The sequence below is a fragment of the Pseudomonas sp. PDM28 genome, from assembly GCF_019219115.1.
In the GTDB taxonomy this organism is placed as follows: Bacteria; Pseudomonadota; Gammaproteobacteria; order Pseudomonadales; family Pseudomonadaceae; genus Aquipseudomonas; species Aquipseudomonas laurylsulfatiphila.
This window is the reverse complement of sequence record NZ_JAHUWG010000009.1, coordinates 112,990-228,332: the sequence shown is the minus strand read 5'-3', so window position 1 is coordinate 228,332 and position 115,343 is coordinate 112,990. Positions and strand designations below refer to the sequence as shown.

Annotated in this window: 107 protein-coding genes (2 of these 107 only partly in view); 17 read left to right on the top strand and 90 right to left on the bottom strand. The window is 59.1% G+C overall.

Annotated elements, in window-relative coordinates:
- From KW841_RS21420 to mtnA, 25 genes are all read right to left on the bottom strand, one after another.
- On the bottom strand, window positions 1-220 hold the 5' end (the start) of the coding sequence (locus KW841_RS21420) for a nucleoside-diphosphate sugar epimerase/dehydratase (protein ID WP_218479664.1). 1,775 nt of this gene lie to the left of the window's left edge; the window shows 220 of its 1,995 coding nt (coding positions 1-220); it begins with the start codon at window positions 218-220; the stop codon falls past the left edge of the window.
- Between the two features lie 103 nt (window positions 221-323).
- The gene (locus KW841_RS21415; protein ID WP_218479663.1) at window positions 324-1,349 is read right to left on the bottom strand and encodes a glycosyltransferase family 4 protein; all 1,026 of its coding nucleotides are present in this window, start codon (window positions 1,347-1,349) and stop codon (window positions 324-326) included.
- A gap of 323 nt (window positions 1,350-1,672) precedes the next feature.
- Window positions 1,673-2,800 (bottom strand): non-hydrolyzing UDP-N-acetylglucosamine 2-epimerase, encoded by a 1,128-nt coding sequence (gene wecB / locus KW841_RS21410; RefSeq protein ID WP_218479662.1) that lies wholly within the window; start codon window positions 2,798-2,800, stop codon window positions 1,673-1,675.
- Window positions 2,793-3,803 carry a polysaccharide biosynthesis protein gene (locus KW841_RS21405; protein ID WP_218479661.1) on the bottom strand — a complete coding sequence of 337 codons (1,011 nt, stop codon included), beginning with the start codon at window positions 3,801-3,803 and terminating at the stop codon, window positions 2,793-2,795. The genes wecB and KW841_RS21405 overlap by 8 nt, the downstream gene beginning before the upstream one ends.
- 33 nt (window positions 3,804-3,836) lie before the next feature.
- Window positions 3,837-4,694: an SDR family oxidoreductase gene (locus KW841_RS21400; RefSeq protein WP_218479660.1), complete on the bottom strand. Its 858-nt coding sequence runs from the start codon at window positions 4,692-4,694 to the stop codon at window positions 3,837-3,839.
- Window positions 4,691-5,935 (bottom strand): glycosyltransferase family 4 protein, encoded by a 1,245-nt coding sequence (locus KW841_RS21395; RefSeq protein ID WP_218479659.1) that lies wholly within the window; start codon window positions 5,933-5,935, stop codon window positions 4,691-4,693. Before KW841_RS21395 ends, KW841_RS21400 begins: the two co-directional genes overlap by 4 nt.
- A 3-nt stretch (window positions 5,936-5,938) precedes the next feature.
- Entirely contained in the window at window positions 5,939-7,075 is a 1,137-nt protein-coding gene (locus KW841_RS21390) for a glycosyltransferase family 1 protein (protein ID WP_102700297.1), read from the bottom strand.
- A gap of 22 nt (window positions 7,076-7,097) precedes the next feature.
- Window positions 7,098-9,023, bottom strand: coding sequence for an asparagine synthase (glutamine-hydrolyzing) (gene asnB, locus KW841_RS21385; protein ID WP_218479658.1), 1,926 nt, complete (start codon window positions 9,021-9,023; stop codon window positions 7,098-7,100).
- A 34-nt stretch (window positions 9,024-9,057) separates the two neighbouring features.
- Window positions 9,058-10,242 carry a hypothetical protein gene (locus KW841_RS21380; protein WP_218479657.1) on the bottom strand — a complete coding sequence of 395 codons (1,185 nt, stop codon included), beginning with the start codon at window positions 10,240-10,242 and terminating at the stop codon, window positions 9,058-9,060.
- Window positions 10,243-10,383: 141 nt separating this feature from the next.
- The gene (locus KW841_RS21375; RefSeq protein WP_218479656.1) at window positions 10,384-11,607 is read right to left on the bottom strand and encodes an oligosaccharide flippase family protein; all 1,224 of its coding nucleotides are present in this window, start codon (window positions 11,605-11,607) and stop codon (window positions 10,384-10,386) included.
- A gap of 5 nt (window positions 11,608-11,612) precedes the next feature.
- Window positions 11,613-12,662: an NAD-dependent epimerase/dehydratase family protein gene (locus KW841_RS21370; RefSeq protein WP_218479655.1), complete on the bottom strand. Its 1,050-nt coding sequence runs from the start codon at window positions 12,660-12,662 to the stop codon at window positions 11,613-11,615.
- Window positions 12,663-12,727: 65 nt separating this feature from the next.
- On the bottom strand, window positions 12,728-14,005 hold the full coding sequence (tviB, locus tag KW841_RS21365) for a Vi polysaccharide biosynthesis UDP-N-acetylglucosamine C-6 dehydrogenase TviB (protein ID WP_218479654.1): 1,278 nt from the start codon (window positions 14,003-14,005) through the stop codon (window positions 12,728-12,730).
- A 497-nt stretch (window positions 14,006-14,502) separates the two neighbouring features.
- Window positions 14,503-15,546 (bottom strand): LPS O-antigen chain length determinant protein WzzB, encoded by a 1,044-nt coding sequence (locus KW841_RS21360; RefSeq protein WP_218479653.1) that lies wholly within the window; start codon window positions 15,544-15,546, stop codon window positions 14,503-14,505.
- Between the two features lie 179 nt (window positions 15,547-15,725).
- Window positions 15,726-15,956: a lipopolysaccharide assembly protein LapA domain-containing protein gene (locus KW841_RS21355; protein ID WP_173900816.1), complete on the bottom strand. Its 231-nt coding sequence runs from the start codon at window positions 15,954-15,956 to the stop codon at window positions 15,726-15,728.
- 22 nt (window positions 15,957-15,978) lie between these two features.
- Entirely contained in the window at window positions 15,979-16,281 is a 303-nt protein-coding gene (ihfB, locus tag KW841_RS21350; protein ID WP_102700288.1) for an integration host factor subunit beta, read from the bottom strand.
- A 153-nt stretch (window positions 16,282-16,434) separates the two neighbouring features.
- On the bottom strand, window positions 16,435-16,713 hold the full coding sequence (locus KW841_RS21345) for a hypothetical protein (protein ID WP_218479652.1): 279 nt from the start codon (window positions 16,711-16,713) through the stop codon (window positions 16,435-16,437).
- A 200-nt stretch (window positions 16,714-16,913) separates the two neighbouring features.
- Complete coding sequence (locus KW841_RS21340) at window positions 16,914-17,888, bottom strand: NAD-dependent epimerase/dehydratase family protein (RefSeq protein WP_218479651.1); 975 nt, start codon at window positions 17,886-17,888, stop codon at window positions 16,914-16,916.
- A gap of 140 nt (window positions 17,889-18,028) precedes the next feature.
- Window positions 18,029-19,720, bottom strand: a complete 1,692-nt coding sequence (gene rpsA, locus KW841_RS21335) for a 30S ribosomal protein S1 (RefSeq protein ID WP_007973639.1) — start codon at window positions 19,718-19,720, stop codon at window positions 18,029-18,031.
- Between the two features lie 120 nt (window positions 19,721-19,840).
- Window positions 19,841-20,530 (bottom strand): (d)CMP kinase, encoded by a 690-nt coding sequence (gene cmk, locus KW841_RS21330; protein ID WP_007973641.1) that lies wholly within the window; start codon window positions 20,528-20,530, stop codon window positions 19,841-19,843.
- Window positions 20,527-22,734 carry a bifunctional prephenate dehydrogenase/3-phosphoshikimate 1-carboxyvinyltransferase gene (locus KW841_RS21325; RefSeq protein ID WP_256357915.1) on the bottom strand — a complete coding sequence of 736 codons (2,208 nt, stop codon included), beginning with the start codon at window positions 22,732-22,734 and terminating at the stop codon, window positions 20,527-20,529. Before KW841_RS21325 ends, cmk begins: the two co-directional genes overlap by 4 nt.
- A 28-nt stretch (window positions 22,735-22,762) precedes the next feature.
- Complete coding sequence (gene hisC / locus KW841_RS21320; protein WP_218479649.1) at window positions 22,763-23,875, bottom strand: histidinol-phosphate transaminase; 1,113 nt, start codon at window positions 23,873-23,875, stop codon at window positions 22,763-22,765.
- Window positions 23,876-23,887: 12 nt separating this feature from the next.
- Complete coding sequence (pheA, locus tag KW841_RS21315) at window positions 23,888-24,982, bottom strand: prephenate dehydratase (RefSeq protein WP_007939916.1); 1,095 nt, start codon at window positions 24,980-24,982, stop codon at window positions 23,888-23,890.
- Window positions 24,982-26,067, bottom strand: coding sequence for a 3-phosphoserine/phosphohydroxythreonine transaminase (gene serC / locus KW841_RS21310; protein ID WP_218479648.1), 1,086 nt, complete (start codon window positions 26,065-26,067; stop codon window positions 24,982-24,984). The genes pheA and serC overlap by 1 nt, the downstream gene beginning before the upstream one ends.
- A gap of 308 nt (window positions 26,068-26,375) precedes the next feature.
- Window positions 26,376-29,030, bottom strand: a complete 2,655-nt coding sequence (gene gyrA, locus KW841_RS21305; protein ID WP_218479647.1) for a DNA gyrase subunit A — start codon at window positions 29,028-29,030, stop codon at window positions 26,376-26,378.
- Window positions 29,031-29,446: 416 nt separating this feature from the next.
- Entirely contained in the window at window positions 29,447-30,523 is a 1,077-nt protein-coding gene (gene mtnA, locus KW841_RS21300; protein ID WP_218479646.1) for an S-methyl-5-thioribose-1-phosphate isomerase, read from the bottom strand.
- A 108-nt stretch (window positions 30,524-30,631) separates the two neighbouring features.
- Here mtnA and KW841_RS21295 point away from each other — a divergent pair, with 108 nt between their 5' ends.
- The 5 genes from KW841_RS21295 (at window position 30,632) to KW841_RS21275 (ending at window position 35,552) form a co-directional block, all read left to right on the top strand.
- Window positions 30,632-31,966 carry a TRZ/ATZ family hydrolase gene (locus tag KW841_RS21295; protein WP_218479645.1) on the top strand — a complete coding sequence of 445 codons (1,335 nt, stop codon included), beginning with the start codon at window positions 30,632-30,634 and terminating at the stop codon, window positions 31,964-31,966.
- Window positions 31,967-32,023: 57 nt separating this feature from the next.
- Complete coding sequence (gene ubiG, locus KW841_RS21290) at window positions 32,024-32,722, top strand: bifunctional 2-polyprenyl-6-hydroxyphenol methylase/3-demethylubiquinol 3-O-methyltransferase UbiG (protein WP_007985381.1); 699 nt, start codon at window positions 32,024-32,026, stop codon at window positions 32,720-32,722.
- A 4-nt stretch (window positions 32,723-32,726) separates the two neighbouring features.
- A complete protein-coding gene (gene mupP / locus KW841_RS21285) occupies window positions 32,727-33,398 on the top strand; it encodes an N-acetylmuramic acid 6-phosphate phosphatase MupP (protein ID WP_116580021.1) in 672 nt (223 codons plus the stop codon).
- A 118-nt stretch (window positions 33,399-33,516) separates the two neighbouring features.
- Complete coding sequence (locus KW841_RS21280) at window positions 33,517-34,257, top strand: YciK family oxidoreductase (RefSeq protein WP_218479644.1); 741 nt, start codon at window positions 33,517-33,519, stop codon at window positions 34,255-34,257.
- Window positions 34,258-34,625: 368 nt separating this feature from the next.
- Window positions 34,626-35,552 (top strand): GGDEF domain-containing protein, encoded by a 927-nt coding sequence (locus tag KW841_RS21275; protein ID WP_218479643.1) that lies wholly within the window; start codon window positions 34,626-34,628, stop codon window positions 35,550-35,552.
- A gap of 137 nt (window positions 35,553-35,689) precedes the next feature.
- Here the strand turns inward: KW841_RS21275 and KW841_RS21270 are convergent, their stop codons facing one another.
- The 7 genes from KW841_RS21270 to KW841_RS21240 all read right to left on the bottom strand — a co-directional run bounded on the left by KW841_RS21270 (window position 35,690) and on the right by KW841_RS21240 (window position 43,562).
- A complete protein-coding gene (locus KW841_RS21270; protein WP_256357898.1) occupies window positions 35,690-36,451 on the bottom strand; it encodes a TenA family transcriptional regulator in 762 nt (253 codons plus the stop codon).
- Between the two features lie 76 nt (window positions 36,452-36,527).
- Window positions 36,528-38,987, bottom strand: coding sequence for an EAL domain-containing protein (locus KW841_RS21265; protein ID WP_218479642.1), 2,460 nt, complete (start codon window positions 38,985-38,987; stop codon window positions 36,528-36,530).
- Between the two features lie 167 nt (window positions 38,988-39,154).
- Window positions 39,155-40,972 carry an ABC transporter ATP-binding protein gene (locus KW841_RS21260; protein WP_218479641.1) on the bottom strand — a complete coding sequence of 606 codons (1,818 nt, stop codon included), beginning with the start codon at window positions 40,970-40,972 and terminating at the stop codon, window positions 39,155-39,157.
- On the bottom strand, window positions 40,965-41,600 hold the full coding sequence (locus tag KW841_RS21255) for a DsbA family protein (RefSeq protein ID WP_104448977.1): 636 nt from the start codon (window positions 41,598-41,600) through the stop codon (window positions 40,965-40,967). The genes KW841_RS21260 and KW841_RS21255 overlap by 8 nt, the downstream gene beginning before the upstream one ends.
- A gap of 3 nt (window positions 41,601-41,603) precedes the next feature.
- Complete coding sequence (locus KW841_RS21250; RefSeq protein WP_007973664.1) at window positions 41,604-42,545, bottom strand: rhodanese-related sulfurtransferase; 942 nt, start codon at window positions 42,543-42,545, stop codon at window positions 41,604-41,606.
- Between the two features lie 180 nt (window positions 42,546-42,725).
- Window positions 42,726-43,025 (bottom strand): BolA family transcriptional regulator, encoded by a 300-nt coding sequence (locus KW841_RS21245; RefSeq protein WP_218479640.1) that lies wholly within the window; start codon window positions 43,023-43,025, stop codon window positions 42,726-42,728.
- A gap of 12 nt (window positions 43,026-43,037) precedes the next feature.
- Window positions 43,038-43,562: a DUF2059 domain-containing protein gene (locus tag KW841_RS21240; RefSeq protein WP_007973670.1), complete on the bottom strand. Its 525-nt coding sequence runs from the start codon at window positions 43,560-43,562 to the stop codon at window positions 43,038-43,040.
- A 191-nt stretch (window positions 43,563-43,753) separates the two neighbouring features.
- Here KW841_RS21240 and KW841_RS21235 point away from each other — a divergent pair, with 191 nt between their 5' ends.
- The gene (locus tag KW841_RS21235) at window positions 43,754-45,148 is read left to right on the top strand and encodes a class II fumarate hydratase (protein WP_218479639.1); all 1,395 of its coding nucleotides are present in this window, start codon (window positions 43,754-43,756) and stop codon (window positions 45,146-45,148) included.
- A gap of 129 nt (window positions 45,149-45,277) precedes the next feature.
- On the opposite strand, the gene KW841_RS21230 is transcribed toward KW841_RS21235, so the two are convergent.
- The 3 genes from KW841_RS21230 to pap form a co-directional block, all read right to left on the bottom strand.
- Entirely contained in the window at window positions 45,278-46,237 is a 960-nt protein-coding gene (locus KW841_RS21230; protein ID WP_218479638.1) for a DMT family transporter, read from the bottom strand.
- A gap of 242 nt (window positions 46,238-46,479) precedes the next feature.
- Window positions 46,480-47,664, bottom strand: a complete 1,185-nt coding sequence (locus tag KW841_RS21225) for a thiolase family protein (RefSeq protein ID WP_218479637.1) — start codon at window positions 47,662-47,664, stop codon at window positions 46,480-46,482.
- 102 nt (window positions 47,665-47,766) lie between these two features.
- The gene (pap, locus tag KW841_RS21220; protein WP_218479636.1) at window positions 47,767-49,290 is read right to left on the bottom strand and encodes a polyphosphate:AMP phosphotransferase; all 1,524 of its coding nucleotides are present in this window, start codon (window positions 49,288-49,290) and stop codon (window positions 47,767-47,769) included.
- A gap of 363 nt (window positions 49,291-49,653) precedes the next feature.
- On the opposite strand from pap, the gene mnmC reads away from it, so the two are divergent.
- From mnmC to KW841_RS21195, 5 genes are all read left to right on the top strand, one after another.
- On the top strand, window positions 49,654-51,633 hold the full coding sequence (gene mnmC / locus KW841_RS21215; protein ID WP_218479635.1) for a bifunctional tRNA (5-methylaminomethyl-2-thiouridine)(34)-methyltransferase MnmD/FAD-dependent 5-carboxymethylaminomethyl-2-thiouridine(34) oxidoreductase MnmC: 1,980 nt from the start codon (window positions 49,654-49,656) through the stop codon (window positions 51,631-51,633).
- A 170-nt stretch (window positions 51,634-51,803) separates the two neighbouring features.
- Window positions 51,804-53,576, top strand: a complete 1,773-nt coding sequence (locus tag KW841_RS21210) for an N-acetylglutaminylglutamine amidotransferase (protein WP_218479634.1) — start codon at window positions 51,804-51,806, stop codon at window positions 53,574-53,576.
- 3 nt (window positions 53,577-53,579) lie between these two features.
- Window positions 53,580-55,328 carry an N-acetylglutaminylglutamine synthetase gene (ngg, locus tag KW841_RS21205; protein WP_218479633.1) on the top strand — a complete coding sequence of 583 codons (1,749 nt, stop codon included), beginning with the start codon at window positions 53,580-53,582 and terminating at the stop codon, window positions 55,326-55,328.
- 127 nt (window positions 55,329-55,455) lie between these two features.
- Window positions 55,456-56,646, top strand: a complete 1,191-nt coding sequence (locus KW841_RS21200) for an osmoprotectant NAGGN system M42 family peptidase (RefSeq protein WP_218479632.1) — start codon at window positions 55,456-55,458, stop codon at window positions 56,644-56,646.
- Window positions 56,647-56,856: 210 nt separating this feature from the next.
- Entirely contained in the window at window positions 56,857-57,084 is a 228-nt protein-coding gene (locus tag KW841_RS21195) for a YheU family protein (RefSeq protein ID WP_003199186.1), read from the top strand.
- A 4-nt stretch (window positions 57,085-57,088) separates the two neighbouring features.
- Here the strand turns inward: KW841_RS21195 and csrA are convergent, their stop codons facing one another.
- The 3 genes from csrA to KW841_RS21180 all read right to left on the bottom strand — a co-directional run bounded on the left by csrA (window position 57,089) and on the right by KW841_RS21180 (window position 58,642).
- Complete coding sequence (gene csrA / locus KW841_RS21190) at window positions 57,089-57,274, bottom strand: carbon storage regulator CsrA (protein ID WP_126049896.1); 186 nt, start codon at window positions 57,272-57,274, stop codon at window positions 57,089-57,091.
- Between the two features lie 155 nt (window positions 57,275-57,429).
- Entirely contained in the window at window positions 57,430-57,762 is a 333-nt protein-coding gene (locus KW841_RS21185) for a YnfA family protein (RefSeq protein WP_007973686.1), read from the bottom strand.
- Window positions 57,763-57,826: 64 nt separating this feature from the next.
- A complete protein-coding gene (locus tag KW841_RS21180) occupies window positions 57,827-58,642 on the bottom strand; it encodes an SDR family oxidoreductase (RefSeq protein WP_095966328.1) in 816 nt (271 codons plus the stop codon).
- A gap of 277 nt (window positions 58,643-58,919) precedes the next feature.
- On the opposite strand from KW841_RS21180, the gene KW841_RS21175 reads away from it, so the two are divergent.
- Window positions 58,920-59,078 carry a DUF3309 family protein gene (locus KW841_RS21175; protein WP_172435350.1) on the top strand — a complete coding sequence of 53 codons (159 nt, stop codon included), beginning with the start codon at window positions 58,920-58,922 and terminating at the stop codon, window positions 59,076-59,078.
- Window positions 59,079-59,136: 58 nt separating this feature from the next.
- On the opposite strand, the gene KW841_RS21170 is transcribed toward KW841_RS21175, so the two are convergent.
- The 10 genes from KW841_RS21170 to KW841_RS21125 all read right to left on the bottom strand — a co-directional run bounded on the left by KW841_RS21170 (window position 59,137) and on the right by KW841_RS21125 (window position 68,719).
- Window positions 59,137-61,230 (bottom strand): LTA synthase family protein, encoded by a 2,094-nt coding sequence (locus KW841_RS21170; protein WP_218479631.1) that lies wholly within the window; start codon window positions 61,228-61,230, stop codon window positions 59,137-59,139.
- A 337-nt stretch (window positions 61,231-61,567) separates the two neighbouring features.
- Complete coding sequence (locus KW841_RS21165; protein ID WP_218479630.1) at window positions 61,568-62,173, bottom strand: START domain-containing protein; 606 nt, start codon at window positions 62,171-62,173, stop codon at window positions 61,568-61,570.
- Window positions 62,174-62,215: 42 nt separating this feature from the next.
- Window positions 62,216-62,470 (bottom strand): YkgJ family cysteine cluster protein, encoded by a 255-nt coding sequence (locus KW841_RS21160; RefSeq protein ID WP_116580004.1) that lies wholly within the window; start codon window positions 62,468-62,470, stop codon window positions 62,216-62,218.
- Window positions 62,471-62,636: 166 nt separating this feature from the next.
- Window positions 62,637-63,119 (bottom strand): translation initiation factor 2, encoded by a 483-nt coding sequence (locus KW841_RS21155; protein ID WP_218479629.1) that lies wholly within the window; start codon window positions 63,117-63,119, stop codon window positions 62,637-62,639.
- A gap of 79 nt (window positions 63,120-63,198) precedes the next feature.
- Window positions 63,199-64,638 carry a PLP-dependent aminotransferase family protein gene (locus KW841_RS21150; protein WP_007973699.1) on the bottom strand — a complete coding sequence of 480 codons (1,440 nt, stop codon included), beginning with the start codon at window positions 64,636-64,638 and terminating at the stop codon, window positions 63,199-63,201.
- A gap of 201 nt (window positions 64,639-64,839) precedes the next feature.
- Window positions 64,840-65,646: an OmpA family protein gene (locus KW841_RS21145; RefSeq protein WP_218479628.1), complete on the bottom strand. Its 807-nt coding sequence runs from the start codon at window positions 65,644-65,646 to the stop codon at window positions 64,840-64,842.
- Window positions 65,643-65,999: a DUF4398 domain-containing protein gene (locus tag KW841_RS21140; protein WP_165824753.1), complete on the bottom strand. Its 357-nt coding sequence runs from the start codon at window positions 65,997-65,999 to the stop codon at window positions 65,643-65,645. The genes KW841_RS21145 and KW841_RS21140 overlap by 4 nt, the downstream gene beginning before the upstream one ends.
- A gap of 9 nt (window positions 66,000-66,008) precedes the next feature.
- A complete protein-coding gene (locus KW841_RS21135; protein ID WP_218479627.1) occupies window positions 66,009-66,845 on the bottom strand; it encodes an ABC transporter substrate-binding protein in 837 nt (278 codons plus the stop codon).
- A gap of 194 nt (window positions 66,846-67,039) precedes the next feature.
- Window positions 67,040-67,969, bottom strand: a complete 930-nt coding sequence (locus KW841_RS21130; RefSeq protein ID WP_218479626.1) for an electron transfer flavoprotein subunit alpha/FixB family protein — start codon at window positions 67,967-67,969, stop codon at window positions 67,040-67,042.
- Window positions 67,970-68,719, bottom strand: a complete 750-nt coding sequence (locus KW841_RS21125) for an electron transfer flavoprotein subunit beta/FixA family protein (protein WP_015093946.1) — start codon at window positions 68,717-68,719, stop codon at window positions 67,970-67,972.
- Between the two features lie 548 nt (window positions 68,720-69,267).
- Between KW841_RS21125 and KW841_RS21120 the strand changes: the two genes are divergently transcribed.
- Entirely contained in the window at window positions 69,268-70,932 is a 1,665-nt protein-coding gene (locus KW841_RS21120; protein WP_218479625.1) for an electron transfer flavoprotein-ubiquinone oxidoreductase, read from the top strand.
- A gap of 176 nt (window positions 70,933-71,108) precedes the next feature.
- Here the strand turns inward: KW841_RS21120 and KW841_RS21115 are convergent, their stop codons facing one another.
- The 6 genes from KW841_RS21115 to KW841_RS21090 form a co-directional block, all read right to left on the bottom strand.
- Entirely contained in the window at window positions 71,109-71,912 is an 804-nt protein-coding gene (locus KW841_RS21115; RefSeq protein ID WP_218479624.1) for an IclR family transcriptional regulator, read from the bottom strand.
- A 60-nt stretch (window positions 71,913-71,972) separates the two neighbouring features.
- Complete coding sequence (locus KW841_RS21110; protein WP_218479623.1) at window positions 71,973-73,283, bottom strand: MFS transporter; 1,311 nt, start codon at window positions 73,281-73,283, stop codon at window positions 71,973-71,975.
- Between the two features lie 172 nt (window positions 73,284-73,455).
- Window positions 73,456-74,604 (bottom strand): galactonate dehydratase, encoded by a 1,149-nt coding sequence (gene dgoD, locus KW841_RS21105; RefSeq protein ID WP_218479622.1) that lies wholly within the window; start codon window positions 74,602-74,604, stop codon window positions 73,456-73,458.
- Window positions 74,605-74,649: 45 nt separating this feature from the next.
- Window positions 74,650-75,270 (bottom strand): 2-dehydro-3-deoxy-6-phosphogalactonate aldolase, encoded by a 621-nt coding sequence (locus KW841_RS21100; protein ID WP_218479621.1) that lies wholly within the window; start codon window positions 75,268-75,270, stop codon window positions 74,650-74,652.
- A 19-nt stretch (window positions 75,271-75,289) separates the two neighbouring features.
- Window positions 75,290-76,282 carry a 2-dehydro-3-deoxygalactonokinase gene (locus KW841_RS21095; protein WP_218479620.1) on the bottom strand — a complete coding sequence of 331 codons (993 nt, stop codon included), beginning with the start codon at window positions 76,280-76,282 and terminating at the stop codon, window positions 75,290-75,292.
- 259 nt (window positions 76,283-76,541) lie between these two features.
- Window positions 76,542-77,024, bottom strand: coding sequence for a GNAT family N-acetyltransferase (locus KW841_RS21090; protein ID WP_104449001.1), 483 nt, complete (start codon window positions 77,022-77,024; stop codon window positions 76,542-76,544).
- Window positions 77,025-77,360: 336 nt separating this feature from the next.
- Between KW841_RS21090 and KW841_RS21085 the strand changes: the two genes are divergently transcribed.
- Together KW841_RS21085 and KW841_RS21080 are read left to right on the top strand one after the other, a co-directional pair.
- A complete protein-coding gene (locus KW841_RS21085) occupies window positions 77,361-78,566 on the top strand; it encodes an MFS transporter (RefSeq protein ID WP_218479619.1) in 1,206 nt (401 codons plus the stop codon).
- Between the two features lie 81 nt (window positions 78,567-78,647).
- Complete coding sequence (locus KW841_RS21080; RefSeq protein ID WP_218479618.1) at window positions 78,648-78,971, top strand: hypothetical protein; 324 nt, start codon at window positions 78,648-78,650, stop codon at window positions 78,969-78,971.
- A gap of 202 nt (window positions 78,972-79,173) precedes the next feature.
- Here KW841_RS21080 and araH read toward each other — a convergent pair whose 3' ends face one another.
- The 22 genes from araH to KW841_RS20970 all read right to left on the bottom strand — a co-directional run bounded on the left by araH (window position 79,174) and on the right by KW841_RS20970 (window position 99,231).
- Window positions 79,174-80,142, bottom strand: coding sequence for an L-arabinose ABC transporter permease AraH (gene araH, locus KW841_RS21075; RefSeq protein ID WP_033048066.1), 969 nt, complete (start codon window positions 80,140-80,142; stop codon window positions 79,174-79,176).
- A 12-nt stretch (window positions 80,143-80,154) separates the two neighbouring features.
- Window positions 80,155-81,693 (bottom strand): L-arabinose ABC transporter ATP-binding protein AraG, encoded by a 1,539-nt coding sequence (gene araG / locus KW841_RS21070; RefSeq protein ID WP_218479617.1) that lies wholly within the window; start codon window positions 81,691-81,693, stop codon window positions 80,155-80,157.
- A 64-nt stretch (window positions 81,694-81,757) separates the two neighbouring features.
- Window positions 81,758-82,762, bottom strand: coding sequence for a substrate-binding domain-containing protein (locus tag KW841_RS21065; protein WP_218479616.1), 1,005 nt, complete (start codon window positions 82,760-82,762; stop codon window positions 81,758-81,760).
- Between the two features lie 138 nt (window positions 82,763-82,900).
- The gene (locus tag KW841_RS21060; RefSeq protein WP_218479615.1) at window positions 82,901-83,719 is read right to left on the bottom strand and encodes an SDR family oxidoreductase; all 819 of its coding nucleotides are present in this window, start codon (window positions 83,717-83,719) and stop codon (window positions 82,901-82,903) included.
- Between the two features lie 274 nt (window positions 83,720-83,993).
- Window positions 83,994-84,869: an SMP-30/gluconolactonase/LRE family protein gene (locus tag KW841_RS21055; RefSeq protein WP_218479614.1), complete on the bottom strand. Its 876-nt coding sequence runs from the start codon at window positions 84,867-84,869 to the stop codon at window positions 83,994-83,996.
- Between the two features lie 127 nt (window positions 84,870-84,996).
- Window positions 84,997-85,713, bottom strand: coding sequence for a FadR/GntR family transcriptional regulator (locus tag KW841_RS21050; protein WP_095966307.1), 717 nt, complete (start codon window positions 85,711-85,713; stop codon window positions 84,997-84,999).
- A 191-nt stretch (window positions 85,714-85,904) separates the two neighbouring features.
- Complete coding sequence (locus tag KW841_RS21045) at window positions 85,905-86,465, bottom strand: DUF1285 domain-containing protein (RefSeq protein ID WP_218479613.1); 561 nt, start codon at window positions 86,463-86,465, stop codon at window positions 85,905-85,907.
- A gap of 16 nt (window positions 86,466-86,481) precedes the next feature.
- Entirely contained in the window at window positions 86,482-87,090 is a 609-nt protein-coding gene (locus tag KW841_RS21040; RefSeq protein ID WP_102700891.1) for a DUF4823 domain-containing protein, read from the bottom strand.
- 171 nt (window positions 87,091-87,261) lie between these two features.
- The gene (locus KW841_RS21035) at window positions 87,262-88,230 is read right to left on the bottom strand and encodes a GTP 3',8-cyclase MoaA (RefSeq protein ID WP_218479612.1); all 969 of its coding nucleotides are present in this window, start codon (window positions 88,228-88,230) and stop codon (window positions 87,262-87,264) included.
- Between the two features lie 137 nt (window positions 88,231-88,367).
- Window positions 88,368-89,006 (bottom strand): TetR/AcrR family transcriptional regulator, encoded by a 639-nt coding sequence (locus tag KW841_RS21030; RefSeq protein ID WP_007977040.1) that lies wholly within the window; start codon window positions 89,004-89,006, stop codon window positions 88,368-88,370.
- Between the two features lie 342 nt (window positions 89,007-89,348).
- Window positions 89,349-90,134 (bottom strand): TatD family hydrolase, encoded by a 786-nt coding sequence (locus tag KW841_RS21025; protein WP_007977042.1) that lies wholly within the window; start codon window positions 90,132-90,134, stop codon window positions 89,349-89,351.
- 68 nt (window positions 90,135-90,202) lie between these two features.
- Window positions 90,203-91,189 carry a DNA polymerase III subunit delta' gene (locus KW841_RS21020; protein ID WP_007977044.1) on the bottom strand — a complete coding sequence of 329 codons (987 nt, stop codon included), beginning with the start codon at window positions 91,187-91,189 and terminating at the stop codon, window positions 90,203-90,205.
- Window positions 91,182-91,814, bottom strand: a complete 633-nt coding sequence (tmk, locus tag KW841_RS21015; protein WP_218479611.1) for a dTMP kinase — start codon at window positions 91,812-91,814, stop codon at window positions 91,182-91,184. The genes KW841_RS21020 and tmk overlap by 8 nt, the downstream gene beginning before the upstream one ends.
- Before the next feature lie 19 nt (window positions 91,815-91,833).
- Window positions 91,834-93,066 carry an endolytic transglycosylase MltG gene (gene mltG, locus KW841_RS21010; RefSeq protein ID WP_218479610.1) on the bottom strand — a complete coding sequence of 411 codons (1,233 nt, stop codon included), beginning with the start codon at window positions 93,064-93,066 and terminating at the stop codon, window positions 91,834-91,836.
- A 3-nt stretch (window positions 93,067-93,069) separates the two neighbouring features.
- Entirely contained in the window at window positions 93,070-93,885 is an 816-nt protein-coding gene (gene pabC, locus KW841_RS21005; RefSeq protein ID WP_218479609.1) for an aminodeoxychorismate lyase, read from the bottom strand.
- Window positions 93,885-95,129, bottom strand: a complete 1,245-nt coding sequence (fabF, locus tag KW841_RS21000) for a beta-ketoacyl-ACP synthase II (RefSeq protein WP_218479608.1) — start codon at window positions 95,127-95,129, stop codon at window positions 93,885-93,887. Before fabF ends, pabC begins: the two co-directional genes overlap by 1 nt.
- A 109-nt stretch (window positions 95,130-95,238) precedes the next feature.
- Window positions 95,239-95,475 carry an acyl carrier protein gene (gene acpP, locus KW841_RS20995; RefSeq protein WP_003175607.1) on the bottom strand — a complete coding sequence of 79 codons (237 nt, stop codon included), beginning with the start codon at window positions 95,473-95,475 and terminating at the stop codon, window positions 95,239-95,241.
- Between the two features lie 196 nt (window positions 95,476-95,671).
- Window positions 95,672-96,412, bottom strand: coding sequence for a 3-oxoacyl-ACP reductase FabG (gene fabG / locus KW841_RS20990; RefSeq protein WP_007977052.1), 741 nt, complete (start codon window positions 96,410-96,412; stop codon window positions 95,672-95,674).
- A 16-nt stretch (window positions 96,413-96,428) separates the two neighbouring features.
- Complete coding sequence (gene fabD / locus KW841_RS20985; protein ID WP_007977053.1) at window positions 96,429-97,367, bottom strand: ACP S-malonyltransferase; 939 nt, start codon at window positions 97,365-97,367, stop codon at window positions 96,429-96,431.
- A gap of 125 nt (window positions 97,368-97,492) precedes the next feature.
- Complete coding sequence (plsX, locus tag KW841_RS20980; protein WP_102700898.1) at window positions 97,493-98,503, bottom strand: phosphate acyltransferase PlsX; 1,011 nt, start codon at window positions 98,501-98,503, stop codon at window positions 97,493-97,495.
- Window positions 98,504-98,507: 4 nt separating this feature from the next.
- Window positions 98,508-98,690: a 50S ribosomal protein L32 gene (rpmF, locus tag KW841_RS20975; RefSeq protein ID WP_003179396.1), complete on the bottom strand. Its 183-nt coding sequence runs from the start codon at window positions 98,688-98,690 to the stop codon at window positions 98,508-98,510.
- Between the two features lie 13 nt (window positions 98,691-98,703).
- Entirely contained in the window at window positions 98,704-99,231 is a 528-nt protein-coding gene (locus KW841_RS20970) for a YceD family protein (protein ID WP_007942001.1), read from the bottom strand.
- Window positions 99,232-99,336: 105 nt separating this feature from the next.
- On the opposite strand from KW841_RS20970, the gene KW841_RS20965 reads away from it, so the two are divergent.
- Window positions 99,337-99,915, top strand: a complete 579-nt coding sequence (locus KW841_RS20965; RefSeq protein ID WP_218479607.1) for a nucleoside triphosphate pyrophosphatase — start codon at window positions 99,337-99,339, stop codon at window positions 99,913-99,915.
- Between the two features lie 87 nt (window positions 99,916-100,002).
- Here KW841_RS20965 and KW841_RS20960 read toward each other — a convergent pair whose 3' ends face one another.
- From KW841_RS20960 to rluC, 3 genes are read right to left on the bottom strand one after another with little or no spacing between them, the layout of a single operon-like run.
- Complete coding sequence (locus KW841_RS20960) at window positions 100,003-100,992, bottom strand: S49 family peptidase (protein ID WP_218479606.1); 990 nt, start codon at window positions 100,990-100,992, stop codon at window positions 100,003-100,005.
- A 24-nt stretch (window positions 100,993-101,016) separates the two neighbouring features.
- A complete protein-coding gene (locus KW841_RS20955; RefSeq protein ID WP_218479605.1) occupies window positions 101,017-101,679 on the bottom strand; it encodes an HAD-IA family hydrolase in 663 nt (220 codons plus the stop codon).
- Window positions 101,666-102,628 carry a 23S rRNA pseudouridine(955/2504/2580) synthase RluC gene (rluC, locus tag KW841_RS20950; RefSeq protein ID WP_095963753.1) on the bottom strand — a complete coding sequence of 321 codons (963 nt, stop codon included), beginning with the start codon at window positions 102,626-102,628 and terminating at the stop codon, window positions 101,666-101,668. Before rluC ends, KW841_RS20955 begins: the two co-directional genes overlap by 14 nt.
- Before the next feature lie 701 nt (window positions 102,629-103,329).
- Here rluC and rne point away from each other — a divergent pair.
- On the top strand, window positions 103,330-106,530 hold the full coding sequence (gene rne, locus KW841_RS20945) for a ribonuclease E (RefSeq protein ID WP_218479604.1): 3,201 nt from the start codon (window positions 103,330-103,332) through the stop codon (window positions 106,528-106,530).
- A gap of 173 nt (window positions 106,531-106,703) precedes the next feature.
- On the opposite strand, the gene KW841_RS20940 is transcribed toward rne, so the two are convergent.
- The 11 genes from KW841_RS20940 to KW841_RS20890 form a co-directional block, all read right to left on the bottom strand.
- Entirely contained in the window at window positions 106,704-107,300 is a 597-nt protein-coding gene (locus tag KW841_RS20940; RefSeq protein ID WP_218479603.1) for an NTP transferase domain-containing protein, read from the bottom strand.
- On the bottom strand, window positions 107,297-108,280 hold the full coding sequence (locus KW841_RS20935) for an XdhC family protein (protein WP_218479602.1): 984 nt from the start codon (window positions 108,278-108,280) through the stop codon (window positions 107,297-107,299). Before KW841_RS20935 ends, KW841_RS20940 begins: the two co-directional genes overlap by 4 nt.
- Window positions 108,280-110,610, bottom strand: a complete 2,331-nt coding sequence (locus KW841_RS20930) for a xanthine dehydrogenase family protein molybdopterin-binding subunit (protein ID WP_218479601.1) — start codon at window positions 110,608-110,610, stop codon at window positions 108,280-108,282. The genes KW841_RS20935 and KW841_RS20930 overlap by 1 nt, the downstream gene beginning before the upstream one ends.
- A complete protein-coding gene (locus KW841_RS20925) occupies window positions 110,607-111,077 on the bottom strand; it encodes a (2Fe-2S)-binding protein (protein ID WP_218479600.1) in 471 nt (156 codons plus the stop codon). Before KW841_RS20925 ends, KW841_RS20930 begins: the two co-directional genes overlap by 4 nt.
- A gap of 241 nt (window positions 111,078-111,318) precedes the next feature.
- On the bottom strand, window positions 111,319-112,338 hold the full coding sequence (murB, locus tag KW841_RS20920; RefSeq protein ID WP_218479599.1) for a UDP-N-acetylmuramate dehydrogenase: 1,020 nt from the start codon (window positions 112,336-112,338) through the stop codon (window positions 111,319-111,321).
- Entirely contained in the window at window positions 112,335-112,799 is a 465-nt protein-coding gene (locus KW841_RS20915; RefSeq protein WP_218479598.1) for a low molecular weight protein-tyrosine-phosphatase, read from the bottom strand. Before KW841_RS20915 ends, murB begins: the two co-directional genes overlap by 4 nt.
- Window positions 112,799-113,563 carry a 3-deoxy-manno-octulosonate cytidylyltransferase gene (gene kdsB, locus KW841_RS20910; protein WP_218479597.1) on the bottom strand — a complete coding sequence of 255 codons (765 nt, stop codon included), beginning with the start codon at window positions 113,561-113,563 and terminating at the stop codon, window positions 112,799-112,801. Before kdsB ends, KW841_RS20915 begins: the two co-directional genes overlap by 1 nt.
- Window positions 113,560-113,745 carry a Trm112 family protein gene (locus KW841_RS20905; RefSeq protein ID WP_003179363.1) on the bottom strand — a complete coding sequence of 62 codons (186 nt, stop codon included), beginning with the start codon at window positions 113,743-113,745 and terminating at the stop codon, window positions 113,560-113,562. Before KW841_RS20905 ends, kdsB begins: the two co-directional genes overlap by 4 nt.
- A gap of 24 nt (window positions 113,746-113,769) precedes the next feature.
- Window positions 113,770-114,780: a tetraacyldisaccharide 4'-kinase gene (lpxK, locus tag KW841_RS20900; RefSeq protein WP_218479596.1), complete on the bottom strand. Its 1,011-nt coding sequence runs from the start codon at window positions 114,778-114,780 to the stop codon at window positions 113,770-113,772.
- Window positions 114,780-115,205: a biopolymer transporter ExbD gene (locus KW841_RS20895; RefSeq protein ID WP_218479595.1), complete on the bottom strand. Its 426-nt coding sequence runs from the start codon at window positions 115,203-115,205 to the stop codon at window positions 114,780-114,782. The genes lpxK and KW841_RS20895 overlap by 1 nt, the downstream gene beginning before the upstream one ends.
- Window positions 115,202-115,343: the 3' end of a MotA/TolQ/ExbB proton channel family protein gene (locus KW841_RS20890; protein ID WP_032829396.1), read on the bottom strand. 494 nt of this gene lie beyond the right edge of the window; the window shows 142 of its 636 coding nt (coding positions 495-636); the start codon falls outside the window, past its right edge; its stop codon occupies window positions 115,202-115,204. The genes KW841_RS20895 and KW841_RS20890 overlap by 4 nt, the downstream gene beginning before the upstream one ends.

Below are 115,343 nucleotides of genomic sequence, written 5' to 3'. Positions count from 1 at the left end.
GGTACATGCCAAAGCGAACGAAAAGAGGAATGGCGATGACAGGTGCACTGACAAAAAGCCAGACATGCTGAGCGAACGGGTTGACCAGCTCGTCCACCCCAAGTCGCACGACAAAAGCCATCCACAGGGCAAACCAGACCAGCGAAATATCAGTCAGGACCTGCAGAATGCGTTTATGTCGTCTTGGCAGACTTAACAACTTTGCCCGAATCTTATCCATAACCCCTCTAAACACCTGTCGAAGCTCCTAGCATTGATACAGCAACTGCAGCTTTCGGTAACTCATTTACCGACAAAGCAATACTCAAGAACCAATGCGTTCATCACGCCTTGCCGGCAATTTCCAGTTCGCCCGCGTGAAACTTGAAAGCCAGCAACACCAGAGGCACATAGGCCAGGACCACACCTGCCGCGCCATCGATATATTGCATGACGACCAATATAGCCACTGGCACTAACCACAACAAATTGATCGCAGCAATTGTCAGCGTGACCGCCCGATGGCTGCCATATTGCCGTGAAGCATACTGGTATCCATGGCTGCGATGGGCCTCATAGACCTTATCCCCACGCAATAGCCGACGAATGAGGGTAAAGGTGGCATCGACAATGAAGACGCCCAACAAAATGAGCCAGGCCCAGAGAAACAGCGGATTCGTCCATGCCGCATACAGCGACATCACCGCCAGCACTATGCCCAGAAAACCACTGCCCGCATCGCCCATGAAAATCTTCGCTGGCGGGAAATTCCAGGCCAGGAAACCCGATACGGCCATCGCCAGCACCAGGGGAGCAATCGCAAGGCTGGTGTGACCTGCGATCCAGTAGACCAGGCAAGCACCGACACAGGCACAAATCGCCTCGACGCTGGCCAAGCCATCAATACCATCCATGAAGTTGTAGAGGTTGAGCATCCAGACCAGATAGAACGCACCGATGACATATCCGAACCAGCCGAGACTGAACTCGTAGCCGAACAGGTTGATCGGCGCCATCCCACCAATCCAGATCAATGCCCAGATGGCACCCGCGAAATGCGCAAGCAGGCGCCAACGCGCGGCAATATGCCCATGATCGTCGAGAAACCCGATGATCGCGATCCAGCCGCCGGCCCCCAGCAGAGCCAGCGCCATCGGCCAGGCGACGGCATCTGTCCACGCCAGGACTGGCAATGCGATCAGAAAGCTCAGGACGATAGCCACACCGCCACCCCGGGGGGTCGGGACCGAGTGTGAGCTACGCGCATTGGGAATATCTATCAAGCTGCGTGCCAATGCGTATTTGCGCAATGCACCGGTGCCCAAGAATGAAACACCCACCACCAACGCCAACAACCATATTGTGTTCAAAGGTCAACTTCCTGAAACAGCCAAAACCGATTCTGCAACCGAACCAGCACTGTCATAAGCCAGCTTGGCGCTGACTTTCCTTGTAGTGATTGGCAGTCGACGCAAGCGCCTCATCGACGCTGATCGGAGGAATCCAGCCCAGCAATTCTCGAGTCTTGCTTATATCGACTTGCAACGAACCGTACAGCCAGGCAAGGCGTGCCCATGAATGGCTGCCACCGGTTCCAGATCAGCAGAGGCCGCCAAACGACCCAATACCGCGCGACCTGCGAACCCCGTAACACCTGTCAATAAAGCACGCACTTTTCAAACCTCGATGACGCTCAGGATTTGGACCAGACAGTACGATTGATGTAGTCGGTATAACTCAACACGACCCGAACTACCTGCTTCGACACAGGTCCTGCCTGATAATCCCTCACGACCGGGATAACCCGCTGGCTGCGATCATGCTGACTGGTCACGACACGTACGGCATCCAGCACGCCTTCCACTTTCAGACCACTCATGATGAGTGTGCCTTCATCCATCCCTTCCGGACGCTCGTGAGCATTACGAATAGTAATGGCAGGCAGATTCAGCAGCGAAGCTTCCTCAGTGATGGTGCCGCTGTCGGACAACACGCAAAACGCCGACATCTGCAACTTGATGTAGTCGAGCAGACCGAATGGCTTCGAGAAACGAATCAGAGGGTGGTCCAGCGATTCGCCTATCGCCTCTAGGCGCTTGCGCGTACGAGGATGCGTGGAAACGATAATCGGGTACTGGTACTTGTCGGCCAGGGCTCGCAGCGTCTTGAGCAAGTCGCGAAGGTTTTCCGGCGTATCGACGTTTTCCTCACGGTGAGCGCTGATGATGAAGAACTTGTCCTGCTCCAGGGCTTCTCGCGCCAGCACGTCGGAAGTGAGGATTTTCGGCATGTAATAGTCGAGCACCTCCTCCATATGCGAGCCGGTCTTGATGATGGTTTCAGGACGAATGCCTTCAGCGATCAGGTAACGCCGGGCATGCTCGGTCAGGACCATATTGATGTCGCTGAGGTGATCGAGCACCTTGCGGTTCAACTCTTCAGGAACGCGCTGGTCAAAACAGCGGTTGCCGGCTTCCATATGGAACACCGGAATCTTGCGGCGCTTGGCGGCAATGACGGCCAGACAGGTATTGGTATCGCCGTAGAGCAGAAGTGCATCAGGCTTTTCGGCCTCAAATACTTCATCCGCCTTGGAAATGACTTCGGCGATGGTCTTGGCAGCAGTATCGCCCGCAGCACCCAGGAAGTAATCAGGCTTGCGAATTTCGAGATCATCGAAAAAAACCTGATTCAATTCGAAGTCATAGTTTTGACCCGAGTGAACCAACACATGATTAACCTGCTTATCAAGCTCGGCAATGACGCGGCTCATCTTGATAAGTTCTGGTCGCGTACCAACCAGCGTCATGACCTTAAGCATTAAGTTGCTCCTGAATGTATTCCAGGTTCAAAAGAAGTTTCTTCACGCCTTCAACACCCAGACGCTCAGTATTGTGCGAGGTGTAATCGTCCAGATCGGAAATTTCCTGCTCGCCTTCAACAAAGAACTTCTTGTAGTTCAGGTCACGATTGTCCGAAGGAATGCGGTAGTAACGCCCCATGTCTTGGGCTTTGGCCATTTCTTCGCGAGAGATCAGCGACTCGTAAAGTTTTTCGCCATGACGGGTGCCAATGACCTTGACGGTATTGTCGCGAGCAAAGAGCTCCTTGAGCGCTTGCGCCAGGTCCGCCACTGTCGAGGCAGGTGCTTTCTGGACGAAAATATCACCTTGCTCGGCGTGTTCGAATGCGTGCAGAACCAGATCGACAGAATCCTCGAGCGACATCAGGAAGCGTGTCATGTTCGGGTCGGTAACAGTCAGCGACTCGCCGCTCTGCAGCTGGTTGATGAACAACGGGATCACCGAACCTCGCGAAGCCATGACATTACCGTAGCGGGTTGCGCAGATCACCGGGCCTTTAGCCGGGATCATCCGCGACTTGGCAACCATCAGCTTCTCAGCCATGGCCTTGGAAATACCCATGGCATTAATCGGATAGACAGCCTTGTCGGTACTCAGTACAACGACACGTTGCACACCCGAAGCAATGGCCGCATTCAAAACGTTTTCGGTACCCATGACGTTGGTACGCACGGCTTCCATCGGGTAAAACTCGCAGGAAGGTACCTGCTTCAGGGCCGCGGCGTGGAAAATGTAATCCACACCCACCATGGCCTGATCAAGGCTATCGCGATCACGTACGTCACCGATGTAGAACTTCACTTTGTCATTGGACAAAGCAATGCGCATGTCTTCCTGCTTTTTCTCGTCACGGCTGAATACGCGAATCTCTTTTACGTCGGTATCCAGAAAACGCTTCAACACCGTATGGCCAAACGAGCCCGTACCGCCCGTGATCATCAAAACCTTATTATCAAACATATCTACCTACCCAAAACTGATTGAATTTAATGATCAACGCAACGCGCGCATCGATTTAACCAATTCCAACCATGAAGGTGGAACGTAACCGGTTGCAGCCTGAAACTTCGAGGAGTCCAGTGAGCGATCTATAGAAAGTTGACTGTCCGCGATGATATCGATTTCCTTTTCGTAAACTTCCGCTACCAGTTTCAGAAGAGACAACTTGTCAATCGGAGCCACCGATACATGGTAAAGGCCATGAAGCTCCGGATTCGGTATTACGTAGTCGCGAATGACACGTGCTAGTTCCGCAGTAGGCAACCCCGAAAAAATGGCCTTTTCATAGCCTTTAACGGCGCCATTCTGGGAAAGAAACCAGTCCACCAGCGAATACTGGCTTCCCAATTCGTGGCCAATGATGGAGGTCCGCAGGGTGATCGCATTCGATTCGGCATGTAGCTCGCCAATATACTTCGACTTACCGTAGAGATCTTCCGCGTCGGAGATATCCTCTTCGGTGTATGAACCCTTGCGACCGGAGAACACGCAATCGGTGCTGATGTGAATCAGGCGAGCCCCGGACAGCGCGCACAGCTTGGCAATGCGGTGCGGTAACATTGCATTGATCGGCAGAGCCGACAGAGGATCCTTGGCATCAGCCAGCTGCTTGATCAACCCAACGCAGTTGATGACGACATCCGGCTTTACCCGTGCCAGTACCGAAACCAGGGAATCATGGTCAAGCACGTCAACATTACTGATCAACGAAGCGTGGGTGTCTTCAGAAAAGTATCTGGCGCCATTCGGGTTGCGCAATGTGCCCCACACCTCAAGGTGCGGGTTTCCGTGGAATTGCCTGAACACCGTGCTACCCAGCATTCCGGTGACCCCTAACACAAGAACCTTCATTTTGACCTGCCTTTCAATTCGTTAATCCTGCTGTGGAGAAGCTCGACCAGGCGCTGGCTTTGCCGCTCCATTTCGAAATGCTCGAGGTAGTACGCTCGCCCTGACTGCCCCAACGATTCCCGTTGTTCCAGAGTCATGTGGAAAAGTTGTTCAATGCTGTTCGCCATACCTTCGGCGTCCTGCGCCGGACACGTCAGACCAGCCCCAGCCTCCTGAACGATGCGAGCGCCCTCGCCATCCAGTGCAGCAATGATGGGCCGCCCTGCTGCCAGGTAAGCCTGAACCTTACTGGGGATGGTATAGGAGAACGCCTCATTCTGCTTCAACGTCACTAACAAACCCGCTGCCCGGCTGAAAAAATGTGGCATTTCGCTCGCCGGGAAACGTCCGGCAAGGATGAGGTTGTCCAATGCTCGTGATTGCTTCTGACTTTCGATCCAGCTCAACATGCTGCCGCTGCCGACCAGAACAATTTTAAGGCCGGATAAACCGCGAAGCTTGTCCGCCACCTCGACGAGGGTTTCAACCGATTGGGCTGTCCCGAGGTTTCCGGCGAAAACCAGGCAGAAGTGATTCTCGAGCTCTGCAAGCAAGGGCGCGGGAATCCGGGTTTGCTCAGTACTTGGAGGCACGTCCTGATAGGAGTTTGGGTAATACACAATTTTACCCGGGTCAGCATAGCGGGAAACCGGCTCACGAAATGCTCGCGACTGAACCAGAAGCGTATCGGCGAACGCGTAAATGCCTCTCACCATCCAGCCCGCTAGACGCAGCGCTGTTTTGTTCTTGATGAATCCCGTTGCGCTCAGGCTCTCTGGCCACAGATCTTGAACCCAAATAGTCAGATGGCTCTTGAGCTTCCACTTCAGATAAATGGCAGGGATGGCCGCCGTAATGGGAGACATTGCAAATACAAAGATCGCATCGAAATTTTCGCCTTTGACTGCACGCGGGTAGTATCTCAGCCCATTCACGACGAAAGATAAATAATTCAACAGCAGGTTTTTTGCGCCCGATGAACCACGAGGCCTGAGCGGTGCGCGACAGATCTTGACCGAAGAGTCGTAGATTTCTTCCTGGTATCCAGAAGCACTGTAACCGTCGAATACAACTCCCTCCGGATAGTTTGGTTTCCCGGTGAGAACCTTTACGACGTGCCCCTGAGCAGTCAAATTCCTGACCAGATCATTAATAATAAAAAATTCCGGCCAAAAATATTGCGACACCACAAGAATTTTCATCTATCAAACACTTCCCTTTGCGCGTCCGGCCAAGGCCAGCAACTCGAACCACGTTTTTCTCGAGGTATTTTCCCAGTCAAACTTGTCACTTTGCGTTACAGCCGCGGTGGACAATTTCTTCAAAACATCTGGACTCGTTAACGCCTCGGAGAGAACATCTTTTATATTTTTTGAATCAAACGGCGAAAAATAAAGTGCAGCATCTGCTCCAAATTCCGGCATCGGCATTACATTGGAGCAGATCATTGGCCTACCGGAAGCCATAGCTTCAAGAAGAATATTCGGGCAGTTCTCACAGGACGAAGCAAAGAGATTCAGATAGGCGTGATGATACAGAGGAGGAAGGCTCTGATAGGGAATAGCACCCAATAACAGCACCTGACTTTCCAGGCCAAGTGTAGAAATCAGAGCTTTTACGCGCTCGGCCTCTGGCAGATGTGTTTCACCCACGAAAATCAGCGGAAACCTTTCGCGAAGCTCCTGAGGGAGGTTTGCGTAGGCATTGACAACCTCATAATGATGTTTGTAAACATCAAATCTCGACACATATAAAATGTAATCACCCACCGGAAGAAAATCAGGGCGAACGGGGTTATCGCTGTGAGTTCGAAACACCGAACCAATGCCATGGGGGATGGTGACGGCGTTTTTCACCTTGGTCAGCGACTCGATTACACTCCGCGCGTAATTGGAGATGAAGATTGTCAAATCAGCTTCCGACATGCTCTTGAGCATAATGCGGTTCAACAACCAGTTCCTGAGGCGCTGTAACCCCAACGGGATACTTTTGCGTACGCGCAAATCAAACGGGATCATGTTCCGAAACATCGTCGCAACCTTGCAGCCTGCAGGCGCACGAGTGCTGACTACCCCACCGGGGCAAAACAGTACGTCGGCCTTTTCCGCCTTCAAGATACCGGGCAGCGCCCACTTTTCCCAAAACGCCCTGAGAATCGGGTTCTCTGTGGGCCAGGCCGGTTCAACCCGACGGATCCGGGGATGATCCGGCAGCTTCAGTGAAGCCGGGGCGAAGACAACAATCTCAAGATCTTCGTTGACGGGAACAAATTGAAAAAGATTGATCAGGTATGTCTGACCTCCGCCAAGTCGGGCCGAGAGCGCGTTGAAAACTATCTTCATAGAACACCTTTGCTCAATATAATTAACGACTATTTTTATCAAGCCAGGACTGGAACATTAGAATATTCCACAAATGAAGACTGCGATCGTAGGTTCCGTTTTGATGCTGGACCCATGCCGAACGAATTTTCTGACAATCAAAATAACCCTCTCTCTTGATTCGCTCTTCCGTCAACAATTCTTCCGCCCATTCTCTAAGCGGCCCACGCAGCCATTGCGCCAGGGGAATGGAGAAGCCCGCCTTCGGCCTATCGAAGAATGAATTGGGTACATAGCGTTTCAGCAACTCACGAAGCGGCCATTTCCCAACACCATTTTTGATTAATTGGTCTGAAGACAAGGAAAACGCCAGTTCCGCAACTCGATGATCGAGCAATGGCGCGCGGGTTTCGAGGCTCGCGCTCATGGCGCCGCGGTCTACTTTAACCAGCAAATCGTCAGGCAAATATTGAGAAACGTCCCACCGACGCATTTCCTCAATATAGTCGTCCGCCGATTCCCAGCAAATAGCGCCCTGACCTTGACCGCCAGCTCCCAGCACGACGTTGTCATCAGGCTGCCACTGCGACATCAAACCGGTGTACATCTGTGCCAGACTCTCGGATGCCAGCAACTCGGACATTCTGTAGATGCGGCGACCATTCACTTTTGCTCGTACCGAACCCGGTAAAACAGAGCAGACGTTGTCCCACCCTTTTGAGGAAAGCGAGCGAAGTGAGTAAGCCATGACACGGCGTGCAGGCAATGGAAGCTTTTCTATACGCGCCCATAAGCCGGCAGTGATCTGGTAGCGGGGATAACCGGCAAAAAGTTCATCACCGCCGTCCCCGGACAGCGCAACAGATACATGTTGCTTGGTCATCCTGGAAACCAGGATTGTAGGGATCTGCGAGGAGTCGGCGAAAGGCTCGTCGTAAATTTCCGGCAAATGCGGAATGATCGAAACGGCGTCGTCCGCACCTAGATAAAATTCAGTGTGATTCGTCCCCAAGTGCTTGGCGATCGCCTTCGCATAAGGGGCTTCATCAAACTCAGGCTCGTTGAAGCCGATGGTGTAAGTGTTGATACTAGAACTGCTTTGCGACTGCATCAACGAAACAATCAGGCTTGAGTCCACCCCACCGGACAGGAACGCACCGAGTGGAACATCCGCAATCATCTGCGACTTCACCGCAGCCGACAGCCTTTCACCGACAACGTCCACCACTTCTTTATCACTAGCCTGAGACAACTCATCCCTTAATGCACTGGATTGCGCCAGTGACCAGTATGAAACAGGTGTCTGCAGGGAAGAAAAAGAGTCCACCGTAAGATAATGGGCTGGCGCCAGTTTCTTGATACCTTCGTAGATAGACTCAGGGGCTGGAACATAGCCAAATCTGACGAACTTCGCCAGTGCATGACGATCAATGCGCAGATCATCAGTAAAGGCCGCCTTGATTGCCTTCAACTCGGAGGAGAAAACAAACCGATTACCGACAATACCGTAATACAGGGGTTTTTCCCCCATACGATCCCGGGCTAACGTAATTGTCTTGCTGACTTTGTCCCAGACAGCGAATGCAAACATGCCGACCAGATTTTCGAGCGTAGTTTGTACACCCCACGCCTCGATCGCGGCCAGCAGTACTTCCGTGTCAGAGTGACCACGCCAGATACGTGTCAAACCGGAGTCAATCAGTTTTTGTCGCAACTCATTGAAATTATAAATTTCACCATTGAACACAATAACGAAACGCTCGTTATCGGACACCATTGGCTGACTTCCGTGTACCGACAACTCCAGAATAGAAAGCCGCCGATGGCCCAGCGAAACTCCACTATCGGCATCTGACCAAACTGCTCCGTCATCGGGCCCGCGATGTATCAGCGCATCCACCATTTTGCCAACGGCAAAGGCGCTCTGCTGATCCAACTTCCACCCGACAACTCCCGCAATTCCGCACATACCTACGCTCTCACTCCAGTGAAAATATTTAAACTCACTTCAAAACCCGGACGAGTTTCATCGCGAAGAATAATCCAAATGACAATACATAAAAAACCATCGCATTCAGCAAGCTTATTTCACCATACCAAACCCAGTGCATAACCGATGCAGCACAAAGCATATACAGAAAAAGCTGCAAGAAGTCTTCATCGCGCCAGCGCGAATCGACAAAACGCAAGAAACAGACGCTGATGAACCCATTGAAGAATACACCAAACAAGCCGAAGTTTTCGAACGCCACACCAGCGGCATGGATCCCGCCCATCCCGGTAATGAAGTACCAGTAGGCCGGGTTATCCACCGTAATGGGCTTCACTACACCGAAAGCCGTATAGATAGGAGAAGGTGCCAGCGAAAGAAACATATCGAGATAGGTCTGACCGTACCGCAGGTGCTCCCCATCCCAGAAGCCTGTCAACTGCTGGACGAGCGGCAGGATGATTGCATTCCAGGAATTGAACAAAAAGAATTGTTCAATATTATCCGTAGTTAAATCAACGTCCATGCGCACCATTGAAACGATAACGCCACTGCTCAGAACTACCAGCATAAAAGCCGCAACACATAACAATGTTTTGAATTTGATGAGATGACTGTAGCGAAACATCAAACCCAGCACATAGGCCACTACCAACACAACAAAATCCCGATCTCCGGTCATCGCGTTGGCAACGGAATAAGCCATCACCAGCAGCGTCGACAAGGCAAGCATGTACCATGATGGATAGGCAAACGCCAATGCAGTGAACGCAATGATAGAAAAAACCACCACAGCCTCAACACCCGCAAACATCTCGAGCATCGCTTCCACATTTATCAGTCTGAACAAAACAAAGAAGACCGAGACTGAAAGAAACACCAGTCCTGCCAACTTGAAGTCGATTGGCGAGAAAAAAGCATTGCGACGCGAGGAAGAATTTTCGGCAGGCACCAAAAGGCCCAACAGGTAGGCAGTCAGCCCGCCCGCGACGCCTAGAAACCAGACAAGCGAAAGTCTGAATACGAACTGCTCATCAAGGTAAAAACTATAGTCTCCGATCGGCCAAAGCGTAACGGTCTCGCTCCACAGACTGCTTACCAGTCCAAGGAAGGGCACCGAATAGCAGACTGCGTACAACGCAATCAGATATTTTTTGGATATCAGGCACAAAATGATTTGAACGATCAAAATCAGCAAACATGTCGAAACCAGTAATATAACCATGAACCTAACTCAAAAAATTAAAGCAACAGAACCAACCACCAGGTCCAACACTGGCCCCAACATCACTTACCGTCATGCGCATAGCGTGAGCATGACTCAAATCGAATATATTTTTCATTGCAGCAACTTACGTCCACCCAAGGACGCAAGCACCACAATTTGTGCAGCCAGAGCCAGTATGAATGACCTGAAAAGATCAATCGCCAACATATCGCCCTTCATACCCGTAAAAACCGTCGACGACAGATAGACGATCGCATAAACGCAACTAGCCAGAAAAACAACCTTGGTCAGGTTTTTGCTGTGCAGGATCTGAGTAATAATAGTAGTCACAAGGCCAAGACCTCCCGCCAACACCGCATAAGCCAGAAGGTCGATTTTACTGCACAAACTACTGCCCAGAATACATAACCAGTAACTCTGCGTCAGAACCATGAATAAAGGCAAACAAATCGAAACTGCAACACCAAGCATCAAATACAACTTGCTGGAGTTTTTGCCGTGGCCGGCCAGCTTGACGATGGCATATGAAGCAAGCGAACTAGGAAGAACCGTGACCAGAATATAAAAAAGAAAAAACAGATTAAAATAGCCAACTTCAGAAACATTCAAACTTGAATTTGCAAATATCATCAGACAAATGATATGAACAGGTGCCCCCAGAAGCATGCTTCCAGCGATGGCAGGCGCACCAGAACGGAAGAGCAGAGTTGCCATCTTTGCAAAGGAGAAGTACTCACGCCCTCCCCCTTTTTCATGGCTGAATCTGTTCGCCCTTATCATAAAAAAACCGAACGCAGGAGCGATCAATGTGCAGAGTGCAAGTGTCAAAATGACACCCTCTATACGCCCTTCAACCTTCGCGATAGCCAGCACCAGGAGCAATCCGAGCAGCCCATGAGCGGCCAACGCAGCCACCCACCTTCCGGAGGTGTTAAGCGAGAACATCAGTCCGGTTATGGTCAAATTGCAAACACAGGCAAACCCGAGGAAAAACGCGCCGACCATCAAGTAACCAGCACTCAGCTCATAGGAGGACGCGGGGGCCGGGAACACTGAAAAAACAATGACACAGAGGGCACCCACAACGATGCCGCCCCATGCCATGAGACTCAAGGAAGTCCTGTAGTTTACATTTTCGGCATTCATTACCGCATAGCGACTTAGCGCCACACTCAAGCACTCACCCACCACAGTCGCGATGCCTGTTACGATCGCGTAGTGGTAAGAGAATACGCCGTACAACTCAACCCCTAACATTCGGGCCAAGCTGAACAGCAAAACAAACATGCAAAGCTTGTTTGCCAAAACTGTAATAGCACAGATCTCTTTAATCACAAGAGTTAACTTCTTGCGAAGAACGAAACGTACCAGTCAGCTGCTTTCAACATACCTTCGCCAACATTGAAGAGAGGTTGATAGCCCAGCAGATTCTTTGCCTTGTCAATATTGGCTTGCGAATGCCTTACATCACCGGCACGGAAATCCCGATACACCATTTCAGACGTAGTCGTGACATCAACATTGGACAAAGCACCCTTGATACAAGCAAAGACTTGATTCAATGTCGTACGGTCCCCAACGGCGACGTTATAAACATTGTTTTTTGCTTCAGGGCTCGCACAGGCAGCCAGAATATTGGCCTGGACCGCATTCTCTACAAAGCAGAAATCGCGACTCGTTTCCCCATCACCATTAACGAAAACCTCCTCGTTGTTGATCATGGCCGCAGTCCACTTGGGAATAACTGCTGCATAGGCGCCATTTGGATCCTGACGCTTGCCGAACACATTGAAGTAACGAAGACCAATGGTTTTGAAACCGTAGGTGCTGGAAAAAACCTCAGCGTACAGTTCGTTTACATATTTCGTGACGGCATAAGGAGAAAGCGGTTTTCCGATAACACCCTCAACTTTAGGCAGTCCCGGGTGATCGCCATAGGTAGAGCTGGAGGCTGCGTAAGTAAAACTCTTCACCTGTGCGTCTTTCGCCGCGACCAGCATATTCAGAAAGCCATCAATATTAGTGCTGTTCGTGGTAATGGGATCATTGATGGAACGAGGGACGGACCCAAGCGCCGCCTGATGCAGTACGTAGTCCACCGGGATACCAGTGGCCGCATCAAAAGTCATCGCCCTTCTGCAGTCTTCAATATTTCTGATATCGCCGGTCACCAGTACGAATCGCGCCCATTGCTCCGGGCTCACTACCGACTGCACTTCGTCGAGATTACGTTGATGCCCGGTCGCAAAGTTATCGAGCCCAACAACCCGCTGATCCAACTGCAGCAGCGTCTCCAATAGATTGGAGCCGATAAATCCGGCGACACCTGTGATCAACCAAACCTTGGGAGACTGTTGAATTTCAGCTTTGACTTTCTCGAAACGGATCATGTAATTCTCGACTTGGCATTTTTATGTCAGTGATAACGAATCAGGGTCTTCTCAGACCCTGAGGATCACAGACGCAGATCTGACTGAGAGGCATCCAGCAGATACTTGAGGTCATAGAGAACGTGTTCGGCTTTACCCAGGCTCCGGATGCTCTCAGCGCCCATCGCGGAAAACTCGTTATGTGCCACAGCCAGAATAATACCGTCGTAGGAATTGACCTCTGGTTGACTGATAGGAGTAATCGAGTACTCATGAACTGCTTCAGCCGCATCTACCCACGGGTCGTACACATCAACAACAATATTGAATTCAGCGAGTTCATTTACGATGTCGATGATTTTGGTGTTGCGCAGATCAGGGCAGTTTTCTTTAAACGTCAACCCCATAATCAACACTCGTGCACCATCAACATGAATTTTGCGCTTGAGCATTGCCTTGACTAGTTGAGAGACGACGTAGGCACCCATACTGTCGTTCAAACGGCGACCGGCCAGAATGATTTCAGGGTGGTAACCAATAGACTGAGCCTTGTGCGTCAGGTAGTAAGGATCTACACCGATGCAATGCCCGCCTACCAGGCCCGGACGAAATGGCAAGAAGTTCCACTTCGTCCCGGCGGCCTCCAAAACGGCCTCGGTATCAATACCCATTTTATTGAAAATCAATGCCAACTCATTGATCAGCGCAATATTCAAATCGCGCTGTGTATTTTCAATAACTTTTGCAGCTTCGGCAACTTTGATGCTCTTGGCCTTGTGAGTGCCAGCAATAATGATGGTGTTATACAGCGCATCGACAAGATCGGCGACTTCTGGGGTTGAACCCGCTGTAACTTTTTTAATGGTAGTTACGCGATGCTCTTTATCGCCCGGGTTTATGCGCTCCGGACTATAGCCTGCAAAAAAATCAACATTGAATTCGAGACCGGATACTTTTTCCAATACCGGAACACAGTCTTCCTCGGTAGCGCCAGGATAGACCGTTGATTCATAAATAACGATATCGCCTTTCTTCAGAACACGACCAATGGACTCGCTCGCTTTAACCAAGGGCGTCAAGTCCGGTCTCTTGTGTTCGTCGATCGGCGTAGGCACGGTAACAATAAATACGTTGCAGGCAGACAACTCATCCAGCGCGGAGCTAAAGCTTAATCCTGATGCGGACTGCAACTCTTCATCAGACACCTCGAGAGTAGCGTCATGACCGGCTTTCAGCGCTTCAATTCGTCGCTGGCTGATATCAAAACCAACCACTTGCATTTTTTTGCCAAACTCAACCGCCAGCGGCAAGCCCACATAACCGAGACCCACTATGGCCAACTTCACATCTTCGAGTTTAAGCATTGTTTTCCCTTGCCATTCATCAATATTAAGTCGATCGTTAAACCACTTCACATCTCGCGCGTCAGAAACGTACTGCATAGCTGCGCAAACTGGAAATTATACCGAAAGCTCCGCAGGGAACCACAATCATTTTCAGCAGCCCGGGAAAGAATATCCCCCCCTTGGCGTAACTGCGAGGAGCAGCACGCCGTCCGGGATAATAGCCACCAATGAAACGACTGGAAACTGCCGACGATCAATCCGCGACCATCGCTGCATATCACACCGCGGAGCAAAGCTCGACCCCACCCATCGAAAAAAACGCTGAGCCGGGCGAATACGAGCCAAGAAACATATCACGCCTGATTTCGTCGAATCCGGACAGACAGGCAAATCGAAAATCGATCCACCTGGCACTGCCCGCCAGGAAACAGGACCCAGCTTCCCTCCAGGGCTAAATTAATGCCCCATCGCTCGGCGACAGGGCACTGAAATATTACTGACAGAGGGTATAAAGCTTAATCTTCCGATTTCACTGCGAAGAACCCACGCAACAATACGACCGCCAAACCCAGAATAAAGCCTGAAATAATACCCAAGACAAGGATCAATGCCTTGTTAGGCTTGACCGGGGTATCTGGCAGCTCGACATCTCCGTCCTGCCGATAGACAGACACCGCCGCTGCGTCAGTTTTCAACCCTTTGAAAAAGTTGTATTTACCCTGAAGCTCACGCAAACGATCCGTGAACGGGTCATCCGACGTGCGGGCCTGCATATTCTCGATTTCCGCCTTCAGCGCTATCGAGCCACGCATGTACGTAAGCTGACCAGACTCACCACCTGCAATAACAGACTGACTCAGCGTAATGGCGGGCGGCTTCGCCAATCCAATCGACTCGGCAATGCGCAAGGCTTCAGCCAACCTGACAATCGAGTCCTCTTTCGCCACGCGACTGGCATCTCTTGCGGAGCTTATCTGCTGCTCCAAATTACGAGCACGAACCTCAGACTCGATCGAAAGATTCCTGATCATTTCATTTTTAGCCAAATCGCCGGCCTGGGCAATGTACGCTGCGGCCCAATTTCTGGCCTGCTCAGGATTACTGGTCTGTACGACAACCAAATATCTGTCCGAGGCCTCCTTGAGGGGAGAAACGACACGAAGCACCTGAGAGAAATCGGCATACAAAACATCCTGGGACTTTTTACGCTGATCCTCGGACAAACTTGGTAGATAGACCTTGTAAAAAAAATCCCGACGCAGTGACTCTGCCTGTAAACGACGAATGTATATCTCGTAGACATCCTTAACACTATAAGGCGCCAACTCCGTATCTTTCGTTCGCCCGTAGTTAAAGTTGGCAATATCGTTTTGAGTTGGCGGAATTACGAAAGCCTTCGCCTCATAAATTGGAGTAGCGACAAAAGCGTAGCTCGCTGCAGCGACAGCCCCAAGGACAACAAACGCTAAAATAATAAACTTCTGACGTGAAATAGCGCGAACAAACCGTTGAAACTCAAAATCACCTGCATTATTTTTTTCTTTGGAGTAGCCCTGCATATACTGATAGCCTTTTACTTATAAAATTATTTTACATTCCACGACCACAGACATTGAGAACCATCAACGTAAAACTCCAGGACTCAAGCTGCAACCGCACCGCGCCCCCTCTCAAAGAGCGTTCGCAGCACACGACTTAGCAAAACTCCGACTGAGCACCCGAACACCTAGCGTCAATCTTAATGAGAAACTTGCCGCACTCTCCTCCTGGATCTCAAGGCATAAACGGCTACCATCAACCCGCCCATGATCATTCCGGCCAGGAATGCGACGACTCCAACGATTGATACCTGCAGCTCGGGGGATGAAAAACCGAAAAAGGAAACGACAACAAGCTGCTGATTTTCCAACACAAAAAGTAAACACGCGACCGCTACCAACAGCACCAGTCCCGTGATCGCAAACCGCATGAAGCGACTCCCGGTACGCCAACTACTCCTCAACGTAACCTTCCTCTTCTTCATTCACCCGATCACGCAACTCTTTCCCCGGCTTGAAATGAGGAACAAATTTGCCATCGAGACTGACTGACTGACCGGTTTTCGGATTGCGACCGACACGCGGCGCTCTGTAGTGCAAGGAGAAGCTGCCAAACCCACGGATCTCGATGCGATCACCGGTAGCCAGACATTGGGACATTTGTTCAAGCATGGTCTTGATGGCCAGCTCCACATCCTTGGATGAGAGCAGCCCTTGGTGGGTGACTATTCGTTCGATCAACTCCGACTTCGTCATATTTTTCCCTTCTTTTTCAAGCAGCTAGATCAAGCGCTTCAAAGGTTTTAGCACGCCCCGACCAATTTGAACAGCCCGAGTTTTTGACATTTTCCACCAGCAAAGGGATGCCCGCTCCCAAAGCAGCGGAACACTGATCGTGCACTCTCACGCTCACCTACAGATAACCAACATGGTGCGCGTCAGATAGCCTGCAGGGTTGAAGCCAAAGAGGCCCCCATCCTCATCTTTGGCATCATCGGACCTGGCTACAACTTTGTAGCTGCCCGCCTTGCACTCTTTGCTCGCTCGCTTGTGGCATTTCTCCCATCCCGACCCCAGCCCCGAACAATCAATCTCGATACCACTGACCCCATGCACCGCGTGAGTCTTGGCATTAGTACCGCAGCCAGCCAGTATCAGTACTGCTATTACTACGATGAGCTTGCTCATTCGCTTCCTTAGGCCAGGCACACCGCCCGACTGTCGTTCGCCTCAAGCAAAAGACTAGCTGCAAATAAACGATTCATGCTGATGTAGAAAGGGACCACTCGCCATGAGCACTAGTTTCACGACTGAAGAAAAACAAGGAGGCCAGCCAAGGGCCCCAAGGAAACCGTCACATCATCCACAGAAGGCGAAACCAGTACCGCTCACCCGCCCTTCGTGTGCATCGTTTTGAAATCCCGGCCCGACTGGATCACCGCCTGATCTGCACCGAGCGGTGCGCGCCATCCGAGAAGATTGCAGGCTTTACTGGAGTCCACTACCAGAGACCCACAGAGCTGTTCAAAGGCACCTCCCAACCCCGCAACGCGAGCGCCCCAACGCATAAGTCCTGGCGGCATAGGCACGAGCGAGATCCGCTTACCCATTCCTTCCGCCAAGCGCTTGACTATCTGGGGCGTGGAAAGATCTACCCCATCAGAAATCAGGAACGTTTCGTTAGCAGCCGCTGGATGCTCAATACACAGAGAAATGAAATCCACCAGGTTTCGCAATGACACCATGCTGCGGCAATTATCGACCGATGCAAGTGGCAACGGCAGACCAGTAGCAACCAGTTTCAATAAACGCCGAAAGTTTCCAGGGGCGTGGCCAGCATACACAAGCGGTGGACGAATGATTACGAGCTCCATATCAGAACCCTTCAGAAGCTCACGCAGACCTTGTTCGGCTTCCCACTTGGATATCGCATAGTCCGCCTTGGGGGCAGGTATTGAGGACTCATCGAATGGCGTGCTTGTTGTGCTTGATCCGTTCACGCCAATGGAGCTAATAAAAATGAAGCGCTTCACGCCGGTGGCCAGTGCCTTTCGAGCCAGATTCAATGTGAACTCAACATTGTCTGCGCGATAGAGATCGAGAGGCGAACTCGAGGTTTCTTTCAATACGTGCGCGCGACCGGCAAGGTGGATCAGCGTGGTGACACCCTCAGGAAAAGGCGCATCAGCCCAGGATACGTTACTGTTGATTATGACTTGAGCTACTTCGCTCGGAACTTTCTGACTCTGACTGCGCACCAGCGCAATGAGATCCGCATTCTTTTTTGTTATGAGTTGCTGCAGAAGCTCCTGCCCGATAAAGCCGGTAGCTCCGGTGATCAGTATCTTTTGTGAGGGAGTCAAGAATGCTGCTCCGAGAGTCGAAGGATTGAATTCATAGCGCCTATAATTTTGCGAGCTAATGACATTTACACGGGACGCATCAAAATTAGCATACAAAAAAAGGGCGACCGAAGTCGCCCTTTTTTACAGAAAGTCAGAACTTAGTTCTGCTTTTCCATTTGTGCACGCAGCAGGTCACCCAGAGTGGTGGCCACAGGAGCATCAGTAGCTACTGGCTTGTCGCGCAGGCTCTGAATTGCTTCTTTCTCGTCTTCAACGTCTTTCGACTTGATCGAGAGCTGGATTACACGGCTCTTGCGGTCAACGCTGATGATCTTGGCTTCTACTTCTTCGCCTTCTTTCAGAACGTTGCGCGCGTCTTCAACGCGGTCACGGCTGATTTCGGAGGCTTTCAGAGTCGCTTCGATATCGTCGGCCAGAGTGATGATGGCGCCTTTAGCGTCAACTTCCTTCACGATGCCTTTAACGATGGCGCCTTTGTCGTTCTCTTGAACGTACTCGGAGAACGGATCGCTTTCCAGTTGCTTGATACCCAGGGAGATGCGCTCGCGCTCTGGGTCAACCGACAGGATAACGGTGTCCAGCTCGTCGCCCTTCTTGAAGCGGCGAACGGCTTCTTCGCCCACTTCGTTCCAGGAGATGTCGGACAGGTGAACCAGACCGTCGATGCCGCCGTCCAGACCAATGAAGATACCGAAATCGGTGATCGACTTGATGGTGCCGGAGATTTTATCGCCCTTGTTGAACTGGCCAGAGAAATCTTCCCATGGGTTAGATTTGCACTGCTTGATGCCCAGGGAGATACGACGACGCTCTTCGTCGATGTCCAGAACCATGACCTCCACTTCGTCGCCGACTTGTACGACTTTCGAAGGGTGGATGTTCTTGTTGGTCCAGTCCATTTCGGAAACGTGTACCAGACCTTCAACACCTTCTTCCAGCTCAGCGAAGCAGCCGTAGTCGGTCAGGTTGGTTACACGCGCGGTAACGCGAGTGCTTTCTGGGTAACGGGCTTTGATAGCAACCCATGGATCTTCGCCCAGTTGCTTCAGGCCCAGGGAAACACGATTGCGTTCGCGATCGTACTTCAGAACCTTGACATCGATCTCGTCGCCAACGTTGACGATTTCGGAAGGATGCTTGATACGCTTCCAAGCCATGTCGGTAATGTGCAGCAGGCCATCGACGCCACCCAGATCGACGAATGCGCCGTAATCGGTGAGGTTCTTGACGATACCTTTGACTTGTTGGCCTTCCTGCAGGGATTCCAGCAGAGCTTCGCGCTCGGCGGAGTTCTCGGCTTCCAGGACGCTGCGACGGGAAACGACAACGTTGTTGCGCTTCTGGTCCAGCTTGATGACCTTGAATTCCAGCTCTTTGCCTTCCAGGTGCGTGGTGTCGCGCACTGGACGGACGTCAACCAGAGAACCTGGCAGGAACGCACGGATGCCGTTAACGTCGACAGTGAAGCCGCCTTTAACCTTACCGTTGATAACGCCCTTGACCACTTCTTCGGCTGCGAAGGCTGCTTCCAGAACAATCCAGCATTCAGCGCGCTTGGCTTTTTCACGGGACAGCTTGGTTTCACCAAAGCCGTCTTCAACCGAGTCCAGAGCAACGTGAACTTCGTCACCGACGTTGATGTTCAGTTCGCCAGCGTCGTTGTAGAACTGCTCAAGCGGGATGAGTGCTTCAGACTTCAGGCCAGCGTGAACGGTTACCCAGCGAGCTTGGTAATCGATATCAACGATAACACCGGTGATGATGGAGCCTGCCTGAAGATTCAGGGTTTTTAGGCTTTCTTCAAAGAGTTCCGCAAAGCTTTCGCTCATTTTAATTCCTGTTGATGAGGGCGAAGAAAACGCCCATCTCCACACCCCAGACGGTGTGGGTTAGTTTCATTTAAAAGAAGCCACCGCAGGACTATGACTGGTCCCCTGCGGCCCTCTTGGTCACCCGGCGATATCGCGAATGGCGATCTCGCTCATGATGCGTTCCAGCACCTGGTCGATGGACAATTCCGTGGAATCCAGCTGTATGGCGTCAGCCGCCGGTTTGAGCGGGGCTACCGCTCGCTGGGTGTCACGCTCATCGCGTGCACGTATCTCATCTAGCAGACTCGACAGACTAACACCCTCGACTTTGCCCTTCAACTGCAAATATCGACGGCGCGCCCTCTCCTCGGCACTGGCGGTCAGAAAAATCTTCAGCGGCGCATCAGGAAAAACCACCGTTCCCATGTCGCGCCCATCCGCCACCAAGCCCGGTGCTTCCTGAAAAGCACGCTGACGCTGCAGCAGCGCCTCGCGCACAGCGGGCAACGCAGCCACCTGGGAAGCGCCGGAACCGACGCTTTCGGTGCGGATGACATCGCTGACTTCATCACCCTCCAGGATGATGCGTTGCAACTGACCGTCCGTCGCCGCAATGAACTGCACGTCCAGATGAGCGGCAAGTTTCTTCAGCAGTTCCTCGTTGGTCAGGTCGACACCATGGTTATGCGCGGCGAAAGCCAGCAGGCGGTACAACGCACCGGAATCCAGCAGGTTCCAGCCCAGTCGCTTGGCCAGAATCCCGGCTACCGTGCCCTTGCCCGAACCGCTTGGCCCATCGATGGTGATGACCGGTGCAATGTTGTTCACGACTGCGCCTCTTGTGCCACACGAATGCCGACCTGCGCGCACAGCGCCAGGAAGTTCGGGAACGACGTCGCGACGTTGGCGCAATCATGAATGCGGATCGGCGCACTGGCGCGCAGCGAAGCAACGCTGAACGCCATGGCGATACGGTGATCACCATGACCGTGCACTTCACCGCCGCCGATCTGGCCGCCGTCGATGATGATGCCGTCCGGGGTCGGTTCGCATTTGACGCCCAGTGCCAGCAGACCATCCGCCATGACCTGGATGCGATCCGATTCCTTGACCCGCAGCTCTTCGGCGCCGGTCAGCACAGTTCGCCCTTCGGCACAGGCAGCGGCCACGAACAGCACCGGGAATTCGTCGATGGCCAATGGAACCAGCTCTTCGGGAATCTCGATACCTTTGAGTTTAGCTGCCCGCACACGCAGGTCAGCCACGGGTTCGCCGCCGACTTCACGCTGGTTTTCCAGAGTGATGTCCGCGCCCATCAGGCGCAGGATGTCGATCACACCGGTACGGGTCGGGTTGATGCCGACATGCTCGAGCACCAGGTCCGAACCTTCGGCGATCGATGCAGCCACCAGGAAAAACGCCGACGACGAAATGTCGCCCGGCACTTCGATGTGGGTCGCGGCCAGCTTGCCACCGGACTCAACCGATGCCGTGGCACCGTCAACGCTCACCGGGTAGCCGAAACCGCGCAGCATGCGCTCGGTATGGTCGCGGGTCGGAGCCGGCTCGGTCACGGTGGTCTTGCCTTCGGCATACAGACCAGCCAGCAGCAGGCAGGACTTAACCTGCGCGCTGGCCATCGGCATGGTGTAGGTCAGGCTCTTGAGCTTGTTGCCACCACGGATGGTCATCGGCGGACGACCTTCGGCGGCGGTCTCGATTACCGCGCCCATTTCACGCAGCGGATTGGCCACGCGATTCATCGGGCGCTTGGACAGCGAGGCGTCGCCGGTCAGGGTGCTGTCGAAGTTCTGCGCGGCCAGCAGGCCGGACAGCAGGCGCATCGACGTACCGGAGTTGCCCAGGTAGATCGGGCCCGGCGCCGGCTTCAGGCCGTGCAGGCCAACGCCGTGAATGGTCACGCGCCCGTGGTGCGGACCTTCGATGACCACGCCCATGTCACGGAACGCCTGCAAGGTCGCCAGGGCATCTTCACCCTCGAGGAAGCCTTCGACTTCGGTGACGCCCTCAGCGAGGGAACCGAGCATGATCGAACGGTGGGAAATCGATTTGTCACCCGGTACGCGAATCCGACCGGACAGGCGGCCACCAGGTTGAGCCAGGAAAATCAGATCGTTGGAATTCATAGCGTCCACATAGGCCCTGCGGGCCAGGATTTTACTGAAATGCTCGCGGGCAACCCGGGCGCGAGTGAAAACGCCCAACAATTGGTGCCCATCCCCTGCATCGACCGCGTCGCGCAAGGCGTCGAGATCGCTGCGAAATGTATCGAGTGTGCGCAGGACAGCTTCGCGGTTGGCGAGGAAGATGTCGTGCCACATGACCGGGTCGCTTCCGGCGATTCTTGTGAAATCGCGGAAACCGCCCGCAGCGTAACGGAAGATCTCAAGATTTTCATTGCGCTTGGCCAACGAATCGACCAGGCCGAACGCCAGCAAGTGCGGCAGATGACTGGTCGCGGCCAATACTTCGTCGTGACGTTCGACCTGCATGTGCTCGACATCGGCACCCAGCGCGCGCCACAAACGGTCGACCACTGCCAAGGCAGCCGGATCGGTCTGATCCAGCGGCGTCAGGATCACCTTGTGCCGACGGAACAGCTCGGCGTTGGAGGCCTCGACCCCACTCTGCTCGGAACCGGCAATCGGATGCCCCGGCACGAAGCATGGCGGCATCGTGCCGAATGCTTCGGTGGCAGCGCGCACCACGTTGCCCTTGGCGCTACCGACATCGGTCAGGATCGCCTGTCCCAGGTCCATGCCAGCCAGACGCGCGAGCACTTTCTCCATGGCCAGGATCGGCACAGCCAACTGAATGACATCGGCGCCCTGACAAGCAGCGCCCAGGTCTTCCTCGCAGCGATCCACCACCCCCAACTCGACCGCGAGCTTGCGCGATTGTGGATCGAGATCGACCCCGACCACTTCGCGACACATCCCGCTTTCGCGCAAACCCTTGGCAAACGAACCGCCGATCAACCCCAGACCGACCACCACCAGGCGACCGATCATAGGTTCGGCAGATTGCAGTGCAGTAACATCAACCACGAGCCAGAACCTTGGTCAGCGCATCCAGGAAGCGGCTGTTCTCTGCCGGTAGACCAATGGTGATGCGCAGGTGATTCGGCATGCCGTAGTTGGCCACCGGGCGCACGATCACACCTTCACGCAGCAAGCCCTGGAACACCGGGGCCGCGACCTGACCGAGATCGATGCAGATGAAATTGCCTTTGGATGGAATCCAGCTCAGACCCAGCTCACGGAAACCGGCTTCCAGCTGCTGCATGCCGGACTCGTTCAACTGACGGCTTTGCGCCAGATACTCGTCATCCTTCAACGCCGCACAGGCCGCGGCCAGGGCCAGACTGTTGACGTTGAACGGCTGGCGCACACGGTTCAGCACGTCTGCGACTACCGCCGTGGACAAGCCATAACCCACGCGCAGCGCTGCCAGGCCATAGGCCTTGGAGAAGGTCCGGGAAACCAGCAGGTTCGGATAGGCCGCCAGGAAGTCCAGGCCATCCGGCAGATCGCTGCCTTCGGCGTACTCGATATAGGCCTCGTCCAGTACGACCAGCACATGCTCCGGAACATCCTGCAGGAATTCGTCCAGCGCCTCGGCGTCGAACCAGGTCCCGGTCGGGTTGTTCGGGTTGGCGATGAAGACCACACGGGTATTGGCGTCGATGGCTGCCAGCATTGCCGGCAGGTCATGCCCCCAATCCCTGGCCGGAACCACCTTGGCCTGCGCACCGACCGCCTGAGTGGCAATCGGATAGACAGCGAACGCATGCTCGCTGAACACGGCGTTCAGGCCCGGCGCCAGATAGGCACGCGCGACCAGTTCCAGGATGTCGTTGGAACCATTGCCCAGCGTAACCTGATCAAGTTCGACGCGGCACTGTTCGGCCAACAGGCTCTTGAGGGCAAAGCCGTTGCCGTCCGGATAACGGGTCAGCTCGGCCAGCGCATCGCGGATGGCCGCCAACGCCTTGGGGCCGGGGCCCAGCGGGTTTTCGTTGCTCGCCAATTTGATGATGCTGGCCGGATCGAGGTCCAGCTCGCGAGCCAGTTCGTCCACGGGTTTGCCCGGAACGTAAGGCGAAAGTTGTTGCACGCCCGGCTGTGCCAGAGCGAGGAAATTGCCACTCATTTGCTACCGCCCTTAGAGAACTGCTTTCGGGTAGGAACCCAGCACTTTGAGTGCCACTGCTTCCTGACTGATTTTTTCCAGCACACCTTTTACCAGCGGATCGCGGTGGTGGCCGACAAAATCGATGAAGAACACGTAGGTCCATTTGCCGCTGCGCGACGGACGGGTCTCGATACGCGTCAGGTCGATGCCGTTGTCGTGGAACGGCACCAGCAACTCATGAAGTGCACCCGGCTTGTTGCTCATCGAGACGATGATCGAGGTCTTGTCGTCGCCGGTCGGCGGCACTTCCTGGTTACCGATCATGAGGAAGCGCGTGGAGTTATCCGGGCGGTCCTCGATTTTTTCGGCCAGACGGGTCAAGCCGTAGAGGCCGGCCGCCATGTCACCGGCAATCGCCGCCGAGTTCCACTCGCCCTTGACCCGCTTGGCCGCTTCGGCGTTGCTGGACACCGCCACGCGCTCGACATTCGGGTAATGGGCGTCCAGCCACTTGCGGCACTGGGCCAGGGACTGGGCGTGGGAGTAAATGCGGCTGATGCTGTCGGTCTTGGTGTTTTCCCCGACCAACAGGTGATGGTGGATACGCAGTTCGACTTCGCCGCAGATCACCATGTCATGTTCGAGGAAGCTGTCGAGGGTGTGGTTGACCGCGCCTTCGGTGGAGTTTTCCACCGGCACCACGCCAAAGTTCACCGCCCCGGCCGCCACTTCACGGAATACTTCGTCGATCGCCGCCATCGGCTTGCTGATCACCGCGTGACCAAAATGCTTCATGGCCGCCGCTTGGGTGAAGGTACCCTCAGGGCCGAGATAAGCCACTTTCAACGGCTGCTCGAGTGCCAGGCAGGACGACATGATTTCGCGGAACAGCCGCGCCATCTCTTCGTTGCCCAGCGGCCCCTGGTTACGCTCCATGACGCGTTTGAGCACCTGAGCCTCACGCTCAGGACGATAGAACACCGGCACTTCGCCTTCGGCCAGCGAGGCCATCTTTACTCGCGCGACTTCCTGGGCGCAGCGCGCACGCTCACTGATCAGCTCCAGGACCTTTTCGTCCAGGGCATCAATGCGCAGGCGCAGTGCCTTGAGTTCTTGCTCAGACATTAGCCGTGTTCCTTCTCGAACTCTGCCATGTACGAAACCAGCGCATTGACGGCGTTGATGTCGACGGCGTTATAGATGGAGGCGCGCATGCCGCCCACGGAGCGGTGCCCCTTGAGATTCAACAGGCCGCGCTCGTCGGCACCGGCCAGGAATGGCTTGTCCAGACGATCGTCAGCCAGGCGGAACGGCACGTTCATCCACGAGCGGTCCGACTTGTTGATAGGGTTGCTGTACAGGCCGCTGGCATCGATGAAGCTGTACAGCGTGCGCTGCTTGACTTCGTTGAGCTTGCCGATGGCCTCGACGCCGCCCTGCTCTTTCAGCCACTCGAATACCAGGCCGGACAAGTACCAGGCCAGGGTCGGCGGGGTGTTGTACATCGAGCCGTTGTCGGCCGCGACCTTGTAGTTGAGCATGGTCGGGCACAGGGCGCGGGCCTTGCCCAGCAGGTCTTCGCGAACGATGTTGACGACGATACCGCTCGGGCCGATGTTTTTCTGGGCACCGGCGTAGATCATGCCGAAACGCGAAACATCCACCGGGCGCGACAGGATGTCCGAAGACATGTCGGCCACCAGCGGAACGTCACCGGTTTCCGGAATCCACTGAAACTCCAGGCCACCGATGGTTTCGTTCGGCGCGTAGTGAACGTAGGCCGCGTCTTTCGACAGTTTCCACTCGTTCTGACCGGGAATGGCGAAATAGTCGTAGGGCTTGGCGGTGCCGGCAACGTTGACGTGGCCGTAGCGCGAAGCTTCTTCGATGGCTTTCTGCGACCAGATACCGGTGTCGATATAGTCGGCCGAGCCGTTTTCCGGCAGCAGGTTCAGAGGAATCTGCGCGAATTGCTGGCTGGCGCCACCTTGCAGGAACAGCACTTTATAGTTCGAGGGGATATTCAGCAGATCACGCAGATCCTGCTCGGCCTTGGTGGCAATGGACACGAACTCATCACTGCGATGGCTCATTTCCATGACCGACAAACCCTTGCCGTGCCAGTCGAGGAGTTCACCCTGGGCGCGCTGCAGGACAGCTTCGGGAAGCGCCGCAGGACCGGCACAGAAGTTATAGGCTCTCTTGCTCACATCCAATCTCGCTCTGATTTGGGGGTATCACGCAATAAATAATCAGTTGACACAGACCTCATGCAGGAGCGCGCTTACCTGTGGCGAGGGGGCTTGCCCCCGTTCGATTGCGTAGCAATCGTAAACCTGTCACCGCCGCCTCACGCAAGATTGCGGTGACTGGTTTCAGGGGCGCTTCGCACCCCAACGGGGGCAAGCCCCCTCGCCACAAAAGCCCGGCACCCACACAAGGTCGCCATGAGTGTCAAAATTTTCAAAAGGGACAAACAACAAGGGGGCGAATTTTCATCCGCCCCCTGCTTACCCGCTTATTCCTGTGGTTCTTCGTCAGCAGCGGCGTCGAGTTGCTGGTCTTCAACGGCATCGTCGATCACGACGTCACCATCGAACACCGCCCCCTCTTCACCTTCCAGTTCTTCACCTTCGATTTCCGAAGGCTCCTGAACCCGCTCAAGGCCGACCAGGGTTTCATCCTTGGCCAGCTTGATCAGGGTCACGCCCTGGGTGTTACGACCCAGGCTGGACACTTCGTCGACACGAGTACGCACCAGGGTGCCCTGGTCGGAAATCAGCATGATTTCCTCGCCATCGAGCACCTGGACGGCGCCAACCAGGCGACCGTTACGCTCGTTGCTGACCATGGCGATAACGCCCTGACCGCCACGCTTGTACTCAGGGAACTCGGTGATCGCCGTGCGCTTGCCAAAACCACGCTCGGAAGCGGTGAGGATCTGACTGCCTTCTTCCGGGATCAGCATGGAAATCAGCTTCTGGCCTTCCGGCAGACGCATACCGCGCACACCGCGGGCGGTACGGCCCATGGCGCGAACGTCGGATTCCTTGAAGCGAGTGACCTTGCCGCCGTCGGAGAACAGCATCACTTCACGCTCGCCATCGGTAATGGCGGCAGAGATCAGCACGTCGCCTTCGTCCAGCTCCAGCGCGATCAGGCCGACGCTGCGCTGACGGCTGAAGGATTCCAGCGGGGTCTTCTTCACGGTGCCGTTGGCAGTGGCCATGAAGATGTAGTGACCTTCGGTGTATTCCTCGACCGGCAGCATGGTGGTGATGTATTCACCGTCATCCAGCGGCAGCAGGTTGACCAGCGGACGACCACGGGCCGCGCGGGATGCTTCAGGGATTTCGTAAGTCTTCAGCCAGTACACCTTGCCCTTGCTGGAGAACAGCAGCAGCGTGGTGTGGCTGTTGGCAACCAGCAGGTGAGCGATGTAGTCCTCATCCTTGACGCCGGTCGCCGACTTGCCTTTACCGCCACGACGCTGGGCCTGGTACGCAGCCAATGGCTGGGTCTTGGCATAGCCACCGTGGGAGATGGTCACGACGCGCTCTTCTTCCGGGATCATGTCACCCAGGGTCAGGTCGAGACGGGCATCGAGAATCTCGGTGCGACGTACGTCGCCGTACTCGGCACGAATCACTTCCAGCTCTTCGCGGATCACTTCCATCAGGCGCGTGGCGCTGTTGAGGATGCGGATCAACTCGCCGATCTGGTTGAGGATCTCTTGATACTCGGCCAGCAGTTTTTCGTGTTCCAGACCAGTCAGGCGGTGCAGACGCAGTTCCAGAATGGCTTGCGCCTGTTCTGGCGACAGGAAGTACTTGCCGTCGCGCAGGCCGTATTGCGGGTCGAGGTTTTCCGGACGGCACGAATCGGCGCCGGCACGCTCGACCATCGCCACCACAGCCGAGGACTCCCAAGGGGTGCTGACCAGCGCTTCCTTGGCTTCCGACGGCGTTGGCGAGGCCTTGATCAGGGCGATAACCGGGTCGATGTTCGACAGGGCAACCGCTTGACCTTCAAGGATGTGACCGCGCTCACGGGCCTTGCGCAGTTCGAACACGGTACGACGGGTCACCACTTCGCGACGGTGACGGACGAAGGCTTCCAGCAGGTCCTTGAGGTTCAGGATCCGCGGACGGCCGTCGATAAGCGCGACGATGTTGATGCCGAACACCGCTTGCAGCTGGGTCTGGGCGTAGAGGTTGTTGAGGATCACCTCAGGCACTTCGCCACGACGCAGCTCGATCACGACGCGCATACCGTCCTTGTCGGACTCGTCGCGCAGCTCGGTGATGCCTTCGAGCTTCTTCTCTTTTACCAGCTCGGCGATCTTCTCGATCAGACGCGCCTTGTTCAACTGGTAAGGGAGTTCGGTGATGACGATCTGCTGGCGGCCACCGACCTTGTCGATGTCTTCGATCATCGAGCGGGCGCGCATGTAAATGCGGCCACGGCCAGTGCGGTAGGCTTCGATGATGCCGGCGCGACCGTTGATGATCGCAGCGGTCGGGAAGTCCGGACCCGGGATGTATTGCATCAGCTCGTCGACAGTCAGCTCGGGGTTGTCGATGAGCGCCAGGCAACCGTCGATGACTTCACCGAGGTTGTGCGGCGGAATGTTGGTCGCCATGCCCACGGCGATACCGCTGGAGCCGTTGACCAGCAGGTTGGGAATACGGGTCGGCATGACCGCCGGGATCATTTCGGTGCCGTCGTAGTTCGGCACCCAGTCCACGGTTTCTTTGTGCAGGTCGGCCAGCAGCTCGTGCGCCAGCTTGGTCATGCGCACTTCGGTGTATCGCATGGCCGCGGCGTTGTCGCCGTCCACCGAACCGAAGTTGCCCTGGCCGTCTACCAGCAGGTAGCGCAGGGAGAATGGCTGTGCCATCCGAACGATGGTGTCGTACACCGCGGTATCACCGTGCGGGTGATACTTACCGATCACGTCACCGACAACACGGGCAGATTTCTTGTACGGCTTGTTGAAGTCGTTGCCCAGCTCGCTCATCGCGAACAGCACGCGCCGGTGCACGGGCTTCAAGCCATCGCGCGCATCCGGCAGTGCCCGCCCGACAATTACGCTCATCGCGTAGTCGAGGTAGGACTGCTTCAGCTCGTCTTCGATATTGACCGGGAGGATTTCTTTGGCCAGTTCGCCCATGAGAAGCCTGATTCCTTTTTCTGGTGAAACTTCGTCAGGACCAACGAAGCTCGCCGCTGCAGGCTCGGTGCCATGCAGTGGCTTACGACAAATCAACGAGTTATGCCATGGATCTGCGCAGTAAAGGTCACCCCGCAGGGCAACCTTGGAAACCGCCGGATGTTATCACAAGAGCCGCCACGCACCTATCCCCCAGATGCGCATGGAGAGTAGTTAGTTGACCGGTGACAGGCTTGAAGGGGACGAGAGGGGCTTAGAGCTGTGTTGAATGGAGAATTTATGGCCGATTCGGGTTGATTTGTTGGCTTTCAGGGCCTCTTCGCGGGCAAGCCCGCTCCCACAGGTTTTGTGAACCCCCTAAGACACTGTGGGAGCGGGCTTGCCCGCGAAAGCGATTGTGCAGACGCCAACGATAATCAATGCAGACGCTTGCGGCACATCAACTGCGCCATCTTCGCCGTATCCGGGCGTTCGACAATGCCTTTTTCGGTGACGATCGCATCGATCAGGTCCGCCGGCGTCACGTCGAACACCGGGTTGAAGGCATGGACATCGGCCCCGACGCGCTTGCCACCGACCTCGAGCAACTCGCGGCCATCACGCTCTTCAATCGGAATGTCGTCGCCACTGGCCAGGTTCATGTCGATGGTCGAACTCGGCGCCACCACCATGAAGCGCACGCCGTGGTGCATGGCGTTGACGGCCAGCTGATAGGTGCCGATCTTGTTGGCCACATCGCCATTGGCAGTGATCCGGTCAGCGCCGACGATGACCCAGGTAGGGCCTTTGGTCTTCATGATATGCGCGGCGGCGGAGTCGACATTGAGGGTCACGGGAATGCCTTCATTGGCCAGTTCCCATGCGGTCAGCCGCGAACCCTGCAGCCATGGGCGGGTTTCGTCGACATAGACCTGCTCGACCATCCCTTCGATGAATGCAGCGCGAATCACCCCCAGCGCCGTGCCAAAGCCGCCCGTGGCCAGTGCCCCGGTGTTGCAGTGGGTCAGGATCGCCTGGACATTGCCCTGATGCTTGCGGATCAGGTCGACACCCAGTTGCGCCATGGTCAGGTTGGCTTCGCGATCACTTTCGTGAATGGCAATGGCCTCTGCCTCCAGCACCGCCACGGGATCGGCATTGTCTTTCAGGCGATCCAGCCGGTCGTGCATGCGGCCCAGCGCCCAGAACAGGTTGACCGCAGTAGGACGGGAATCGGCCAGCAGCATGAAATCCTCCTCCAGCGCCGCATACCAGTCGCCACCTTCGGCAATCCGGGCACGGGCCGCGAGCACGATGCCATAAGCGGCGCTGATGCCGATGGCCGGCGCGCCACGCACCACCATCGAGCGAATGGCCTCGGCCACACCGGCTGCACTGGTGTAGGCGATCCAGGTTTCCTCGAACGGCAAAATACGCTGATCCAGCAGATGGAGAGCACCATCACGCCAATCGATGGCCTTTACCTTTTCCGCAGCCAACAGTCGATCGCGCATCCCTCACCCCGCACTCATGAACAAAAGCCGCCGATTATAGCGATCCCCCCGCGAAGACGCTCGGGTATACTTCGCCATCCTTTACAAAAGCACTGGAACCGACCCTCGATGCCGAACACTGCCGCTGCGCTCGACCTGTTATTGCTGCCGACCTGGCTGGTACCCGTCGAACCCGCTGGTGTCGTCCTCAAGGAACATGGCGTGGGCATCCGTGATGGACGCATCGTGTTTATCGGCCCACGTTCCGCCGCACTGAAGCTTAACGCAACCGAAATCCGCGAATTGCCCGACATGCTGCTCAGCCCCGGCCTGATCAATGCCCACGGGCACGCGGCGATGACGCTGTTCCGCGGCCTGGCCGATGACCTGCCCTTGATGACCTGGCTGGAAAACCACATCTGGCCCGCCGAAGCCAAGTGGGTCGACGAGGACTTCGTGCGCGACGGTACCGACCTTGCCATCGCCGAGCAAATCAAAGGCGGCATCACCTGTTTCTCTGACATGTACTTCTTCCCGAAGGTTGCCAGCGAGCGCGTGCACAACAGCGGCATTCGCGCGCAGATCGCGATTCCGATCCTCGATTTCCCGATTCCGGGCGCAGCTACGGCGGATGAAGCCATTCGTCAGGGCGTTGAACTGTTTGGCGATCTCAAGCACCACGAGCGCATCAAAATCACCTTCGGCCCCCACGCACCCTACACCGTGGGCGACGAAAACCTGGAAAAAATCCGGGTGATTGCCGAAGAACTTGACGCATCGATCCACATGCACGTGCATGAAACCGCCTTCGAAGTGCAGCAATCGGTCGAGCAGCGCGGTGAACGCCCGCTGGCCCGCCTGGCGCGCCTGGGCTTGCTGGGGCCGCGTTTCCAGGCGGTTCACATGACCCAGATCAGCGATGAAGACCTGGCACTGCTGGTAGAAAGCAACAGCAGTGTGATTCATTGCCCGGAGTCGAACCTGAAGCTGGCCAGTGGCTTCTGCCCGGTCGAGCGCTTGTGGGAAGCCGGGGTCAATGTCGCGGTCGGCACCGATGGCGCCGCGAGCAACAATGACCTGGACCTGCTCGGCGAAACCCGCACCGCTGCCCTGCTGGCCAAGGCTGTCGCCGGCTCGGCGACCGCGCTCGATGCCCATCGCGCCTTGCGCATGGCCACCCTCAACGGTGCCCGTGCGCTGGGCATCGAAGCCGAAACGGGCTCGCTGGAAATCGGCAAGGCCGCGGACATGGTGGCTTTCGACCTCTCCGGCCTGGCCCAGCAACCGGTCTACGACCCGGTTTCCCAGCTTATATACGCCACCGGCCGGGACTGCGTGAAACACCTTTGGGTGGCCGGCAAACAACTGCTCGACGACCGTCGCCTGACGCGCCTGGATGAACAACAGCTTGGCGCTGTCGCGAAGGCCTGGGGCCAGCGCATCAGCGGCCGTACCGAATCGTAAGCACCCCGGAACACATCCGGGGCAACAGGATTTTCCAAGTTTTAGAGGACTTAAACCATGAGCAACGTCGACTACGCCGAAATCGCCAAATTCGAGGCCCTGGCCCATCGCTGGTGGGACCGCGAAAGCGAATTCAAACCGCTGCATGACATCAACCCGCTGCGGGTCAACTGGATTGACGAGCGAGTCAATCTGGCCGGTAAGAAAGTCCTCGACGTCGGTTGCGGCGGCGGCATCCTCAGCGAAGCCATGGCCCAGCGCGGCGCAACCGTGATGGGTATCGACATGGGCGAAGCGCCCCTGGCCGTTGCCCAGTTGCATCAGCTGGAATCGGGCGTCAACGTCGAATATCGGCAGATCACCGCCGAAGCCCTGGCCGAGGAAATGCCCGAGCAGTTCGACGTGGTCACCTGCCTGGAAATGCTTGAGCACGTGCCAGACCCATCGTCGGTCATCCGCGCCTGCTTCCGCATGGTCAAGCCCGGCGGCCAGGTGTTCTTCTCGACCATCAACCGCAACCCCAAGGCGTACCTGTTCGCCATCGTCGGCGCCGAATACATCATGAAGCTGCTGCCGCGCGGCACCCACGACTTCAAGAAATTCATCCGCCCTTCAGAGCTTGGTGCCTGGAGCCGCATGGCCGGCCTGACCGTCAAGGACATCATCGGCCTGACCTACAACCCGCTGACCAAGCACTACAAGCTGGCCGCCGACGTGGACGTCAACTACATGATCCAGACCCTGCGCGAGGAATAAGCCGATGCGAATCAGAGCAGTTCTTTTCGACATGGACGGCACTCTGCTCGACACCGCGCCAGACTTCATTGCGATCTGTCAGGCGATGCGTGCCGACCGCGGCTTGCCACCGATGAACGACAAGCACATCCGCGACGAGATTTCCGGCGGCGCCAGGGCAATGGTCGCCGTGACCTTCGCCATGGATCCGGAATCGCCGGGTTTCGAAGCGTTGCGCCTGGAGTTCCTGGAGCGCTACCTCGTCGGTTGCGCGGTACACAGCAAGCTGTTCGACGGCATGGCCGAGTTGCTCGCCGATATCGAGAAAGCCAACCTGATCTGGGGCGTGGTCACCAACAAGCCACTGCGCTTCGCCGAACCGATCATGCAACAACTGGGGCTGTCCGAGCGTTCGGCGCTGCTGATCTGCCCGGATCACGTGAAGAACAGCAAGCCGGATCCGGAACCGCTGATCCTGGCGTGCAAGATGCTCGACCTGGACCCGGCCAGCGTGCTGTTCGTTGGCGACGACCTGCGCGACATCGAGTCGGGCCGTGATGCCGGCACCAGGACAGCCGCAGTGACCTTCGGCTACATCCACCCTGACGATAACCCGCGTCACTGGGGTGCGGACGTGGTGGTCGATCATCCGCTGGAGTTGCGCAAGGTTTTGGATAGCGCCCTCTGTGGCTGCTGATTAACGTCAAAAGATCGCAGCCTTCGGCAGCTCCTACAGGATGCACGTCGATCCCTGTAGGAGCTGCCGCAGGCTGCGATCTTTTCAGCTCTATTGATGGATTATGTAGAGGTTTTTTATGTTTGATTATTCCGCCCGCCCCGAACTGCTCAAGGATCGGGTCATTCTGGTCACCGGCGCAGGACGCGGCATCGGCGCCGCAGCGGCAAAGACTTACGCAGCCCACGGCGCAACCGTGTTGCTGCTGGGCAAGACCGAAGCCAACCTGACCCAGGTCTACGACGAAATCGAAGCCGCCGGTCATCCACAACCGGCAGTGATCCCGTTCAACCTCGAAACCGCCCTGCCCCATCAGTACGACGAACTGGCGGCGATGATCGAAAACGAATTCGGGCATCTCGACGGCCTGCTGCACAATGCCTCGATCATCGGCCCGCGCACGCCGATCGAGCAGCTTTCCGGCGAAAACTTCATGCGCGTCATGCAAGTCAACGTTAATGCCATGTTCATGCTCACCAGCACATTGCTGCCGCTGCTCAAGCTGTCGCAGGACGCCTCGGTGGTGTTCACTTCCAGCAGCGTCGGCCGCAAGGGGCGTGCGTACTGGGGCGCCTACGGCGTCTCCAAATTCGCCACCGAAGGCCTGATGCAAACTCTGGCTGACGAAGTCGATACCGTGGCCCCGGTGCGCTCCAACAGCATCAACCCGGGCGCTACCCGCACCAGCATGCGCGCCCAGGCCTACCCGGGGGAAAACCCGCTGAACAACCCGACGCCCGAGGAAATCATGCCGGTCTACCTGTACCTGATGGGCCCGGACAGCACCGGCATCAATGGCCAGGCGTTCGACGCCCAATAACGACCGTACGTCGCTTATTCGGTGCCGCGCCGGCTTCCCGCCGCGGCACTCGCAGTCAGGCCAGGCGTCTGTCAAACAACCGTCACACGCTGCGCCATAGAGATAGCTGATGAAATACAACTATTTGATTTAGTAAGAATTTTATTTGTATGAACTGAATGGCACGAGTTTCGCTCTAAGTTTGCTCAGACACGCAAAGTGAAAGCAGACGGGGGTGAAGCATGAGTGCAGAAGTTACTCATCTTCCAGAAAGCAGATTAAACTTGTACGAAATGTCCTACGGGACTGACGGATCAGTACGACGCGCAGCCCTAAGCCGCTCTCACCCTGCTTGTAAGACAGCCTTACTGCTCAGGGGCGCACGCCTAATGAAACCACCTTCCCAGACCAACGCAATTGACTTCGATAGCGCCAAATTGCAGCGCCTGGGCTTTGGTCAGCAGCCGCCTCTTCTGGAACGGCCCGTCAGCCTTGCGCAAATGCGCCAGCAACTGGCCCTGCAACTGCAAACCAGTCTGGAGCCGCAACGCATTCTTGGGACCTTCTATCGCGAGATTCAGCGATTGGTGCCGTTGGACGCCTTGTGTTACCTGCACAAAAGCAGTGATCTGCGCCTGGAGTTCGGCCAGCGCGGCCACCATTCCATCAGTTACAACCTCAGCCACGATGGCGAACACCTGGGTGAACTGATTTTCCGCCGCAATCAGCGTTTCAGCGAACAGGAACAGGGCAATCTCGAATCGCTGCTGGCCGCGCTGCTGTTTCCGATGCGTAACGCGCTGCTTTACCGTACTGCCACCCAAAGCGCACTGCGCGACCCGCTGACGGGCACCGGTAACCGCATCGCCATGGACCAGACCCTGCAGAGGGAAATCGAGCTGTCCCGGCGCCATCTGCAACCGTTATCGGTGTTGATGCTGGACATCGATCATTTCAAGCTGGTCAATGACACCCATGGCCACAGCACTGGCGATCACGTGCTCAAGGCAGTTGCCGCCTCGATCAAAAACCAGCTGCGCAACGTCGACATGGTGTTCCGCTATGGCGGTGAAGAGTTCCTGATACTGCTGTCCAATACCAGCCGCGAAGCCGCGGCCATGGTAGGGGAAAGGCTGCGGTTTGCGGTGCAGTCCGAAGAGTACCTGGCCGAAGGTCATACGATCTTGCTGACAGTCAGCCTCGGCTGTTCGACCCTGTTGCCCGGCGAGTCCGCCGACAGCCTGTTGCGGCGGGCAGACAGTGCGCTATATGTGGCCAAACGCGAAGGGCGTAATCGGCTGGAGATGGCGGGCTAAATTTTTCAGCCACCACATAAACCAATGTGGGAGCGAGCCTGCTCGCGAAAAGGATCTGACCTTCAACAATGATGTTGACTGACAGTCCGCATTCGCGAGCAAGCCCGCTCCCACAGTTTTATTGCGTGATAGCTGGATCAGCCTTCGGCCAATGCCATCCGCTCACGCACGACCGGCGCCCGCTCTGCGTGCTCCAATTGCATGCAACGCTCGAGAAACAGGTACATGTAGTCGTAACTCTTGCAAACGGCCTGGCGCAACTCCACCTGCAGGGATTTGCTCGGGTTGGTGCCCGCCAATGTGCAGATGATTTCCAGGGCTTCCCACGGATGGGCATCGTCGTACTGGGCATGCATCTTCAGCCACTTCATCGCCCGCTTGCGATCCTCCTCGGGGAACGAGGCGGCATAGATACCGTTGGAACAAACGACCGCCGACCATTCACCGGTCGCTCCCTCGATGGCGTAGTTGGTGGCGGCAATCGCAACGATCAGCGAGTCGGCCGAACTGGTGTGCCAGCACCAATGGCTCAACGCGTGAAGCTCCGGTGCAACCTGCTGTGCCTGCAGGTCCTCCAGGCTGACACCGTGCGCGCGACTCCAGTGCACCCAGTAATCGGCGTGGTTCAATTCGACGCGAATATTGCGCATCAGCCAGCGACGGGCCATGTCTTCGCCGGGATGACGAGCGAAGCGGGTCTTGGTCAGGTTTTGTGCCATATACAACGCGAACTGTTCGACCACCGGCCAGCCACCGATCAGGTATTGGCGCATGGTCTTCGCACTGAGTTTGTTGTCTCGCATGCGTTGGTACAGTTCGTGTTCGACAACCCGGCGCTTGCTCTCGCTGCAATCCTGGATCAGGCGCTGGGCCCAGGCAGGGTAACTTGCAGCTTCCATGAGCGGTCCGGTTCGGTTGAATGTGTCGATCACTGTCGAGCTCCTTTTGATTGTGATTGTAAGACCGGCAGGAATTTCAACGGAACGTGCCAGGGGCCTTGAACAACATCGGCTGGGGCCTGGCAGGACGACTCAACAAGCTATCGCTGGTAAACAGATGCGGGCGTTCAATCACATACCCTTGAGCGTAATCCACCCCGATCTCCAGCAATGCCTGCTCGATCTGGGGCGTTTCGACAAACTCGGCAATCGTGCGTTTACCCATGACATGGCCGATGTGATTGATCACCTCGACCATGGCGCGGTTAATCGGGTCGTCCAGCATATCCTTTACGAAACTCCCGTCGATCTTCAAGAAGTCTACAGGCAAATGTTTCAGGTACGCGAATGAGGACATTCCGGCACAAAAGTCGTCCAGTGAAAAATGGCATCCTAAGCCTTTGAGTTCATTAATGAATCTAATGGCACTGCCAAGATTTGAAATAGCACTGGTTTCAGTAATTTCAAAACAAATCATTTCAGGCGGAATCGAATGCGTCACAAACTGTTCACGCAGGAAGTCCAGGAACGCTTCATCCCCGATCGTCGTGCCTGACAGATTGATCGCACACATGGCCAGCGGGCTTTGGCCTTGCTCGGCCCGGCATTGGGCAATGATCTTGAACACGTTCTGCACCACCCAACGATCAAGCGAGCTCATCAGGCCATAACGCTCGGCAGCCGGAATGAAGCTGTCGGGCAAGATCATCCGCCCGGCTTCATCATGCAAACGCAGCAGAATTTCAATATGCCCGCCGTCCCGCTCGACATGACCCAAGGGGACGATTTCCTGGGCGTACAGGCAGAAGCGGTCTTCCTCCAGCGCCATGTGCAAACGTTGCACCCAGGCCATTTCGCCGAAACGCAGGGACAGTTCCGAGTCATCCGGATGATAGACCTGGACCCGGTTGCGGCCCTTTTCCTTGGCCATGTAGCACGCCATGTCAGCAGCACGCAGAGAGACTTCGAGCGTCGTCGGATTCTGCGCGACATGAACCAGCCCGATACTGACAGTGGTGACGAAAGGTCGGCCCTTCCAGACAAAATGCAGATTTTGCACAGTCTGGCGCAGGCTCTCGGCAATTTTCTCCGCCGCTTCCGGTGCGCAGTTTTCCAGCAGGATGCCAAACTCGTCGCCGCCAAGGCGCGCCAGGGTATCGCCTTCGCGCAGCCCCGATTGCAGCAAGGCGCAGATATGCCGCAACAGTTCGTCACCCGCCGCATGGCCGCAGGTATCGTTGACCAGTTTGAACTGATCCAGATCGAGGAACATCAGCGCATGGCGCCCCGAGTAGCGGGTCAGGTTGTGCAGCGCCTGTTCCAGGCGATATTCGAACTCACGGCGATTGGCGAGTCCGGTCAAGGCATCGTGCGTCGCCTGCCATGACAGATTGGCGATGTATTGCCGCTCCTGGGTCATGTCATGCAGCACCAGCACCGTCCCGCTGACTTTGCCGGCATTACGGATGGGCGCGCCCACCAGCGTGACCGACACCGTGCTGCCGTCCAGGCGTTGAATCAGCTTGGAGTGCTCGCTGCCGCCACTGAGCTGGCCGCTGAGAATATGCTCGATAAGGGTGAAGCCATCGGTCTGGGCCTCTTCGTCCAGCAGGTTGAACAGCGCCGCCAGCGGCAAGCCTGTCGCCTGCTCGGCCTTCCAGTGGGTCAATGCCTCGGCCGCCGGATTCATGTAGGCAATCGCACCGGAAACATCCGTGGTGATCACGCCGTCGCCAATCGATTGCAGGGTGATCTGCGCCCGTTCTTTCTCAAGCTGCAGCGCATCGGCGAAGGCATGGCGCTGCTTGAGCAGCTTGTGGGTGCGCATCAGCGCCAGTGCAATCAATCCAAGCGCAGTGGCGAGGTTAGTCAGCAGCAGCAGACGAAGAATGACCCGCGACCCTTCCCCCAGCGCATCACTGAAGGCTTTCGCAGCCGGAGTCACTTCATCATTGATCGCGAAAATCTGCTCCTTCCAGCGCTGGATATCCGCAACAGAGGCAGGCCTGGCATTGATGTGCTGATGCATGTCCCTGGCAACGTCGTCGAGCTTGGCCAGATAGGCATCCCCCACGGTCCACAGGTCGATGGCTTTTTCGAGGTAACTGAAGTGACGAAAGTTGAGGTACAGCCAGATCAGGCTGGAAACGTCGTCCGGGTGGTTGCCCCCCTTGAGAATCGCCACGCGCGCCGCTTCGATGTTCGGCGGATGCTGATCCAGCGCCAAACGCAATTCATGCCCGCCTTGGGGCACGGAAATGGCGTTCTGGTACTTATGAAATGTCCCTTCGTCGCCGCTGTCGGCGTAGAGGTTGAGGTAATAGATGGCATCTTTCTGGCCCTTGGACCAAAGGCTTTCGCCGGCAACATAGCCGCGAACAGCCGACAGCACATAGAGGCTAACGCCGCCCAGCAAGGCTTGAAACAACACAACGGCGATAAATGGCCAGACAATGCCCAACAACCGTGGCGTTCCGAGAGTCCGCGTTTGATTCATGAGGTCCCTTGCATTAGCACTGCTTGCTCGTCTTCCGGACGAAATCGCTAACGCTAGACTAGGTTGCGATTCCGATCCCGGCAAGCGACAAGCTATGCCCGGAGGGTGTATCGCGGCCACTGAATTCGGCCGCGACGATGTTTTTTTATAATATTGATGACATCCGGCTACAACCGCTGCAAGTGACCGTATAGCTTGGCGTACAAACCACCGTCGGCAATCAGTTGCTGATGATCGCCATCTTCTGCGATCTGGCCGCCATCGAACACCAGCACACGATCAGCCTGTTTCACCGCCGAAAGGCGGTGGGCAATGATCAACGTGGTGCGGTTGCTCAGAAACCGCGCCAGGGCCTGGTGCAGGTTGTATTCGGTGGCGGCATCCAGCGCAGAGGTGGCTTCGTCGAGGATCACCACCTTGGGCTCGGCCAGCACCATCCGGGCGATGGCCAGGCGTTGACGCTGTCCGCCGGACAAACGCACGCCGGAGCGCCCGACGACGCTGTCCAGGCCATTGGGCAAATCCCGCACCGTGCCGTGCAATTGGGCGATTTCCAGTGCATGCCAGCAAGCCTCGTCACTGCGCTCACGGCCCATGGTCAGGTTGGCCCGGATAGTGTCGTTGAACAGCGCTGGATGTTGCAGGACCACGGCAACATTTTCCCGCACGGTTTCCAGGCCGATCTCCTGCTGGGTCGAACCGCCAAAGCGAATGGTTCCGGCCGACGGCGTGTACAAGCCCAACAGCAGTTGCACCAGCGTGCTCTTGCCCCCACCACTGGCGCCGACGATCGCGACCTTTTCGCCGGGGGCGATGGACAGGTTCATCTGGTTCAGGACCAGTTCATCGCCATAACCAAAGCTCAACCCTTGTACTTCCAGCCCGACCGTCTCGCGCCCGATGAATGGGTCGACGCCGCCCGGGTATTCAGGCTCATCATCACGCGACAGCAGCTCATTGATCCGCGACAGTGCACCGCCGGCAGCGTAGTAGGCATATTGCAGGTTCAGCAACTGTTCGACCGGACCGATCATGAACCACAGATAGCTGAACACCGCGAGCATCTGGCCGATGGACAGGTCGGAGAACAACACCGTGAGCATGGCCGCTGCGCGGAAAATATCGATGCCGAACTGGAACAACAAACCGCTGGCCCGGTTCGACGCATCGGTTTTCCATTGCGAATTCACCGCATAGTCGCGCACGTCACGGGCGCGTTGCCCCAAGCGACCGAGGAAAAAACCCTGACGGTTACCGGCGCGAACTTCCTGGATGGCATCCAGGGTTTCGGTCAGCGCCTGGGTAAAGCGCGAAGTGCTGTCGTTCTCGAGTTTCTTCAGGTGCTTGACCCGTTTGCCCAACTGCACCGTGGCGTAGATCACCAGCGGGTTGAACAGCAGGATCAGCAATGCCAGCTTCCAGTGCATCCACATCAGAATGCCCGCCGTACCGACCAGGGTCAGCATGGCCACGAGGAAACGGCTGAGGGTTTCGCCGACGAATTTGTCCAGCGTATCCAGGTCGGTGACCAGATGCGTGGTCACCGTGCCGCTGCCCAGGCTTTCGTATTCACCCAGCGAGATACGCTTGAGCCGTTCGATCAGGCGTATGCGAATGCGGTAGACGATGTCCTTGGCCAACCCGGCGAACAATTTCGCCTGCACCACGTTGAACAGCAACGCCGTGCAACGCAGGGTCAAGGTCACCAGCAACATCAGGCCGATGTAGCCCGCCGCTTTTTGCCAGCCTTCGGGCAGCGCATGGTTCATGATCTTCAGCGCGGCGTCACCGTGCCCCAGCAATACCTCGTCCACCAGCAATGGCAGGAGCAGGGGAATCGGCACGCTGCACAAGGTCGCCAGCACGGCCACGCCGTTGGCGATCCACAGGGACTTCTTGTGATGCAGGGCCAGACGACGGATTTCCGCCCAGCTCAGTCGGTCGACACGTTTAGCGGTAGCGACGTCATCGGGCAGGTCATGCACAGGCAGCGCGCTCCAGCCAGCGGCCGAGCAGCGGGGACAGCACACTCAGAGGCTGATAGCCGTTAGTCAGCAATGCCAATTGACCCTTGCGCTCAGCGAGCAATGTAGGAAATCCGGCAATGCCCAGGTCCTGGACCCAGGTGAAATCGGCGGCGGTGGCTGCGTGCATATCAGCCCGATCGAAAGCACCTGCAAACTCGATGCGCGGCAAACCGGCCTGTTCCGCCAACTCGACCAACACGCTGGCCTGGGTGACATCACGGCCTTCGGCATAAAATGCGTGCTGAATCAGCCCGAGCAGTTTCAACGCGCAATCCGGCGCCAGGCTGCGCGCCGTCACCAAGGCCCGGCAGGCAGGTTCGGTATCGTAGACAAAACCGTCGGGCAGCGCGCCTTCGAACTTGAACGGCTGGCCGGTGGCCTCGGTGACCGCCTGCCAATGCTCAAAAATATAGCGTCGGGTGGTCGGCTCCAGCGCCGCACCGCTACCGGTGCGCAAACCACCCACGATCAGATGCACATCCACACCCGCGGCTTGCGCCTGCTCGACCAGCGCGTTGGCCACCGGGGCGAACCCCCAGCACCAGGAACACATCGGATCCATCACATAGAGCAGGCGCGCAGACATGGTTCAGGCCTCGGTGGATGCTTGCTTGTAGTTGTAGCCGATCGGGTGAGGCTGGTTACGAGCCTTGGCCAACTCGATCTGCTTCTGCCGGTCGATGGCACTGCGACGGGTCTTCTCACTCAGCTTATCCCAGCAATGCGGGCAACTGATGCCGGCCACGTAATGCTCGGACGCGCGGTCTTCGATGCTGACCGGTGTGCGACAGGCATGACATTGATCGTAGTCACCTTCGCTCAGGTCGTGACGCACGGTCACGCGGTTGTCGAACACGAAGCAGTCGCCCTGCCACTTGGTTTCTTCCTGCGGCACCTCTTCGAGGTACTTCAGGATACCGCCCTTGAGGTGGTAGACCTCACCGAAGCCCTCGCTGAGCATGTAGCTCGACGCCTTCTCGCAACGGATGCCGCCGGTGCAGAACATCGCGACCTTCTTGTGCACGGCCGGATCGAAGTTGGCTTTGATGTAGTCGGGAAATTCGCGAAAACTGGTGGTTTTCGGGTCGATGGCGCCTTCGAAGGTGCCAATCGAGACTTCGTAATCGTTACGGGTGTCGATCAACAGCACTTCCGGGTCGCTGATCAGCGCGTTCCAGTCTTGCGGGTCGACGTAGGTACCGACCTTTTTGTTCGGGTCCACGCCTTCCACGCCAAGGGTGACGATTTCTTTCTTGAGTTTGACTTTGGTGCGGTAGAACGGCTGTTCGTCGCAGTACGACTCTTTATGGTCGATGTCGTCCATGCGCGGATCGTTCTTGAGCCAGGCCATCAGCCCGTCGATGCCTTCGCGGCTGCCGGACACGGTGCCGTTGATGCCTTCTTCGGCAATCAGCAGGGTGCCTTTGATGCCGTTGTCGATCATCGCTTGCAGCAGGGGCTCGCGCAGGGCGACGTAATCTTCCAGGGTGACGAACTTATACAGTGCCGCCACGACAATCTGTTGTGTCATGGGTAAATCTCCAGGTGGCTACCCTCGTAAGGGGTGAACCGGATGCGAAAAAAAACGCGCCGGGTGAGCGGCGCGTTGGGCATTCTAACAAAAAAGATCGCAGCCTGCGGCAGCTCCTACAGGAGAATGTATCCCCATGCAGGAGCTGCCGCAGGCTGCGATCTTTTGATCTTGATGATCTTAATGTTTGCTGCCACCGGCACAGGTCGGCGAGGCCGGAGCCGCGTCGATCTGCGCCCATTCCCCTGGCGTGTAGGTATGCAGCGCCAACGCATGGAACTCGCCCATCAGCTCGCCGAGCGTGCCGTAGACTTTCTGGTGACGCTTGACCCGATTCAGGCCATCGAACTGCGCGCTGACCACCACGGCCTTGAAATGGGTTTGCAGCCCACGGCTGTGCATGTGGCTCTCATCCAGCACTTGCAGATGCTCGGGCTGAAGCAGGGCCAGCGTCGATTCGATGCGTTGTTGCATAGTCATACCGAACTCCGCTTAAGGCTTTTTCTTGGCGGGTGCAGCCGCGTCTTTCGGGGTCAGCTCGGCCGTCATGTCGGCCAGCAGCTTGTTGACCACCGGCACCGCGCTTTCCAGCTTGGACTGGGTCATCTGGGCCGATTGCTGGGTCAGCTGGGGCATTTTCTCCATGACTTTCTTGCCCAGTGGCGACTGGTAGAACGCAACCAGGTCCTTGAGCTCGGATTCGCTGAAGTTGCTGGTGTACAGCTTGACCATGTCCGGCTTCAGCTTGTTCCAGCCAATGGCCTGGTCCAGAGCGGCGTTAGCCTTGGCCTGGTAGGTTTCCAGTACGGCTTTTTTCGATTCAGGGGCTTTGGTCTGTTCGAAACGCTGGGCAAACATCTGCTGTACTTGCATGTACACCGGGGTGCCCAGTTTGTCAGCGTGCGCCATGGTCAGGAAAGCCTCGGCACTGGCGTTATGGCTGGCGGTGTCGGCGAGAACCTGGCCGCTGGCGCAGACCAAAGCAACGGCGGTACAGATGGCACGAAGACGAGTCATCGAGTTTCCTTTTCTAGCTGGCGAGGTAAGACCCCAAGGGCCTCCATTCTGCGCCTAAAAAAGTGTGTCGCTCAACCCCAAGCCTTGTCGCACCTGATTTAGAGGGGTTGAATGGTCAAATTCAGACTGATGGAACCACGGCCGTCGATCACGGCCTAAACTGCGCAATCGGACCTACAGGAGTGAGCAAGATGAGCCGTATCGAAACCGACAGCCTCGGCCAGGTTGAAGTCCCGGATGAAGCCTATTGGGGTGCTCAGACGCAACGCTCGCTGATCAACTTCGCCATCGGCAACGAACGCATGCCGCTGGCGGTGTTGCATGCCCTGGCGCTGATCAAGAAAGCCGCGGCGCGGGTCAATGATCGCAACGGCGACCTGCCCGCCGATATCGCCCGTCTGATCGAACAGGCCGCCGACGAGGTGCTCGCCGGCGAGCACGACGAACAGTTTCCGCTGGTGGTCTGGCAGACCGGCAGCGGCACCCAGAGCAACATGAACGTCAACGAAGTGATCGCCGGTCGCGCCAACGAGCTGGCTGGCAACCCCCGTGGCGGCAAGTCCCCGGTGCACCCCAACGATCACGTCAATCGCTCCCAGAGTTCCAACGACTGTTTCCCCACCGCCATGCACATCGCCGCCGTCCAGGCGGTGCAGCAGCACTTGCTGCCGGCGATCAGCGAGCTGTCCGGCGGCCTGGCCGAGCTGGCTGCTCGCCATATGAAGCTGGTCAAGACCGGTCGCACCCACATGATGGATGCGACACCGATCAGCTTCGGTCAGGAAATCTCGGCCTTCATCGCGCAACTCGATTACGCCGAACGGGCGATCCGCAGCGCACTGCCCGCGGTCTGCGAGCTGGCCCAGGGCGGCACAGCGGTTGGCACCGGGCTGAATTCGCCCCACGGATTCGGTGAAGCCATCGCCGCCGAACTGGCCGCCCTCTCCGGTTTGCCGTTCATCACCGCGCCGAACAAGTTCGCTGCACTGGCCGGTCATGAGCCCCTGACCACGCTATCCGGCGCGCTGAAAACCCTCGCCGTGACCCTGATGAAAATCGCCAACGACCTGCGCCTGCTGGGCTCCGGTCCACGTGCCGGCTTTGCCGAAGTCCGGCTGCCGGCCAATGAACCGGGCAGTTCGATCATGCCGGGCAAGGTCAACCCGACCCAGTGCGAAGCGTTATCGATGCTGGCCTGCCAGGTGCTGGGCAACGACGTCGCCATCGGCTTTGCGGCCAGTCAGGGCCACTTGCAGTTGAACGTGTTCAAACCGGTGATCATCCATAACCTGCTGCAATCGATCCGATTGCTCGGTGATGGCTGCAGTAACTTTCAGCAGCATTGCGTGGCCGGCCTGGAGCCGGATGCGGAAAAAATGGCTGAACACCTGGAACGTGGCCTGATGCTGGTGACGGCGCTGAACCCGCACATTGGTTACGACAAATCGGCGGAGATCGCCAAAAAGGCGTACAGCGAAGGGTTGACCTTGCGTGAGGCGGCGCTGCAGTTGGGGTATCTGACCGATGAGGAGTTCGATACGTGGGTGAGGCCGGAGAACATGCTAGAGGCTGGGGCCAAGGGCTGAATCTGTAGCGCCTGATAGTCCGTCTTCGCGGGCAAGCCCGCTCCCACAGGTTTCGAGTCGTCCATGAACATTGTGGACGACGCAAAACCTGTGGGAGCGTGGCTTGCCCGCGATGAACGATGACGCGGTCTAACTGGCCGCCATCCGCACCTTCCGCGCCTTGAGCCCGGCAATCAACGACGGCCCCAACGCCACCAGCGCCGACCCCAGCACCACCAGCACCGCACCGCCATAACCCAACCCATTGATCGTCTCGGCATGCACATAGTCGGGCCACAGCCATGCCGCCACGGCAACCGCCGCAAAAGTCACCAACGGCGTGATGGCCAGCGTCGCGCTGACACGGGAAGCTTCCCAGTGGGCCAGGGCCTCGGCAAACGCGCCATAGGCAATCAGGGTGTTGAGGCAGCACGCCAGCAGCAACCACCCCTGCAAGGGGTTCAATTGCAGTGCTTCAAGCGGATGCACCCAGGGCGTCAGCAACGCCGCGCAAAACAGGTAGATCACCATCATCACCTGCAGCGAGTTCCACACCGTCAGTAGTTGTTTCTGCCCCAGGGCATAGAAAGTCCAGACCGTGGACGCCAGCAGCACCAGCAGCACGCCGGCGGTGTAGTCGGTCAGCGACGTGAGCAATTCACTCAAGCGCTGGTTGAAGAACAGCGCAAAGCCGATCAGCAGCACCAGCAAGCCAATCCCCTGCCCCAGGCTGAAGCGTTCCTTGAACACAAACAGACTGGCGATCAGCAACATGATCGGCCCCATCTGCACCACCAGTTGCGCGGTGCCGGGGCTGAGCAGGTTCAGGCCCATCAGATACAAGACATAGTTGCCCACCAGGCCGAGCACGGCCATCAGCACCAGCCAGCCACCGCGAGGACCGAGCACTTTGCGGCTGGGCAGGCGCCTGGTGGCCGCCAGGTAAATGAACAGGCAACCGCCAGACACCAGCAGGCGAAACCAGGTCACCGTCACCGGGTCCATCACCAGCAACACTTGCTTGAGCTTGATCGGCAGGATTCCCCACAACAACGCGGTCAGCAAGGCCAGGAACAGACCGTAAACCCAGCGACCCGATGAAATGTGCATGTGAACCCCGAAGCCAACTGACAGGAGCCGTCATTCTAGGCGCAGAGCGGTGGCGTACACAGGCACAGTTGCCTTCTGGCCGCGAATGAAACTGTGCGGGTCGTAATCTTCGGGGATGTTTTTTTTCCGAGGTGCGCCTATCGCGAGCAAGCCCGCTCCCACAGGTTCTTTGGGCGCCACAAAACCTGTGGGAGCGGGCTTGCTCGCGATGGCTATCTAACTGACGACGAAAATATCGGGGTTTACCTCACCGCCTCAAACAACCCCGTAGCCCCCATCCCGCCACCCACGCACATGGTGACGATGCCGTACCGCAGATTGCGCCGCTGTAACTCACGCACAAGGTGCCCGACCTGACGCGAACCGGTCATGCCGAACGGGTGGCCGATGGAAATCGAGCCGCCGTTGACGTTGTACCGGGCGTTGTCGATTTCCAGGTGATTACGGCTATGGAGGCACTGCGAAGCGAACGCCTCGTTGAGTTCCCACAGATCGATGTCGGCAACTTGCAAGCCTTTGGCCTTGAGCAGTTTCGGCACCGAAAATACCGGGCCGATGCCCATCTCGTCCGGCGCGCAACCGGCCACGGTAAAACCGCGGAAGAACGCTTTCGGCTTGAGCCCCAGTTCCAGTGCCTTTTCCAGGCTCATCACCAGGGTCATGGACGCGCCATCCGACAGTTGCGAAGAGTTGCCGGCCGTGACCGAGCCATCTTCGGCGAACACCGGTTTCAAGCCGGCCAGGCTTTCCAGGGTGGTGTCGGGGCGGTTGCAGTCGTCGCGGTCGACGATGCCGTCGAGGATCTGTGTCTGGCCGGTCGCCTTGTCTTCGACGCGGTACTTCACAGCCATCGGCACGATTTCATCAGTGAACAGCCCGGCAGCCTGAGCCTCGGCGGTACGCTGCTGGCTTTGCAGCGCGTACAGGTCCTGCTCTTCGCGGCTGACGTTGTACCGACGCGCGACGATTTCAGCCGTCTGGCCCATCGGGAAGTAGATGCCCGGCACCTGCTCCTTGAGCAACGGGTTGATCAGGTTGTCGGTGTTGACGCTTTTCATGGTCAGGCTGATGGATTCGACGCCACCGGCGACGATGATGTCGCTGCAACCCGAAGCGATTTGGTTGGCGGCGATGGCGATCGCCTGCAAGCCCGAGGAACAGAAGCGGTTGAGGGTCATGCCGGCCGTGCCGATGCCCAGGCGCGACAGCACCGCGACGTTGCGCCCGATATTGAAACCCTGGGCGCCTTCGTTGGAGCCGGCGCCAACGATGCAGTCCTCGACGCTTGCCGGATCGATACCGGTGCGCGCCAACAGGGCATCGACGCAGTGTGCCGCCATGTCGTCCGGGCGGGTCATGTTGAATTTGCCGCGAAAGGATTTGGCCAGGCCGGTCCGCACGCTGTCGACGATCACCACTTCACGCATGGCATACCTCATTGTTGTTGTCGGTTGAGAGTGGACCGAGCATAAGTCCAGCCCTTCACCGACCGCGACAATCATTCACCCCGCGTATGCGCAACCATCGCCTCAATCCTTGTCTTTCTGCTTCTTGCGCTCATGCCGGTCGGACTTTTCAAAAGCCTCCTCCAGTGCCCGGTTGATGGTGCGCAAGACTTTGACTCGAGCCCAGCGCTTGTCGTTGGCTTCCACCAGGGTCCATGGCGCAATCTCGGTGCTGGTACGGTCGACCATGTCGCCGACCGCTGTGCGATAGTCATCCCATTTTTCACGGTTGCGCCAGTCATCTTCAGTAATCTTGAAGCGCTTGAAGGAAATCTTTTCGCGTTCCTCAAAGCGTTCCAGTTGCGTCTGTTTGTCGATGGACAACCAGAACTTGACCACGATCACACCGGCGTCGGTGAGTTGTTCCTCGAAGTCGTTGATTTCACCGTAGGCACGCAGCCAGTCTGCCGGGCTGCAAAACCCTTCGATGCGCTCCACCAATACCCGGCCATACCAAGAGCGGTCGAACACTGTGAACTTGCCCCGGGCCGGGAGGTGCCGCCAGAAGCGCCACAGATAGGGTTGCGCCCGCTCCTCTTCAGTGGGGGCGGCAATCGGCACGATGCTGTATTGGCGCGGATCAAGCGCCGCCGCCACCCGGCGAATCGCCCCGCCCTTGCCTGCCGCGTCGTTGCCCTCGAACACCGTCACCAGCGCATGGCGACGCATGCGTTTGTCACGCATCAACCCGGAAAAACGCGCCTGCTCGGTGATCAGCTGTTCTTCGTAATCCTCCTTTTCCAGGTGCAGGCTCAGGTCCAGGCTGTCGAGCAGGTTCACTTGATCGACACTGGGGAACACTGGCGCCGCGCTGACCTTTTCCGGATGGATCGTCGGCCGCTGCAATGCACCCTGCAGGCCCGCCAGCAGAATCCGCCCCACGGCCAGACTGCGATAATGGGCATCCGCCCCGGCGATCACATGCCAAGGTGCATAGTCGCGGCTGGTACGGCGCAGCACCCGCTCGCCATACTTCACGAACCTGTCGTAGGTTTCCGATTGCTGCCAGTCCAGCGGACTGATGCGCCAGCTGTGCAGCGGGTCGTCGGCCAACGCCTTGAGGCGTGCCTTCATTTGCTTCTTGGACAGGTGAAACCAGAACTTGAAGATCAGCGCACCTTCATCGCAGAGCATCTTTTCCAGGCGCTCGGCGCCATTGATTGCCTGGTCGAGGCGCGGGTCCTTGAACTCGCCATGGACCCGCCCCTGCAGCATCTGGCTGTACCAGTTGCCGAAGAAAATCCCCATGCGCCCCTTGGCCGGGAGCATCCGCCAGTAGCGCCAGGCCGGTGGCCGCGCCAGTTCTTCGTCGGTTTGCTGATCGAAGGTACGGACCTCGATCAGGCGCGGGTCCATCCACTCGTTGAGCAACTTGATCGTCTCGCCCTTGCCGGCACCTTCGATGCCATTGATCAAAATGATCACCGGAAAGCGGCGTTGCTGCTGCAATTCGAACTGCGCTTCGAGCAACGCTTCGCGCAAGGCCGGTTCTTCGGCGTCGTAGGTTTCTTTGTCGATGGCGTGATCGATTTCGGCGGATTCGAACATGGATGGCTCCCTTCCAGATGTGAGCAAGACTAGCGGATTGAACTGAAGGCCAGCAGAGATTTTCCCTAACGCCACCAACACCTGTGGCGAGGGGGCTTGCCCCCGTTGGGTTGCGAAGCGACCCTGAAATCAGCCAACCGGGTCTGTCAGGTAAATCCGATTGGCTGGTTTTACGACTACTTCGCAGCCGAACGGGGCGGTGCGGCGATCCGACAAGCCCCCTCGCCACAACAGCCCTCTCGCCGCAAAAGGTTCGGGCAAGTCGAAGATTTTCTCCTACTCAGCCAAAGCATGCCTTGCCACGGATCAAGCAACGCACCATCGATCAGCTAGAATGGCGACCTTGCCGTTGCCGAGCCTGCCATGAAGCCTGTATTGCCCCACGCCCAACTCGACTGGGACGACCAAGGTCGCCCGTATTCGCGAGTGTTCGATGATGTGTATTTCTCCGACAAATCGGGGCTGGACGAAACCCGCTACGTGTTCATCGAGCAGAACCGTTTGGCGGAGCGCTTTGCGGCCTTGCCCGACGGCGGGCGGCTGGTCATCGGTGAAACCGGGTTCGGCACCGGGCTGAATTTCCTGTGCGCCTGGCAGGTGTTCGAGCAACACGCCGTGGCCGGTGCGCGGTTGCATTTTGTCAGCGTCGAAAAGTACCCGTTGAGCCCGGCCGACTTGCAACGAGCCCTGACGCTGTGGCCGGAACTCAAGGTGTTTGCCGATCAACTGCTTGAGCAGTACGTAGCCATCCATCAGGGCTTTCAGCGCCTGACGCTCGACCACGGCCGCGTCACCCTGACCCTGCTGATCGGCGATGCGCTGGAACAGCTGCCCCAACTCAACGCCCGGATCGACGCCTGGTTCCTCGACGGTTTCGCTCCGGCGAAAAACCCTGACATGTGGACCGCCGAACTGTTTGCCGAACTGGCGCGCCTGGCCGCGCCCGGTGCCTCCATCAGCACCTTCACCAGCACCGGTTGGGTACGGCGCCTGCTCAACGCCGCCGGTTTCAAGATGAAACGCACCCCGGGCATCGGCCATAAATGGGAAATCCTGCGTGGCGAGTTCCTCGGCTGGCCCCACGACGTACCCGCCCCGGCGCCCGACAAACCCTGGTTTGCCCGACCTGCACCGCCGATCGGCGAGCGCCGCGCACTGGTGATCGGCGCAGGGCTGGCCGGTTGTGCCAGCGCCGCCAGCCTGGCCTCGCGGGGTTGGCAAGTGACGCTGCTGGAGCGTCACGACGACATCGCCCGGGAAGCATCGGGCAATCCGCAGGGCGTGCTCTACCTGAAGTTATCGGCGCATGGCACGGCGCTGTCGCAAATGATCGTCAGCGGATTCGGTTACACCCGGCGACTGCTCGAACACTTGCAACGGGGCCTCGACTGGGACGATTGCGGCGTGTTGCAACTGGCCTTCAATGCCAAGGAAGCCGAACGCCAGGCGCAATTGGCGGCGGCGTTTGCGCCGGACCTGTTGCACCTGCTGGACCAATCCGGGGCCCAGGCCGTGGCCGGGATCGGGCTGGCACACGGGGGCCTGTTCTATCCGCAAGGCGGCTGGGTCCACCCACCGGCGCTGTGCCAGTGGCAGGCCGGGCATCCGCAGGTTCAACTGCTCACGCATTGTGATGCGCTGGAAATGCGCAAGGTCGAAGATCAGTGGCAAGCCTGGAACGGCGAGCAATTGTTGGCCTGCGCTCCCGTGGTGGTCCTCGCCGGTGCTGCGGAAATCCGGCGTTTCCCCGAGAGTGCCGGGTTGCCGCTCAAACGCATTCGCGGGCAAATCACCCGCCTGGCGCAAACGCCGCAAAGCCAGGCCCTGAGCACTGTGGTGTGTGCCGAAGGTTATGTCGCTCCTGCACGCTTGGGCGAACACACCCTGGGGGCCAGTTTCGATTTCAACAGCGACGACCTGACGCCAACCACGGCTGAACACCTGGGCAACCTGGCCATGCTCGAGGAGATTTCCCACGATCTGGTCGAGCGCCTGGAGATCGACCGCCTCGACCCCGAGAGCCTCCAGGGGCGCGCCGCGTTTCGCTGTACCAGCCCCGACTACCTGCCAATCGTCGGCCCTTTGGCCGACACCCAGGCCTTCGCTCAGGCCTATGCCGCGCTGGGCAAGGACGCCCGACAGGTGCCGGACGTCGAATGCCCGTGGCTCGACGGCTTGTACGTCAACAGCGGCCACGGCTCGCGCGGCCTGATCACCGCGCCGCTGTCCGGAGAACTGCTGGCCGCCTGGCTGGACAACGAGCCCCTGCCCTTGCCCAGAAGCGTGGCCGAAGCCTGTCATCCCAACCGGTTTGCGTTACGGCGCCTGATCCGGGGCAAATAGCCGATAGCGCCGTCGAGAGCGCCCGCACAGCGGCTCTCGGCCCCGACTTCGCCCGCTTATAACTCATCGATATAAAACTCCCCTTGCCGAGACGGGTCAGTTTCTGAGTACCCGCCCCTTTGGCGCGGTATCGATTGACCCTCCCCAACGGAAAAACCGGTAAGGAATTTATGTGCGGATTAGCTGGCGAGTTACGTTTTGATCATCAACCTGCAGACCTTGCAGCCATTGAGCGAATCACCCATCACCTGGCCCCTCGCGGCCCCGACGCCTGGGGGTTTCATAGTCAGGGGCCGGTTGCCCTGGGCCATCGGCGCCTGAAAATCATGGACCTGTCGGACGGCTCGGCGCAGCCGATGATCGACCCGCAATTGGGCCTGACCCTGGCCTTCAACGGCGCTATCTACAATTTTCCGGAACTGCGCGCCGAGCTTGAAAGCCTGGGTTACGCCTTCTATTCCGGTGGCGACACTGAAGTCTTGCTCAAGGGCTATCACGCCTGGGGCGAAGCCTTGCTGCCGAAACTCAACGGCATGTTTGCCTTTGCCGTCTGGGAGCGCGATGCCCAACGCCTGTTCATCGCCCGCGACCGTCTTGGCGTAAAACCCTTGTACCTGTCGCGCACCGGCCAGCGCTTGCGCTTTGCCTCAGCACTGCCGGCATTGCTCAAGGGCGGCGACATCAATCCGGTCCTCGATCCGGTGGCGCTCAATCACTATCTGAATTTCCACGCCGTGGTCCCGGCACCGCGCACGTTGCTGGCCGGCATCGAAAAACTGCCACCAGCCACCTGGATGCGCATCGAAGCCGATGGTCGCACCGAGCAGAAGACCTGGTGGACCCTGGCCTACGGCCCCCACGACGACGAGAAAAACCTGACCCTAGAAGACTGGCGCGACCGGGTGCTCGACAGCACCCGCGAAGCCGTCGCGATTCGTCAGCGTGCGGCAGTCGATGTTGGCGTGCTGCTGTCCGGCGGTGTCGACTCGAGTCTACTGGTGGGCCTGTTGCGGGAAGTCGGCGTGGACAATCTGTCGACCTTCTCCATCGGTTTCCAGGATGCCGGCGGCGAGCGCGGCGACGAGTTCCAGTATTCCGACCTGATCGCCCGGCACTACGGCACGCAGCATCACCAATTGCGCATCGATGAAAAAGAGATCATCGAACAACTGCCCGCCGCGTTCCGCGCCATGAGCGAACCGATGGTCAGTCATGACTGCATCGCGTTCTACCTGTTGTCCCGCGAAGTGGCCAAACACTGCAAGGTCGTCCAGAGCGGCCAGGGTGCCGACGAACTGTTCGCCGGCTACCACTGGTATCCGCAAGTGGACGGTGCGAGCGATCCCTATGCCGCGTACCGCGACGCATTTTTCGACCGCAGCTACGACGACTACGCGGCGACCGTGCAGCCGAAATGGCTGACCGCCAATGACGCCGCCGGTGACTTCGTCAAAGCCCATTTCGCCCAGCCCGGTGCCGATGCGGCGGTGGACAAGGCCTTGCGTCTGGACAGTACGGTGATGCTGGTGGACGACCCGGTCAAACGCGTCGACAACATGACCATGGCCTGGGGCCTGGAAGCGCGCACGCCGTTTCTCGACTACCGCCTGGTGGAACTGTCGGCCCGGATTCCGGGGCGTTTCAAACTGCCGGACGGTGGCAAGCAAGTCTTGAAAGAAGCCGCGCGCCTAGTGATTCCCAGTGAAGTGATCGACCGCAAGAAAGGTTACTTCCCGGTGCCGGGCCTCAAGCATTTGCAGGGCGATACGCTGGAGTGGGTGCGTGAGTTGCTGCTCGATCCGAGCCAGGATCGCGGCCTGTTCAACCCGGCAATCCTCGACCGTCTGCTGACCGATCCGCAGGGACAATTGACGCCGTTGCGCGGCTCCAAGCTGTGGCAACTGGCGGCCCTCAACCTGTGGCTCAGTGAACAAGGAATCTGACCGATGAAACCTCACGCCACGGCTTTCAGCCAACGCCTGTTGCGCGGCCAGTCGCCTTCCTACGAACGTTTGCAGGCACGTCTGGCCGAGGATGGCAGTGAACTCGGCGCCGCGCCGATTGCCGTGCATTGCGGTTGGGGCCGCTTGTTGATCGGCCACACCTTTGCCGATGCGGCGAGCCTGGCCGCGGAGTTGCTCAACGAGCAGCCCGGCGAACGGGACATCGCGCTGTACGTCGCCGCGCCCCAGCAGGTGCTGGGGCTGGAGCCGGCGCAGCTGTTCCTCGACCCGTCCGATACCTTGCGCCTGTGGTTCAGCGACTACCGCCAGGCGACCCGGGTGTTTCGTGGATTTCGCATTCGACGCGCGCAGAGCGACGCCGACTGGCAGGCCATCAACCAGCTGTATCAGGCGCGCGGCATGCTGCCGATCGACGCCACCCTGCTCACTGCGCGCCACCTGGGCGGCCCGGTGTACTGGCTAGCGGAAGACGATGACAGCGGCGCGGTCATCGGCAGCGTCATGGGCCTCAATCATGCAAAGGCCTTCAACGATCCGGAACACGGCAGCAGTCTCTGGTGCCTGGCGGTCGACCCGCATTGTGCGCGGCCGGGTGTCGGGGAGGTGCTGGTGCGGCATCTGATCGAACACTTCATGAGTCGCGGTCTCGCTTACCTCGACCTGTCCGTACTGCACGATAACCGCCAGGCGAAGAACCTGTACGCCAAGCTCGGTTTTCGCAACCTGTCGACCTTCGCCATCAAGCGCAAGAACGGCATCAACCAGTCGCTGTTTCTCGGGCCGGGGCCCGAAGCTGCCTTTAATCCGTACGCCCGGATCATCGTCGAAGAAGCACACCGTCGCGGCATCGATGTGCAGGTCGATGACGCCGATGCCGGAATGTTCACCCTCAGCCATGGCGGGCGCCGGGTACGCTGCCGCGAATCCCTGAGCGACCTGACCAGCGCCGTCAGCATGACCCTGTGCCAGGACAAGAGCCTGACCCACAAGGTGCTCAAGGCTGCCGGGTTGAACCTGCCCGTGCAGCAACTGGCGGGCAACGCCGATGACAATCTGGCGTTCCTTGATGAGCACCAGCGGGTGGTGGTCAAACCGCTGGACGGCGAACAGGGCCAAGGCGTGGCGGTCGACCTGCAGACCATCGAGGAGGTGCTGCACGCCATCGAGGCGGCCCGTCAGTTTGATAGCCGCGTGCTGCTGGAAAGCTTCCACCAAGGCCTCGACCTGAGAATCCTGGTGATCGGTTTTGAAGTGGTCGCGGCCGCGATTCGCCGGCCGGCCGAAGTGGTCGGCGATGGCCAGCACTCCATCGGCGAGTTGATCGAAGCCCAGAGCCGGCGCCGACAAGCGGCCACGGGTGGCGAAAGCAAGATCCCGCTGGACGCGGAAACCCTTCGCACCTTGCAGGCGGCCGGATACGACTACGGCAGCATTCTGCCGGCCGGCGAGCATCTGTTCGTACGACGTACGGCGAATCTGCATACCGGCGGCATCCTCGAAGACGTCACGGCGATCCTGCATCCGACACTGCTGGATGCGGCTGTACGGGCCGCTCGGGCGCTGGACATTCCCGTGGTCGGTCTCGACCTGATGGTGTCCGCCGCTGACCAGCCGGACTACGTGTTTATCGAAGCCAACGAACGGGCCGGGCTGGCCAACCACGAACCGCAGCCGACGGCGGAGCGGTTTGTGGATTTGTTGTTTCCGCACAGCCAGCCGGCGGTCTCTTAGCTATGCGTTGTCTGGACCGGCCCCTTCGCGAGCAGGCTCGCTCCCACAGTTGATCGCGTTTCCCCTGTGGGAGCGAACCTGCTCGCGAAGGGGCCGGTCCAGGCACCTCAACTCATGAGGAGTTTCCATGACCAGCAAAATCCCCGAACCGGACCTCGGTTACCTGCAAAAAGTCCTGCTGGAAATGCTCGCCATTCCCAGCCCCACCGGGTTCACCGACACCATCGTGCGCTACGTCGCCGAACGCCTTGAAGAACTCGGCATTCCCTTCGAGCTGACCCGTCGCGGCACCATCCGCGCCACGCTCAAGGGCAAGAAGAACAGTCCCGACCGCGCCGTTTCCGCCCACCTGGACACCATCGGCGCGGCAGTGCGTGCGGTGAAGGACAACGGCCGCCTCACCCTCGCACCGGTCGGCTGCTGGTCCAGCCGCTTTGCCGAAGGCAGCCGGGTCAGTCTGTTTACCGACAACGGCGTGATCCGTGGCAGTGTCTTGCCGTTGATGGCGTCCGGGCACGCGTTCAATACCGCCGTGGATGAAATGCCGATCAGTTGGGATCACATCGAGTTGCGCCTGGACGCCTACTGCGCCACCCGCGCCGACTGCGAGTCGCTGGGCATCAGCGTCGGCGATTTCGTCGCCTTCGACCCGTTGCCGGAGTTCACCGAAAGCGGCCATATCAGCGCCCGCCACCTCGATGACAAGGCCGGAGTGGCCGCGTTGCTGGCGGCCCTCAAAGCCATCGTCGACAGTGGCCAGGAGCTGATGATCGACTGCCATCCGTTGTTCACCATCACCGAGGAAACCGGCAGCGGTGCCGCGGCGGCGTTGCCCTGGGACGTCAGTGAATTCGTCGGCATCGACATCGCACCAGTCGCGCCCGGCCAACACTCCAGCGAACATGCGGTAAGCATCGCGATGCAGGATTCCGGCGGGCCGTATGACTATCACCTTTCGCGCCACCTCCTGCGCCTGGCCAGCGACAACGAGCTGCCGGCACGCCGCGACCTGTTCCGCTACTACTTCAGCGACGCGCATTCGGCGGTCACCGCCGGCCACGACATTCGCACGGCCCTGCTTGCCTTCGGCTGCGACGCCACCCACGGTTACGAACGCACCCACATCGACAGCCTCGCCGCCCTGAGCCGCCTGCTCGGTGCCTACATCCTCAGCCCGCCGGTGTTTGCCAGCGATGCGCAACCGGCCAAGGGCTCACTGGACCGGTTCAGCCACCAGCTCGAACATGACACGCAGATGGAAAGCGATACGCGGGTGCCGTCGGTGGACAGCCTGGTGGGGCAGCGGTCGGAGAGCTGATCCAGGATCTTCATCGCCGGGTAAACCGCTATCGCGAGCAAGCTCGCTCCCACAGTTGATCGATGGTGAACACAAATCTTCGGTTCGCCGCTGAACCCTGTGGGAACGAGCTTGCTCGCGATGGCGTCAGTGCAGACAACATCAAATCCCAGGCTAGCCGATACCGGCCATACGCCGTAGCATCCCGCCATTGATCCAACCGAGGTGCCTATGCTGATCCCCCACGACCAACTTGAAGTCGACACCCTTACCCGCCTGATCGAGGATTTCGTGACCCGCGACGGCACCGACAATGGTGACGACACGCCGCTGGAAACCCGCGTACTGCGCGTGCGCCAGGCGCTGACCAAGGGCCAGGCACTGATTGTCTTCGACCCGGAAAGCGAACAATGCCAACTGATGCTCAAGCATGACGTGCCCAAGCACCTGTTTGACTGAAGCTTCAGCGTTCCTTGGTTTTCTCCAGTTTGTTCTGGATGCGTTCATAGATTTCGGAGCGGTGCACATTGACGTCCTGGGGCGCCTCGACGCCAAAGCGAACGTGGTTTCCGTTGATCGCGAGAACGCGCACGCAAATGTTGTCACCGATGGAAATGGTTTCGCCCACAACGCGACTGAGTACGAGCATAAGGAGTGTCCTTCAGGGATTACTGGCCCCTGAAGATGCCCGGCCCGCCGTGCGCCTACAATGCTCCGACAGCAAACCGGACCGGACTGACAGCCCCTGAACCACCCCGCTGACGGAAAAGTCCGACACATCAGGTGATTTGTAGGGACGAGCTGTCAGGACGCGGAGAATCGCGGCCCGAACAGGATGATACTCGCGCCCATCACACACAGCGCCACGCCGAGCCAGTCCGAACCCAGCGGACGAATCCGCTCGACCACGGCCAGCCAGCCAATCGAGGCAATGATGTAGATGCCACCGTAGGCAGCGTAGGCGCGGCCGGCGTAGGTGGCCTCGATACGGGTCAGCAGCAGGGCGAACAGGGTCAGGCTGAGGAGCGCCGGCACCACCCACCACATGCTTTTACCCTGGCGCAGCCACATCCAGAAGGCAAAGCAACCGGCAATTTCGAACAGCGCGGCGAGGAAAAACCACAGGTAATTGAGCATGCAAGCGTCTCGCAAGGATGGCCGATGGCGGCCACCCTAACCACAGCGTTGCCTGCGGGCAAGATCAGCTTGCGGATTGCCTGGCCTTGGCGCGCATTTTGTCGGCCATGACGGTCATTTCGTTGTAGAGCAATTGCGGGTTCTTCTGCTTGATCGCCCAGGCCATGCGGCCCTGTTCGTGGGGCAGGATCATGAACTCGCCGGCTGCGACCTGCTGGTAGATGTAGTCGGCAATGTCGGCGGCGCTGATCGGCGAGCTTTCCAGCAGCTTGCCGACCTGGGCTTTCATGGCCGGGGTCGGGCCGCGGAAGGAGTCCAGCAGGTTGGTCTGGAAGAACGACGGGCACACCACATGTACGCCGACTTCCTGATGCGCCAGCTCGATCAGCAGGCTTTCGGACAACGCCACCACGCCCGCCTTGGCCACGTTGTAGTTGCTCATCGCCGGGCCTTGCATCAGTGCGGCCATGGACGCGATGTTGATGATCTTGCCTTTGCTTTGTTCCAGCAGCGGCAGGAAAGCCTTGCAGCCCTTGACCACGCCCATCAGGTTGATCGCGATCTGCCAGTCCCAGTCCTCCAAGGACAGCTCACTGAAGAAGCCGCCAGAGGCTACACCCGCGTTATTGACGATGACATCGATGCCGCCGAGCTTGACTTCACAGGCCTGGGCGAACGCCGTCAGTTGGCTGTAGTCGCGCACGTCGCAGCGCTGGATAAAACCATCGCCACCGGCTTCACGGACCAACTTCAGGGTTTCCTGCAAACCGGGCTCACTGACGTCCGACAAGGCCAGTTGCCAACCTTCACGCGCCCAGCGCAGCGCGATTTCGCGACCCAGGCCAGAGCCTGCACCAGTGATCATCATGCGATTTTGCATAGCAAACAGCCTTGTTGTTCTCGGAAGATGCATCGAGTGTAGCGAAGGAAGTTGCCCGACCCACGCTCCATCAGATTGCTGAATGGCCCGAGCAAACCACGGGCGCGCTACAAGCAACTAAGGCAATCACAAAGGAAATAAGGACCTGTCCGAAATACTTCAAAAAAACTTGGAATTTTCCGGCAGGCGCGAGAGTCGGAATTTTTAAGCAGCTCGAATTTACTTCATTCCCGCTGACCCGATTGGCATGGTCATTCCACTGCATTTCGACAAGGAAATAGACATGGGCACAATACTGATCATCATTCTGATCCTGTTACTGATCGGTGGTTTACCGGTCTTCCCGCACTCCAGAAGTTGGGGTTACGGCCCGTCCGGAATCATCGGCGTCGTATTGGTGGTGTTGTTGATCCTGCTCTTGCTTGGCCGAATATAAAAACCGCCAGGCAAAAAAAAGAGGCCCTCGAAGGGCCTCTTTTCTATTGCGTCACAACTTAGTCCGGCGTGCCGTCAACGACACCTGCGGTGTTGTCCAGCAGGCTCTTGGTCGCTGTTTGCAGGAACGCTTCGAGCTTGAGTTTCAACTCGGCGGTACGCGGCGCATCGGCAATGACTTTGGCGCCAGGCTTGGAACCCAATTCATACTGATACAACTTCGGCGCCATGTCCTTGTCCTTCGGCAGGACCAGAATCTGGTCGGCGGTGAGGATGGCCGTGGTCTGCTCGCTGCCCGACGGCTTGATCACACCAATGCCGAGGTCGCCTTGCGGCAGGTCGAGCAGGTCGCGTCCCCAGCACTGATGGCGCACTTCGCCACCGATGCGGCCCATGATGGTCGGCACGATGTCGATCTGGGTGCCCACGGTGTGGTCACGCTGGCCGAATTTTTCCTGGATGCCCGGCGCGATCATCAGCATCGGCACGTTGAAGCGGCCCAGGTCCATCTCGGTGATCTGTTGTTCGTTACCAAAACCGTGGTCACCGACAATGACAAACAGGGTTTCCTTGAAGTACGGCTCCTTGCGGGCCTTTTCAAAGAATTGGCCCAGTGCCCAGTCCGAGTAACGCATGGCGGTCAGGTGTTCGTTCAGGCTGCCACGATCGGTTACGCGCTCGACCGGCAATGGCGTCGGCAAGGCATAAGGCGTGTGGTTGGAGAGGGTTTGCAGCAAGGCATAGAACGGCTTGCCGTTTTCCCGTGCCTTGAGCTCGACCAGGCCACGGTCGAACATGTCCTGGTCGGACACGCCCCAGGTCGGATCGGAGAACACCGGATTGACGAAATCGTTACGACCGATGAAGTTGGTCATGCCCTGGTTGCTGAAGAAACCCGACTGGTTGTCCCAGGCGAAATCGCCGTTGTAGACATACACGTCGTCGAAGTCACGGGCACTGAGCAACTGCGGCAGACCAGACAGCTTGTGGCTGCCTTCCGGGGTCTGCATCAGGTATTCGAAGCCCGGCAGGTTCGGGAAGCAGGCCATGGTGGCGAACATGCCCTGGTGGGTATGGGTGCCGTTGGAGAAGAAGCGGTCGAACAGCAAGCCTTCCTTTGACAGTTTGTCGAGGTACGGCGTGATGTTGCCCGGCCCGCCCAGCGCTCCCACCGAGTGACCGGCCATGCTTTCCATCAGGATCACAACGACGTTCTTGATCGGCAGGGTCTTGTCGGCCGGCGGGGTGTAATCGCGACGTACCGCTGCGGTGTCGGTATCCACCAGTTTGTCGGCCGGTACCACCAGCATGTCACGCACCACTTGCTGGGCTTGTGGCTGAGGCAGGGTCGCCTTCCAGATATTGTCGCGATCCTCGGACATCCGGCTCTTGGCGGCGGCGACCAGAGAAAGAGTACCGTTGAGACCCAACTGGTTGGCGAAGTTGGAATCTGTGGTGTAGACATCACCCCAGCGCATCGGCGGGCCTTGACGCAAGGTGCCACGGGCCGCGACGACGCAGATCAGCAGGCAAACCACGAACACGCCAATGCGTGCATACCACGGCGCAACCTGGCGAGTGCCGATGCTGCCGCCACTGAACGGGCCACGAGGGCGGGTCGCACGGTCCGCGCCCTTGAATGCCAGGCTCAGGATCCAGGTGCCCACGGCCCATGCCAGCAGGTAGCGGACCACGGGGAAACCGTACCAGAGCATGCTCATCACGGTTTTCGGATCTTCCTTGACGTACTGGAAGACCAGGCCGTTGAGGCGCTGGTGGAACTCACGATAGAAGTCCATCTCCATCAGGCCCAGGAACAGCGCAATGCTGGAGACGACTGTCAGCCAGAGACGGAACAGCCCGCGTGCGGCCATGGCCCGGACACTGAACAATGCCAGCAGCAACGGAATACTGAGATAAACCACCAGACGCAGGTCGAAACGCAGACCGTTGGCGAAAGCCTCGAGGAAGGTCGAAGCCGGTGTATCGAGGATCATCGAGCGGTTGTAGACCAGCAGCGCGACGCGCAGCAGGCTGAACATGACCATCATGACCAGGGCACACAACAGCGTGTAGGCCAGATGCGATTTGACGGTCGGTTGCAGCAGGCGACTAGAAGCTCGCTGCTGATTCAGGGCGTCCGGGATTGCCATGTCGTTTTAGGACCCATTGGAAGTTGAAGTTTCAAAAATACAGCTGCGCCTTGCCCTCTTTTTGGCCAGTACCAGGCCCCGGGGATTGCGCGGTGCGCAAATGTTGCACGATCAACGGCTGTATTGCCATTGATAACTACCCTCATCCCGACTGTTTCATCCTGCATTCAGGAATACGCTGCGGGTTGCGGGAGAGCCGGCGAATTGTCTTGGAGACGTGGTGAAAATTTCGTGCAACGCATATCCGGAAACAAATTAAAGCGCCCTGCCCTGTCAAAAACGCAAACGCCCCGAACCGGTCGGGGCGCTGCGAAGTCACCTTAAATGAACCACACCGTCACTTCTCGGCGCGTTCCTTTAGGGCTTTCAAGGTATTGAACGGGGCATCCACCACGAACTTGTTGGCCACCATCGACGGCACGCTGCCGCCCGGTTCGGTGTGCACCTGATAGGTCACTTCGATCTGGTCGCCCTTGGGTACGAACTTCCAGAAACCGTCGACCTTGGCGACCCGGACGAAGCCTTTTTCTTCAGGAAGGTATTTCGGTACGCCTTCGAGCTTGCGGGTCAGGCTGCCATCGGCACCTTCGGTGGTGGTGATGTGCAGCACCGAATCACGCGGAGTCACCGGCCATGGGGTGTTGAATTGAGTGTAGGTCCAGCTCTGGTCACCTTCGTGCTTGAGCAGCTTCTGCGTTTTGCATTCGTGAATCCAGGCGCAGGCTCCGGACACGTCATCCTGCAACGCACGCAGCTTGGCGATGGTGGTTTTCATCAGCGTAACGCCCTGGTAAGCCTTGTAGTCAGACCCGGCCACTTCACTCAGGGAGATCTTGATGCCGTCTTCGTCTTTCTTGACTTTCCAGTCTTCGGCCTGGGCCGTCGAGGTAGCCAGCACAACCGTCAAACCACACAGCACAGCCATACGATGCAGCGAACCCATAGTCTTATTCCTTATTGTTGAAGTTCCGTTCGTTGGGACACATCACGCCGCCGTCATTTGCTCCCACCAGCCAATCAACCGGATGGCCTCTTCGCTGCTACTTCCGCACACCTCGGGGTCGGCCTCGAAGGCAGAACACACCGCCGGCCGTTCCGGCTGGCCGAAAATATTGCACAGGTTATCGGCGGAAAGTTGCAGGCAACGCTGCCCCGCGGGCTTGCCGTTAGGCATACCGGGGATCGGTGAACTGATGGACGGGGCAATGCAACAAGCGCCACAGCCCTCACGGCATTTCATGACGACAAGCTCCTCGCGACGAGCAATGTGTAAAAGGACGGGGCACAGAGTACCCGCTAAAACAGTTGTTTTAAAATACCTGCGAGCGGGTTTTTCCGCGCAAACGGGCATGACCGACCAGTCTCCGACAAAGCGTCTGTTCTGCGGCTTGCCAATCTTGTTGGTGTTACTGCTTGAATTCGAAATCCAGTGCCGCGCCTTCAACCTCGCGGCGCTCTTCATTGCGCAGTTGCAACTGCATTTCATTGCTGAGCAGGCGGCCGTTGAGCTGGAACGGGCTGCTGCCGCTTTTGTCACCGAACATCTGGGGTAACAGCGGTTCGCGCTTGGACAACGGCACCGTTCCGACCGGCTTGAGCTCCTGAACCATATCCTTGGGCAAGCTCAGGTCCAGCTTGGCGGATGGCAGCTCGGTCCTTACCACTTCGCTGGCCGGTTTCGATTTGGAAGCAATGGGTGGGCGTTTTTTCGCGGGCGTCGCCGGTTTACTGGCCGGTGAGGCTTTTTTTGCGGGTGCGGTTTCTATCGGTGCGACGTGGAAACTGCCGGTGGCCTGCTGATCCTGCTCGGCGGCCGCAACGAAGGATACCGGCTGAATACTCGCAATCAGGCAGAGCAAAAGCCAGGCGGCAGGAAAAATCGGTTTCATGTATCCAACGGTGGTGCAATCGGCAGAGGTGCCTATGCTCGCCTGTTGCAGCCCACAAGACAAGCGCAGTAGCAGACTGTTACAAACCGCCAGCCATCTCCTGGCAGAGTTGGGTGGCCAGCATGCCAAGGGTCATCAACGCGCGCTCGGCCTCACGATTCCAGGGCGTGCCGCAATTGAGGCGAATGCAGTGATTGAATTGCTCGGTATTACTGAAGATCAGCCCGGGCGCAATACTGATGCCCTGCTGCAATGCCCGCACGTGCAACTCCTGGGTGTTGACCCGCCCCGGCAAACTCACCCACAGAATGAAGCCACCGGTAGGCCGGGTCATCTGCGTGCCTTCCGGGAAATACTGCTGCACGGCCAGTTGGAAGGCACTGAGGTTCTTGCGGTACTCCTGACGGATGAAGCGCAAATGCCGGTCATACCCGCCATTTTCCAGGTAAGCGGCGATGCCCATCTGGGTCACGCTGCACGCTGAATGCGTACTGAAGGTCTGCAAGCGCTGGATTTCCTGCTGATACTTGCCGGCAATCATCCAGCCGATCCGCACCCCGGGCGACAGGGTTTTCGAGAAGCTCGAGCAATAGATCACCCGGTCCAGCCGATCATAGGCCTTGAGAGATTTGGTGCGCCCCTGCTCGAACATCAGCTCACCGTAGATATCGTCTTCGACAATCTGGATATCGAAGTCCGACGCCAGGCGCAGCAGTTGTTTCTGCCGTTCTTCAGGCATGGTGCCACCCAACGGATTACTCAGCCGGGTGGTCAGCACCAAGGCCTTGATCGACCATTGATTGGCTGCCAGTTGCAGGGCTTCCAGGCTCATGCCCGTGGCCGGATCGCTGGGGATCTCGATGACCTTGAGGCCCAACAGATCGGCCAGTTGCAGCAACCCGTAATAGGTCGGCGACTCGGCTGCGATCAGATCGCCCGGACGGGTCAGCACACGCAAGGACATCTGCAGCGCATCGACGCAGCCGTGGGTGATCACCACTTCCGACGGGTCGACCACCACGCCGGCATCGCGCATGCGAATCGCCACCTGCCGGCGCAACGGCTCGAAACCGGGGCTGAACATATAACTGAAGGCGCGCGGACTATGGAAACGAGTGACTTTGGCCAATTGCTGATGCAGCGCCCGCACCGGTAAATAGTCGACACTCGGCACCGCCGCGCCCAGCGGAAAGACACCTTCACGACGGGATTCGACCAGCACTTGTTGAATGATGCTGCTACGGGTGACCAGGCCGGGGCGCTCGACCCGGGCGATATCCGGCGTCGGCGCCGTGAGTGCCGGCGTCTGGTGCACGTAGTAACCCGACTGCGGCCGGGCACGGATCAGCCCCTGATCTTCGAGATTGGCATACGCCTGCAACACCGTCGCATGACTGACATTGAGCTGCGAGCTCATCTTGCGCACCGAAGGCACGCGCTCTCCCGGCTGATAGACCCCACGGCGGATGTCTTCGGCCAGTTGTTGAGCAATACGTTGATAGAGCAAAAGATTGGTCATGACGCAGCACTCGATTTCACGGGCATTTTATTCTTGTGTGAAACAATACCGGAACAGTTTAGAAGTGTACGGGGACAGTTACCACAATAGTCGACCGTACAGTGCAGTGTCAGCAAAATCTGTACTGTTTTGTGCGGTAATCGGCAGGCGTAAAAAAACCCGGCGCTGCATGGCAGGCCGGGTTTTCCATCGACGCACACCCTACCGGGCGGCGCCGAGCTGGCCGTTTTCGTCGGAAAACACAATTTCCACCCGACGGTTCTGCGCACGGCCCCGTTCCGACGCATTCGCGTCCACGGGATACTCGTCGCCATAACCTTCGACCTGGATGCGCTTGTCGTCGATGCCCAGGTCCATCAGCACGTCAGCCACCGACTGTGCGCGGTCGCGAGACAGCTTGAGGTTTTCCTGCTTGCCCCCGGTACTGTCCGTGTAACCTTCGATCCGCACCACACGCTTGGGGTTGAGTTGCAGGAACTGCACGATCTTCAACACCACGCGGTTGGCCGAAGGTTTCAATTCCGCTTCGCCGGTGTCGAACAGCATGTCGCCCAACGTCATCACCAGACCGCGGTCGGTCTGGGAGGTGGTCAATGCCAGGATCTGCTCTTCTAGCCACTTGCCTTGCTGCTGCACACTGAACAGTTTGGACTCACGCAATGCCAGTTGCAGACGCTGGCGTTCCAGTTCGAGTTTTGCCGCTTTTTCTTCGTTGAGCGCCTGATTGGTGTGTTCCCGAGCAATGGCGCTGTAGCGCTGGCTCAGGTAGGCGTAATGCACTACGTCCGAACCACTGCCCCAATAGCTGGACAGGCGATCGGCACGGGCCAGGGACTCACCGGCGCGGATCACGTCCTTGGGGGCGATTCGCAGCACATTGGAGTCTTCCTTGACCTTCTGAAAGTCGGTTCCGGCCTGCTGCAACGCGGTCTCGCTGTGCTGGCTGACGCAACCAGACAGGCTGGCGGCCAGGATCAAACCGCCAAGGGTTTTGCGCTTGAGGCTCATTGAGCATCTCCCAGTTGCTTGTGCAGACGGGCGATGCGGGTGTTAAGCACGTTCAACTGTTCCTCGCTCTTGGCCGTCAGCACCTTGGCCTCAGCCAGGCGCGCATCCAGTTCGGCCTGTTCGGCGCGCATGCGCGCGTTCTTGAACGATTGATCAGTCATGTTGCCCTTGGCGCGGTTGTACTTGTCCTCGGCCAGTTTCATTTCCGGCACATCGTCGGCGGTGGCACCCACGGCCTTGGCCTGTTCGAGTGCCTGTTCGGTCAGGCGCATTTGTTCATTCGGCGCCGGATCGGTTGCACAACCCGCCAGGGCGACAATGGCCACGGCAGCGAAAAGAGGTCGAATACTCACTAAATATCCCTACTGTTTTGGGGTACTGACGGGGTGTTGCGGGGGTTGCTGCGGTTGTGAGCGCTGTGCCTTCCAGCGCTCGATATTGCGCATCAGCACGGCTTCCGTCAGTCCGGACGCGGGCAATTCTGTCATCTTTTTGGCCAACTGTCCGCGCAACCACGGATCGTTGCAGGACGAGTTGTGGGAAATCGCCAGGAACAGGCCAGGCTTGTCGACCGGTTGCGAACGCGCGCTCAGATCACCGGCCATGCCCAGTGCCTGTGCAGTCGCCATGCCCGAGTAACGTCCGGCCAGGACAAATTCGACTTCGCCCAACAACAGTTTCTGAAAGGCCAGGGTCAGGTTGGACGTGCGCGTGAGGGTTAATTGCTGTGCGGCAAAGGTGCCGAATTGCGGGGTCAATCGAGCTTTTTCCGACACGGCACCCGGATGTCCGTGCAGATCTGCTGCTTCGTTGTAGACCAGTGTCGAATCCTTGCGCGTCCAGACCAGGTAGTCGTTTTCCAGCAAGGGTGGATGGATGTAATCCAGGGTTTCCAGCTCACTGACGGTCAACGTCGCGTCCGCCAGCATGTCCATGCGTCCGCTGCGTACTTCATCCAGGGCCTGGGCGCGTTTGCCGGCATACAGCAGTTCGACCTTGAGCCCCAACTCCCCCGCCACTTGCTGCAACAAATCGGCACTGGCGCCGATCAGGTGTTTGGGATTCTGCGGGTCTTGCCACAGGTACGGCGGCGCGTCGGGGCTGCCAGTGACCACCAGGCGTTCACATTTGCCTGCGGCGAAAGACAGCGCCGGCAACAGCGTCAATCCCAGCAAGCTCCACACACAGCGCAGATCCATGGCTTCACACTCCACTCAAACCCGGTTATTCCCCTCCTGTAGGAGCGAGCTTGCTCGCGATGGACGTCAATGCGCCGCGTTTTTCCAGAATGAACGCGTCATCGTTAACGCCCATCGCGAGCGAGCTCGCTCCTACAGAGAGCAAAAAAAAGCCCGACCAAAAGGCCGGGCTCTTTATAAGTGAAGCAGCCGGTTTAGACCAGCTTCTCCAGCTCAGGGATGGCTTCGAACAGGTCCGCCACCAGGCCGTAATCGGCCACCTGGAAGATCGGCGCTTCTTCGTCCTTGTTGATCGCAACGATCACTTTGGAGTCTTTCATGCCGGCCAGGTGCTGGATCGCGCCGGAGATACCGACGGCGATGTACAGCTGTGGCGCAACGATCTTGCCGGTCTGACCGACCTGCATGTCGTTCGGAACAAAACCTGCGTCGACCGCGGCGCGCGAAGCACCCACGGCAGCGCCCAGCTTGTCGGCCAGGGCGTACAGGTGTTTGAAGTTGTCGCCGTTCTGCATGCCGCGCCCGCCGGAAACGACGATCTTGGCAGCGGTCAGTTCCGGACGATCGGACTTGGCCAGCTCTTCGCCGACGAAGCTGGAGATGCCAGCGTCGTGGGCAGCAGCAACCGCTTCAACAGCAGCCGAACCACCGTCAGCGGCAACCGGGTCGAAACCGGTGGCACGCACGGTGATCACTTTCACTGCAGCGTTCGATTGAACGGTAGCGATGGCGTTACCGGCGTAGATCGGGCGCTTGAAGGTGTCAGCGCTTTCTACCGAGATGATCTCGGAGATCTGGTCAACGTCCAGTGCAGCGGCAACGCGCGGCAGGATGTTTTTGCCGTTGGAAGTGGCGGCAGCCAGGATGTGGCTGTAGCCCTTGCCCAGTTCGGCAACCAGTGGAGCAACGTTTTCCGGCAGCTGATGCGCGTAAGCGGCATTGTCAGCGTTCAGGACTTTGCTCACGCCAGCGACTTTCGCAGCGGCTTCAGCCACGGCGCCAGCGCCCTGGCCTGCAACCAGCACGTGGATGTCACCACCGATTTTGGCGGCGGCAGCAACGGTGTTCAGTGTGGCCGGGGCCAGCACTTTGTTGTCGTGTTCAGCAATAACCAAGATAGTCATTTAGATTACCTTCGCTTCGTTTTTCAGTTTCTCGACCAGTTCAGCCACCGACTTGACCTTGATACCCGCGCTGCGTGCAGCTGGCGCTTCGACTTTCAGGGTCTTGTTGGTGGAGGCGGTGGAAACGCCCAAAGCGTCCGGAGTCAGCACTTCGAGAGGCTTCTTCTTGGCTTTCATGATGTTTGGCAGAGACGCGTAGCGCGGCTCGTTCAAACGCAGGTCGGTGGTGACGATGGCCGGCAGTTTCAGGGAAACTGTCTGCGCGCCGCCGTCGATTTCGCGAGTCACGGCAACGCTGTCGCCGCTGATTTCGACTTTCGAAGCGAACGTGCCCTGACCGTAGCCGCTCAATGCAGCGAGCATCTGGCCAGTCTGGTTGTTGTCGCTGTCGATGGCTTGTTTGCCAAGGATCACCAGCTGAGGCTGTTCCTTGTCGACAACGGCCTTCAGCAGCTTGGCAACAGCCAGGGAAGTCAGGTCTTCGGCGGACTCGACGAGGATGGCGCGGTCGGCACCCAGAGCCAGCGCGGTGCGCAGTTGCTCTTGAGCAGTGGACGGGCCGACGGAGACGACGACGATTTCAGTCGCAACACCTTTTTCTTTCAGGCGTACGGCTTCTTCCACGGCGATCTCGCAGAACGGGTTCATCGACATCTTGACGTTGGCAAGATCGACGCCGGAATTGTCCGCCTTGACGCGAACCTTGACGTTGTAATCCACAACGCGTTTGACAGCTACAAGAACCTTCATGGATTCCTCGTTACTCTCCGGTGAAAAGAAAGTCGCCTAGGCGAACCTGGCGGTTGATGCTCATCGGGCGCAAGGGCACCTCCAAAAACGCCGGCAAAGGTGTCAAGTGACCATCGCTCATGACCTGGATGACCATTCGTCAGTAGTGACTGACGAGTCATTCAACATCGCGGCGTGTAAACTGCGCATCAAACCCGCGCAGCGCATCACTCTCTACTGCCATCGCCCTGTCTTTAGAGGTGCTCTTGAAACCAACTGCCAGCCTACGGCGAGCGCAAAACCGCCCGTATCTTGACCGGAACGCCTATTCCGGTCAATACGCCAAAATGGCCGTTCATAAGGCGCGTGACTTTGATTTCTCTGGCTTTGAGCCAATTCAAACAAACGTTTGTATTGGACGCTGAGAGTGGTGTAGATATAATGCGCCACCCAAAGAGAAAGGTGGTCAATCGATTGTCCGCTTTCGGCGTTGCGCCGGAATTCATGGATGCGACACCCAACCTCCAAATTAGAAAAAAAACTGTTGAGCCTTGAGTAGGAGATAACCTGTGGAACGCGAATACATGGAATTCGACGTCGTCATCGTCGGTGCCGGCCCCGCTGGTCTTTCCGCCGCCTGCCGCTTGAAGCAGAAGGCCGCCGAAGCCGGTAAGGAAATCAGCGTCTGCGTGGTCGAAAAAGGCTCCGAAGTCGGTGCTCACATTCTGTCCGGTGCCGTGTTCGAACCACGCGCCCTGAACGAACTGTTCCCGGACTGGAAAGAACTCGGCGCGCCGCTGAACACTCCCGTCACCCGTGACGACATCTTCGTGCTGAAGAACGCTGAAAGCGCGCAGAAAGTTCCAGACTTCTTTGTGCCCAAGACCATGCACAACGAAGGCAACTACATCATCTCCCTGGGCAACCTGTGCCGCTGGCTGGCCCAGCAGGCCGAGAACCTGGGCGTGGAAATCTACCCGGGTTTCGCCGCTCAGGAAGCGCTGATCGATGAGAACGGCGTAGTTCGCGGGATCATCACCGGCGACCTGGGCGTTGACCGCGAAGGCAACCCGAAAGAAGGCCTGTACACCCCGGGCATGGAACTGCGCGGCAAATACACACTGTTCGCCGAAGGTTGCCGTGGCCACATCGGCAAGCAACTGATCAAGCGCTTCAACCTCGACAGCGATGCCGACGCCCAGCACTACGGCATCGGCCTGAAGGAAATCTGGGAAGTCGACCCGGCCAAACACCAGCCAGGCCTGGTGGTGCACACCGCCGGTTGGCCGATGGACATCATGGGCACCGAGAACACCGGTGGCTCGTTCCTCTATCACCTGGAAAACAACCAGGTCGTCGTCGGCCTGATCGTCGACCTGTCCTACAGCAACACCTACCTGTCGCCGTTCGACGAGTTCCAGCGCCTCAAGCATCACCCGGTGCTCAAGCAGTACCTGGAAGGCGGCAAGCGCATCAGCTACGGCGCTCGCGCCATCTGCAAGGGTGGCCTGAACTCGCTGCCGAAGATGGTCTTCAAGGGCGGCGCGCTGATCGGTTGCGACCTCGGCACCCTGAACTTCGCCAAGATCAAGGGCAGCCACACCGCGATGAAGTCCGGCATGCTCGCCGCTGAATCGGTGGCTGACGCGCTGTTCGCCGAGAAGGACGGCAGCGAAGAGCTGACCGCCTACGTCGACGCGTTCAAGAAGAGCTGGCTCTACGACGAACTGTTCGCCAGCCGCAACTTCGGCCCGGCGATCCACAAGTTCGGCGCCATCGTCGGTGGCGGCTTCAACTGGCTGGACCAGAACATCTTCGGCGGCAAACTGCCGTTCACCCTGCACGACACCAAGCCGGACTACGCTTGCCTGAAACTGGCGGCCGACTGCAAGAAGATCGACTACCCGAAACCGGACGGCAAGATCAGCTTCGACAAACTGAGTTCGGTGTTCATCTCCGGTACCAACCACGAAGAAGAGCAGCCGTGCCACCTGAAGCTGGCCGATCCAAGCATCCCGCTGGCCAAGAACCTGCCGCTGTACGATGAACCGGCACAGCGTTACTGCCCGGCCGGCGTGTATGAAGTGATCACCAAGGAAGACGGCGAGAAGCGCTTCCAGATCAACGCCCAGAACTGCGTTCACTGCAAGACCTGCGACATCAAGGACCCTGCACAGAACATCACCTGGGTGACGCCGGAAGGCGCTGGCGGCCCGACTTACCCGAACATGTAAGCCGACCGCTGAACATCAAGGCTCCCGAATGGGGGCCTTTTTGTTGCCAGCGATCCAGGGCATAACACCACTCCCTGTGGGAGCTGGCTTGCCAGCGATGACGGTTCATCATTCAACATTGCCGTCGACTGACCCACCGCTATCGCGGGCAAGCCCGCTCCCACAGTGTTCTGCGTTTAAACCTTGAGGCCCAGCTCCGCCGAGAGCCGCGCCGTAACACCCTTGATCAACGGAATCAGCTCGGCCATTTTTTCCAGCGGCATGTACGGCACGGTACTGGCGATGCTGATGCCGGCAACGATGCGCTTGCTGGCATCGCGCACCGGCGCCGCCACGCAACGGATCGACGGCTCGTTATCTTCCAGATCGAAGGCATAACCGCCGGCCACGTACTCGACCATGCGCTGCTCGAACTGTTCCCAGGATTGCTCCGGGTGCTGCGGCCAGAATTGGTTTTTCCCACCCTCCGGCAGGCTGGCTTGGTACAGGCGCTGCCACTCTTGCGGCGAATCGTCGAGCATCAGCGCCTTGCCGATCCCGGTGCGCGCCAGCGGCATGCGATGGCCGACCCGTGAGCGCATTTCCGGGCCATTGCGCCCCGGGTTCTTGTGCAGGTACAGCACTTCGTCGCCTTCACGGATCGCCAGGTGAATGGTGTCGCCGGTCAGCGCCGACAACTCATCCAGATACGGACCCGCCAGGGTCACCAACGGCAATTCTTCACGAGCCTGAAAGCCCAACTCGATCAGCTTCGGCCCCAGCAGATAACCGACTTGCGGCACCACCCGCAGGTAACGCTCGTCCACCAGGCAACTGGCCAGGCGATGGGTGGTGCTGCGCGTGGTGCCGATCAGCCGGGCGATTTCCTTGAGGTCGCGGGCGCCGCTGGCCACGGCATGAACCACTCCCAAACCGCGAAGCAGGGTCTGGGTGCCGGTCGGTGCGGCGTCCTTGGCGATTTTTGGGGCGTCTTCCTGCATATCCAGCCTTTACCGTTGAGCGAGTGAACGGGCGGCATTATGGTCGCCCGCGTGCCACGACTACAACTTGATACGCTCGACCTTGCCCACCAGCAAGATGTAAGACAGTGCGCCAATCAATGCCAGCACCGAGATGTAGGTGATCGCCGGAGCAAAGGAATCACCCGTCGCGAGGAAGCCGATCACGATCGGCGTGGCAATGGCCGACAGGTTGCCGATGAAGTTGAACACCCCGCCGGTCAGCCCGAGCAAACGCGCCGGGGCGAGCGTCGACACCAGAGACCAGGTGATCGAAGCCAGGCCGTTGCCGAAAAATGCCAGCGCGAGGAAGGCAATCACCAACGGCGTCGACTCAACGAAATTGGCGCCGATGATCGAGGTGGAAATCAGCAAGCCGCTGATGATCGGCAACTTGCGGGCGAACCCTACCGTGTAACCGCGACGGATCAAAAAGTCCGAGAAGAAACCGGAACACAGTACGCCGACAAAGGCCGCGAGAAACGGCAACGACGCCAGCAGGCCGGACTTGATGAAGTCCATGCCGCGGTATTTCACCAGGTAGGTCGGGAACCACGTCAAGAAAAACCACAGGGTCGAATTGAGGCAGAACTGGCCGAGGTAGATGCCCCAGAGCTTGCGCTTGGTCAGGACAATGCCAAGGTCAGTCCAGCTGAATTTGGCTTTGACCTTGGCCTGTTCGGCCTGGATATCCACCAGCCCGCCGCCCTCGCGGATCAGGTCAATCTCTGCGTCATTGGCGCCTTTGAAGTCCCGCGGCTCGCGATACACCGCGTACCAGATCACTGCCCAAAGAATGCCGACCGCGCCGGTGGTGACGAACACCATGTGCCAGCCGAATTCGTGCTGCAGCCAGGCCAGCACCGGTGTCAGGAAGGCCAGGCCGACGAATTGCCCGGAGGTGTAGAAACCGATGGCCGTGGCACGCTCGCGCTCGGGGAACCAGGTGGTGACCACGCGGCTGTTGATCGGATAGGCCGGCGCTTCCAGGGCCCCGACCGCCATGCGCAGCACGAACAGCGCGATGAAGCTGCCGGCGAAGCCGAGCATCACGGTGGCAATCGACCACAGCAGCAGCGCTGCCGTGTAAAGAATGCGTGGCGGTACCCGGTCTACCAGCCAGCCGCCGGGGATCTGCATGGCGGCGTAGGTCCAGCCGAAGGCAGAGAAGATCAGGCCGACATGAATCGGGTCGATGCCCAGGTCACTGGTCAGTGCCGGGGCGGCAATCGACAGGTTGCTGCGGTCCAGGTAGTTGATCACCACGGTGATGAACAACAGCACCATGATGAAAAAACGCTTGCGGCTGGGCGTCACCAACGACGCCTGCCCGGTGAGGGTTTGCGGTTGCATGGGGGGGGTGCCTCTTCTTATGGTTATTGAGGTCGGCCTGTGGCCTTGCACCGAACCCTGTGGGAGCTGGCTTGCCAGCGATAGCGGTGGAACTGTCACATCAATGTTGAATGTGCTGCCGTCATCGCTGGCAAGCCAGCTCCCACAGGGTTATTGGTGAATCAGAACCGGATCACCACTCGGCAAAACTGCCGTCGGCATGGCGCCAGATCGGGTTGCGCCAACGGTGGCCGATGGCGGCGCGTTCGATCACGTATTCCTCGTTGATCTCGATGCCCAGGCCCGGGCCGTTCGGGATCTTCACGAAGCCTTTGTCGTAGTCGAACACCCGTGGGTCTTTCACGTAGTCGAGCAGGTCGTTGCTCTCGTTGTAATGGATGCCCAGGCTCTGCTCCTGGATGAATGCGTTGTAGCAAGCCGCGTCCAGTTGCAGGCAAGCCGCCAGGGCAATCGGCCCCAACGGGCAATGCAGCGCCAGCGCCACGTCGTAGGCTTCGGCCATGTTGGCGATCTTGCGAGTTTCGGTGATACCACCGGCGTGAGACGCATCCGGCTGGATGATGTCGACGTAGCCTTCGCTGAGCACGCGCTTGAAGTCCCAGCGCGAGAACAGGCGCTCACCGAGGGCAATCGGAGTGCTGGTCAGTGGCGCCAACTCTTTCAGCGCTTCGTAGTTTTCGCTGAGCACCGGCTCTTCGATGAACATCAGCTTGTACGGATCAAGCTCCTTCATCAGCACCTTGGCCATGGGCTTGTGCACCCGGCCATGGAAGTCCACGCCGATGCCGACGTTCGGGCCGACCGCATCGCGCACGGCAGCGACGTTGGCCAGGGCCTGGTCGACTTTGTCGAAGGTGTCGAGGAATTGCAGTTCTTCGGTGCCGTTCATTTTCACCGCGGTGAAACCGCGCTCCACCGCTTCCTTGGCTGCACGCGCCGTGTCCGCCGGGCGGTCGCCGCCGATCCACGAATACACGCGAATCTTGTCCCGCACCTGACCACCGAGCAGATCGCTGACCGACACGCCCAGCGCCTTGCCCTTGATGTCCCACAAGGCCTGGTCGATACCCGCCAGGGCGCTCATGTGGATCGCACCGCCACGATAGAAACCGCCGCGATAGAGCACGGTCCAGATGTCTTCGATGTTGCGTGGGTCCTTGCCGATCAGGTAGTCGGACAATTCCTCAACGGCAGCGGCGACGGTTTGGGCGCGGCCTTCTACAACGGGCTCGCCCCAACCGGTGACGCCCTCGTCGGTTTCGACCTTGAGGAAGCACCAGCGTGGCGGAACGATGAAGGTGGTCAGTTTGGTGATTTTCATCTTTGGCTCTCTTATTGGATGCAGCGCTCGCAGCGCCAAAAAGTCTTAGCGAAGGGCTTTCCAGGCAGCGACATAGGCCTTGGCATTGGCCGCCACTTGCTCCGGGGTCATGCCCGGTTTGAACAGACCGGAGCCGAGGCCGAAACCTTTGACGCCCGCGTCGATAAACTCCTGCATGTTGTCCGGGGTGATGCCACCGACCGGCGCCAGGATCGTCCCGGCCGGCAGTACCGCCAGCCAGGCCTTGACGACTGCCGGCCCCATTTGCTCGGCCGGGAACAGCTTGAGGATGTCCGCGCCTTCGGCCAGCGCCGCAAAGGCTTCGGTCGGCGTGGCGACACCGGGCGACAGAGACAGCCCCGCCGCTTTCGCCGCACGCAGGACCTTCGGATCGCTATGGGGCATGACGATCACCTGCCCCCCCGCCGCTTTCACCCGTTCGACCTGTTCCGGGGTCAGCACCGTGCCGGCACCGATCAGGCAATCGGCAGGCAAGGTACTGCGCAGGATGCGGATACTGTCGTACGGTTCAGGGGAATTGAGCGGCACTTCGATGACGCGAAATCCGGCGGCGTACAGGACTTCGCCGATAGCGGCAGCTTCCTGTGGACGCAGGCCGCGCAGAATCGCGATCAGGCCGTTTTGCGCCAGCGCTTGTTTGAGCATGTCAGACCTCCAGGCAGGTTTAACGGGATGCGGTGGACGTGACCAGACCGGCGGCGAGCGCCAGTTGCCACAATCCGCGTTCGGTAGCCTGTTCGGCCAGGCTCACCCGGGCAAAACCGCAGGCGTCGAGCGCACGGCGGTAGCGGGCACAGAGTTGGGTATTGCCGATAAGGATGATCGACGGCAGGTGTACGCTGTTGCGCCGACGTCGCTGGACAATGGCCAGGGCCGACAACTCGTGGCCGATCAGCAGGCCGGACAGGTAATCGGCCTGAGCGGTGGTGCTCAATTCGCCGGTCAAGCCCAGGCTGCGGGCACTGAACAGGGTCGACAGCGGACCGGTTTCACCGTCCGCCGACAACGCGACCTGCACCCCCCTATCAAACGCGTCGCCATCGAAAGACCCGCCACGCTGCTGGGTGCGTCCGAGAATGCTGTGCTCGCTGAGCACGGCGAAGACTTCGCCGGTCATGAAGGTATCGAAATGCACGATGCAACCGTCGGCCACTTCCACCCATTTCGAATGGCTGCCCGGCAGGCCGATCAGCAGGTCCGCGCTCGCCTCGCCCGCCAGGTTTTGCAGTACACCGAGCACCTGGGTTTCTTCGCCGCGCATCACGTTCGGCAGACGCGAACGCTCGATGACGCCGGGCACGATGTGCACATCGACGCCACGCAAGCTGTGCACGGTTTGCAAGGAGGTGCCGAGCGTGGCGACGTTCGCCGGCGTGTCGCGGTAGGCCGCTTCGCACCAGCCCTGGGCGCTACCGACCATGCCACAGGCAATCACCGGCAACTGCGGCTGGGCATCGAGCCAGTCACCGCATGCCTCATCGAAAGCCAGTTCAAAACCGTCGGTGCATTCCCGGCCGCCAATGATTCGCGGCGTCTTGGGCAACTGCATGATCCCCGACGCCAGCGAACGCTGTTCGAGCACCTGCCCGTCTTCAGCCAGTTTGTAAGCACGTAATGAGGTTGTCCCCCAGTCGAGCGCGATCAATTGCGCCTGCATCGCTTCACCTGTTTTGGTTTTTGGCAGTGAGTGAGCGGGACTATAAACCCATGCACCGTAAAATCTCAATATATAAATTAGCATCCCATATATTGAGATAAAGACAAAAAAAACCACCGCCTACGGTAGCTCCCTGGAATGCATTCCCCTGTGGAGCTAGCTTGCTAGCGATGGTCGTCAACGATTAAGCGGAAAACCTGACACCCCGTGGTGCTTTCGATTTCTTCGCGAGCAGGCTCGCTCCTACAGGGGATACGGTTCAACGGCCCTCGGCGAACTCGCGCAATACTTTCCCATCCATCCGATACCGAACCCACTCCTCCTGCGGCTGCGCGCCCAGGGATTTGTAGAAGTCGATGGCCGGCGTATTCCACTCCAGCACGCTCCACTCGAAACGGCCGCAGTCGTTGGCGCAGGCGATCTTCGCCAGATGCCGCAGCAGGGTCTTGCCCGCGCCACCGCCGCGCTGTTCCGGCGTGATGTAAAGGTCTTCGAGGTACAGGCAATTGCTACCCAACCAGGTGGAATAGCTGAAGAAGAACACCGCGAAACCGATGGCTGCACCTTCGCGAAGGCAGATCAGGCCGTGGGCGGTGGCGCCTTCGCTGAACAGGCTGCGCTCGATATCGGCAACGCTGGCGATGACTTCATGGCGGGCACGTTCGTAGTCGGCCAGTTCAGTGATGAACGCGAGGATTTGCGGTGCATCACTGGGGGTCGCCGGGCGGATTTCGATCGTCATGGACGTGCCTTGTCTAAAGTTGAAAACGCCATACTAAGGCGACGCGATATTTGTGGCGAGGGGGCTCGCCCCCGTTGGCCTGCGAAGCAGGCCCTTTCTCAGCGATCGCATTACACCAGAAAGATTCCAGTGTTCTTTTTGGGGTTGCTGCGCAACCCAACGGGGGCAAGCCCCCTCACCACAAGCAAGCCCCCTCGCCACAAAAGCTCCTTGCCAAAAAATGAGGCTTCACTCCGGTCGCCACTAACCCTGGCATCGATAACCTTGGACCTGACATTCGTGCACTGCGTGGTTAGATAGCGGCGCTGCTCACTCATCCGGTCAAGGAACCGCGTCATGCCTACCGCAACACCCCCTGTCTCAAGCAAGTTGTTCGGACTGTTTTGCCTTGCCAGTTACCTGTTGTCATTGTCCTATGGCTCGACCTTCCTGCTGTCGCTGTTGATCGGCGCGCGTGGCGGCAACGAACACGACGCCGGCAGTGTGATTTCGGCGGCGATGCTCAGCACCTTTGCGGCGGTAATCGTTTCCGGTCATTTGTCCGACTTGCTCGGTGCCGCCCGGTCGGTGGCGCTGTTCGGTGTGTTGCTGGTAGCGGCCAGCCTGGGCTTCGCCCTGACCCCGGGCTTCGGCCCTCTGCTGTTGTTTTTCGGCCTGCTGCTGGGCCTGGGTTGGGGCGTGTTCTACACCCTGGGGCCGATCATCGTGGCAAGCCTGGTAACCCCCGCACAGCGCGCCAGATACTTCGCCCTGCTGTCGGGTAGCATGATGACCGGGATCGGCAGTGGTCCACTGCTCGGCCGCACGGCGAGTGCCCTCGGGTATCCGGTGAGCGCTGCGTTTTATCTGGCGGCGCTGGCCAGCCTGGCCGGTGTGCTGCTGTTCTGGCGGCTGCAGCGGACATTGAATCAGGCCCACCTGCCATCGGGCAGCGTGTCGCGGATTTCGTGGCGTGCAGCGGGTCAGGTGTTGTCGTCCAGGGCTGTCTTCCCAATCATCATGGTCGGTCTTGGCGGCTGCGTGTTTGGCGGGCTGTCGAGTTTTCAAACCAGTTATGCCGCAGCGCACTCGCTCGACTACTCGCTGTTCTTCCTCGGCTTCATGGGCGCGGCGATCAGTGGCCGGATGCTGATTGCCGGGTTCGTGGTCAAGCGCGATCCCTTGCGTGCCTCGTGCCTGCTTTCGGGGCTGATGCTGGCATCGATCGTCATGTTCGGTTTTGTCGTCGACAGCAGCTTCAGCTACGTGCTCGCGGCGGTGATGCTCGGGATCGGTTACGGCCTGACCTACTCGGTGATCAACGGCCTGGCCGCCAACGAGGCGCCGACCGGCACCACCGCGCAATCCCTGCTGCTGTTCAGCCTGTCGTACTTCATCGGAGTGTTCGGCTTCCCCTTGCTGGCCGGGAAAATCATCGTCGAGCAAGGCATGGCCACGCTGCTGCTCACCGTGCTGGCGGTTGCTGCGCTCAACTGGTTGATCACCGCAGGCCGATTGATCTGGCGAAGGGCAACAGCGGTCAGGGCATTGACACAGGCCTGAGCCGTCCGTCGTTAACAACGCACCTATCCCGGGCGAGGACGGACTAATCAGGTAAGGACTCTACCCGTTGGAGACAACACCATGATCCTGTCCAGGTTGACCGCCCTCGCCCTCTGCGCCCTGCTGTCTTGCGCCTCGTTCGCCGGGACCCTCGGCTCGAGCACCGGCCCGACCAATCCGGTGGAAAAGCCCAGGGCGCCAGCCATCCAGAGTGCCCCCGGCATGAACACCGATGGCACCACGATTGAACACAACCTGCCTCCGTCCACCGGTACCGACCCGCGCATCCAGGGCAATGACATGGGGCGTCAGGGCGGGGCGGACTTGCCGAACAGAAAAACGCCCGGCAGCGGTGGTCTCGGCTCGAGCACCACCGAGGACGAGGACAGCAACATAAGCCAATAGTGAAGCCAGGATAAATGTACTGAAGCTGATGACCCCTTCGCGAGCAAGCCCGCTCCCACAGGATCTATGCCAGACCAGCACTCAATGTGTGAAGGCAGAACCCTGTGGGAGCGGGCTTGCCCGCGAAGGCGTCGTCATATCCAACATTTACATTTCAGACAGACCTTCGCAGGCAAGCCCGCACCTACAGAGGAAATGTATGTCAGCGCTGCTTCAGTCGGTCAATAACCACCGCCAGCAGCAAGATCGAACCGCGAATCACATACTGATAAAACGTATCGATGTTCTTCAGGTTCATCGCATTCTCGATGATCGCCAGAATCAACACCCCGGCAATCACGTGCCGGATCATGCCGATACCGCCACTCAACGATACCCCGCCCAGTACGCAGGCCGAGATCACAGTCAGTTCAAAACCCTGGCCGATCATCGGTTGGCCGGAGGTCATGCGCGACGCCAGGATCACCCCGGCCAACGCGCCGATCACGCCATGCACGGCAAAGATGATGATCTTGGTCCGGTCGACATTGACCCCGGCCAGCAACGCCGCCTCCTGATTGCCGCCGATGGCCATGGTGTTGCGCCCATAGGTCGTGTAGTTCAGCAGCCAGCCGAAGAACAGGAAGCAGACGATGGTGATCAGGATCGGTACCGGCACGCCGAACATCTGGCCGTTACCGAACACGAAGAACGACTCCTGGGACACCCCCACCGCTTTGCCGTTGGCGAAGATGTAGGCCAGGCCGCGTACAATCTGCATGGTCGCCAGCGTGGTGATCAGCGCGTTGACCCGCAGCTTGGCGATGACGATGCCGTTGATCAGCCCGACGATCAGGCCCATCACCAGCGCTGCACAGACACCGAGAAACACACTGTTGGTGTCGCGCATCACCACCGCCGCAACCACCCCGGCACAGGCAATCACCGAGCCCACCGACAAGTCGAAATGCCCGGACGCCAGGCAATACAGCATGGTGCACGCCGCAATGCCGGTGGTGGAAATCGCCAGGCCCAGGCCACGCATGTTCAGCGGCGACAGGAAGTTGTCGATCATCAGGGTACAGAGCACGAAGATTCCGACGGCCGCCAGCAGCATTACCCAGTCATCTAGAAAACGCCGCATATCCAGCGGTTTGCGTGTAGTCGGCAGGGTGTTGTTTTGGGTTGTCATCATAGTCACCTCTCAGTTCGCCACGCCGTCGGCGCGTTGGCGCGGCAAAGCCAGTTGCAGCAGGTTGGATTCGTTGGCCTGATCGCGGCTCAGTTCGCCACGCAGCGCGCCTTCGCACAGCACCAGGATGCGGTCGGAAATGCCCATGACTTCCATCAAGTCGCTGGACACCACAATCACCGCGATCCCTTCGGCCGCCAGGTTATGGATGATCTGGTAGATCTCGGCCTTGGCACCGATGTCGATGCCGCGGGTCGGTTCGTCGAGCAGCAGCACTTTCATTGGCATCGACAGCCAGCGGCCGAGAATGGCCTTCTGTTGATTGCCGCCGGATAGAAACTTGATCGGCTGCCCGGCGTGTGGGGTTTTCACCTTGAGCGCCTTGATCTGCTGGTCGGCGTTGCCTTTCTCCCACAAGCCACGCAACAGGCAGCCGAAGGTGGAATGGGCGCCGCGGGCGCTGATGTTGATGTTCTCGGCGACACTGGCCAGCGGCAGGATGCCTTCCTTCTTGCGGTCCTCTGGGCACAACAGGATCCCGGCGGCAATCGCGTCCCGGGGTGAACGCAGCTTCAGTTCATGGCCACGCAGTTTCAGCTGTCCGGCGCTGTTGCGTGCCAGGCCGCTGAGCAGGCGCAACAGTTCGGTGCGACCGGCGCCCACCAACCCGAACAACCCGAGGATCTCGCCTTTGTGCACCTCGAAACTCACGGGCTCGCGTAACCCCGGCCCGAGCAGACCGTCGACCTTGAGTGCCACCGCGCCGCGCTGGCGCGGGCGGTAATCGTAGATGTCCTGGATGTCGCGCCCGACCATGCAGGTGACCAATTGATCATGGGTCAACTCGCTCATGTCATCGAACGTGCACACGTATCGCCCGTCCTTGAACACCGTCACCGCGTTGCAGATGCGGAATACTTCTTCCATGCGGTGGGAGACATAGAGCACCACTTTGCCCTCGTCCCGCAGGCGGCCGATGATCGCCATCAGGCGGTCGATCTCCCGCGCCGAAAGGCTGCTGGTGGGCTCGTCGAAAGCAATCACATGGGCACCACGGGACAGCGCCTTGGCGATCTCCACCAGCTGCCGTTGCCCCAGGGACAGGCGCCCGACTTTCTCCTGCGGGTCAATTTCATCGGCCAGGCCTTTGAGGCAGGCCAGCGCCTGCTGGCGCAGGGTGCCGCGATTGATCAGGCCAAAACTGGCCGGCAGATGCCCGAGAAACAGGTTCTCCGCCACGGTCATTTCCGGCACCAGATGCAGCTCCTGGTGGATCACCGCGACGCCACTGCCGATGCTGTCGGCGGTGGACTTGAAGTCCATCGTCCGCTCGCCGATCTGCAAGGCTCCGCTGCTGGGTATGTAGGCCCCGCCGAGGATTTTCAGCAGCGTCGATTTACCGGCACCGTTCTCGCCCATCAAGGCATGAACCTGCCCCGGATAGGCGACGAAGCTGATGTTGTCCAGCGCCTTCACCCCGGGAAAGGTCTTGCCGATCCCGTTGAAGCGCAAGCTGCCGCTGTGTTGTTGTGTATGTGTTTGCGCGTGCATAACCCACCTCTTCAAACCGGACAGGCAACCTCGTCACCGAGGCCGTCGCTGAAATCAATGGCCGTCAGTTCCACAGGCCGATCTTTTCCAGTTCCTGCTTGAAGTTGTCGCGGGTGATCAGCGTCACGTCGTCCATGGCGGTGTACTTCGCCGGTTCTTTGCCGGTGGTGACCCACTCGTACATCATGCTTGCGGTGTTGTAGCCCTCGATGTGCGGGCTCGGCAGCATCGAACCATAAAAGCCGCTGTCGGGCTTCTTCAGCTCGCCGATGGCGTCGGTACCGTTGATGCCGATGCCGATCACGCTGGCCGCAGTGAACCCGGCGCTCTCGGTGGCGCGCACACCGCCGAGCACGGTGTTGTCGTTCATGCCGCCGATGATCAGGTTCTTCGCTGCACTCGGCAGTTTCACCAACGCCGAGTTGGTGGCGTCCATGCTGCCCGGCACGTCGAGGGTCTTGAGGGCCGAGAACAGGATGTGGTCCTTCGGCATGCCGGCGTCTTCCAGGGCTTTGACCGAACCGTCAGTGCGCTTCTTGCCGGTGTCGAGTTCGTTGTAGGTGTTGATCACCGCGTACGTGTCTTTCCAGTCCCAGCCGCGTTTCTTCGCCTCGGTGGCCATGGCATGGCCTTGCTTCTGGCCGACTTCGAACGCGGCCATGCCGAGGTACGGCACGTCTTCCATGAATTTGCCGCTGGCATCGACGAAACGGTCATCGACAGCGATCACCTTCAACCCGTTGAGCCTGGCCTTGGCCATGATTGCCGGGCCGAGGGACACGTCCGGCGGACAGATCACGAAGCCTTTGGCGCCATTGGCCGCGAGGCTGTCGATGGCCGACAGGGTTTTCTCACCGTCCGGCACGGCGATCTTGATCAGGGTGAAGCCCTTCTCTTTCCCGGCCTTTTCGGCAAACGCCCACTCTGTCTGGAACCAGGGCTCTTCCGCCTGCTTGACCAGGAAACCGATTTTCACTTCCTCGGCCGCCAGCAGCGTGCTGCTCAGACTGACCGCCGATACCGCCAACGCGGCACAGCACAGGGAACGGATAGCATGACGACGATTCATAAGCTGACTCCTTGTTATTTTTCTTGAGCGTTCTTTGAAAGCGTTCTGTAAAGCCAAGGCGGTAAACCGTACCGCCAATAGTCATATCGTATGATGATTGTATTTCAGGCGTACCAAGACGCCTGAAAGCCCGGTCACTCAGTCGTGATACATCACCGAACGCCCACCATCGATGGTGATGCACGAGGCATTGATGAACGGTGCTTCATCACTAGCCAAGAACACCGCGGTCATCGCCACTTCAATCGGCTGGCCGATGCGTTTGGGTGGATGCAGGTCAAACGCACGTTGGCGCTCAGCGTGAGGGTCGGCGAAACCGTTCCAGTAATCGATATTGATCTGGGTTTCGATATAGCCCGGTGCGATGGCGTTGACGCGGATGCCCCTGGACGCATATTCGATACCCAGCGCGCGGGTCAGGCCGAGCAAGCCGTGCTTGGCCACCGGGTAGGGAAAGCAGCCCGGAATGATGTGGGAGGAATGGGTCGAGGCAATATTGATGATGCTGCCGATGCCCTGCTCGATCATCTGCGGCAGCACCGCCTTGCAGCCATACCACGCGCCATCGAGGTCAATGGCAAAGCAGCGACGCCAGTCTTCCTCGGTCATTTCCAGCGGATCACGGAACACGTTGACCCCGGCGCAGTTGACCAGTACATCGATCCGGCCGTATCGCTCGACCGCCAGCCTGGCCATCGCCTGCAGATCCTGCGGCTGTGAAACGTCAGCCTTGATCGCCACCACGTCGGCGCCCTGTCCGCGCCAGTGCGCCGCGACCTTCTCGACCTTCTCGGCCTGAATGTCGCTGATGATCAGCCTGGCCTGCTGGGACGCAAAGGTCGCCACAATGGCCTCGCCAATGCCCTGGGCGGCACCGGTCAGCAGCACGACTTTGTCTTTGAGGCGCTCACCCTTGGGGGGTTCGGGCACCGGGGGCAATGACAGCGGTTCAGCCATGGTTCAAGACTCCTGTTCGAAAACACGACGAAAACCGGACATCAGTCGATGGCCGGTCAAAAGGCGTTGTGGAAGAAAACAGGTAAGCGCGAAAACGTTTCAGCTTGAAAACGCTTTGCGGCACCGTCTGCGCAAGGGAGCACGGGGGAGTTTCGCTGCATCACTTCACCTGTTTTGTTTTTTTGAGTGTGAGTGCATGTAACTGGTGAGGCCGACTATAAACCTGGCCCGCGATAAATCTCAATATATATATTTACATCCCATATTGTGGGACTTAAGCCGCAAAACGCGTGCAACGCTTCCCGGGCACATCCACTGGAATCGACAGCACCGCCCCATCCAGCGGATGGCCCAGCGGACTCGCCGCGCTGGTGATGTACAGGGTTTTCAGGTCCGCACCACCGAACACGCAACTGGTGGGACGACTGATCGGCAGTTCGATGGTCCGGTCGACTTTGCCGTCAGGGCTCAACCTGAGCAGACAGTGGCCATCCCAACGGGCATTCCAGATAAAACCTTCGGCATCCATCGCCGAGCCGTCCGGGCCGCCGCGCCCGTGCGGGCCAAACCAGACCTGCGGCGCATCGAGGGCGCCGTCGCTGCGGATAAAGTGTCGATACAAGGTGCCATCGAGACTGTCGCCGAAATAAACGCTGGTGCCGTCATCGCTCCACAACAGCGTATTGGGAATGCCCAGGTTGCGCAGTAACGGCACAACCCATCCGGTACGATCGATGCGAAACAGTCCACCCGATCGGCGCACGATGGGCAGGTCTTCACCCTGTTCTCCGATATTGTTTTGCATGGTACCGAGCCAGAGCTGGCCCTGAGCGTCGCAGCGGGCTTCGTTGGGGCGGTTGCCCGGTTGCGGATCGGCCACGCAGAACAATGTCAGGCGCGGCGCCAGGCCCGGTGAATCAAGATCGAGCCGATACACGCCACTGCTCAATGTCACCAGCGCGTCGCCGCTTTCACAGGGGATAAAGGCGGACACATGTTCCGGCATCTGCCAGATCTGCACGTTGGCGCCGATCAACCGCAACGCCTGTTTACCCGCGATATCCACCCAATACAGGGCCTGGGTCGGCGCATCCCAGAACGGACCTTCGCCCAGTTTCGCCCGATGCCCGGTAACCGCCGTCAACGTCATGAAACCTCCTGCAGGGTTCTTGTTTTTATGATGTAGGAGCCAGCTTGCTGGCGATGGTGTGTCAGTCGGTCTCGTGGTAGCTGATACACCATCGCGAGCAAGCTCGCTCCTACAGGGGTTCGAGTTCTCAGCTGGCCTTTTTGTCGGCCATGACTTGCGGGTAGTAACGCTTGATCGCCAGGGCGGCGTTATCGATCAGTGTCATGCAGGCCCAGACACCCCGAGCGGTATCACGGGCCGCGATAGCCTCGGCCAGGTCCCGGTGAATCGGCAAGGTGCGACGCAGTTCATCCGGATCGGCAGCGGACACTTCAAAGGCCACCGCCAGCAACGCGCCGAGGGCGGGAACCATTTGTTCGATGAATTGATTGTGGCTGGCGGCGAGGATGCACTCGTGGAAGAGCTGGTCGGCACGGTTGTAATCGATGCCGCTGTCCACCGCCCGTTCCAGTGCGTTGCAGGCCAACAGGATCGCGTCCACCTGTTCGCCGGTCGCGCGCTCGCAAGCCCAGCGCACGGCCATCGGTTCGATGGTGCGACGCAGATCGAGCAGATCGTCGACGAAGTTTTCCGGCAAGCCGCTGCGCGACAGCCAGCCGACGACTTGTGGATCGAAGAGGTTCCAGCGCCGCACCGGCAACACCCGCGTGCCGACTTTCGGGCCGACCTCGAGCATACCTTTGGCAACCAGGGTTTTGATCGCTTCGCGGATGACCGTGCGGCTCACGCCAAGTTGCTCGCCGAGGTCGGCTTCGACCTTGAGTGACTCACCCGGCCTGACCTGCCCCGTGGCCAGCCAGCATCCCAGCCAGTCGACCGTCGTAGCATGAAAGCTGTTGGACATGGGCACCTCGAAGCCGTATGCGATGGAGGCCCACGCTAATCATCATACGATTGGGTGTCAATTTGATTTTTTGAAGAAATCAGAAATCTAATGTGGGAGCGGGCTTGCTCGCGAAGACGGAGTCACATCTAACAAAGATGTCGGCTGACCCAGCGCTTTCGCGAGCAAGCCCGCTCCCACAGGGTTTTGCGTCAGGGTTCGAGACCGATGGGGAAGAACTCGCCGCCACTCCAGACACCGAGCCAACGCTGGCCGTCGATTTCTCGGCTCACTGCCAGCTCTACCAGTTGGTAGAACACATTGCGGTGAATCAACGCCTCCAGATTACTGCGCACATGGACGTAAGGGGCTGGCTCCTGCGTGTCGGGATCGATCACTACGCGCAAGGAATGCTCCGCACCGGCCTCGGTGGTTTCATCGACATTGGTGGTAAAGCGCAACACCTGCGCCTCGCCCTCGCCTTCCACGTCCACCGCAATCGCCACGAACGGCGCATCGTCGACTTTGATGCCGACCTTTTCCACCGGGGTAATCAGGAAATAATCATCGCCGTCGCGGCGAATGATGGTGGAGAACAACTTGACCATCGGCTTGCGCCCGATCGGCGTGCCCAGGTAATACCAGGTGCCGTCCCGGGCGATGCGCATGTCGATGTCGCCGCAGAAATCGGGGTTCCACAGGTGCACCGGCGGCAAGCCTTTGGTCTTGGGGATCTGCCCCAGCAAGTCGTTGGCTTTTTGCGGGCCACTCATGGCGTTCTCCTTGAAATTACTGGTCGCTGAGCCCCAACAGGCCGCGCGCATATTGCTCCAGCGGCGGACCCATCAGGTCTTCGGGTTTTTTATCGTGGAACGTCAGTAAACCGCCACGACTCTTGATGGTCGCAGTATCAATCAAATACTGGGTGCTGGTCTCGATCAACATGATCTGAATCATACCGCTGTCGATGCCGAGGCGATCCAGGGCTTCCTGATCCAGCCATTCGTCCGAGTTGCCGATACGGTCGTCCGACTTGGCGAATCGGGTGTAGAGCAGATAGTGCGCACCGGCGGCACGGGCTTCGCCCATGGCCTGGTCGAGGCCTTCCGGCGTGCGGGCACGGCGGACCATCGGGAAGTATTCGACGAAGCCATCGAACGCGACTTCGGCAATCACGTTGGGCCGCGGGTAAATGGCGCTGCCCGGCGGCATGAAAGCGCCCTGGGCGATGTAGACGAACGAATCCGGTTGAATGCGCAGGTTGTTTACGCGTCGGCTGTCGCTGTGATCGAGCAACCCCGCATCGCTCATATGGTAACGAGTGCCTTCGGCCATATCGCTGACGTTCATGCAGCCACCAAGCGCCAAAACGGCCAGCAGCAAAACCAGGCTACGCATCCTATCCTCCAGAGGCCGGTGTCGGAAAACCGGCGAATGGCCGTAGGATGCAGCTTTTGCGCCAGCTCATGGGCATTGTTGGCTTATCCATAGCCATCGCGAGCAAGCTCGCTCCCACAAGGGTTTATGCAAAACCTTGTGGGAGCGTGGCTTGCCCGCGATGAGGCCGGATCAGCCGCCGATGATCTTCATGACAGTCGCGCCGCCAGAGAACGCCACTTCCTGCTTGTCCCCCAAGGCTTTCACCAGGAGTCTCTGCAACGCCGGCAGCGCCTGGTGGCGCGGTTTGTCCAGCAGGTCGCCGACGTAATGGCGATTGCTCGACGACAGGCAGCCATGCAGCCACCCGGTGGAAGACAAGCGCAGTCGCGAGCAGGTCCGGCAGAACGGCACACTTTCGTTGGCGATCACGCCGAAGTAACCCTGGCCGGGAATTTCATAACGAACCGCCGTTGCATCGACCGGAGCATCGGCCTGCAGATATTCATAGCGCTCGCCGATCAGGCTCAGCAATTGCTGGAGACTGACGAACTGTTGCAAAAAGGCATTGGAATCGTTGGCCAGGTGGCCCATGCGCATCAGCTCGATGAAGCGCAGTTCATAACCGCGCTCCAGGCAGTAGTCGAGCAGCGGCATCACTTGATCAAGGTTCTGTCCGCGCAGCGGCACCATGTTGACCTTGATCTTCATGCCGGCCGCACTGGCCTCGTCCATGCCGTTTAGCACGGTGGCCAGGTCGCCGCCCCGGGCAATGCCGCGGAACGCACTGGCGTCGAGGGTATCGAGGGAAACGTTGAGGCGCCGAATCCCGGCGTTCACCAACAGCGGCAGTTTCTTGGCCAGTAACTGGCCATTGGTGGTCAGGCTGATGTCTTCCAGGCCCATCTGCCCGACCGCTGTCATGAAGGCTTCGAGCTTGGGGCTGACCAGCGGCTCGCCGCCAGTAATGCGCAGACGCTCGATCCCTGCCGCCTCAATCAGATAAGCCACACCGCGTGCCATCGCTTCGGCCGACAATTCATCCTGCGCAGCCACCAGCCGCTTGCCGTTGGGCACGCAGTAGGTACAGGCGTAATTGCAGGCAGAGGTCAGACTGATTCGCAAGTTGCGAAAACGCCTGCCTTGACGGTCAACGATCATGGTCACTCCGGCGGAAGAATATCGGGCCGCTAAAACTTGACTCAGAAATCAAGTTTTAGCAAGTCCTCTACCTGAGTATATTCCTGCAGTACTGCGCCAAGTAGCGAAATCATGGCGCAATAAGGCAACTGAATGGCTCAGCTGCCGGAAGTGTCGGTGTCGCGCTTGCGTTTGTTGCCCATGCGCACGCCGATGTCCATCAGAAACTGGAAGAAACCTTCCTGATCTTCCAGCACATTGCTCCAGAACGGCGAGTGATACAGCGCGACGGCGCCGTGCACCAGCGCCCAGGACGCGCAGTAGTGGAAGTAAGGTGGCACGTCTTCCAGCTTGCCTTCACTGATCCGGCCCTTGATCAGCAGGGTCAGGCGTTCGAAGTTCGAGGCACGGATCTTGTGCAGCTCCTCGATCATCTCCGGCACCTGGTTGCCCTTGACCACTTTCTCTTCGAGGCGGTCGAACAGGCGATAGCGCTGTGGATCGCGCATGCGGAATTCGAAGTAGGCCCGGGATAGGGCTTCCTTGTCCTTGTCGACATCGGCCGAATGCAGCAGTGCGTTCAAATCGCGCTCGTAATCGAGCATCAGGCGCAGATAGATTTCCGCCTTGGATTTGAAGTGCTTGTAGATCGTGCCTTTGCCGATACCGACGGCATCAGCAATCATCTCGACGGTGACACTGTCTTCACCTTGTTCGAGGAACAGCTTTAGCGCGGTATCGAGAATTTCCTGCTCGCGGCGACGAAACTCACGGACCTTACGAGGTTCTTTATGCATAAGAAAAGGTCTGTCGGGGTCAAAATTCGAAGCCGCGTATTATGCCTAACTTACGCAAAAATGCACGGATCATCCGACCATATCTGCGCTTTCCGGTCATTCCGCGCACGATTACCGGTTGATGAGAACTCTTCCGAAGCGCACGTATTCCAAATTTGTTTAAAAACCCGGGCCGACAAACTGGACGAGGCGCAATCCTGATCAATACTTGAACTGTCGGCGGGGCATCTCCCCCAAGTGTCACGCCGATATTGGTACCAACGGACCGCGTGCCATTGTTTTACTCCTAATGGTCTTAACCCGGATTCACCCCCCAGAACCCGGGTTTTTTTTGCCTGCGATTTAACCTTTTACGTGCGCCAGCGGGAACAGCCGCTTGAAATTGGCCGTGGTCTGCTCGGCAAACCGCTCGTAGGGTTCACCACGCAACATTGCCAGAAATTCCGCTACTTCACGCACGTACTGCGGCAGATTTGGCTTGCCGCGATGGGGAATCGGCGCCAGGTAGGGCGAGTCGGTTTCCACCAGCAACCGGTCGGCCGGCACCTTGCTGGCCACGTCGCGCAACGCATCGGCATTGCGAAAAGTGACAATCCCGGACAAGGAAATGTAATAGCCCATGTCCAGCGCGGCCTTCGCCATTTCCCAGTCTTCGGTAAAGCAGTGCAATACGCCCGCCTGGGGCAGTGCCGCTTCGCGCAGCAAGTCCAGGGTATCGGTGCGAGCCCCGCGGGTGTGGATGATCACCGGTTTGCCGGTCTGCTGCGCCGCTTGCAGGTGCAGGCGAAAGGATTCCTGCTGCAACTGCGCCGCTTCCGGCTCGTAGTGGTAATCGAGGCCGGTTTCGCCGATGGCGACCACACGCGGGTGATTGAGCTCCTGCAACAGCCAGTCCAGCGCCGGCGCGGCACCGGGCTGTACATCCAGAGGGTGCACGCCCACCGAGCAGTCGACGTCGTCATAACGCTCGGCCAGGGCTTTGACGTCGGCCGCGTTGTCCGCGCTGACACCGATACACAGAAAGTGCCCGACCCCGCGCTGTCGGGCGGCATCCAGGGCAGCATCCAGGGAGCCGTCGTGGGCGGCCAGGTCGAGGCGATCGAGGTGACAATGGGAATCTACGAGCATAAAGGGCTGCAACTTACATCGAATGGGTGGGACGGTCGGGTGTACTGATGAATTCTAGGCGCAGACAGTCATCTTTGGGCAGGCAGCGACGCCCATTGCACCAGTAAGGCCTCCAGCAGCAAGGCCGGATTGAGGTTGGCCTTGCTCAAGACTTTCTGTCGCTGGGCGAGAATCCAGTCCTGGATATCGAGGACTTTGCCCTGGGCGGTTTTCTGCGCCAGGTATTGCACGACCTTGCGCATGTCGGCCAGGCCGAGGCCGGCTTCGTCCTGGGTCAATTGATAGCGCAGGATCAGGCTCGACCAGTCGCAGAACCAATCGAACAGGCGCAACATCGGAATGTTTTTCCATTCTTCGGCCAGTTGCGTCGGCGACTGCTGTTGCTTGAGGAGTTTCTTCACCCCTTCCACGACTTGCATACGCTGCTCACGCACACCCTGGGCCTGGAGATTGACCGCCGCCAGTGGCGAACCTGCGGCCAGCGTCAGCAACTCGACGCGCTCCTCTTCGGAACATTCCGGCAACGCCTGGGCCAGCCACTTCAAGCTCATGGCCTCGCCCGGCAGCGGACAGGCCTGCTGCACGCAGCGACTCTTGATGGTGGGCAGCAAACGGCTCGGCTGATGGCTGACCAGCAACAAAACCGTATCGCCGGACGGCTCTTCGAGGCTCTTGAGCAAGGCGTTGGCGGCGTTGATGTTCATCGACTCGACCGGCTCGATCAGCACCACTTTGCGCCCGCCCAACTGCGCGGTCTGCACCACGAAACCGACCAGATCACGAACCTGATCGACCTTGATCGCCTTGTCGGCTTCCTCCGGTTCAAGGATGTAGTTATCCGGGTGGCTGCCAGCCTTGAGCAACAGGCAGGATTTGCATTCGCCGCAGGCCTCCAGCGCCGTCGGGCGCTGGCACAGCAAGCTGGCCATCAGGCGTTCGGCCAGTGCCCGCTTGCCGATCCCGGCCGGGCCATGCAGCAGGTAGGCGTGCGCATGCTGCGCGCGACCCGCCAGGTGCTGCCAGAGGTTTTCCTGCCACGGATAGGCCTCAGCCACGGTTCAACTCCAGCAGGCGCGGCAACAAGGCATCCAGCGATTGCTGAACCTGTGCCAACGGTTGGGCCGCATCGACCAGCACATAACGCGCCGGATCCGCCTTGGCCCGCGTGAGGAACGCATGACGTACGGCATCGAAAAAGGTCCGGCCTTCGAGTTCGAAGCGATCCAGGCGGCCGCGTGCGCTGGCGCGGGCCAGGCCGACCTCGACAGGCAGATCGAAAATCAGTGTCAGGTCAGGGCGCAGATCGCCTTGAACGAAGGTTTCCAGAGCCGCGATGCGCTCAAGCGACAAACCACGGCCGCCGCCCTGGTAGGCGTAAGTCGAATCGGTAAAACGATCACACAAGACCACGGCACCGCGGGCCAGCGCGGGGCGAATCACTTCAGCCAGGTGCTGGGCACGCGCCGCGAACACCAACAGCAACTCGGTATCCGGGTTCATGACTTCGTCGACCGGAGTCAACAGCACTTCACGGATGCGCTCGGCCAACGGCGTGCCCCCCGGCTCGCGGGTCAACACCACTTCGATGCCGGCGGCGCGCAAGCGCTCGGCCAGGTATTCGCGATTGGTGCTCTTGCCGGCGCCTTCCGGGCCTTCCAGAGTAATAAACAAGCCAGTCACAGGCAGTCCTTAATCAGAGTCATTGCGGGCTTTTCGGTGCGCTTGCATCGGGGTCCGGTGTTTCAGGAGCTGGCGCAGGATCTTGCGCCGGCACTTGCGGCAGCGCCTCGGGTGCCGTGTTCGGTGAAGCGGCCGGGATCGGTGCCAGCTCCTGCGAAGCCTTGGCCTCCTGCGTACCGTTTTGCTCAGTCTGGGTCGGCGCTGTCTCTGGCGTGGCAGTGGGCGCCGGGCTGGAGCGGTAATCGGCGCGACGCTTGAGCTGGAACTCCTTCACGGCATTGTTGTGGGCATCCAGGTCGTCGGAGAACACGTGAGTGCCATCACCGCGCGCCACGAAGTAGAGGCTGTTGCCCTCCACCGGATTGAGCGCCGCATGAATGGCTTCGCGACCGACCATGGAAATCGGCGTCGGTGGCAGGCCCGCATTCATGTAGGTGTTATAAGGCGTCGATTCCTTGAGGTGAGCCCGGGTCAGCTTGCCGCTGTAGCGGTCGCCGAGGCCATAGATCACCGTCGGGTCGGTCTGCAGCAACATGCCCATCGCCATCCGCCGCACAAACACGCCGGCAATCTGCCCGCGCTCCTGTGGTACGCCGGTTTCCTTTTCGACCAGCGAGGCCATGATCAGCGCTTGATAGGGTTCGGTGTACGGCGCATCCGCAGCGCGCTGCTCCCACTCCCTGGCGAGTACTTCGTCTAGGCGGTCGTAGGCGGTTTTCAGCAGCTCGATATCGGACATGCCGCGCACGTAACGATAGGTGTCAGGGAAGAAGCGCCCTTCCGGAAAAATCCCGGTGTGGCCGAGCTTGTCCATGACCTGGCTATCGCTCAAACCGGCGAGGCTATGATCGAGCTTCTCTTCCTTGGCCAGTGCTGCGCGCACCTGGCGGAAATTCCAGCCTTCGACTAGGGTCAGGCTGTACTGAACCATTTCCCCGCGTTTCCACAGGTCGATCAGGCCCTCGACGGTCATGCCCGGCTTCATGCGGTATTCACCGCTGTGCAGGGGTTGCTTGGCGAGATTGAAGCGCCAATACACGCGCAGCCAGAAGGCGTCCTTGATGACGCCATTGGCTTCGAGTCGGTAGAAGGTGCGGGTCGGCGTGGTGCCCTTGGGCACATCCAGCAATTGTTCCTGGGCAATGTTCAGCGGCTGTACCAGCGCCGAATGAATTTTCCAGGCTGAAGCACCCATCAGCAGCCCTGCCAGAACCACTCCGGTTTCCAGCAGCAGCAAGAGTTTACGTCTCACGTATCAAGCATCCAGTAGCACACGGGCAATGGTTTGGAGTTTACGGGTGAGCGGCCCAACCGGCCAGTGAAGAGCAGCATAGGCACGCACCGGCCAGATACCATACACGCTGTTGCAGACAAACACTTCGTCAGCCCATTGCAGCTGTTCAAGGGGGATGTCGGTGATTTGCGTGGGGATTCCCAGCGACTTGGCCTGGAACAATAGTTCGGCACGCATCACGCCGGCCACGCCGCAGCGCTTGAGATCAGCCGTGATGAGCACACCGTCACGCACCAGGAACAGATTGCTGAACACGCCCTCGATCACGCGCCCGGCCTGATCGAGCATCAAGCCTTCGGCATGCTCGGTGTCCTGCCATTCGGCACGGGCCAGGACTTGTTCAAGTCGATTGAGGTGCTTGAGGCCGGCCAGTAATGGCTGCGTGGACAATCGCGTGGTGCAGGGAAACAGACGAACACCCTGCTCGCCATGCGCGGCAGCATAGGCTGCAGGTGGATTGCCTTGCAGAATGCGTCGGGCCCGGGCCGAAGGATCGGGAGCGTAACCGCGCAGACCGTCGCCGCGGGTGAGAATGAGCTTGAGCACCCCGTCACCCAATGCGGCGGCGTAGGCCAGCAGTTCGCTGCGGATCAATTCCTGATCGGCAGCAAGCGCCAGACGCGAACAACCATGCGCCAGACGCGACAGATGCCGCTCCAGCAACACGGGCTGCCCGTTGCGCACGGCGATGGTCTCGAACAGACCATCGCCATAAGCCAGGCCGCGATCCTTCAGCGACAGAGCGTCAGCCGGCTGACCGTCGACCCAGCTGTCCATCAGCCTGCGAACCGGCGGAACACCAGCGAGCCATTGGTGCCACCAAAACCGAAGGAGTTGGACACGACCACATCGATATCCATGTTGCGCGCGGTGTGCGGCACGAAATCGAGGTCGCAGCCTTCATCCGGCTCATCGAGGTTGATGGTCGGCGGCGCTACCTGGCTGTTGATCGCCAGCACGCTGAAGATCGCCTCGACCGCGCCCGCCGCACCCAGCAGGTGACCGGTCATGGACTTGGTGGAACTGACGGCCAGCTTGTAGGCATGCTCGCCGAACACCGACTTGATCGCATTGACTTCAGCGAGATCGCCTGCGGGAGTCGACGTGCCGTGGGCGTTGATGTACTGCACTTGATCGCCATTGATCTTCGCATCGCGCAGCGCATTGGTGATGCAGCGGGCAGCACCCGCGCCATCGGCTGGCGGTGAGGTCATGTGGTAGGCATCGCCACTGGTACCGAAGCCGATCAGCTCGGCGTAGATGGTCGCACCACGGGCCTTGGCGTGTTCCAGCTCTTCCAGAACCAGTGCACCGGCACCATTGGACAGCACGAAGCCGTCACGGCCCTTGTCCCATGGACGGCTGGCGCGGGTCGGCTCGTCGTTGCGGGTAGACAGCGCGCGCGAGGCACCGAAGCCGCCCATGCCCAGGCCGCAGGCTGCCATCTCGGCGCCGCCGGCAATCATCACGTCGGCTTCGTCGTACATGATGTTGCGGGCTGCCATGCCAATGCAATGGGTACCAGTGGTACAGGCCGTGGCGATGGCGTAGTTAGGTCCCTGTGCCCCCAGATGGATCGACAGGAAACCGGAAATCATATTGATGATCGAGCCTGGCACGAAGAACGGGGAAATCCGCCGTGGGCCGGTCTCGTGCAGGGTGCGGCTGGTTTCTTCGATATTGGTCAGACCGCCAATACCCGAGCCCATGGCCACGCCGATACGCTCACGGTTGGCGTCGGTGACTTCCAGACCGGAATTGCGTACCGCCTGAAAACCTGCGGCCAGACCGTACTGAATGAACAGGTCGAGCTTGCGGGCTTCCTTGACCGACAGGTATTCCTCGACATTGAAGTCCTTTACCGAGCCGCCAAAACGGGTGGAATAGGCAGAAAGGTCGGTGTGTTCGATCAGACCAATGCCACTGCGGCCAGCCAGAATGCCCTGCCAGCTGCTCGGCACATCCGTGCCCAGTGGCGACAACATACCCATACCGGTGACTACGACGCGTCTACGCGACACAGCACTCTCCTTTTTTCAAATGACGACTTTGCATCAGGCCTAAAGAAAAAACCGCACGCCATGATGGCAGTGCGGTTTTTCCATGACAGCGAGCAACGATTACAAACTATTACGCCTGGTGGCTAGTAACGTAGTCGATTGCAGCTTGTACAGTAGTGATCTTCTCGGCTTCTTCGTCAGGGATTTCGGTCTCGAATTCCTCTTCCAGAGCCATCACCAGCTCAACGGTGTCAAGGGAGTCGGCACCCAGGTCTTCAACGAAGGAAGCAGTGTTGACCACTTCTTCTTCTTTAACGCCCAGTTGCTCAGCAACGATTTTCTTGACGCGCTCTTCGATGGTGCTCATACCTTGTTTTCACTCCTAATGGACAAATTCAGGCAGCTGGCCAGTGGGTAAGTGTATAGAAAGGCTTTTCAGCTTTTCAACTGAAAGCTTCACTCCTCGAACCCGGTGACCCTCTGCCTATAAATAGATTGCAGCTTTATAACGGATTTTAGACAGCTCGTATGACATTTTTTTGAAGCAATCCGTCACATTTGAATTACATGTACATCCCGCCGTTCACCGGGATTGTAGCTCCGGTAACGTAAGCCGCACCGTCCGACGCAAGAAAAGCGACCACGGACGCGATCTCTTGAGCTTGCCCCAGACGACCCAGCGGAATCTGCGTCTGCAAGGCTTCACGCTGCGCCTCGGGCAGTTCACGGGTCATATCGGTATCGATGAACCCTGGGGCCACCGAGTTTACCGTAATCGCACGCGAACCGACTTCACGCGCCAATGCACGGCTGAAACCTTCCAGACCGGCCTTGGCGGCAGCGTAGTTTACTTGGCCTGCGTTGCCCATGGCACCCACAACCGAACCAATACTGATAATTCGGCCCCAACGGGCTTTGGTCATGCCACGCAAAACGCCCTTGGACAGGCGGAACAGACTGTTCAGGTTGGTATCGACAACGTCGTGCCACTCGTCGTCTTTCATGCGCATCATCAGGTTATCGCGGGTGATACCGGCATTGTTGACCAGGATCGCCGGCGCACCGAACTGCTCCTGGATGCTCGCCAGGACCGCCGCCACCGACTCGTCACTGGTGACATTGAGTTCCAGGCCGGTGCCTTGAATACCGTTTTCCTTCAGGGTCGCGGCAATACGCTCGGCACCCGACGCGGAAGTCGCGGTACCGACAACGATGGCGCCCTGACGACCCAGTTCCAGGGCGATAGCCTGGCCGATGCCACGGCTTGCACCGGTGACCAGTGCAACTTTACCTTGCAGACTCATGCAAGCTTCTCCTGATTCAGGCCAACGCTGCACGGGCGGCAGCGAAAGCGTCTGGGGTATTGAGGTTGGATGTCGATACGCCTTCGGCGCAACGCTTGTTCAGACCGGCCAGCACTTTACCCGGGCCGCACTCGACCAGATTGGTCGCGCCCCTGGCAGCCAGCGCCTGTACGGATTCGACCCAGCGTACGGGCTTGTACAGCTGTTCGAGCAGATCACGCTTGAGGGTTTCCAGATCGGCCGGCACTTCGGCGCTGACGTTCTGGACCACAGGAATCTGTGGCGCCTGCCAGTTGATCGCGGCGATCGATTCGGCGAAACGCTCGGCAGCCGGACGCATCAGCTCGCAGTGGGACGGCACGCTGACCGGTAGCGGCATGGCGCGCTTGGCACCACGCGCCTTGCAGCCTTCGATGGCGCGCTCGACCGCAGCCTTGGCACCGGCGATGACCACCTGGCCAGGGGAGTTGAAGTTCACCGCACTGACCACTTCGCCTTGCGCCGCTTCGGCACAGGCGGCCAGTACGTCGGCATCATCCAGACCGAGGATGGCGGCCATGCCGCCCTGCCCGGCCGGGACGGCCTCCTGCATCAGCTGGCCACGACGCTCGACGAGTTTCACCGCGTCGCCCAGGCTCAGGCTGCCCGCTGCCACCAGCGCGCTGTATTCACCCAGGCTGTGCCCGGCGACGTAGGCCGGACGTGCACCACCTTCGGCCAGCCACAGACGCCACAGGGCGATCGAGGCGGTCAGAATGGCCGGTTGGGTTTTATCGGTTTGATTGAGTTGCTCTTCCGGCCCTTGCTGGGTCAGTGCCCACAGGTCGTAACCCAGTGCATCGGAAGCTTCTTTGAATGTTTCAAGGACAACCGGATGTTGTGCGCCCAGCTCGGCCAGCATGCCGAGGGACTGCGAACCCTGTCCCGGGAAGACGAATGCGAGGGAAGCAGACATGTAACAAGCCCCTAATGATCTTGTCGTCGGAGAATTGGCGCCCCGCTTTGGGGACGCAAGAAACTGACAGTTGGATGGCCCATCGAACCAAGCGGTCACATTTAAGCATTGTCCGACGAAAACGCCTAAAGCAACAAATCCTCCAGACGACCGTGCAGGCGCTCGGGAAGATTCTCCTGAATCTCGATCATGGCGCGCGAAATGGCGCTTTGGAAACCCTGGACCCCTGCAGAACCGTGGCTCTTCACCACAATCCCCTGCAAGCCGAGAAAGCTCGCGCCGTTATGCCGGGCAGGCGCCAGGTCGGCCTGCAGACGCTTCATCAACGGCAGCGCCAGTGCACCGACCGCACGTGAGGCCAGGCTCTTCTTGAACAGCGCCTCGATGCGCCCGGCAATCATGGTCGCCAGGCCTTCGCTGGATTTGAGCAGGATGTTGCCGACAAAACCGTCACACACCACCACATCCGCTTCGCCACGGTACAAACCGTCGCCCTCGATAAAGCCGATGTAATTGATGCCCCGGGCGCCTTGCAACAAAGTCGCCGCCAGCTTGACCTGCTGATTGCCCTTGATGTCTTCGGTGCCGATATTCAGCAACGCCACCCGTGGGCGGCTGATGCCCAGCGTCTCCGCCGCCACCGAGCCCATGACCGCAAACTGCAACAGATGCTCGGCACTGCAATCGACGTTGGCACCCAGGTCGAGCAATTGGCAGTAACCCTTTTGTGTCGGGATCGCCGCCACCATGGCCGGACGGTCAATGCCCGGCAGGGTCTTGAGCACGAAGCGCGACAACGCCATCAGCGCCCCGGTATTGCCGGCACTGACACAGGCCTGGACTTTACCATCGCGCAGCAACTCAAGGGCCACGCGCATCGATGAGTCGGGCTTGCCTCGCAAGGCTTGGGCGGGTTTTTCGTCCATGCCGATGACTTCGCTCGCCGGAGCAATCGACAGGCGCGCGCGATCCACAGCCGAATGGCCAGCGATCAATTCTTCAAGTAGGGAGGGTTGACCGACGAGGGTCAGGTGCAGCGAGGGTGTAGCGGACAGGCAAGCAAGGCTGGCCTGGACAATGCTGCGGGGACCGAAGTCCCCGCCCATTGCGTCAATCGCGATGACTTGAGCGGACAAGTGATTACTCGTCAGCGCCCTTGTCGATCACTTTACGGCCACGGTATACGCCTTCTGGCGATACGTGGTGACGCAGGTGAACTTCACCGGTGGTTTTTTCTACAGACAGGGTGCTAGCCTCGAGAGCGTCGTGCGAACGGCGCATGTCACGGGCAGAGCGGGATTTTTTGTTCTGCTGAACAGCCATAATTGATTAACTCCTAAACGTTTGGGTCACGCTTTAACTGCGCCAATACACTGAACGGGTTGGACCGCGTTACCTCGTCCTCGCTCGGTTCGGGCTCATCTGCTCCCGCCGGCTGCTGGCATTCTTCCGGATGATGAGCAGGCACAATGGGCAAGGCGAGCAGAAGCTCCTCCTCGATCAGTGACTGCAGATCCAATGGATCTTCGCCCAGTTCCAGCACGTCATAACCTTTCGGCAACGACTGGGTATTCGCACCCTCCTTCACCACAGCGTAACTGCATTCGCTATGGATCGGCAGGGTGACCAGCTCAAGACAACGCTGGCAAACCATTTTGACTTCAGTGTCGATAAAGCTGTGGATGACCACAGATTTACGTTCATCTCGTTCAAAAACGAATTTAGCCTGCACCGTACCGACATTGTCGGAAAGCGGGTCGCAGAGTCTCTCCAAATCGGCCAGCAGCATTTCACCTTGAAGGGTGGTGCCACGATCAGCCAATTTGCGCGGGTCAACGTGAGGTGGAATCGGGTCATTCAACATAGGCGCAGCATTATAGGGATGCACCCGCCCATGTCAAAGGAAATTCAGCCCTGTCCGTCACTTGGAAGCCTCGCTAGAATTCGCATCTGCCTTATGGAGATGCGCATGCTGCCTTTATTACTCGCTTCCGGCTCGGTCTATCGCCGGGAATTGCTGGCCCGCCTGCAACTGCCATTCACCTGCAGTTCGCCGGATATCGACGAAAGCCATCGCCCGGGCGAATCCGCCGTCGCGCTGGTCAAGCGCCTTGCCGAAGAGAAGGCACGCGCCCTGGCCGCCAGCCATACCGCTCATCTGATAATCGGCTCCGACCAGGTTGCCGTGCTGGGAGAGCGGATAATCGGCAAGCCCCACACCTTCGAAAAAGCCCGCGAACAACTGCTGGCCGCCAGCGGCACCAGCGTGACATTCCTGACCGGCCTGGCCTTGCTCAACAGCAGTACAGGGCACTGCCAGGTCGATTGCGTGCCGTTTACCGTACACATGCGCACACTCGACGCGACCCGCATCGAGCGCTACCTGCACGCCGAGCAGCCCTACGACTGCGCAGGCAGTTTCAAGGCCGAAGGCCTGGGGGTCAGCCTGTTTCGCAGCACCGAGGGGCCTGACGCCACCAGCCTGATCGGTCTGCCGCTGATTCGTTTGATCGACATGTTGCTGGTCGAAGGCGTGCAAACACCCTAAAGCAAAAGATCGCAGCCTTCGGCAGCTCCTACAGGCGATCTGTGTAGGAGCTGCCGCAGGCTGCGATCTTTTGATCTTTAAAACAGCTTAACGCAACGACGGACCGTTAAACCCCATCCACATCGCCAAATGCTCAGCCACGCTGGCACCGAGCTTCTTCGAGAAGCGATCGAATGGCGACTCCTGAACGGTAAAGTCCACCAACTCTTTCTCGCCGATCACATCCCGCGCAACCGAACTGGCATTGCCCAGCCCATCGATCAACCCCAGCGGCAGCGCCTGCTCGCCGGACCAGACCAGGCCGGAGAACAGCTCCGGATGCTCCTTGTCCTTCAAGCGATCGCCGCGCCCTTGCTTGACGCTGTTGATGAACTGCTTGTGGGTCGTATCGAGCACACCCTGCCAGAAAGCGGTTTCTTCCGGCTTTTGCGGCTGGAACGGATCAAGGAACGACTTGTGTTCGCCCGAGGTGTAGGTGCGACGCTCGACACCCAGCTTCTCCATGGTGCCGACAAAGCCGTATCCGGCCGCCGTCACACCGATGGAGCCGACCAGGCTCGCCTTGTCGGCGTAGATCTGATCCGCCGCGCTGGCGATGTAGTAAGCACCGGAAGCCCCCAGGTCGGAAATGACCGCATAGAGCTTGATGTCCGGATGCAGACCGCGCAGGCGACGAATCTCGTCATAGACATAACCCGACTGCACCGGACTGCCGCCCGGGCTGTTGATGCGCAGGATGACACCCCTGACCTTCTTGTCCTCGAAAGCCGCGCGCAGGCTGCCAACGATATTGTCTGCGCTGGCCGGTTCCTTGTCGGCAATCATGCCTGTCACATCGATCAACGCCGTGTAATTGGCACTGAGGGTAGCGGCCTTTTCCATATCCATCAGCGGCGAAAACAGTGCAATAACGCCGAAAAGATACACAAACGTCAGCAACTTGAAGAAAATCCCCCAGCGACGGGACCGCCGCTGCTCCTGCACACTGGCCAGCAGCGTCTTCTCCAGCAGCTTCCAGCTTTTGTCGTCACCGCTCTCTGCGCTCGCCTTGGCGGGCGCCTTCCATTCGTCGGTCATGCCGTCCACCCCAAAAACAACTGGTTAAGCCTGCTGACTCAGCCAGGCGTGCAATTCTGAAAAACGGTCGATGGCCAGTCGCGGCTCATACAACTTCAGCGCATCGATCGATTGAGCGCCATAGCTTACGGCCACTGACCCCATGCCGGCGTTGCGTGCCATCTGCAAATCAAAGGACGAATCACCGACCATCAATGCCTGCTCCGGGCGAACCTCGCAATGCGCGAGAATCTGCTCGAGCATCAGCGGATGGGGCTTGCTGGCGGTCTCGTCGGCGGCACGGGTGATGTCGAAGTAATCCTCCCAGCCATGGGCTTTCAACACCCGATCCAGCCCGCGACGGGCCTTGCCGGTCGCCACAGCCAGATGATAACCCTCGGCACGAAATGCCTCGAGCGACTCGACCACACCCTCGAACAACGGCGAAGGCTCGGCCTCCGACGCAATGTAATGCTCGGCGTAGTGCTCGCGAAACGCTATCAACTCGGCGTCATCGATCTCGGGGTACAGGGTGCGGATCGCTTCCGGCAAGCCCAAGCCGATGATGCCCTTGACGGCAAAATCGTCGCGCTGTTCAAAACCGGAGCGCCGGGAGGCAACATGCATCGCCTCGACAATCCGGCCAATGGAGTCGGCCAGCGTGCCGTCCCAATCGAAGATCAGCAGCTTGTAATCAGATGGGCGCACTCAATCGCTCCACAGTCTTGGCCCACATCTCGTCGACCGGCGCCTGCAACTTCAGCTCGCCGCCATCAGGCAACGGCACGGTCAGCATGTAGGCATGCAGGAACAGGCGCTTGCCGCCCAGATCGCGGATTTCCTTGCTGAAACCTTCTTCGCCGTACTTGGTGTCGCCAGCGATGCAATGCCCGGCGTGCAAGGTATGCACGCGGATCTGGTGAGTCCGGCCGGTAATCGGCTTGGCTTCGATCAGGGTGGCAAAGTCGCCGAAGCGGCGCAGGACCTTGAACACGGTCACGGACTCCTTGCCCTCCTCCTCGTCGACCTCGACCATGCGCTCGCCGGAGCGCAGATTGCTCTTGCCCAGCGACGCACGGACCTGCTTGATCGAACTCGCCCAGTTGCCGCGGACCAGCGCCATGTAGCGCTTGTCGACGCCATCACCACGCAACGCGGTGTGCAAGTGGCGCAACATGCTGCGCTTCTTGGCGATCATCAACAGGCCGGACGTGTCACGGTCGAGACGGTGAACCAGCTCGAGCTCCTTGCAATCGGGGCGCAACTGACGAAAGGCTTCGATCACCCCGAACGTCAGGCCGCTACCGCCGTGAACCGCAATGCCGGCGGGCTTGTTGATCACGATCAGGGCCTTGTCTTCGAAGACAATCGAGGCTTCGAGCCGCTGCAGCAGGCCTTGTGCCAGTGGCACCGGCTCGTCGCGCTCAGGCACGCGAACCGGCGGCACGCGCACGATATCGCCCGCCTGCAGCTTGTACTCGGGCTTGATCCGACCTTTGTTCACGCGCACTTCGCCCTTGCGCAAAATGCGGTAAATCAAGGTCTTGGGCACGCCTTTGAGCCGGGCGAGAAGGAAATTATCAATACGTTGGCCGGCATATTCCGGCGAGACCTCAAGCAGTTGTACGCCTGGAGTCGGGGGGGTAGTCGTCGTCATGCCGCAGATGATAACAATTTTTATGGAATTGAAGCACTTAATCATTGCTGCTATAGTCGCGAACGCCGCCAAAAGCGGCCTGGACAGCGGACCAACGGTCAAAAACCGGCCCTGACCAACGCAATTCACCAGGACGCGAGGCCGTCCTACGGGGCTTTCGCTACGTAACGGTGGAGTTTGCAGGTGTAACGAGCGCAGGTGACATGAGGCCTGAATCACGCCACAAAGCAGAGTTTTCCACTCGTTTTGCGAGCCATATTCACGGCCAGTTCACAAAGTGCAGTCAGCTGCGAATGACCTCGAGCGAAGGCATCGGAAACAACGCCTAAATTAGCCATGATGCGTGACCTCCCCTTTCGGAGCTCACGGTAAATGCCAACCCGCTGCGGATTCTGCGCGCGGCAGCACCCGAATTATCAGGGATACGTGTAGGGTGGAGATGCACAACCGCCGGACTGTGTAGCAACAGGCTTTCTCCAGACGCTTCATCTCGTCCACAGCCGCTGGTTGATTCCTCCTCCTGACTGAGTGCTTAAGTAGCCACAGCAAGCAGGACGCGTACGTCGCGATGAAGGCCCACATTGGCCGGACTTCGCTGGACACGGGAAATGGCCAACCACTCCCGACGCACCTGACACCGACCGTGAGAAGTCGTGTGTGCCGAACGCCGTTTCCGGCAGCCCGGAAACCGACGGTACTACATGAAAAGAATGCTGATTAACGCAACTCAACCCGAAGAGTTGCGTGTTGCACTGGTAGATGGCCAGCGCCTCTACGACCTGGACATCGAATCCGGTGCACGCGAGCAGAAGAAGGCCAACATCTATAAAGGCCGGATTACTCGCATCGAACCAAGCCTCGAGGCTGCCTTTGTCGATTTCGGCTCTGAGCGCCACGGCTTCCTGCCCCTCAAAGAAATCTCCCGCGAATACTTCAAGAAAGCCCCGGAAGGTCGCGTCAACATCAAGGACGTCCTGAGCGAAGGCCAGGAAGTCATCGTTCAGGTCGAAAAAGAAGAACGTGGCAACAAGGGCGCCGCCCTGACCACCTTCATCAGCCTGGCCGGTCGTTACCTGGTGCTGATGCCGAACAACCCGCGTGCCGGCGGTATCTCCCGTCGCATCGAAGGCGAAGAGCGCAACGAACTGCGTGAAGCCCTGAACGGCCTGGTTGCCCCGGCCGACATGGGCCTGATCGTGCGCACTGCCGGCCTGGGCCGCAGCAGCGAAGAAATGCAGTGGGACCTCGATTACCTGCTGCAACTGTGGACCGCTATCAAAGAAGCCTCGCTGGATCGCGCCGCGCCATTCCTGATCTACCAGGAAAGCAACGTGATCATCCGCGCGATCCGCGACTACCTGCGCCAGGACATCGGCGAAGTGCTGATCGACAGCGTTGAAGCCCAGGACGAAGCCCTGACCTTCATCCGCCAGGTGATGCCGCAGTACGCCAGCAAGATCAAGCTCTACGAAGACAGCGTTCCGCTGTTCAACCGTTTCCAGATCGAAAGCCAGATCGAAACCGCTTTCCAGCGCGTCGTCGAACTGCCTTCCGGCGGCTCCATCGTGATCGATCCGACCGAAGCCCTGGTGTCCATCGACATCAACTCGGCGCGCGCCACCAAAGGCAGCGACATCGAAGAAACCGCGCTGCAGACCAACCTTGAAGCGGCCGAAGAAATCGCCCGTCAGTTGCGCCTGCGCGACATCGGCGGCTTGATCGTCATCGACTTCATCGACATGACCCCTGCCAAGAACCAGCGCGCCGTGGAAGAGAAAGTCCGCGAATGCCTGGAAGCCGACCGCGCTCGTGTGCAAGTCGGTCGCATCTCGCGCTTCGGCCTGCTGGAAATGTCCCGTCAGCGCCTGCGTCCATCCCTGGGCGAAAGCAGCGGCATCGTCTGCCCGCGTTGCAACGGCACCGGCATCATCCGTGACGTTGAATCGCTGTCCCTGGCCATCCTGCGCCTGATCGAAGAAGAAGCCCTGAAAGACCGCACCGCCGAAGTTCGTGCACAAGTGCCGATCCCGGTGGCTGCATTCCTGCTCAACGAAAAACGCAACTCGATCACCAAGATCGAACTGCGCACCCGCGCCCGCATCGTCATCCTGCCGAACGATCACCTCGAGACGCCGCACTTCGAAGTACAACGCCTGCGTGATGACAGCCCGGAAGCGGCGACCAACCAGTCCAGCTACGAAATCGCCGCTGCCGCTGCCGAAGTCGAAGAAGTCCAGCCAGCCGCTGCGACCCGCACCCTGGTTCGCCAGGAAGCCGCGGTCAAGACCGCTCCGGCCCGCGCCAACGCTCCGGTTCCGACCGAAGTTGCCGCTCCGACCCCGACCCCGGCTCCGGCCGTCGTGCCTGAGCCAAGCCTGTTCAAAGGCCTGGTGAAGTCGCTGGTGAGCCTGTTCGCCACCAAGGAAGAGCCTGTCGCGCCGGTTGTGGTTGAAAAGCCAGCCGCCGAGCGTCCGGCCCGCAACGAAGAGCGTCGCAACGGTCGCCAGCAGAGCCGCAACCGTAACGGTCGCCGCGATGAAGAGCGCAAGCCTCGCGAAGAACGTGCACCGCGTGAAGAGCGCGCTCCGCGTGAAGAGCGTCAGCCACGCGAAGTGCGTGAGCCTCGCGAATCCCGTGAAGAAACCCCGGCAGTAGCTCGCGAAGAACGCGCACCACGCGCGCCTCGTGAAGAACGTGCGCCGCGCGCTCCGCGTGAAGATCGCAAGCCACGTGGCGAGCGTGAAGAACGCGTGCGTGAACTGCGCGAGCCTCTGGATGCCGCTCCGGCTGCTCCGGCCGCCGCTGCTACCGCAGAAGAGCGTCCAGCTCGCCAGCCACGCGAAGAGCGTGCTCCACGCCCACCGCGTGAAGAGCGTCAGCCTCGTGCCGAACAAGCTGCCGCCGCCGCAGCCGAAGAAGAACTGACCACCAACGAAGAGCAACTGCAGGAAGAAGGTCAGGAAAACGCCGAAGGCGATCGTCCACGCCGCCGTTCCCGTGGCCAGCGTCGTCGCAGCAACCGTCGCGAGCGTCAGCGTGACGCCAACGGCAACGTGATCGAAGGTTCGGAAGAGTCCGAGTCCGGCGAAAACGCTGAAGCGCCAAGCACTGCCGATCTGGCCGCCGGCCTGGCTGTCACCGCAGCCGTTGCCAGCAGCGTGATCAGTGCTCCAGCCGAAGCTGAAGCCAATGTGCAAGCCGAACGCGCCACTGCCGCGACCCTGGAAGCAGCTCCGGTTGAAGCGCCAGTCGTTGAAGCGACCACGCCGGTCGAAGTCACCGCCTCGCCGGAAATCGAAGTGGCGCCAGAAGCTCAGCCAGCCATTGAAGTGGTTGCCGAGCAGGCTCCAGTGGTTGAAGCACCTGCCGTAGCTGCAGAAGCGGTCGTCGAGACCGTGACTGAAACCGTTCGCGAAGTGCGTGAAGAGCAAACGGCATTCAACTGGGTGGCCGAGCCAGCCGTCGCTGAAACACCAGCGCCTGCTGCCGAGACCCAAGTGGCCGAAGCCATGGTTTCCGAGCCGGTGGTTGCCGCCGCGGAACCGGCTCCGGCGCCGGTGGTTGAAGCGCCTGTCGTTGAAGCTCCGGTAATTGCCGAAGCGCCTGCGCCAGTCGTCGAGGCCGCTCCTGTCAGCGCCCTGACGCCAAGTGGCCGTGCGCCTAACGACCCGCGTGAAGTGCGTCGTCGCAAGCGCGAAGCCGAGCGTCTGCAGAAGGAAGCTGAACTGGCTGCCGCTGCAGCTCCGGTTGAAGCGGTTGAAGAAGCGCCTGCCCCGGCCGCCGAAGTGGTTGCCGAGCCGGCTGAGTCGGTGATCCACGAAGCGCCGCGGTCCGTTCAGGAAGCGGTAGAGCAACACGAGCAAGCCCTGGAAAAAGAGCACGAGACCAAACCTCTCGCCTGATTCCATCGGCCACTAAAAAGCCCCGCCTGGTGAACCCAGGCGGGGCTTTTTTATATCCCTGAATATCCCCCAATCCCCTGTGGGAGCGAGCTTGCTCGCGATAGCGGAATGATATTCAACATTGGTGCTAGCTGATCCACCGCTATCGCGAGCAAGCTCGCTCCCACAAGGACCTATGCTGGCCTGAAGGTTAGTGCCTCAGGCACATCCACATCCCACAACACACCTGGATCATCCACAGTCACTTCGACCACCCGCCCTTGGGCAAACAGCGGTTTCGCGCCACGATCCCCCGATAGCGCCATCAACCCCGCTGCGAAGTCCCGCCCAAACCCGACCGGATGCCCATACTTACCTCCCTGTACCGGCACACTGATGCTGTCATTGCCAATACCCGCCACCACTTGCTCGATACTGGACGGCAGGATGAACGGCATATCCCCCAGCACCATCAGCCAGCCATCGAGTTGTTTGCAGGCAGCGACCCCGGCGGCAATGCTGTCGCCCATTCCCGTCGATTCGATCAGCACAATCTCGCAGCCATAGGCCTGAGCCATGCGAATCACTTGCGGGCGGTCAGCAGTGGTCACCAATACGCGTTTGCCCAGCGTCGCCGGCAGGTTGACCAATGTGTGTTCAATGACGGATCGAACCGCGCCGTCACGCCCCGTGCAATCGACCAGCAATTTATCCTTTTCGACACCCGCCACCTGACGAAACCGGCTGCCCTGCCCCGCCGCCAGTACGACGACGCCAATGGACTCGCTCATACCTTCTCCCGCCAGACTTTCTTCTGTTTCAGTTCGACGCCATTTTTGACCGCGACGATTTCCGCCATGAGCGACAAGGCAATTTCCGCTGGATTATGACTGCCGATGTGCAAGCCGATCGGACCATGCAAACGGTCAATCGCCGGTTGCGACAAACCCAGTTGAGCCAGGTTTTCCCGGCGCTTCTGGCTGTTGACCCGAGATCCCAGCGCTCCAACGTAAAAGGCTTTGGAATCCAGGGCCGTGAGCAGCACCATGTCGTCCAGGCGCGGATCATGGGTCAAGGCCACGATGGCCGTGCGCTCATCGGTCTGGATATTCAATACCGCCTCATCCGGCATGCCCGAGACGAATCGTCCGTGCTGCTCTTCCCAACCGTAGACGAACTCGCTGCGCGGATCGCAAATCAGCACCTCGAAATCCAGCAGACGAGCCATTTCCGCGACATAGCGCGACAGCTGCCCCGCGCCGATCAGCAACAAGCGCCAGCGCGGCCCATAGATCGCCCGCAAGGTCTGACCGTCGAACGTCAAGACGTCAGCTTTATTGGCCGGCTGCAAAAGCACTTCGCCGGTGGCCAGGTTCAGTTCACGGGCAACGATTTCATGGGCCTCGCATCGGGTCAGCAGTTGCTCGACCCAATCCCCATCGTCGATGCGCTCCTCGGTCAAGCGCAAGGTGCCGCCGCAGGGCAAGCCGAAGCGTGCGGCTTCCTCACGGGTCACGCCATACGTGATCAGTTGCACCGGTGCCCCGTCCAGTGCGAGACGGCCGTCGTGCAGCCGGGCAATCAAGTCATCCTCGACACACCCGCCGGAAACCGAACCAATCACCACACCGTCGTCACGCAGGGCCAGCATGGCGCCGGGTGCCCGGGGCGCAGTGCCCCAGGTTTCGACCACGCTGTACAACACTACCCGCTGACCGGCGCGCTGCCATTGCAGCACACTGCGCAGGACGTTCAGGTCGGCGCTGTCCATCAGGCTCCAGCCTGCTGCCAGCCCGACAACTGATAACGAACCGGCAGGTTGCGGATGCGCTTGCCGGTGGCAGCAAAGATCGCGTTGCACAGGGCCGGCGCAATCGGTGGCACACCCGGTTCACCGACACCGCCCAATGGCACGTCACCCGGCGGCGTCACCAGATGCACGGCCACCTCTTTCGGCGCCAGGGACATCCGCGCCACTTCGTACATGTGGAAGTTATCCTGCTGGACCTTGCCGTCCTTGAAGCTGATTTCCCCAAGCACCGCATTACCCAGGCCCATGACGCAGGCACCCTCGAATTGCGCGCGAATCCGCTCGGGATTGATCTGCGGCCCGCAATCGACGGCGATGTCGGCCTTGTGCACCACCAGCGTACCGTCGTCTTTGACCTCGACCTCGATCACCGCCGCCACATAGGTTACGAAGCTGTAATGCACCGCCAGGCCCAGGCCGCGCCCCTTGGGCAGCTCACGCCCCCATCCGGCGGCTTTGGCGGCGGTCTCCAGTACCGTGCGCAGGCGCGCGGTGTCGATCGGATACCGCTCGGGGGATTCACCGTAGTTCCACTCTTCGCTCAAGGTGCGCGGATCGATCCGACGGTCCGGGCCGAGCAATCTGATCTGGTACTTCAGCGGATCTTCCCCGGCCTTGTGCGCCAGCTCATCGATAAAACTCTGGATCGCGAAGCCATGGGGAATGTTCGACACCGAGCGATACCAGCCGACGCGGGTATGCACCGTGGCCTCGGGGTTTTCCAGGCGAATGTTGGGGATCGCATACGCCATGTTGGTGAAGCCCATGCCCAGTTCGAACGCCGCCTCGTGATTCATTCCCGGCGCAAACAACGCCGTGATGCTCGGTGCCACCGTACGGTGCAGCCAGCCGGACGGCAGACCGTCCTTATTCAGGCCGGCCTTGAGGTATTCGGCCGATACGGTGTGGAAGTAGGAGCAATGAATGTCGTCTTCGCGGGTCCATTGCACCCGCACCGCTTTGCCGGGGAATTCCTTGGCGAGGATCGCGGCTTCGATGATGAAGTCAGGCTTGGACTTGCGCCCGAACCCACCGCCCAGCAAGGTCACGTTGAACGTGACCTTTTCGAACGGCAGCCCCAGGCGTTCACCGATCCGTTCCCGGGTGACCTGCGGTGCCTGGCTTGGCCCCCAGGCCTCGCACGCACCGTCCTTGAACCGTGCAATGGCGACCATCGGCTCCATCGGCGACTGTGACAAATGCGGCAAATAGTAAGAGGCTTCCAGCGTACTATCGGCGCTGCTCATGGCCTCGTCGATGTTGCCGGTATTGCGCACCACCTTGCCAGGCTTGAGCGAGGCCGCTTCGAGCTCCTTGCGATAGGCGATCGAGTCGTAGCTGGCGTTGGGGCCGTCATCCCACTCGATTTTAAGCGCCTCGCGCCCCTTGATCGCCGCCCAGGTATTGCTCGCCACCACGGCGATGCCACCCAGGGGCTGGAACTCCGAAGGCAACGGACGGCTTTCGATCTGCAGCACCTTGACCACGCCGGGGACTTTCATCGCCGCGCTACCGTCGAAACTTTTGACTTTGCCGCCATACACCGTGGGTCGGGCAATGGTCGCGTACAGCATGCCGTCGATATGCACGTCGGCACCGTACACCGCACGGCCGTTGACGATGTCTTCACCGTCGATGGCTTTGGTGCCTTCCTTGCCGATGTAACGGAATTCCGAAGGCTGCTTGAGCCTCAGGCTGTCACGCGCCGGTACGGCCAAAGCGCTGGCAGCGGCGGCGAGCGCGCCATAATCCAGTTCGCGGCCCGAGGGTTTATGGATGACTTTATGCAGTTGCGCATGGCACTCGCCCACCGACACTTTCCACTGGTCAGCGGCGGCCTGCTCCAGCATGGCGCGTGCAGCAGCCCCGCAACGACGCATCGGTTCGTACCAGTGGCGCATGCTGCGTGAGCCGTCGGTGTCCTGGTTGCCGAAGCGTGCTTCATCGCCCGGGGCCTGCTGTACCTTGACCCGCGCCCAATCGGCTTCCAGCTCATCAGCCACCACCATGGTCAGGCTGGTGCGCACGCCTTGGCCCATTTCCGAGCGGTTGCAGATCACGGTCACCGTGCCATCGGCGGCGATGCTCACATAGACTTTCGGATCATCGACCCAGCCGTGGGGCATGCCGTCGGCGCCGAACTTCTTGTCTTTTTCTTCGGCAAAAGCGTCTTGCCAGCCCCAACTCGCCGCCAATACCAGCGCACTGGTGGCGCCCACGCCTTTGAGAAAGCCACGGCGACTGAGCTGGCTCAGATTGCTCAGGGTGAAATCATTCGGTAACCGGCTCATGCCTTGGCCTCCTTCAGGTGAGTGGAGGCCTGGCGGATGGCGGTCTTGATACGGTTGTAGGTGCCGCAGCGGCAGATGTTGCCGACCATCGCTTCTTCAATCTGCTCGTCGCTGGGGTTCGGATGGGTCTTGAGCAGCGCTGTCGCCGACATGATTTGCCCACCCTGGCAGAAACCGCATTGGGCGACCGCCGTGTCGAGCCAGACTTGCTGGACGACTTTGCCGATCGGGTCGGCGTGCAGGTTGTCGATGGTGCTGACATTCTGACCGACGACGGAACCGATGGGTGTGATGCAACTGCGTGCCGGAGCCCCTTCGATATGAATGGTGCAGGCCCCGCACAGGCCCATGCCGCAACCGAATTTGGTGCCGTTGTAACCGGCCACGTCGCGGATCGCCCAGAGCAGCGGCATGTCCTCGGTGACGTCGAGTTGATGGTCTTGACCATTGAGTTTCAGGGTAATCATGGGCACGCCCGCATGGATCTTGAGTGATGGGGTCGAGCAATCTGCCACTGGAACACGGTGGGTCGCACGCAGATCGACTCAGGCTAATCGGCTCTCTTGTGCGGACGCAAACGGTCTGCACCGGGCCTTTGGTGGAGCAAGAGTGTGCATCGTTAGCTGACTAAGTTAACCGAGCATTAACAAAAAAGCCCTGCACAACAAACATCGTGCAGGGCTTTTTGATCTGTCCTGAAAGCTTAGCTCAATACCGGTTCGGTTCCATTTCCAGTTCGACATGGAAACGGTCTGAAATGTCTTTCTGGATGCGCTGCGCCAGGTTCAGCAATTGCAGGCCCGTTGCGCCGCCATAGTTGACCAGCACCAGTGCCTGCAACTTGTGAACACCTGCGTCGGCATCGCGAAAACCTTTCCAGCCCGCCCGCTCGATCAACCAGCCAGCGGCCAGTTTCATCTGCCCGTCGGGTTGCGCATAGGCCACCAGATCCGGGTATTCGCCCTTGAGCCGTGCAGCCAGCGCCGCCGACACCAAAGGGTTCTTGAAGAAACTGCCGGCATTGCCGAGTACGGCCGGGTCCGGGAGTTTCTCGTTGCGGATGCTGCAAATGGCCCGGCTGACATCGCTGGCGGTCGGATGGTCGATACCCTGTTCGGTCAAGCGCTGACGCACCGGGCCGTACTCCAAATGCAAATGCGCGACACGGTCGAGGGCGAAACGCACACGCAGGATCAACCAGCGCCCCGGTTCCTGCTTGAACAGGCTGTCGCGGTAAGCGAAGTTGCACTGCGCCAGGCTGAAGTCGCGCAGTTCGCCGGTCTGGCGATCGAGGGCGGTCAGGCCCGCGAACACGTCCTTGATCTCGACCCCGTAGGCGCCGATGTTCTGCATCGGTGCAGCACCCACGGTGCCGGGAATCAGGCTGAGGTTTTCCAGGCCGGACAACCCAAGCGCCAGGGTGTGTTGCACAAAGGGATGCCAGGGTTCGCCCGCCTCGGCCTCGATCACCACTTTGCCGTCGTCATCGCTCAGCACGCGAATCCCGCGAGTGGCCATGCGCAGCACCAGTGAGTCGATATCCGCCGTCAGCAGCAGGTTGCTGCCACCGCCGATCACCAGTACCGGGACCTTGTGCTCCAGCCCATAGGCCAGGGCTTCGCGCACATCGGCGTCGCTATGGGCCTCGGCAAACAGCCGGGCCTGGACATCTACGCCAAAGCTGTTGAACGGCTTGAGCGACACCTGCGATTGAACCTGCAAACTCATAACCGTCCCTTCAATTCAATCACCAGCAAATCACTGGCGCGCTCGATCAGGTCCAACACCTGTTCGAAGCCTTGCTCGCCGTCGTAGTACGGGTCCGGCACTTCATCGATCGGCGACTGGTAACGGCGCAGGAACAGATCCAGCTCGGCCTTGCCCTTGGCGGGCTGCAAGGTCTTGAGGTTGCGCAGGTTGCTGTTGTCCATCGCGAGGATCAGGTCGTAGGTGGCAAAATCGGCGCGGCTGACTTGCCGGGCGCGCTGGGCCGACAAGTCGTAACCGCGCAGCTTCGCCGCGGCCTGGCTGCGCTTGTCCGGCGCCTTGCCGACATGCCAGTCACCGGTGCCGGCGGAAGCGACCTCAACCTGATCGGCCAGCCCCGCTTCGCGCAGCTTGTGCCGCAGCACGCCTTCGGCCGTGGGAGAACGGCAGATGTTGCCCAGGCACACGAACAAAACGCGCATCACGCCTCCAGCAGGCGACGAACGCGCTCGAGGTCTTCAGGGGTATCGACGCCGGCCGGCGGCGCGATCAAGGCGTCGGCCACGTGGATCCGCACGCCGTGCCACAGGGCACGCAGCTGTTCCAGGCACTCGGTGTTTTCCAGCCAGCATGGACCCCAGTTGACGAAATCCTGCAGGAAACCGGCGCGGTAGGCATAGATGCCGATATGGCGGCGATACGGCACACCTTCCGGCAACTGCTCAGGGTTCACGGCAAATGCATCCCGCGCCCAGGGCAAGGTGGAGCGACTGAACGTCAGCGCCAGGCCATTGAGGTCGCTGACGACCTTGACCACGTTGGGATTGAACAGGGTGTCCGCGTCTTCGATCGGCTCGGCCAGGGTGGCCATACGCGCTTCAGCGTGGGCGGCCAGATTGGCGGCAACCTGATCGATCACGCTCGGCGGGATCAGCGGCTCGTCGCCCTGGACGTTGACGACGATGGCATCAGGCGCCAGGCCCAGCTTCATCGCGACTTCGGCCAGGCGATCGGTGCCGGAATTGTGATCCTCACGGGTCAGCACCACTTCGGCACCGAAGCCATTGCAGGCCTCGACGATGCGCGCGTCGTCAGTGGCAACCACCACCCGCCCGGCGCTGCTTTTGCACGCCTGTTCCCAGACGTGCTGGATCATCGGCTTGCCGGCGATCAGCAGTAGCGGCTTGCCTGGCAGGCGGGTGGAGGCATAACGCGATGGAATGACAACGGTAAAGGCTGTGGTCATTTATCCAGACGCTCATCGGTGGTCAGGGTGCGCGCTTCCGACTCCAGCATCACCGGGATGCCATCGCGAATCGGGTAGGCCAGGCCGGCGCCCTTGCTGATCAGCTCGGTCTTGTCGGCGCTGAGCTTGAGCGGGCCTTTGCAGACCGGGCAAGCGAGGATGTCGAGCAATTTGGTGTCCATGAGGATTCCCTGGAAAAAACGGAGTTAAGGCAACAAACGATCCGGCAGCAAGCGCATCAACTGTGTGTCGAACCAGGCCACGAAGGCCGGCGACGGCACGGCATCGACCGCCAGGTACCACCAGTCGGCGGCGGCAAAGGCACGGCATTTCACCGCGTCTTTTTCCGTCATCACCAACGGCAATGACGGCGTGAAATTCAACGCCTGCACGCTGTATTCGGCGTGGTCGGCAAACGCATGTGGAACAGGCTGCCAGTGTAGCGTTTCGAGGGTCTTGAAGAAACGTTGCGGATTGCCGATACCGGCCACCGCGTGCAGGGCCTGGCCGGCGGAAAAAAGATCGAGGGGACGGCGTTCACCACTGCGCAGATTGACCAGTGCAGTGGGTTGCAATTGAAAGGCAAAGCCATCGTCGCGGTCGGATGCGGCACCGTTGTAGAGCACCGCGTCGACGCTTTGCAAGCGCTCGACCGGTTCACGCAATGGCCCGGCGGGCAGGCAACGGCGGTTGCCCAGACCACGGGCGGCGTCGATCAGCACCAGTTCGAGGTCACGGGCCATGCGATAGTGCTGCATGCCGTCGTCGGACAGGATCAGATCCAGCGGCTCACTGGCCAGCAAGGCTTTGACGGCGCTGCTGCGATTGGGGTCGATCATCAGCGGCACGCCCGTGCGCTGGACAATCAGCAGCGGCTCGTCACCGGCGACGTCGGCGCTCTGCTCGGCCTCGACCCGCCACGGCAACTGCGGCGGTTTGGCGCCATAGCCGCGGCTGACCACGCCGACCCGCAGGCCGCTGCGCTGACAATGCTGGATCATCCACAGAATCAGCGGCGTTTTGCCGGTACCGCCAACGGTGATGTTGCCAACCACGATCAACGGCACCGGCGGCTGATAGATCTCGCCCTCACCCGCCAGAAAGCGCTTGCGCTTGTTCATGACCACGCGGCGGTACAGCCATTCCAGTGGCTGCAACAGCTTCAGGGCCGGATGACCTGCGTACCACGCGGCGAGCAATCGATCGGACATGGCCATCAGGGCGCGGGAGGCGCCGCCTCGATGGTGGTCATGCGCAAGTGACTGAAGCCGAGTTTGCCGGCGGCATCCATGGCCGTCACCACGGACTGATGCTGAGTCTTGCCGTCAGCACTGATGGACAGCGGCCGGTTGGTGTCGCCGTTGGCTTCTCTTTGCAGCGCGTCCATCAGCGAGGCCAGGTCGCTTTTTGGCAGGACCTGGTTGTTCACCGAGAACACCCCGTCGGCGCTGATGGCGATGTCCAGCGGCTTGCTCTGGTCGGCCGGCGTGCCGCTGACGGCTTCCGGCAGCTCGACGCGCAGTTGGGTCTCACGGGTAAAGGTGGTGGTCACGACGAAAAACAGCAGCAGGACAAACACCACGTCGATCAGCGACACGAGGTTGATGTCCACGTTCTCCCGTTGCTTGCGGCGGAATTTCACGCTTTGCCCTCGGCCAGATCAACGTCACGGTCGCCCTGCACCACTTCAACCAGCTTGATCGCCTCCTGTTCCATGCCCACGACGAGTTCATCGATGCGCCGTTGCAGAAACCGGTGGAAGAACACCGCCGGGATACCG

Bases quoted from the DNA above. Each gene is read 5' to 3' on its own strand.
- wecB (WP_218479662.1), bottom strand. From the start codon at position 2,800: ATGCTTAAGGTCATGACGCTGGTTGGTACGCGACCAGAACTTATCAAG.
- KW841_RS21405 (WP_218479661.1), bottom strand. From the start codon at position 3,803: ATGTTTGATAATAAGGTTTTGATGATCACGGGCGGTACGGGCTCGTTT.
- KW841_RS21400 (WP_218479660.1), bottom strand. From the start codon at position 4,694: ATGAAGGTTCTTGTGTTAGGGGTCACCGGAATGCTGGGTAGCACGGTG.
- KW841_RS21395 (WP_218479659.1), bottom strand. From the start codon at position 5,935: ATGAAAATTCTTGTGGTGTCGCAATATTTTTGGCCGGAATTTTTTATT.
- KW841_RS21390 (WP_102700297.1), bottom strand. From the start codon at position 7,075: ATGAAGATAGTTTTCAACGCGCTCTCGGCCCGACTTGGCGGAGGTCAG.
- asnB (WP_218479658.1), bottom strand. From the start codon at position 9,023: ATGTGCGGAATTGCGGGAGTTGTCGGGTGGAAGTTGGATCAGCAGAGC.
- KW841_RS21370 (WP_218479655.1), bottom strand. From the start codon at position 12,662: ATGATCCGTTTCGAGAAAGTCAAAGCTGAAATTCAACAGTCTCCCAAG.
- tviB (WP_218479654.1), bottom strand. From the start codon at position 14,005: ATGCTTAAACTCGAAGATGTGAAGTTGGCCATAGTGGGTCTCGGTTAT.
- KW841_RS21360 (WP_218479653.1), bottom strand. From the start codon at position 15,546: ATGCAGGGCTACTCCAAAGAAAAAAATAATGCAGGTGATTTTGAGTTT.
- KW841_RS21355 (WP_173900816.1), bottom strand. From the start codon at position 15,956: ATGCGGTTTGCGATCACGGGACTGGTGCTGTTGGTAGCGGTCGCGTGT.
- ihfB (WP_102700288.1), bottom strand. From the start codon at position 16,281: ATGACGAAGTCGGAGTTGATCGAACGAATAGTCACCCACCAAGGGCTG.
- KW841_RS21345 (WP_218479652.1), bottom strand. From the start codon at position 16,713: ATGAGCAAGCTCATCGTAGTAATAGCAGTACTGATACTGGCTGGCTGC.
- rpsA (WP_007973639.1), bottom strand. From the start codon at position 19,720: ATGAGCGAAAGCTTTGCGGAACTCTTTGAAGAAAGCCTAAAAACCCTG.
- KW841_RS21325 (WP_256357915.1), bottom strand. From the start codon at position 22,734: ATGATCGGTCGCCTGGTGGTGGTCGGTCTGGGGTTGATCGGCGGTTCG.
- hisC (WP_218479649.1), bottom strand. From the start codon at position 23,875: ATGAGTGGCAATTTCCTCGCTCTGGCACAGCCGGGCGTGCAACAACTT.
- pheA (WP_007939916.1), bottom strand. From the start codon at position 24,982: ATGTCTGAGCAAGAACTCAAGGCACTGCGCCTGCGCATTGATGCCCTG.
- gyrA (WP_218479647.1), bottom strand. From the start codon at position 29,030: ATGGGCGAACTGGCCAAAGAAATCCTCCCGGTCAATATCGAAGACGAG.
- mtnA (WP_218479646.1), bottom strand. From the start codon at position 30,523: ATGCGCGATCGACTGTTGGCTGCGGAAAAGGTAAAGGCCATCGATTGG.
- KW841_RS21295 (WP_218479645.1), top strand. From the start codon at position 30,632: ATGCCGAACACTGCCGCTGCGCTCGACCTGTTATTGCTGCCGACCTGG.
- ubiG (WP_007985381.1), top strand. From the start codon at position 32,024: ATGAGCAACGTCGACTACGCCGAAATCGCCAAATTCGAGGCCCTGGCC.
- mupP (WP_116580021.1), top strand. From the start codon at position 32,727: ATGCGAATCAGAGCAGTTCTTTTCGACATGGACGGCACTCTGCTCGAC.
- KW841_RS21280 (WP_218479644.1), top strand. From the start codon at position 33,517: ATGTTTGATTATTCCGCCCGCCCCGAACTGCTCAAGGATCGGGTCATT.
- KW841_RS21275 (WP_218479643.1), top strand. From the start codon at position 34,626: ATGAAACCACCTTCCCAGACCAACGCAATTGACTTCGATAGCGCCAAA.
- KW841_RS21270 (WP_256357898.1), bottom strand. From the start codon at position 36,451: ATGGAAGCTGCAAGTTACCCTGCCTGGGCCCAGCGCCTGATCCAGGAT.
- KW841_RS21265 (WP_218479642.1), bottom strand. From the start codon at position 38,987: ATGAATCAAACGCGGACTCTCGGAACGCCACGGTTGTTGGGCATTGTC.
- KW841_RS21255 (WP_104448977.1), bottom strand. From the start codon at position 41,600: ATGTCTGCGCGCCTGCTCTATGTGATGGATCCGATGTGTTCCTGGTGC.
- KW841_RS21250 (WP_007973664.1), bottom strand. From the start codon at position 42,545: ATGACACAACAGATTGTCGTGGCGGCACTGTATAAGTTCGTCACCCTG.
- KW841_RS21245 (WP_218479640.1), bottom strand. From the start codon at position 43,025: ATGACTATGCAACAACGCATCGAATCGACGCTGGCCCTGCTTCAGCCC.
- KW841_RS21240 (WP_007973670.1), bottom strand. From the start codon at position 43,562: ATGACTCGTCTTCGTGCCATCTGTACCGCCGTTGCTTTGGTCTGCGCC.
- KW841_RS21235 (WP_218479639.1), top strand. From the start codon at position 43,754: ATGAGCCGTATCGAAACCGACAGCCTCGGCCAGGTTGAAGTCCCGGAT.
- KW841_RS21230 (WP_218479638.1), bottom strand. From the start codon at position 46,237: ATGCACATTTCATCGGGTCGCTGGGTTTACGGTCTGTTCCTGGCCTTG.
- KW841_RS21225 (WP_218479637.1), bottom strand. From the start codon at position 47,664: ATGCGTGAAGTGGTGATCGTCGACAGCGTGCGGACCGGCCTGGCCAAA.
- pap (WP_218479636.1), bottom strand. From the start codon at position 49,290: ATGTTCGAATCCGCCGAAATCGATCACGCCATCGACAAAGAAACCTAC.
- mnmC (WP_218479635.1), top strand. From the start codon at position 49,654: ATGAAGCCTGTATTGCCCCACGCCCAACTCGACTGGGACGACCAAGGT.
- KW841_RS21210 (WP_218479634.1), top strand. From the start codon at position 51,804: ATGTGCGGATTAGCTGGCGAGTTACGTTTTGATCATCAACCTGCAGAC.
- ngg (WP_218479633.1), top strand. From the start codon at position 53,580: ATGAAACCTCACGCCACGGCTTTCAGCCAACGCCTGTTGCGCGGCCAG.
- KW841_RS21200 (WP_218479632.1), top strand. From the start codon at position 55,456: ATGACCAGCAAAATCCCCGAACCGGACCTCGGTTACCTGCAAAAAGTC.
- KW841_RS21195 (WP_003199186.1), top strand. From the start codon at position 56,857: ATGCTGATCCCCCACGACCAACTTGAAGTCGACACCCTTACCCGCCTG.
- csrA (WP_126049896.1), bottom strand. From the start codon at position 57,274: ATGCTCGTACTCAGTCGCGTTGTGGGCGAAACCATTTCCATCGGTGAC.
- KW841_RS21185 (WP_007973686.1), bottom strand. From the start codon at position 57,762: ATGCTCAATTACCTGTGGTTTTTCCTCGCCGCGCTGTTCGAAATTGCC.
- KW841_RS21180 (WP_095966328.1), bottom strand. From the start codon at position 58,642: ATGCAAAATCGCATGATGATCACTGGTGCAGGCTCTGGCCTGGGTCGC.
- KW841_RS21170 (WP_218479631.1), bottom strand. From the start codon at position 61,230: ATGGCAATCCCGGACGCCCTGAATCAGCAGCGAGCTTCTAGTCGCCTG.
- KW841_RS21165 (WP_218479630.1), bottom strand. From the start codon at position 62,173: ATGGGTTCGCTGCATCGTATGGCTGTGCTGTGTGGTTTGACGGTTGTG.
- KW841_RS21160 (WP_116580004.1), bottom strand. From the start codon at position 62,470: ATGAAATGCCGTGAGGGCTGTGGCGCTTGTTGCATTGCCCCGTCCATC.
- KW841_RS21155 (WP_218479629.1), bottom strand. From the start codon at position 63,119: ATGAAACCGATTTTTCCTGCCGCCTGGCTTTTGCTCTGCCTGATTGCG.
- KW841_RS21150 (WP_007973699.1), bottom strand. From the start codon at position 64,638: ATGACCAATCTTTTGCTCTATCAACGTATTGCTCAACAACTGGCCGAA.
- KW841_RS21145 (WP_218479628.1), bottom strand. From the start codon at position 65,646: ATGAGCCTCAAGCGCAAAACCCTTGGCGGTTTGATCCTGGCCGCCAGC.
- KW841_RS21135 (WP_218479627.1), bottom strand. From the start codon at position 66,845: ATGGATCTGCGCTGTGTGTGGAGCTTGCTGGGATTGACGCTGTTGCCG.
- KW841_RS21130 (WP_218479626.1), bottom strand. From the start codon at position 67,969: ATGACTATCTTGGTTATTGCTGAACACGACAACAAAGTGCTGGCCCCG.
- KW841_RS21125 (WP_015093946.1), bottom strand. From the start codon at position 68,719: ATGAAGGTTCTTGTAGCTGTCAAACGCGTTGTGGATTACAACGTCAAG.
- KW841_RS21115 (WP_218479624.1), bottom strand. From the start codon at position 71,912: ATGCAGGAAGACGCCCCAAAAATCGCCAAGGACGCCGCACCGACCGGC.
- KW841_RS21110 (WP_218479623.1), bottom strand. From the start codon at position 73,283: ATGCAACCGCAAACCCTCACCGGGCAGGCGTCGTTGGTGACGCCCAGC.
- dgoD (WP_218479622.1), bottom strand. From the start codon at position 74,604: ATGAAAATCACCAAACTGACCACCTTCATCGTTCCGCCACGCTGGTGC.
- KW841_RS21100 (WP_218479621.1), bottom strand. From the start codon at position 75,270: ATGCTCAAACAAGCGCTGGCGCAAAACGGCCTGATCGCGATTCTGCGC.
- KW841_RS21095 (WP_218479620.1), bottom strand. From the start codon at position 76,282: ATGCAGGCGCAATTGATCGCGCTCGACTGGGGGACAACCTCATTACGT.
- KW841_RS21090 (WP_104449001.1), bottom strand. From the start codon at position 77,024: ATGACGATCGAAATCCGCCCGGCGACCCCCAGTGATGCACCGCAAATC.
- KW841_RS21085 (WP_218479619.1), top strand. From the start codon at position 77,361: ATGCCTACCGCAACACCCCCTGTCTCAAGCAAGTTGTTCGGACTGTTT.
- KW841_RS21080 (WP_218479618.1), top strand. From the start codon at position 78,648: ATGATCCTGTCCAGGTTGACCGCCCTCGCCCTCTGCGCCCTGCTGTCT.
- araH (WP_033048066.1), bottom strand. From the start codon at position 80,142: ATGACAACCCAAAACAACACCCTGCCGACTACACGCAAACCGCTGGAT.
- araG (WP_218479617.1), bottom strand. From the start codon at position 81,693: ATGCACGCGCAAACACATACACAACAACACAGCGGCAGCTTGCGCTTC.
- KW841_RS21065 (WP_218479616.1), bottom strand. From the start codon at position 82,762: ATGAATCGTCGTCATGCTATCCGTTCCCTGTGCTGTGCCGCGTTGGCG.
- KW841_RS21060 (WP_218479615.1), bottom strand. From the start codon at position 83,719: ATGGCTGAACCGCTGTCATTGCCCCCGGTGCCCGAACCCCCCAAGGGT.
- KW841_RS21055 (WP_218479614.1), bottom strand. From the start codon at position 84,869: ATGACGTTGACGGCGGTTACCGGGCATCGGGCGAAACTGGGCGAAGGT.
- KW841_RS21050 (WP_095966307.1), bottom strand. From the start codon at position 85,713: ATGTCCAACAGCTTTCATGCTACGACGGTCGACTGGCTGGGATGCTGG.
- KW841_RS21045 (WP_218479613.1), bottom strand. From the start codon at position 86,465: ATGAGTGGCCCGCAAAAAGCCAACGACTTGCTGGGGCAGATCCCCAAG.
- KW841_RS21040 (WP_102700891.1), bottom strand. From the start codon at position 87,090: ATGCGTAGCCTGGTTTTGCTGCTGGCCGTTTTGGCGCTTGGTGGCTGC.
- KW841_RS21035 (WP_218479612.1), bottom strand. From the start codon at position 88,230: ATGATCGTTGACCGTCAAGGCAGGCGTTTTCGCAACTTGCGAATCAGT.
- KW841_RS21030 (WP_007977040.1), bottom strand. From the start codon at position 89,006: ATGCATAAAGAACCTCGTAAGGTCCGTGAGTTTCGTCGCCGCGAGCAG.
- KW841_RS21025 (WP_007977042.1), bottom strand. From the start codon at position 90,134: ATGCTCGTAGATTCCCATTGTCACCTCGATCGCCTCGACCTGGCCGCC.
- pabC (WP_218479609.1), bottom strand. From the start codon at position 93,885: ATGGACAGCTGGGTCGACGGTCAGCCGGCTGACGCTCTGTCGCTGAAG.
- acpP (WP_003175607.1), bottom strand. From the start codon at position 95,475: ATGAGCACCATCGAAGAGCGCGTCAAGAAAATCGTTGCTGAGCAACTG.
- fabG (WP_007977052.1), bottom strand. From the start codon at position 96,412: ATGAGTCTGCAAGGTAAAGTTGCACTGGTCACCGGTGCAAGCCGTGGC.
- fabD (WP_007977053.1), bottom strand. From the start codon at position 97,367: ATGTCTGCTTCCCTCGCATTCGTCTTCCCGGGACAGGGTTCGCAGTCC.
- rpmF (WP_003179396.1), bottom strand. From the start codon at position 98,690: ATGGCTGTTCAGCAGAACAAAAAATCCCGCTCTGCCCGTGACATGCGC.
- KW841_RS20970 (WP_007942001.1), bottom strand. From the start codon at position 99,231: ATGTTGAATGACCCGATTCCACCTCACGTTGACCCGCGCAAATTGGCT.
- KW841_RS20965 (WP_218479607.1), top strand. From the start codon at position 99,337: ATGCTGCCTTTATTACTCGCTTCCGGCTCGGTCTATCGCCGGGAATTG.
- KW841_RS20960 (WP_218479606.1), bottom strand. From the start codon at position 100,992: ATGACCGACGAATGGAAGGCGCCCGCCAAGGCGAGCGCAGAGAGCGGT.
- rluC (WP_095963753.1), bottom strand. From the start codon at position 102,628: ATGACGACGACTACCCCCCCGACTCCAGGCGTACAACTGCTTGAGGTC.
- rne (WP_218479604.1), top strand. From the start codon at position 103,330: ATGAAAAGAATGCTGATTAACGCAACTCAACCCGAAGAGTTGCGTGTT.
- KW841_RS20940 (WP_218479603.1), bottom strand. From the start codon at position 107,300: ATGAGCGAGTCCATTGGCGTCGTCGTACTGGCGGCGGGGCAGGGCAGC.
- KW841_RS20935 (WP_218479602.1), bottom strand. From the start codon at position 108,280: ATGGACAGCGCCGACCTGAACGTCCTGCGCAGTGTGCTGCAATGGCAG.
- KW841_RS20930 (WP_218479601.1), bottom strand. From the start codon at position 110,610: ATGAGCCGGTTACCGAATGATTTCACCCTGAGCAATCTGAGCCAGCTC.
- KW841_RS20925 (WP_218479600.1), bottom strand. From the start codon at position 111,077: ATGATTACCCTGAAACTCAATGGTCAAGACCATCAACTCGACGTCACC.
- murB (WP_218479599.1), bottom strand. From the start codon at position 112,338: ATGAGTTTGCAGGTTCAATCGCAGGTGTCGCTCAAGCCGTTCAACAGC.
- KW841_RS20915 (WP_218479598.1), bottom strand. From the start codon at position 112,799: ATGCGCGTTTTGTTCGTGTGCCTGGGCAACATCTGCCGTTCTCCCACG.
- kdsB (WP_218479597.1), bottom strand. From the start codon at position 113,563: ATGACCACAGCCTTTACCGTTGTCATTCCATCGCGTTATGCCTCCACC.
- KW841_RS20905 (WP_003179363.1), bottom strand. From the start codon at position 113,745: ATGGACACCAAATTGCTCGACATCCTCGCTTGCCCGGTCTGCAAAGGC.
- lpxK (WP_218479596.1), bottom strand. From the start codon at position 114,780: ATGGCCATGTCCGATCGATTGCTCGCCGCGTGGTACGCAGGTCATCCG.